The organism is Mucilaginibacter xinganensis, from assembly GCF_002257585.1.
Taxonomy (GTDB): Bacteria; Bacteroidota; Bacteroidia; order Sphingobacteriales; family Sphingobacteriaceae; genus Mucilaginibacter; species Mucilaginibacter xinganensis.
This window is the reverse complement of sequence record NZ_CP022743.1, coordinates 1,095,759-1,211,101: the sequence shown is the minus strand read 5'-3', so window position 1 is coordinate 1,211,101 and position 115,343 is coordinate 1,095,759. Positions and strand designations below refer to the sequence as shown.

General features: G+C 43.0%; 93 protein-coding genes (2 of these 93 cut by a window edge). 39 read left to right on the top strand and 54 right to left on the bottom strand.

Annotated features, from left to right (window positions below):
- Both MuYL_RS05270 and MuYL_RS05265 read right to left on the bottom strand, forming a co-directional pair.
- Positions 1 to 706 carry the 5' portion of a Kelch repeat-containing protein gene (locus MuYL_RS05270; RefSeq protein ID WP_094569533.1) on the bottom strand. The gene continues 422 nt to the left of window position 1, outside the view, so the window shows 706 of its 1,128 coding nt (coding positions 1-706); the start codon lies at positions 704 to 706; the stop codon falls past the left edge of the window.
- A gap of 40 nt (positions 707 to 746) precedes the next feature.
- Positions 747 to 3,338 (bottom strand): glycoside hydrolase family 3 N-terminal domain-containing protein, encoded by a 2,592-nt coding sequence (locus tag MuYL_RS05265; protein ID WP_157740623.1) that lies wholly within the window; start codon positions 3,336 to 3,338, stop codon positions 747 to 749.
- Between the two features lie 1,026 nt (positions 3,339 to 4,364).
- Here MuYL_RS05265 and MuYL_RS05260 point away from each other — a divergent pair.
- The 3 genes from MuYL_RS05260 to MuYL_RS05250 all read left to right on the top strand — a co-directional run bounded on the left by MuYL_RS05260 (position 4,365) and on the right by MuYL_RS05250 (position 6,479).
- Positions 4,365 to 4,679 carry a hypothetical protein gene (locus MuYL_RS05260; RefSeq protein WP_094569532.1) on the top strand — a complete coding sequence of 105 codons (315 nt, stop codon included), beginning with the start codon at positions 4,365 to 4,367 and terminating at the stop codon, positions 4,677 to 4,679.
- Positions 4,680 to 5,051: a hypothetical protein gene (locus MuYL_RS05255; RefSeq protein WP_094569531.1), complete on the top strand. Its 372-nt coding sequence runs from the start codon at positions 4,680 to 4,682 to the stop codon at positions 5,049 to 5,051. It abuts the gene before it with no gap.
- A gap of 153 nt (positions 5,052 to 5,204) precedes the next feature.
- Entirely contained in the window at positions 5,205 to 6,479 is a 1,275-nt protein-coding gene (locus MuYL_RS05250; RefSeq protein WP_094569530.1) for an Hsp70 family protein, read from the top strand.
- A gap of 88 nt (positions 6,480 to 6,567) precedes the next feature.
- On the opposite strand, the gene MuYL_RS05245 is transcribed toward MuYL_RS05250, so the two are convergent.
- Both MuYL_RS05245 and MuYL_RS05240 read right to left on the bottom strand, forming a co-directional pair.
- Positions 6,568 to 7,209 (bottom strand): (4Fe-4S)-binding protein, encoded by a 642-nt coding sequence (locus MuYL_RS05245; protein WP_094569529.1) that lies wholly within the window; start codon positions 7,207 to 7,209, stop codon positions 6,568 to 6,570.
- A 44-nt stretch (positions 7,210 to 7,253) separates the two neighbouring features.
- On the bottom strand, positions 7,254 to 7,571 hold the full coding sequence (locus MuYL_RS05240) for a GNAT family N-acetyltransferase (RefSeq protein WP_211710242.1): 318 nt from the start codon (positions 7,569 to 7,571) through the stop codon (positions 7,254 to 7,256).
- 119 nt (positions 7,572 to 7,690) lie between these two features.
- Here MuYL_RS05240 and MuYL_RS05235 point away from each other — a divergent pair, with 119 nt between their 5' ends.
- Positions 7,691 to 9,091, top strand: a complete 1,401-nt coding sequence (locus MuYL_RS05235; protein WP_094569528.1) for an ATP-binding protein — start codon at positions 7,691 to 7,693, stop codon at positions 9,089 to 9,091.
- A 257-nt stretch (positions 9,092 to 9,348) separates the two neighbouring features.
- On the opposite strand, the gene MuYL_RS05230 is transcribed toward MuYL_RS05235, so the two are convergent.
- Positions 9,349 to 9,918: a YceI family protein gene (locus MuYL_RS05230; protein WP_094572858.1), complete on the bottom strand. Its 570-nt coding sequence runs from the start codon at positions 9,916 to 9,918 to the stop codon at positions 9,349 to 9,351.
- 76 nt (positions 9,919 to 9,994) lie between these two features.
- Positions 9,995 to 12,859, bottom strand: a complete 2,865-nt coding sequence (locus MuYL_RS05225) for an outer membrane beta-barrel protein (protein WP_094569527.1) — start codon at positions 12,857 to 12,859, stop codon at positions 9,995 to 9,997.
- 282 nt (positions 12,860 to 13,141) lie between these two features.
- Between MuYL_RS05225 and MuYL_RS05220 the strand changes: the two genes are divergently transcribed.
- The 5 genes from MuYL_RS05220 to MuYL_RS05200 all read left to right on the top strand — a co-directional run bounded on the left by MuYL_RS05220 (position 13,142) and on the right by MuYL_RS05200 (position 21,199).
- Positions 13,142 to 14,215 (top strand): sensor histidine kinase, encoded by a 1,074-nt coding sequence (locus MuYL_RS05220; protein ID WP_094569526.1) that lies wholly within the window; start codon positions 13,142 to 13,144, stop codon positions 14,213 to 14,215.
- Positions 14,212 to 14,973 (top strand): LytR/AlgR family response regulator transcription factor, encoded by a 762-nt coding sequence (locus MuYL_RS05215; protein ID WP_094569525.1) that lies wholly within the window; start codon positions 14,212 to 14,214, stop codon positions 14,971 to 14,973. Before MuYL_RS05220 ends, MuYL_RS05215 begins: the two co-directional genes overlap by 4 nt.
- A gap of 322 nt (positions 14,974 to 15,295) precedes the next feature.
- Positions 15,296 to 16,507 carry an efflux RND transporter periplasmic adaptor subunit gene (locus MuYL_RS05210; RefSeq protein ID WP_170309725.1) on the top strand — a complete coding sequence of 404 codons (1,212 nt, stop codon included), beginning with the start codon at positions 15,296 to 15,298 and terminating at the stop codon, positions 16,505 to 16,507.
- A gap of 111 nt (positions 16,508 to 16,618) precedes the next feature.
- On the top strand, positions 16,619 to 19,780 hold the full coding sequence (locus tag MuYL_RS05205) for an efflux RND transporter permease subunit (RefSeq protein ID WP_094569524.1): 3,162 nt from the start codon (positions 16,619 to 16,621) through the stop codon (positions 19,778 to 19,780).
- A 12-nt stretch (positions 19,781 to 19,792) separates the two neighbouring features.
- Complete coding sequence (locus MuYL_RS05200) at positions 19,793 to 21,199, top strand: efflux transporter outer membrane subunit (protein WP_094569523.1); 1,407 nt, start codon at positions 19,793 to 19,795, stop codon at positions 21,197 to 21,199.
- A gap of 142 nt (positions 21,200 to 21,341) precedes the next feature.
- Here MuYL_RS05200 and MuYL_RS05195 read toward each other — a convergent pair whose 3' ends face one another.
- On the bottom strand, positions 21,342 to 21,701 hold the full coding sequence (locus tag MuYL_RS05195; RefSeq protein ID WP_094569522.1) for a hypothetical protein: 360 nt from the start codon (positions 21,699 to 21,701) through the stop codon (positions 21,342 to 21,344).
- A gap of 387 nt (positions 21,702 to 22,088) precedes the next feature.
- Between MuYL_RS05195 and MuYL_RS05190 the strand changes: the two genes are divergently transcribed.
- Positions 22,089 to 23,333 carry an alkaline phosphatase family protein gene (locus MuYL_RS05190; RefSeq protein WP_094569521.1) on the top strand — a complete coding sequence of 415 codons (1,245 nt, stop codon included), beginning with the start codon at positions 22,089 to 22,091 and terminating at the stop codon, positions 23,331 to 23,333.
- A 78-nt stretch (positions 23,334 to 23,411) separates the two neighbouring features.
- Here the strand turns inward: MuYL_RS05190 and MuYL_RS05185 are convergent, their stop codons facing one another.
- Complete coding sequence (locus MuYL_RS05185) at positions 23,412 to 24,305, bottom strand: MBL fold metallo-hydrolase (RefSeq protein WP_094569520.1); 894 nt, start codon at positions 24,303 to 24,305, stop codon at positions 23,412 to 23,414.
- 106 nt (positions 24,306 to 24,411) lie between these two features.
- A complete protein-coding gene (locus MuYL_RS05180) occupies positions 24,412 to 25,278 on the bottom strand; it encodes an alpha/beta hydrolase (protein ID WP_094569519.1) in 867 nt (288 codons plus the stop codon).
- Between the two features lie 166 nt (positions 25,279 to 25,444).
- Between MuYL_RS05180 and MuYL_RS05175 the strand changes: the two genes are divergently transcribed.
- Positions 25,445 to 27,118, top strand: coding sequence for an ArnT family glycosyltransferase (locus tag MuYL_RS05175; RefSeq protein ID WP_094569518.1), 1,674 nt, complete (start codon positions 25,445 to 25,447; stop codon positions 27,116 to 27,118).
- A 472-nt stretch (positions 27,119 to 27,590) separates the two neighbouring features.
- On the opposite strand, the gene MuYL_RS05170 is transcribed toward MuYL_RS05175, so the two are convergent.
- Complete coding sequence (locus tag MuYL_RS05170; protein WP_094569517.1) at positions 27,591 to 29,999, bottom strand: ABC transporter permease; 2,409 nt, start codon at positions 29,997 to 29,999, stop codon at positions 27,591 to 27,593.
- 736 nt (positions 30,000 to 30,735) lie between these two features.
- Between MuYL_RS05170 and MuYL_RS05165 the strand changes: the two genes are divergently transcribed.
- Positions 30,736 to 31,176, top strand: coding sequence for a DUF1572 family protein (locus tag MuYL_RS05165; RefSeq protein ID WP_094569516.1), 441 nt, complete (start codon positions 30,736 to 30,738; stop codon positions 31,174 to 31,176).
- A 61-nt stretch (positions 31,177 to 31,237) separates the two neighbouring features.
- On the opposite strand, the gene MuYL_RS05160 is transcribed toward MuYL_RS05165, so the two are convergent.
- The 6 genes from MuYL_RS05160 to MuYL_RS05135 all read right to left on the bottom strand — a co-directional run bounded on the left by MuYL_RS05160 (position 31,238) and on the right by MuYL_RS05135 (position 36,569).
- Positions 31,238 to 31,453: a hypothetical protein gene (locus MuYL_RS05160; protein ID WP_157740621.1), complete on the bottom strand. Its 216-nt coding sequence runs from the start codon at positions 31,451 to 31,453 to the stop codon at positions 31,238 to 31,240.
- Between the two features lie 156 nt (positions 31,454 to 31,609).
- Positions 31,610 to 32,008 (bottom strand): hypothetical protein, encoded by a 399-nt coding sequence (locus MuYL_RS05155; RefSeq protein WP_094569514.1) that lies wholly within the window; start codon positions 32,006 to 32,008, stop codon positions 31,610 to 31,612.
- A gap of 11 nt (positions 32,009 to 32,019) precedes the next feature.
- On the bottom strand, positions 32,020 to 32,589 hold the full coding sequence (locus MuYL_RS05150; RefSeq protein ID WP_245845784.1) for an RNA polymerase sigma factor: 570 nt from the start codon (positions 32,587 to 32,589) through the stop codon (positions 32,020 to 32,022).
- Positions 32,590 to 32,782: 193 nt separating this feature from the next.
- Positions 32,783 to 33,223 carry a hypothetical protein gene (locus MuYL_RS05145; protein WP_157740619.1) on the bottom strand — a complete coding sequence of 147 codons (441 nt, stop codon included), beginning with the start codon at positions 33,221 to 33,223 and terminating at the stop codon, positions 32,783 to 32,785.
- Positions 33,224 to 33,705: 482 nt separating this feature from the next.
- Positions 33,706 to 34,197 carry a hypothetical protein gene (locus MuYL_RS05140; RefSeq protein WP_094569511.1) on the bottom strand — a complete coding sequence of 164 codons (492 nt, stop codon included), beginning with the start codon at positions 34,195 to 34,197 and terminating at the stop codon, positions 33,706 to 33,708.
- Between the two features lie 134 nt (positions 34,198 to 34,331).
- Positions 34,332 to 36,569 carry a penicillin acylase family protein gene (locus tag MuYL_RS05135; protein ID WP_094569510.1) on the bottom strand — a complete coding sequence of 746 codons (2,238 nt, stop codon included), beginning with the start codon at positions 36,567 to 36,569 and terminating at the stop codon, positions 34,332 to 34,334.
- A gap of 430 nt (positions 36,570 to 36,999) precedes the next feature.
- Between MuYL_RS05135 and MuYL_RS05130 the strand changes: the two genes are divergently transcribed.
- Entirely contained in the window at positions 37,000 to 37,521 is a 522-nt protein-coding gene (locus tag MuYL_RS05130; RefSeq protein WP_094569509.1) for a hypothetical protein, read from the top strand.
- A gap of 30 nt (positions 37,522 to 37,551) precedes the next feature.
- Here MuYL_RS05130 and MuYL_RS05125 read toward each other — a convergent pair whose 3' ends face one another.
- The gene (locus MuYL_RS05125) at positions 37,552 to 38,664 is read right to left on the bottom strand and encodes a DUF3810 domain-containing protein (RefSeq protein ID WP_094569508.1); all 1,113 of its coding nucleotides are present in this window, start codon (positions 38,662 to 38,664) and stop codon (positions 37,552 to 37,554) included.
- 95 nt (positions 38,665 to 38,759) lie between these two features.
- Positions 38,760 to 39,278 (bottom strand): DUF2911 domain-containing protein, encoded by a 519-nt coding sequence (locus tag MuYL_RS05120; RefSeq protein WP_094569507.1) that lies wholly within the window; start codon positions 39,276 to 39,278, stop codon positions 38,760 to 38,762.
- A gap of 384 nt (positions 39,279 to 39,662) precedes the next feature.
- Here MuYL_RS05120 and MuYL_RS05115 point away from each other — a divergent pair, with 384 nt between their 5' ends.
- Positions 39,663 to 41,339, top strand: a complete 1,677-nt coding sequence (locus MuYL_RS05115; RefSeq protein WP_094569506.1) for an ArnT family glycosyltransferase — start codon at positions 39,663 to 39,665, stop codon at positions 41,337 to 41,339.
- A gap of 2 nt (positions 41,340 to 41,341) precedes the next feature.
- Here MuYL_RS05115 and MuYL_RS05110 read toward each other — a convergent pair whose 3' ends face one another.
- Positions 41,342 to 43,801: a carboxypeptidase regulatory-like domain-containing protein gene (locus MuYL_RS05110; RefSeq protein ID WP_094569505.1), complete on the bottom strand. Its 2,460-nt coding sequence runs from the start codon at positions 43,799 to 43,801 to the stop codon at positions 41,342 to 41,344.
- Between the two features lie 76 nt (positions 43,802 to 43,877).
- Between MuYL_RS05110 and MuYL_RS05105 the strand changes: the two genes are divergently transcribed.
- Positions 43,878 to 44,099 carry a hypothetical protein gene (locus MuYL_RS05105; protein WP_094569504.1) on the top strand — a complete coding sequence of 74 codons (222 nt, stop codon included), beginning with the start codon at positions 43,878 to 43,880 and terminating at the stop codon, positions 44,097 to 44,099.
- 58 nt (positions 44,100 to 44,157) lie between these two features.
- On the opposite strand, the gene MuYL_RS05100 is transcribed toward MuYL_RS05105, so the two are convergent.
- From MuYL_RS05100 to MuYL_RS05030, 16 genes are all read right to left on the bottom strand, one after another.
- Positions 44,158 to 45,462 carry an HlyD family efflux transporter periplasmic adaptor subunit gene (locus tag MuYL_RS05100; RefSeq protein WP_094569503.1) on the bottom strand — a complete coding sequence of 435 codons (1,305 nt, stop codon included), beginning with the start codon at positions 45,460 to 45,462 and terminating at the stop codon, positions 44,158 to 44,160.
- Positions 45,463 to 45,543: 81 nt separating this feature from the next.
- The gene (locus MuYL_RS05095) at positions 45,544 to 47,721 is read right to left on the bottom strand and encodes a peptidase domain-containing ABC transporter (RefSeq protein ID WP_094569502.1); all 2,178 of its coding nucleotides are present in this window, start codon (positions 47,719 to 47,721) and stop codon (positions 45,544 to 45,546) included.
- Between the two features lie 207 nt (positions 47,722 to 47,928).
- Positions 47,929 to 48,297 carry a hypothetical protein gene (locus MuYL_RS05090; RefSeq protein ID WP_094569501.1) on the bottom strand — a complete coding sequence of 123 codons (369 nt, stop codon included), beginning with the start codon at positions 48,295 to 48,297 and terminating at the stop codon, positions 47,929 to 47,931.
- Between the two features lie 77 nt (positions 48,298 to 48,374).
- Positions 48,375 to 50,849 (bottom strand): TonB-dependent receptor, encoded by a 2,475-nt coding sequence (locus tag MuYL_RS05085; protein WP_157740617.1) that lies wholly within the window; start codon positions 50,847 to 50,849, stop codon positions 48,375 to 48,377.
- A gap of 92 nt (positions 50,850 to 50,941) precedes the next feature.
- A complete protein-coding gene (locus MuYL_RS05080; RefSeq protein ID WP_094569499.1) occupies positions 50,942 to 52,174 on the bottom strand; it encodes a TlpA disulfide reductase family protein in 1,233 nt (410 codons plus the stop codon).
- A gap of 71 nt (positions 52,175 to 52,245) precedes the next feature.
- The gene (locus MuYL_RS23110) at positions 52,246 to 52,401 is read right to left on the bottom strand and encodes a bacteriocin-like protein (RefSeq protein ID WP_157740615.1); all 156 of its coding nucleotides are present in this window, start codon (positions 52,399 to 52,401) and stop codon (positions 52,246 to 52,248) included.
- Between the two features lie 158 nt (positions 52,402 to 52,559).
- Entirely contained in the window at positions 52,560 to 52,769 is a 210-nt protein-coding gene (locus MuYL_RS05075) for a bacteriocin-like protein (RefSeq protein WP_157740613.1), read from the bottom strand.
- 121 nt (positions 52,770 to 52,890) lie between these two features.
- Positions 52,891 to 54,192 carry a TlpA family protein disulfide reductase gene (locus MuYL_RS05070; protein ID WP_157740611.1) on the bottom strand — a complete coding sequence of 434 codons (1,302 nt, stop codon included), beginning with the start codon at positions 54,190 to 54,192 and terminating at the stop codon, positions 52,891 to 52,893.
- 70 nt (positions 54,193 to 54,262) lie between these two features.
- A complete protein-coding gene (locus tag MuYL_RS05065) occupies positions 54,263 to 55,852 on the bottom strand; it encodes a vitamin K epoxide reductase family protein (RefSeq protein WP_094569496.1) in 1,590 nt (529 codons plus the stop codon).
- A 210-nt stretch (positions 55,853 to 56,062) separates the two neighbouring features.
- A complete protein-coding gene (locus MuYL_RS05060; protein ID WP_094569495.1) occupies positions 56,063 to 56,725 on the bottom strand; it encodes an ATP-binding cassette domain-containing protein in 663 nt (220 codons plus the stop codon).
- An 85-nt stretch (positions 56,726 to 56,810) separates the two neighbouring features.
- Positions 56,811 to 57,113: a hypothetical protein gene (locus MuYL_RS05055; protein ID WP_094569494.1), complete on the bottom strand. Its 303-nt coding sequence runs from the start codon at positions 57,111 to 57,113 to the stop codon at positions 56,811 to 56,813.
- 47 nt (positions 57,114 to 57,160) lie between these two features.
- Entirely contained in the window at positions 57,161 to 58,357 is a 1,197-nt protein-coding gene (locus tag MuYL_RS05050; protein WP_245845781.1) for an MFS transporter, read from the bottom strand.
- Positions 58,358 to 58,475: 118 nt separating this feature from the next.
- Entirely contained in the window at positions 58,476 to 59,510 is a 1,035-nt protein-coding gene (locus MuYL_RS05045; RefSeq protein WP_094569493.1) for a YncE family protein, read from the bottom strand.
- A gap of 64 nt (positions 59,511 to 59,574) precedes the next feature.
- Complete coding sequence (locus tag MuYL_RS05040; RefSeq protein ID WP_094569492.1) at positions 59,575 to 62,043, bottom strand: outer membrane beta-barrel family protein; 2,469 nt, start codon at positions 62,041 to 62,043, stop codon at positions 59,575 to 59,577.
- Positions 62,044 to 62,159: 116 nt separating this feature from the next.
- Positions 62,160 to 62,708: a C40 family peptidase gene (locus tag MuYL_RS05035; protein ID WP_157740609.1), complete on the bottom strand. Its 549-nt coding sequence runs from the start codon at positions 62,706 to 62,708 to the stop codon at positions 62,160 to 62,162.
- A 153-nt stretch (positions 62,709 to 62,861) separates the two neighbouring features.
- Positions 62,862 to 63,275, bottom strand: coding sequence for an EamA family transporter (locus MuYL_RS05030; protein ID WP_094569490.1), 414 nt, complete (start codon positions 63,273 to 63,275; stop codon positions 62,862 to 62,864).
- A gap of 138 nt (positions 63,276 to 63,413) precedes the next feature.
- Between MuYL_RS05030 and MuYL_RS05025 the strand changes: the two genes are divergently transcribed.
- From MuYL_RS05025 to MuYL_RS04995, 7 genes are all read left to right on the top strand, one after another.
- A complete protein-coding gene (locus tag MuYL_RS05025) occupies positions 63,414 to 64,091 on the top strand; it encodes a response regulator transcription factor (protein ID WP_094569489.1) in 678 nt (225 codons plus the stop codon).
- Positions 64,088 to 65,380 (top strand): sensor histidine kinase, encoded by a 1,293-nt coding sequence (locus tag MuYL_RS05020; RefSeq protein WP_094569488.1) that lies wholly within the window; start codon positions 64,088 to 64,090, stop codon positions 65,378 to 65,380. Before MuYL_RS05025 ends, MuYL_RS05020 begins: the two co-directional genes overlap by 4 nt.
- A 93-nt stretch (positions 65,381 to 65,473) precedes the next feature.
- Positions 65,474 to 66,709, top strand: coding sequence for a TolC family protein (locus MuYL_RS05015; protein WP_094569487.1), 1,236 nt, complete (start codon positions 65,474 to 65,476; stop codon positions 66,707 to 66,709).
- A gap of 1 nt (position 66,710) precedes the next feature.
- The gene (locus tag MuYL_RS05010; RefSeq protein ID WP_094569486.1) at positions 66,711 to 67,658 is read left to right on the top strand and encodes an efflux RND transporter periplasmic adaptor subunit; all 948 of its coding nucleotides are present in this window, start codon (positions 66,711 to 66,713) and stop codon (positions 67,656 to 67,658) included.
- On the top strand, positions 67,655 to 70,747 hold the full coding sequence (locus tag MuYL_RS05005) for an efflux RND transporter permease subunit (protein ID WP_170309724.1): 3,093 nt from the start codon (positions 67,655 to 67,657) through the stop codon (positions 70,745 to 70,747). The genes MuYL_RS05010 and MuYL_RS05005 overlap by 4 nt, the downstream gene beginning before the upstream one ends.
- A gap of 66 nt (positions 70,748 to 70,813) precedes the next feature.
- Complete coding sequence (locus MuYL_RS05000; protein WP_094569485.1) at positions 70,814 to 71,806, top strand: YncE family protein; 993 nt, start codon at positions 70,814 to 70,816, stop codon at positions 71,804 to 71,806.
- Positions 71,807 to 71,959: 153 nt separating this feature from the next.
- Complete coding sequence (locus tag MuYL_RS04995) at positions 71,960 to 72,985, top strand: fatty acid desaturase (RefSeq protein ID WP_094569484.1); 1,026 nt, start codon at positions 71,960 to 71,962, stop codon at positions 72,983 to 72,985.
- Between the two features lie 106 nt (positions 72,986 to 73,091).
- On the opposite strand, the gene budA is transcribed toward MuYL_RS04995, so the two are convergent.
- A complete protein-coding gene (gene budA, locus MuYL_RS04990) occupies positions 73,092 to 73,889 on the bottom strand; it encodes an acetolactate decarboxylase (RefSeq protein WP_094569483.1) in 798 nt (265 codons plus the stop codon).
- 91 nt (positions 73,890 to 73,980) lie between these two features.
- On the opposite strand from budA, the gene MuYL_RS04985 reads away from it, so the two are divergent.
- The 5 genes from MuYL_RS04985 to MuYL_RS04965 all read left to right on the top strand — a co-directional run bounded on the left by MuYL_RS04985 (position 73,981) and on the right by MuYL_RS04965 (position 78,668).
- Positions 73,981 to 74,685: a DsbA family oxidoreductase gene (locus MuYL_RS04985; RefSeq protein WP_094569482.1), complete on the top strand. Its 705-nt coding sequence runs from the start codon at positions 73,981 to 73,983 to the stop codon at positions 74,683 to 74,685.
- A gap of 99 nt (positions 74,686 to 74,784) precedes the next feature.
- Complete coding sequence (locus MuYL_RS04980; RefSeq protein ID WP_094569481.1) at positions 74,785 to 76,356, top strand: glycoside hydrolase; 1,572 nt, start codon at positions 74,785 to 74,787, stop codon at positions 76,354 to 76,356.
- A 174-nt stretch (positions 76,357 to 76,530) separates the two neighbouring features.
- Entirely contained in the window at positions 76,531 to 77,145 is a 615-nt protein-coding gene (locus MuYL_RS04975) for a hypothetical protein (protein ID WP_094569480.1), read from the top strand.
- Between the two features lie 39 nt (positions 77,146 to 77,184).
- Positions 77,185 to 77,367 carry a hypothetical protein gene (locus tag MuYL_RS04970; RefSeq protein ID WP_094569479.1) on the top strand — a complete coding sequence of 61 codons (183 nt, stop codon included), beginning with the start codon at positions 77,185 to 77,187 and terminating at the stop codon, positions 77,365 to 77,367.
- A 125-nt stretch (positions 77,368 to 77,492) separates the two neighbouring features.
- Positions 77,493 to 78,668: an MFS transporter gene (locus MuYL_RS04965; RefSeq protein ID WP_094569478.1), complete on the top strand. Its 1,176-nt coding sequence runs from the start codon at positions 77,493 to 77,495 to the stop codon at positions 78,666 to 78,668.
- A gap of 41 nt (positions 78,669 to 78,709) precedes the next feature.
- Here MuYL_RS04965 and MuYL_RS04960 read toward each other — a convergent pair whose 3' ends face one another.
- Together MuYL_RS04960 and MuYL_RS04955 are read right to left on the bottom strand one after the other, a co-directional pair.
- Positions 78,710 to 78,979 (bottom strand): hypothetical protein, encoded by a 270-nt coding sequence (locus MuYL_RS04960; RefSeq protein ID WP_094569477.1) that lies wholly within the window; start codon positions 78,977 to 78,979, stop codon positions 78,710 to 78,712.
- Positions 78,980 to 79,289: 310 nt separating this feature from the next.
- Complete coding sequence (locus MuYL_RS04955; protein ID WP_245845779.1) at positions 79,290 to 80,486, bottom strand: cation:proton antiporter; 1,197 nt, start codon at positions 80,484 to 80,486, stop codon at positions 79,290 to 79,292.
- Positions 80,487 to 80,668: 182 nt separating this feature from the next.
- Between MuYL_RS04955 and MuYL_RS04950 the strand changes: the two genes are divergently transcribed.
- Positions 80,669 to 82,210 (top strand): acyl-CoA carboxylase subunit beta, encoded by a 1,542-nt coding sequence (locus MuYL_RS04950; RefSeq protein ID WP_094569475.1) that lies wholly within the window; start codon positions 80,669 to 80,671, stop codon positions 82,208 to 82,210.
- Positions 82,211 to 82,243: 33 nt separating this feature from the next.
- Positions 82,244 to 82,714 (top strand): GNAT family N-acetyltransferase, encoded by a 471-nt coding sequence (locus MuYL_RS04945; RefSeq protein WP_094569474.1) that lies wholly within the window; start codon positions 82,244 to 82,246, stop codon positions 82,712 to 82,714.
- Here MuYL_RS04945 and MuYL_RS04940 read toward each other — a convergent pair.
- Positions 82,680 to 83,585, bottom strand: a complete 906-nt coding sequence (locus MuYL_RS04940) for a DUF6340 family protein (RefSeq protein ID WP_094569473.1) — start codon at positions 83,583 to 83,585, stop codon at positions 82,680 to 82,682. The two genes, MuYL_RS04945 and MuYL_RS04940, sit on opposite strands and share 35 nt — an antisense overlap.
- Positions 83,586 to 83,861: 276 nt before the next feature.
- Here MuYL_RS04940 and ku point away from each other — a divergent pair, with 276 nt between their 5' ends.
- Positions 83,862 to 84,632, top strand: a complete 771-nt coding sequence (ku, locus tag MuYL_RS04935; protein WP_094569472.1) for a non-homologous end joining protein Ku — start codon at positions 83,862 to 83,864, stop codon at positions 84,630 to 84,632.
- Between the two features lie 63 nt (positions 84,633 to 84,695).
- Here the strand turns inward: ku and MuYL_RS23105 are convergent, their stop codons facing one another.
- On the bottom strand, positions 84,696 to 84,851 hold the full coding sequence (locus tag MuYL_RS23105; RefSeq protein WP_157740607.1) for a lmo0937 family membrane protein: 156 nt from the start codon (positions 84,849 to 84,851) through the stop codon (positions 84,696 to 84,698).
- Between the two features lie 154 nt (positions 84,852 to 85,005).
- Positions 85,006 to 86,811 carry a M61 family metallopeptidase gene (locus MuYL_RS04930; RefSeq protein WP_094569471.1) on the bottom strand — a complete coding sequence of 602 codons (1,806 nt, stop codon included), beginning with the start codon at positions 86,809 to 86,811 and terminating at the stop codon, positions 85,006 to 85,008.
- 175 nt (positions 86,812 to 86,986) lie between these two features.
- Between MuYL_RS04930 and MuYL_RS04925 the strand changes: the two genes are divergently transcribed.
- From MuYL_RS04925 to MuYL_RS04910, 4 genes are read left to right on the top strand one after another with little or no spacing between them, the layout of a single operon-like run.
- A complete protein-coding gene (locus MuYL_RS04925) occupies positions 86,987 to 87,451 on the top strand; it encodes a MarR family winged helix-turn-helix transcriptional regulator (protein ID WP_094569470.1) in 465 nt (154 codons plus the stop codon).
- 14 nt (positions 87,452 to 87,465) lie between these two features.
- Entirely contained in the window at positions 87,466 to 88,542 is a 1,077-nt protein-coding gene (locus tag MuYL_RS04920) for an efflux RND transporter periplasmic adaptor subunit (RefSeq protein WP_094569469.1), read from the top strand.
- 9 nt (positions 88,543 to 88,551) lie between these two features.
- Positions 88,552 to 91,695 carry an efflux RND transporter permease subunit gene (locus tag MuYL_RS04915; protein WP_094569468.1) on the top strand — a complete coding sequence of 1,048 codons (3,144 nt, stop codon included), beginning with the start codon at positions 88,552 to 88,554 and terminating at the stop codon, positions 91,693 to 91,695.
- Positions 91,696 to 91,701: 6 nt separating this feature from the next.
- Positions 91,702 to 93,021: a TolC family protein gene (locus MuYL_RS04910; protein WP_094569467.1), complete on the top strand. Its 1,320-nt coding sequence runs from the start codon at positions 91,702 to 91,704 to the stop codon at positions 93,019 to 93,021.
- Between the two features lie 40 nt (positions 93,022 to 93,061).
- On the opposite strand, the gene MuYL_RS04905 is transcribed toward MuYL_RS04910, so the two are convergent.
- Positions 93,062 to 94,153: a GAF domain-containing protein gene (locus MuYL_RS04905; protein ID WP_094569466.1), complete on the bottom strand. Its 1,092-nt coding sequence runs from the start codon at positions 94,151 to 94,153 to the stop codon at positions 93,062 to 93,064.
- A 255-nt stretch (positions 94,154 to 94,408) separates the two neighbouring features.
- Here MuYL_RS04905 and MuYL_RS04900 point away from each other — a divergent pair, with 255 nt between their 5' ends.
- The gene (locus MuYL_RS04900; protein ID WP_094569465.1) at positions 94,409 to 94,789 is read left to right on the top strand and encodes a response regulator; all 381 of its coding nucleotides are present in this window, start codon (positions 94,409 to 94,411) and stop codon (positions 94,787 to 94,789) included.
- The gene (locus MuYL_RS04895) at positions 94,786 to 95,637 is read left to right on the top strand and encodes a BadF/BadG/BcrA/BcrD ATPase family protein (RefSeq protein ID WP_094569464.1); all 852 of its coding nucleotides are present in this window, start codon (positions 94,786 to 94,788) and stop codon (positions 95,635 to 95,637) included. The genes MuYL_RS04900 and MuYL_RS04895 overlap by 4 nt, the downstream gene beginning before the upstream one ends.
- Positions 95,638 to 95,691: 54 nt before the next feature.
- Here the strand turns inward: MuYL_RS04895 and lnt are convergent, their stop codons facing one another.
- Positions 95,692 to 97,299 (bottom strand): apolipoprotein N-acyltransferase, encoded by a 1,608-nt coding sequence (lnt, locus tag MuYL_RS04890; RefSeq protein WP_094569463.1) that lies wholly within the window; start codon positions 97,297 to 97,299, stop codon positions 95,692 to 95,694.
- A 48-nt stretch (positions 97,300 to 97,347) separates the two neighbouring features.
- Positions 97,348 to 98,067 carry a 16S rRNA (cytidine(1402)-2'-O)-methyltransferase gene (gene rsmI, locus MuYL_RS04885; protein WP_170309723.1) on the bottom strand — a complete coding sequence of 240 codons (720 nt, stop codon included), beginning with the start codon at positions 98,065 to 98,067 and terminating at the stop codon, positions 97,348 to 97,350.
- A gap of 139 nt (positions 98,068 to 98,206) precedes the next feature.
- On the opposite strand from rsmI, the gene serS reads away from it, so the two are divergent.
- Positions 98,207 to 99,478: a serine--tRNA ligase gene (gene serS / locus MuYL_RS04880; RefSeq protein WP_094569461.1), complete on the top strand. Its 1,272-nt coding sequence runs from the start codon at positions 98,207 to 98,209 to the stop codon at positions 99,476 to 99,478.
- Positions 99,479 to 99,611: 133 nt separating this feature from the next.
- Here the strand turns inward: serS and MuYL_RS04875 are convergent, their stop codons facing one another.
- From MuYL_RS04875 to MuYL_RS04855, 4 genes are all read right to left on the bottom strand, one after another.
- Positions 99,612 to 100,025: a hypothetical protein gene (locus tag MuYL_RS04875; RefSeq protein WP_094569460.1), complete on the bottom strand. Its 414-nt coding sequence runs from the start codon at positions 100,023 to 100,025 to the stop codon at positions 99,612 to 99,614.
- 355 nt (positions 100,026 to 100,380) lie between these two features.
- Entirely contained in the window at positions 100,381 to 101,073 is a 693-nt protein-coding gene (locus MuYL_RS04865) for an SIMPL domain-containing protein (RefSeq protein WP_094569458.1), read from the bottom strand.
- Between the two features lie 109 nt (positions 101,074 to 101,182).
- Positions 101,183 to 101,515 (bottom strand): hypothetical protein, encoded by a 333-nt coding sequence (locus MuYL_RS04860; protein WP_094569457.1) that lies wholly within the window; start codon positions 101,513 to 101,515, stop codon positions 101,183 to 101,185.
- A 163-nt stretch (positions 101,516 to 101,678) separates the two neighbouring features.
- Positions 101,679 to 102,386 (bottom strand): exonuclease/endonuclease/phosphatase family protein, encoded by a 708-nt coding sequence (locus MuYL_RS04855; protein WP_094569456.1) that lies wholly within the window; start codon positions 102,384 to 102,386, stop codon positions 101,679 to 101,681.
- 80 nt (positions 102,387 to 102,466) lie between these two features.
- On the opposite strand from MuYL_RS04855, the gene MuYL_RS04850 reads away from it, so the two are divergent.
- Complete coding sequence (locus tag MuYL_RS04850; protein WP_094569455.1) at positions 102,467 to 104,110, top strand: M28 family metallopeptidase; 1,644 nt, start codon at positions 102,467 to 102,469, stop codon at positions 104,108 to 104,110.
- 143 nt (positions 104,111 to 104,253) lie between these two features.
- Here MuYL_RS04850 and MuYL_RS04845 read toward each other — a convergent pair whose 3' ends face one another.
- The 6 genes from MuYL_RS04845 to MuYL_RS04820 all read right to left on the bottom strand — a co-directional run bounded on the left by MuYL_RS04845 (position 104,254) and on the right by MuYL_RS04820 (position 113,091).
- Positions 104,254 to 104,640, bottom strand: coding sequence for a TM2 domain-containing protein (locus MuYL_RS04845; protein ID WP_094569454.1), 387 nt, complete (start codon positions 104,638 to 104,640; stop codon positions 104,254 to 104,256).
- Positions 104,641 to 104,791: 151 nt separating this feature from the next.
- Complete coding sequence (locus MuYL_RS04840; RefSeq protein ID WP_094569453.1) at positions 104,792 to 107,095, bottom strand: glycoside hydrolase family 31 protein; 2,304 nt, start codon at positions 107,093 to 107,095, stop codon at positions 104,792 to 104,794.
- Between the two features lie 111 nt (positions 107,096 to 107,206).
- A complete protein-coding gene (locus tag MuYL_RS04835; RefSeq protein ID WP_094569452.1) occupies positions 107,207 to 108,109 on the bottom strand; it encodes a nucleotidyltransferase family protein in 903 nt (300 codons plus the stop codon).
- Positions 108,110 to 108,212: 103 nt separating this feature from the next.
- Complete coding sequence (locus MuYL_RS04830) at positions 108,213 to 109,337, bottom strand: M42 family metallopeptidase (protein ID WP_094569451.1); 1,125 nt, start codon at positions 109,335 to 109,337, stop codon at positions 108,213 to 108,215.
- Positions 109,338 to 109,648: 311 nt separating this feature from the next.
- The gene (locus tag MuYL_RS04825; protein WP_094569450.1) at positions 109,649 to 111,733 is read right to left on the bottom strand and encodes a M16 family metallopeptidase; all 2,085 of its coding nucleotides are present in this window, start codon (positions 111,731 to 111,733) and stop codon (positions 109,649 to 109,651) included.
- Between the two features lie 23 nt (positions 111,734 to 111,756).
- A complete protein-coding gene (locus MuYL_RS04820; protein WP_094569449.1) occupies positions 111,757 to 113,091 on the bottom strand; it encodes a M16 family metallopeptidase in 1,335 nt (444 codons plus the stop codon).
- Between the two features lie 288 nt (positions 113,092 to 113,379).
- Between MuYL_RS04820 and MuYL_RS04815 the strand changes: the two genes are divergently transcribed.
- Positions 113,380 to 115,343, top strand: the 5' portion of a protein-coding gene (locus MuYL_RS04815) for an aconitate hydratase (protein WP_094569448.1). Its footprint extends 304 nt past the window's final position; only the first 1,964 of its 2,268 coding nucleotides appear in the window; its start codon is at positions 113,380 to 113,382; the stop codon falls past the right edge of the window.

Sequence of the window (115,343 nt, the reverse complement as noted above, 5' to 3'; positions counted from 1 at the left end):
GCGTAGTCCATTTCCCCGTTTTAAAGTCATAACAATCCACATCCAGCACCACCTTGTCAAAAAACGACATAAAATTATCTGCATCGTGTAAACTGGTGTTACGGCCACCAAGGGCGTATAACTTATCGCCAACAACCACAGCCATGCTATGATCGCGAATGTGCGGTGCATCGGGCAACTTTGTCCATTTATCAGTTGCCGGGTCATATTCATCAAACATACTATTTGTGCCGCTGCGGTGCCCACGGGTTATACCGCAAACGATATATATCTTGCCGTTATAAACAGCCTCCCCGGCAGCACCGCGCCTCCTGTTTTCAGGCACTTCGGCAAGCTTTTGCCAGCTATCTTTTTTTATATCATAGCTATAAACATTGGGTAGCGGAACCTGGTCAGGATACCCGCCTTCATAAAAAGCATCCAGCACATAAATTTTATCGTGCAGCGCCGTTGCCTGTAAATGGTGCATGGTGAACGGGGCTACCGCCTTCTTGGTCCAGGTAGCTGTTTTGGAGTCGTATGACTCAACTGCCTGTGCCGGGCCATCGCCGCCAATTAAATACAGCTTACCGTCCGCAGCAACCAGGCTGCATTCGCTGCGGGCCGCAACTTTACTTCCGGTTTCTAACAGTTGCCATTTCCCCTGCGCATTACCCGCAACTACCGCTGCAGCAACTAAAAAAAGCGTTGCAAATGTCTTTTTCATTGTTGGTTATTTTTGTGCCCAATTTGTTATCAATTAAAATTTACTCCCCTGCCTTAAACTCAGCCATGCTGCTGTTATCAACGCCATAAACCTTAGCTATTGCTTTTATTGTTGAACCTTTAGCTGCTTTAAATGGTTTTGAATATTCGTTTTCCTTAACAAATGCAGGAGTGGTTCCATTAGTGGTATAATAAACTTTGGCCCCGGCTGTAGTGCTGGCAATGGCAACGGTGCCACCTTTTATGCTGATGACTGGTTTGGCAACGCGGTTTACATACCTGGCAGTTCGGCTATCATTAATAACTCCCTTCCAGTTCATCCCGAAACCAAAATCGTAAGTATGGCCATCGGCATCGGTATAGCAGAGCATATCGTGCGGAATATCTTCAGCCTGCAGTTCAACGGTTTGCATATTGGCCGGCATCTGGAATGGCAAAAGCCCCGATGGCTCTGCCGCCCCCGATAATATATCCAGTATGGCCTGGTTCTGTACGCCAAAGCTGGCAACAATGCCATTAGCATCTCTTTCAAATTCAGCAGGCACCAATGGCTTTGAAACAGCTATAGTAACGATCACAGGTTTACCTTTCATAGCCATCCGGGTATCCTCGATTATTTTAAGGTCCATCGCATTGGCGGCCATAAAGCTTTTATTTTTGTATGATCGGTTTGTGATTCCCGGTTCAGTGGGGTCGCCGGCAGCTATACTGTGTTCACGTGCTTCGGTAGCGGTATACTTACCATACTGCAAACTTATTGGAAAATAGCCGTTGCCTCCTTTTTTTGTATCTTCAAAATCATACCCGGCGCCACCGTTGGGGCTGTTAACAAATACAATGGCATAATCTGCCTTTGCCGGGTCATCCGTTACATTAAAATACTTCTTTAACAACTCCGGTTTTACAGCGTCTTCCCATTTCTCGGGTGTTACATCTCCAAAAATACTTTTGTTGGGTGCAACATATTTTTTGGGGATATAGACTGTTTTACCTTTTTGTATAGGCAACACATTACCTTGATTCTTCAACATAACCACTGATTTTAGTTGGGCGTTATACCCGGCTGTCATAAACTCCGGTTTCCCAACGGTTTCCTTTGAATTTTCAACATCCAGGTAGGGGTTTTCAAATAGGCCAACCCTGAAAATATTCCGAAGCAAGCGCACGGCCGACTGTACAAACCTTACGTGCATAAATGGCTCCCCATGCTCCTTTATGCCCATATTGTAGGCCTCTATTACCGGGCCAGCGTCGTTATTGCCCCCAAACTGATCAACACCGGCCATCAAAATTTTATAATGCCGCTCAGCAACGGTTTTATTTTCCATCCCCCATGATTTACCTGCCAGGAAAACGTCAGGTGTTTTAGCCTCGTCGGCGGTTACCAGCCAATCAGTACACACAACCCCGTCATATCCATATTTTTCACGCAGTAAATCAGTTATCAGGTATTTACTGTAGCTATTACCGTCGTTCTCTTTGTTTTTTACGTCACGCCCATATGATATGGTATAATACGGCATCACAGCTGCAGCCATTTTGGTTTTGCCCTTCAGCTTTAACGCGCCATCAATAAATGATACCAGGTGCTCGTCAAAGTTGTTGCCGGGATAAACCGCGTATTTGCCGTAAGCATAATGTGCGTCCCTGCCGCCTTCTTCAGGGCCTCCGCCCGGCCAGTGTTTCATCATTGCGTTAACGCTGTTGAAACCCCATCCGTCTTTAATTTCGTTACTGCCGGTTGATGTTTGAAAACCGTCAACATAGGCGCGCGCCATGTCGGCCGCCAACTGTGGGTCTTCGCCAAACGTGCCGTTTATCCGCACCCAACGCGGCTCGGAACCGAGGTCAATTTGCGGCGACAGCGCGGTTGAGATCCCCAGCGCCCTGTATTCTTTTGCAGCTATCGACCCAAATTGTTCTGTAACCGCCGGATCAAATGTTGCCGCAAGGCCAAGCTGATCGGGCCATTGCGAAATCTTACCGCCTGCACCGGCAGTATATTCAACCCCGGAAAAAGCGCTGTGCCGTGGATCAGAACTGTTATTTGCAGGGATTCCCAGTCCGGTTCCTTCAACTAACGCCTGCACGTTATTGTTCCATTTTGCCGCTACTTCAGGGCTTTGTACGGTAGTTACCAATACATGCCTCAGGTTATCCTTTATTAAAAACTCCTTTTGCTGGTCGGTAACCCAAGCGGGGTCAATACCCCCGTCTTTAAAAAGCTTCCCGTTATAGGTACCGCGCCCAAAGGGGCCGGCTAGCGCAGGAATAGCCTGGTGGACACTATACAGCATTAAACCGGCTATTTGCCCTACAGACATTTGCGCTGCCAGATCTTTCGCTCTGTCATCCACAGGCAAACGCCAGTCTTCATATTTATCAAGCTTACCGTTTTTATTCAGATCCTTAAATGACAACCCGTCAACCGTTAAAATTTTAATACCCGACGACGTGGAGTACCCAAGCGTTGGCCCGTTGGCATTCTTTACCAGCACAATACCCGAGCTATCTGCAGCTGGCTGCTTTTTCAATAGAGTGACAGCTGAACCGGCGGTCATAGCGCCTAACACAATCAAACAAGATGCGCCTAAAAGGCAAAGCGCCACGGGTAAATTAAGATTCTTCTTCATACTTAAGTATAACAATTGGTTTTAAATAAACCGGGCATTTAACCGGTTTGTAAATGAGGGCTTTACAATTGTGTTGATTTGACACAACTAAAAGTAAATATAAAATAATTTGGCTAACTAAATAATAGATGGGAGAACATTAAATATAGATAAACACCGGATTTTGGAAGACGAAAAGCGCTTCACGCAAATGCTATAATTTCCGGGCCGCTAAAGATAACGACACAAAGCAACCTATTTGGCCAATTTGTCAGTACCATGACATGACAAACTTTAACGTTTTTAATAAAAAAACAGCGCTTGTCATGTTATCTGACAAATTGTCAAAAAAATATTATAAATACTTAGCGGTCAATTTTTCAGCAATAGTTAAGTTAATTATTATAAAATAATGGCAAAAAACGAAAGTCAAAAAATCAGCAGGCAGCTGCCAATAATGAGTTCAATTAATTTTTTACCCGGAAGTTAATATCGGTGGCTATGAAGCCTATTTTTTGCACTTATTTTCAATAAACGCCAAAAATCGCGGCTAATATTTCACGTAACTACTTTTTTTTCAAAAAAAAGGATCAAATTATCGGCTAAAATTGAAAATGCACCCAATTTTTAACTGATTTTATTTTTTTTATAATTTTCATTTTTCGCATTTTGAACACTAAAAAAAAATAAAAAAAGATGGCATGTTTTGTGTCGCATTCGTGGTGCAGAAAGATTTCTGACTTTTCTAAAACCCTCATCATCAACTGGAAAGGAACTATAGAAAAAGAATTATTTCTGATAACTATTAATCATTTTATAATAAATATTTAAAATCCAAAGTCATGCTAGTTGTATTAGAAGTTGTTGCCCTGTTAGCTGTTATCATTGTACCATTGTTCCCTGCTAAAAAAGCTCTGAAATAATAGGGTATAACAACCGCTTAAGAAATTGAAGGACTGCCACTGGCTGTCCTTTTTTATTTTATACAATCCTGTACTATTTTTACAAGACAACGCTAATTTCATATATTTGGCTAAGCGTAATTGAATGAGCCAGGTTAGAGAAATAAAGTGCCCCCATTGCGGCGAATGGACGCTGTGGGCCGGCGGGATTGACGACAGGTGCCTGTATTGCGACGGATTTCTTGAAACAAGAAGATTTTCGCGAGAGGTAGAGAAAAAAGTGAGAGCGGAAGTGATTAAAGAGAATGATTACTTTTTTATCAATCCAAATGATTCTGCCCTAAAAAAAAATGCAAAAAAAATTCTGAATAGCCTGCGCTGGTGGACGTTTTACCTGCAAATAGCCTTTTTTGTCTTTGTTACTTTAATCCTGGTAATCATAAGCTTTTTACCTGCTTAAATGAAAACACTGCTCAATAAGTGGTTTATTGCCGGCTGCTTTGTTTGGTTAGTGGTATTCAGTATGCGAAAACTGCACCACCCGCTCCCTTATCTTAACGGCTATCTGGATGATGCTGTTGCGCTGCCAGTAATTGCCAACCTGGGGCTTTGGTTTCAACGATCAGTTATTATCAAAAGTGAATATTACGTATTGTCTGTGTGGCAAGTGGCTTTTATCACCGGCTATGTTATCATCGTTTTTGAAGGGATGCTGCCATTTTTGTCTAAAACCTATACTGCCGACTGGGTTGACGCACTGCTTTATATCTTAGGCGGGGCGTTTTTCTATTGGGTAATAAATAAGCCTATAGTTGAGGTGAGAGACCTGTAAGAACACAGGCAAATAGTAACGTGTTTTATCGTCTAAACCTTTATTGCTGATGCCTTTTTACCGTAAATAAAATTTATACATCAATTTCCTTAGTCAGGTATTTTTTAATACTTTCGCCGCCCTTCAAATTTTTACTGTTTTATCCCCGCTGGTATGAAGAAGTTTTTATATGGAATTGATTTTGGAACAACCAACTCGGCACTTGCTATTTACGACGAAGAAAAAAAAGAAATACACAGCACCATTATTATTCCTTCGCTCATTTATTTCTACCACCAGTTTGATGTGGGAAGTGACCGGAACTATGTTGTAGGCGAAGAAGCGATTACGGCCTACATTAATGATGACATGAAAGGCCGTTTCATAAAGTCAGTTAAACAAATATTAGCAAGGAGCAGTTTCACAGAAACCCGCATCCACAACAAAAGATATAATGCTTCGGACCTTGTAGCTATCATTTTAAAGGAGCTAAAAGATCGGGCAGATCAATTGATTGGGCACGATTGCCAAAAAGCCGTAATTGGCAGACCGGTTTTTTTTGACGATGACGATGTGCAAAAAGATACTTTAGCACAGTCGCGGCTCAATAAAGCAGCGGCAATTGCCGGCTTTACCGACGTCCGGTTTCAATTTGAACCCATTGGTGCGGCCTTCGCCTATGAAAAAAATCTTGCAAAAAAAGAGCATGTGCTGGTTGCCGACCTTGGCGGCGGCACTACTGATTTTACCTATTTAATACTTGACCCTAAAAAGGTGGGCAGTAAAGACCGAAAGAACGACATGATGGCCAATGGAGGGATCTATGTGGGCGGAGATAGTTTCGATTCAGCTTTTATGTGGGAGAAAGGTACACCGTACTTTGGTAAAAACACGCAATATGAAGCTACACCCGGCAAAATTTTAACGGTACCTAAATCACTTTTTGCTAACATTTGTTCGTGGGAACAAATGAATTTCTTTAATGGCCTGCGTATCCAGAAAGACATTGAGGACTATTATTATTTTTCAGGTAACAATCCTCAGTTTAAAAACCTGATCACACTTATTGAAAATAATTTGGGTTATTCCGTATTTCAATCTATCGAAAAAACAAAAATAACGCTTACAAGCGCGGATACCGCTACGTTTGACTACGACAAGATGGGGATTCATATCGAAGAGGAAATAACTTTGCCTGATTATGAACAGATCATCGCAAAAGATGTGGACCGGATTGCAAACTACCTGGACGGGTTTATGTTAAAAAACGGCATTAACGCCCAAAAAATTGATAGTCTTTTTTTAACCGGGGGTACCTCAATGGTGGTGAGTATTCAAAAGTTATTTAAAAACCGGTTTCCCCACGTTAACTTAAACTCTGGCGATAACTTTAAAAGTGTGGCCAAAGGCTTAGCTTATAGTGGCTACCTTTTTGAAGACGATTATTAAATCACGATATCAAAAGAACCGTTCTTTCAATTGGATTAGTGTTGCTGAGATGCGTCCGGCAAGCGCTTATCATAATTTATTCCGTTTCTTATTGCTTCTTCTCCGCCATACTTAACGCACCTGTGGGGCACCTGCCCACCTGGTCGCTAATTTCTTTACTGGTGGCACCTTCCATATTTACCCAGGGCTTCGCAGCCGGGTTAAATACCTGCGGCAACTGCGTGGCACAACGCGCGGCATGTTTGCAAAGTTCGGGGCGCCACTGTACGGTAACCTCGCCATTAGTATAAGTATGTTTATCTTCAACGGTGGTTTCGGTATAAGCAAAAGCGCGCACCTGGATCTCGCCCTCCAGTATTTTTGATACCGGGCAAACTTTGGCAATTTGCACCAGCCGATCGCGCTGCTCATCCGTTACAGGCGATAAAAAATTCAAATCCCGGTCAATAACCGTGATCTTTTTCTCGCCTTCCAGCTTAAAATACATATTCAGGGCAATGGCAATCTGCGGAATATCCCACCCTTTACGGTCAATATACATCCGCAGCGTTGTAATGGTGCAGGCACCCAGTGAAGATAAAAGCAAAGTATATGGATCGGGGCCCGCATCTTTCCCGCCGGCAAATTCGGGTTCGTCGGTTATAAACTTACCGTGGTGCCATTCAATTGTGCACTTATATTTTTCAGCGCCTATGCTGGCTACTACAGGTTGTTGTAAAATATATTCCATTTGTTAGGTAATAAATTCTTTAATGAACATTAACGACAGTCTTATTAAAAAAGCACATCCGCATACTCCGGCGTCATTTCAAAAATCTTTTTTGCGAAAGGACAGTAAGGTAATATCTTCATCTCATGCTCCCTTGCATATGTTACGCCTGCTTTTACCAACTGGCGGCCCAGCCCTTTTCCCTCGTAGGCTTCGTCAACAACCGTATGGTCTATTATAAACCTGTTTTCGCCAGAAAAAACGTAATGCATAAAAGCAACCTCCTTACCTGCATCCTCTATAAAAAATGCACCGCGTTTGCCGTCGTTCTTATTTTGTACTTCCATATCAATAACCAGGGACTCATTTTGCTTCTGTGTCATAAAATTACAATATTAAGGCAACAAATTTAAGGCGGAGGGTGCAGATTAGTTTTTTTATGAAGAATGAATTACATTCGGGTCTTCAGAATGACTTCTGATCTTTTAACCCTACTGCTGATATGGAACCTGTTACCGTTGCCACCCTAAAAAACTTCGACGCGTTAAAGAGCGTGCCCGACGAACAGCTGCAATGGCTGATAGACGCCTGTGAAGACCGCATCCTGCCCGAAGATTCAGTATTTATAAAACCCGACCTGCCGATAACCGGCCCGCATTTTATAATTGAGGGTGAGTTGATCGCATTTATTTCATTAAATGGCAGCAAGCGGGAGCTCGGCACCTTTGGTCCGGGCAATATAACTGGATATTTACCTTTTTCGAGGGGGAAATCGTCAACCGTTTATATGAAAGCCAAAGGCGACCTGCGAATTCTCACCTACCCTACCGAAAGAATAAGGGAAATGATACGGGACCAGTTTGAACTTACCCAGGCGTTGGTGCATGTAATGAGCAATCGCGTAAGAGAGTTTACTGCTTTTCAGCAGCAAAATGAAAAAATGATGGCGCTTGGAAAACTCTCTGCCGGACTAACCCACGAACTTAATAACCCGGCATCCGCCATTGTGCGCGATTCTGTTTCCCTGCGCGAACACCTGCGCCTTGAGCCTAAAAGCTTTAAAAAAATGATCGCTATCCAAATGGATAGTAACCATGTTGATATAGTTAATGACGAACTGTTCCGAATATTGGGCGAAACCGAAAGGCCGAGGTTATCGCTGAAAGAAAAGACAAAACGTGAAGAAGAACTGGCCGACTGGCTGGATAATGAGGGGATTGAAGATGCCTACGACATGGCCGAAAACCTTGTTGATTTTAACTTTAAAGTTGCCGATCTTGATAATTTTAAAAAACACATTCCGGATGCTTTCATGTCGGCAATTTTTGGCTGGATCAATACGTTGCTGGTGACAGAAAAAATGGTGGAAGATATCCAGGAATCATCGCGCCGCATAGCCGAGCTGGTGAAATCCGTAAAAACATTTACGCACATGGACCGCGGGGCCGATAAGCAGTACGCTGACATCCATATCGGCATCCGCAACACGCTTACTATGTTGGGCTATCGCAAGAAAAAGGGAAACATAACCGTGGTGGAAGATTACGACTTTACCCTTCCCCCGGTAAAAGCACTGATAGGTGAATTGAACCAGGTTTGGACCAACCTGATTGATAATGCCTTTGATGCGATGGAAAGCAACGGAAAGGGCACCCTAACCATAAAAACCGAAAAAGACAAAGAATTTGTACAGGTGTCAATAATTGACGACGGGCCGGGCATTCCTGAGGATATCAGGTCGCGGGTATTTGACCCGTTTTTTACCACTAAGGAGATGGGTAAAGGTACCGGCATGGGGCTTGAGGTAGTACAACGTATTGTTAAACAGCATAAAGGTTCCATTAAAATAAAATCAGAGTCAGGGCATACAGCGTTCGTGGTATGTTTTCCCATAAACGGCTAGCTTAATTTCAAATAAAAAAGCGTCCCGTATCTGATCCCGGGACGCTTTGCTACCAATAAAAATCAATAACAATCAACTAAATCCAGGCAGGGTATCTCAGGCCCTTACCTTTTCTCATGATCATTTAAGATCTATAAGTTCTTCTTTCTCTACAGGTTTATTTGTTTTTAATTTTCAGTATTAATTGACATAGCAAACGCAACTATGTTACCTATTAAAGCGCCAAAATCATATTTTAAATGCTTTTAATAGTTGTGTTACTCCTGGCCAAATTCACCGTTAGCCCTTAACTCAATTTTAGTGCTAACCATTGCAGCCGGCGCGGTACCTACGCCAAAGTCTGTCCGGTCAATTGTTCCTGAAACTTTAAAGCCGGCAACCGGTTTTTGCGTTCTCATGTTTTTTCCCATCCCTTTTAAGGTTAAGTCTAACACAATTGATTTGGTAACGCCATGCATGGTTAAATTGCCTGTTAGCTTAAAGGTTTTATCGTCAACTTTACTTATTGAAGTGCTTTTAAAGGTGATCTTCGGATATTTTGCAACATCAAAGTAATGCTCGCCTTTAAGGTCTCCGTCGCGCATATCGTTATCCGTGCTTATAGAAGCCGCATCAATGCTCAGGTCAAAAACAGCATCGCTAAAATCCGCTTTCGAGGCAGTAATACTTGCATCAAAACTTTTAAAATTGCCGTCAACGTCTGATATCATCATGTGCGTTACCGTAAACCCTACTTTCGCGTGGGCCTTGTCAACGTTCCATTTGGTTTGTGCAAACAGCGTACTGCTTGTTAATAATACAGCTAATAGTAAATTAATCTTTTTCATTTCTTTTTGATTTAATGGTTTATAATATTCCAGTTGGTTACAGTAAACAAATATATTCATTATCAGGCCATTAAACCTAATCAGCTGATGGGCCACCCGGTCCGCCAGGGCCGCCGCCACCCGGAGGCGGGCCGCCAAAGCCTCCTCTGCCAGGGCCACCCGGTCCCATGTTAGGGGCCTTGCCTGACATTTTGGTAAACCTGTATGTGAAAGTTAAAAGGTAATACCTGCCCAGCTTGTTGCTGTTGGTTTGGGTAACAAAGTTTCCGTTCTGTGTGCTGGTGTAGCCCGTATTTTCATTAAACACATCGTAAACACCTGCACGTACCGTGGCCATATTACCTTTCAGGAACCGGCGTTCAATGTAAGTGTTAAATATATTAGGGTTAGTAGCGCCTTTGTAACCATAATAAAATGTCTTTTGGTAATCATAGCTGTAGGTCCAGTCTTTCCAAACATAGTTTTTACCGGTTACACCCAATACCCATGCCCTGAAGTTGTTATTAATATCTGTTTGGGTGATGGAGTTTTTTGATGAATTAATAGTGTACTGCGTACTAACCTGCGCATCAATTACATCCGCTATATCAACCCTGAAACGGATGGAAGGTGATAGCGCCAGCGTTTTGGCTACGTTTTTTTCGGTTGCAAACTCAAAAGTATTCGGATCAACATTGGTGATGTAGGAGATATTGTTGGAGTACGTTACATTACCTATTAAAAACAGGTTATACTTTCTTTTCTCCCATGGTTTATTGAAAACAAAAAAGCCCTGTGCCTGTGAATAACCATCAGCATTCTTGTATTGTGTTTCAATGGTACCGGCCAGTTTAGGGTTAGTTGTGTAGTTGGTTGGGTATGTTATGGTATTTGATACAATTTTATCACTGGTTTTGGTGAACGAGAAATTGCTGAAAAATACGTTGCCCGATTCGAAATTGAAATTATTATACCTGAAATCTATCTTGTTGTTGTATTCCGGTTTAAGCTCAGGATTACCGGTGATAGGATACGACGCATTAGAGAAATCAGTTACGGGTTGTAACTCTGAATAGGTAGGCTGGCTGCTATACCCGGTATAATTAGCGCTGAATGATTGTGAACGCGAGAAATTATAAATAAAGTGTGCGTTTGGCGATACATTAAATGCCGTTGAATTGGTTGGCAGCCCGGTAGTTTGCGAATACCCCTTTAAAACTGAAGGTTGCGCAGTTACACCCAGTACATAATTATACTTCTTTTCAACAAAGCGATAGTTTAAACCAAATCGGTTGGTTATAAAAGTAAAGTTGTAGGTATTGCTCAGCAGCGGGTAGTTATTGATTGTGGTACCATCATTTGCCAGCGTATCCGTTTGTTTATCGGCAGCGGTGTAGCTGCGGCGGTAGTTATAATTAACCTCAAAGTACGATTTACGGCTTAGCGGTTCAATATATGACAGCCAAGTCCCAATAGTATCGGTATGGCTGGCGGTATTTATAAACTGATCAAGCGGTGCATTGGCAGCCCCCTCAATGTATGTATAAACCGGGTTTTGATATTGATTGCTTGATGACCTGCCGACACCTACGTTTAAGCTAAAATTACGGCCATGGCTGTTAAACCGGTGGTTATACAAAGCATTGACGCCATAGTTTGGCGCCGATGAGTTGCTTAACGATTTAAAGTTATAGTTTGATACCGTAGCCGTTTGATTTTCTAAAAGGTTTGAACCGTTTTGCGTTGTATTTACACCTGAATAAGAGTACGAAGGGCTCACTTTTAAATAGTTAACCGTATCGGGCTTATACTCCATATTGAAGTTAAGCCGGTGGTTCTTTTTCTCGTCCTGCTGCGTACTGCTCTGCGAATTGGTACTTGGGTTGATAAGCGAGATGTTGTTCTGTATAGTTGAACTAATGGTGTTTACTGAATTATCGGAAAAGCTATAACTCCCGTAAACGGTTATCTTTTTGCCCCAGCTGTCGCGATAGTTAAAACCTAATGAACGGGCCGTAGTGATACCCGCAGCATTGTTATTGCTTCCCGGAGGGCCGCCACCGCCGCCCTGCCTGCCGCCAGGGCCGCCAAAGTTAAATAAGCTGGTGTTGGTATTATTAAGATTACCCAATATTGCAATTTGCTGGCCATCGCTAAAATTAAAGAGGTTGGCCTGGGCAATGTAGCGGGTTCCGTTTGTAATGCTGCCTTTTTCAGGTATCGCGTCGCGGCCTGCGCCGGCACTTGCCTGGCCAAAATAACCGTGGTTACGGCTTGGTTTTATATTAATATTTAAAACTGTTTCGGGATCGCCGGTTTTTATACCGGTAAGGTTGGCCTGGTCGCCGTAGTCATTTACCATCTGTACGTTTTGTACCGCATCGGCAGGCAGGTTTTGCGTGGCTGTTTTTAAATCGCCGCCAAAAAAGTCTTTCCCATTTACCCTTACCTTGGTAACGCTCTTGCCGCGAAAGGTCATATTACCATCCTTGTCCACATCGGCGCCGGGAATCTTTTTTATCAGATCCTCAACCGGGGCTCCGTCTCTAACCTTATAAGCTGCTGCATTAAATTCAACCGTATCTTCTTTTATTTTAACCGGAACCACATCGGTAATGGTAACGCCCGTTAACATAGTGGTTGATGGTTTTAAAATAATGGGCTTTAAAAACACGGTATTGTTGGTATTATCAAGGGTTATGCGGCGACGGATGGGGTCATACCCTATTGATTGTACAACAAGACTAAACTGGGTTGCTTTTATTCCATTAAAAATAAAGGCGCCTTTTGAGTCAGTAATTGTTGTCATGCTGTCTTTGTCTGTAATCAGCTTAATGCTCGACCCGGGAAGGGTTGCTTTTGTGGAGTCGATGATCGTCCCCCGTACGTCCCGGCCTGTTTGGGCAAAGCCGGTTATACTTGTTAAAAGCAGCGCAGCAATAAAAAAGTATCTTAATTTCATATTTTGCTTTTATTTAGATACTGCAAATAAATATCAAAGCAATGCAACCAAAAAATAGAATAGACAGGCACTGTGCTAAAGTAGACAAAACCCAATTTTTAGCCTATAAAAGCCTATTAATTGAGGCATCTGCTTAAATGCGCTTTTTATAGATATTTTTTGCCTGCCCGTCGGTAAATTTGGACTACTCATAGATTTTAGCAACGTTTATGCAGATTTGCTTTGTAATATTGTTGTTATAAAGCAGCACCTTAACCGGCTGATTATAAAACTTTTGAAGAAATGATTATACAAAAATCAAAAAGTAAACTAATAACCGTAATCATCCATATTTTAATTTGGGGGGTATTCGGGTTGATGTATTTTTTTCAGCCTTTGTCGTGGAGTATTACGGTACCATACCAATTGTGGATAAAGCAAAGCATTATTTTAGGTGTAATGGTAATGGCCTTTTATCTAAACTCGTTTGTGCTGGTACCGCGATTTTTACTAAAAAACCGCAGCAGCATTTATTTCCTGGTTGTGGTGGGTATTGTTGCCGCTATTGTACTATTGAATATTTATGCAGATGACTGGCTTAATATCCGCCAGCTAATGGATGCGGCATTCCATAAAAAAGGCCCGCCGAGACATCGCGGCGGCCGCGATCACAGCTGGGACTTTGCCATTATTGCCACCAGCGCATTGGTTTTGGGAATAAGCACCAGCATCACTACTATTCAGAAATGGCAAAAGGACAGGCAGGTACACCAGGAATTAGAGCAGGACAGGATAAGTTCCGAACTATCATTCCTTAAAGCGCAGATCAACCCGCACTTCTTTTTTAATACCCTGAATAATATTTATGCGTTAACCCACGTAAATGCTGATATATCGCGCAAGGCTATCCATCAACTATCGCGAATGATGCGTTATGTGTTGTATGACACCCAGAACAGCACCACCCTGCTGAGCCAGGAAATTGCCTTTATAAAAGATTATATCAGCCTGATGGAACTGCGCCTGACGGATGTGGTTAAGATTGAATTTTCGGCACCTGCGGCACTTAAAGATACGGCCATTGCCCCCATGATATTTTTACCATTTATTGAAAATGCCTTTAAACATGGCGTTAGCGCTACCCAGCCCAGCCATATCAGTATTACGGTAAGCCAAAACGATTCGTCGGTTGAATTAACCGTAGTAAATACTGTAATTAAGGAACAAAATAATAACTTAGAGGAAGGCAGCGGCATTGGCCTTAACAATACCAGGAGACGCCTGGACCTGCTATATCCCGGTAAACATACCCTGGTTATAAACGAAAGTAAAGCTGAAAATATTTATTTTGTACACTTAACGCTCGATCTGTCATGATTATTAACTGCATAGCTGTTGACGACGAACCACTGGCACTTGGCCTGGTATGTTCATTTATTGAGCAAACACCATTTTTAAACCTGGTTGGCCGTTATTCCAGCGCAGTAGAAGCGTTAAGAGCTATCCATGCGCAAAAAGTGGATGTGCTGTTCTTAGATATCCAGATGCCCGACCTAAATGGAATTGAACTGGCCAGGGTACTTGATAACAGCAAAACCAACAAACCCCGCATAATTTTCACCACGGCATATAACCAGTTTGCACTTGAAGGTTACCGCGTGGATGCACTAGACTACCTGCTTAAGCCATTTAATTATGAAGAATTTTTGCATGCCGCCCACAAGGCTTTAGCCTATGCACAACTGGTTGAAAAATCAAACGCCGCCCCGGTTGCAACAGTTGCTGCCAGTGCCGCGCCCGAGGAACGGATAGAAGATGAGTACCTGTTTTTAAAAGTGGAGTACCAGCTGGTGCGCCTTGCACTTAATGACATTCTATATATTGAAGGATTAAAAGACTATGTAAAAGTATGGCTCCAAAGCGCAGAAAAACCTATCTTATCACTCACCAGCCTTAAATCGCTGGAAGAAAAACTACCTGCCAAACGCTTTATGCGCGTACACCGCTCATTCATCGTTTCGCTGGATAAGATCAATTCCATTACCCGTAATGCACTCCAGATCGGCAAGATCAACATTACCGTTGGCGATCAGTATAAGGAAGCATTCGGCCAGTTCCTGAGCAAATGGGTTTAAAGGACTATATATCCCTGCTTGTTTGATTTCTCCTGAATCAATTGATTACAAAAAATACAAAAAATCTGTAACAAATCGCCTTTTCGCGCGTCATTAAGGTTCGGGTTGTTTAACAAACAAGGCAAACTGTTTAAAATAAACCCATTTAAATTGAAATATTTTTTTCTCCCCCCTAATAACAACAATGTTTACAGCTTATTATGGCTCAACGGATTGACAACAGTGTTAAAATAAAGTTAAGAAAGCTGTCAACCGGTAACTAATACAATAATGCTATTATATTTGCGGCCTTAAGGCCCCCCCTTATTTTTCTGTCTCAAAAATGAATACTATTAAAAGTTTACACAATTCTTCAAAAAGCCCTTCTTTTAATCAATTGCTAAAAACAGCTTTATTGGCTTTGCCCGCCTTGCTGATGTTATTTTCATGTGGCAATAAGGATAAACAGATTGGCGACCAGGGCGCGGCACAAATAGCAAGCTACAAGGTGCTCACGCTAAAACACCGGCAGGCCACTATTCATTCTGATTACCCGGCCAGCATACAGGGACTTCAAGATATTGAGATCCGCCCTAAGGTTGACGGCTTTGTGGAAGCCATTTATGTTGATGAAGGCTCAATCGTAAAAAAAGGTCAGCTGCTGTTTAAAATAAAGGCCCCGCAATATGAGCAGGATGTGCGCACTGCCGAAGCCGGTATTAAAACTGCCCAGGCCGACGTGAATACTGCCAATCTGCAAGTTAATAAAGTTAAGCCGCTGGTTGAAAAAGACATCATCAGCCACTATGAACTTGAATCGGCGCAATATGCTTTGCAAACCAAACAGGCGGCGCTGGCCCAGGCAAAAGCTGCACTGGTTAATGCCAAAGTAAACCTTGGATATACATCCATTACCAGCCCCGTTAATGGCGTTATAGGCTCATTACCCTACAAATTGGGCAGCCTGGTAAGCAGCACTACTACCGATCCGCTCACAACTGTTTACAACACTTCAACCGTATATGCTTATTTCGCTATGAACGAAAAAAAACTGCTTGATTTCAGCAGGGACAGCACTGGTGGCAAATCCATCAAGTCTAAATTAAGTGCATTGCCGGAGGTTTCGCTTATCCTGTCTGACGGTACAACTTATGGACATGCGGGAAAAGTAGAAACAGTTAACGGACTTATAAATACAAATACCGGTTCTGCAAATTTCAGGGCAGCATTTGATAACCCAAGGGGATTGCTTCGCAGCGGCGGTAGCGCTACTATCAGAATACCCAACGTGGTTAAATCAGCACTTTTGGTTCCTCAAAGCATCACCTATGAGTTACAGGACAAACGCTTTGTTTACGTAGTTGACGCACAAAACAAGATCAAGAACGTAGCGATAACAATCATGGAAAATACCCCCGGTCAGTTTTACATAGTTACAGGCGGTATTAAAAGCGGCGACAGGGTTATTGCCGAAAGCGCAAATAACTTAAAGGATGGCACAGAAATTAAGCCTGTAGAAGTTAATGACGATATTGTTTACAAGGATTTAAAATAAGCCTTGTGATAAACGAGCGATATGTACTGGTAGTGGCTGCTGTTAACTAAGACCCCGAAATAAAAATACATCCATAAGACGTGAAGTATTGCGTCTCTACATAAAAATAATATGTTAAAAAAATTCATAGAACGCCCTGTACTCTCAACGGTTATTTCGGTATTGCTGGTTATACTGGGGGTGATAGGATTAATAAACCTACCGATTTCGCAATACCCGGATATAGCGCCGCCAACAGTAGTGGTATCTGCAAATTATAGCGGCGCCAATGCCGATGTGGTACTTAAAAGCGTAATTGTGCCGCTTGAAGAACAGATCAACGGTGTGGAGAACATGACCTACATGACCTCAAGTGCGGGCAACGATGGGTCAGCACAAATAACCATATTCTTTAAAGTAGGTACCAACCCCGACCTTGCAGCTGTAAACGTTCAAAACCGGGTATCGCGGGCTGTAAGCCTTTTGCCGCAGGTGGTTACACAGGCAGGGGTTACAGTTGCCAAAAGCCAGAACAGCAACCTGCTCATCTTCTCGTTATACAGCGAGAACAAAGATTATGACGATACTTTTTTGCAGAATTATTGCCAGATTAACCTGGTGCCTGCAATACAGCGGGTTAACGGCGTAGGTAACACGCAAATTTTTACACAGAAAGATTATTCTATGCGCATTTGGCTGAAGCCTGATGTGATGGCCAGCTACAGCCTGGTACCGGATGATATTACCAATGCGTTAAACGAGCAGAATATTGAGGCAGCCCCGGGTAAATTTGGTGAAAACAGCAATGAATCTTTTCAATATGTAATTAAATATACCGGCCGCCTTAAAACCGCCGAAGAATTTGGAAACATCATTATCAAATCACAGGGCAAAGGTCAACTGCTGCACTTAAAGGATGTTGCCCGAATTGAGCTGGGTGCACTGGATTATTCTGCTGATCTAAAGACAAACGGACTACCTTCAATAGGTGTTGGTATTACCCAGGCATCAGGCTCAAATGCCCGCGATGTGATCAACAATACAAAAAAGATCCTTGAAACAGCAGCAGAGTCGTTCCCTAAAGGTATCAAGCTTACTTACCTGGTTGACGCCAATGAGTACCTTAACGCCTCTATCGAGAAAGTGATCAGCACACTTATTGAGGCGTTTATCCTGGTATTTATCGTTGTGTTTGTTTTCCTGCAGGATTTCCGGTCCACACTAATCCCGGCCATTGCCGTTCCGGTTGCTATTGTAGGTACGTTCTTCTTCTTAAACCTGTTCGGCTTTACCATTAACCTGCTTACCTTATTTGCCATGGTTTTGGCTATCGGCATTGTGGTGGATGATGCCATTGTGGTGGTGGAGGCCGTGCATGCCAAGCTGGACAAAGGCTATAAATCGGCCCGCAAAGCATCGGTTGACGCGATGAAGGAGATTTCGGGCGCTATCATCTCTATTACGCTGGTAATGTCGGCAGTATTTTTACCGGTAACTTTTATCTCCGGTTCAACGGGTGTATTTTACAAACAATTTGGCATTACGCTGGCTGTGGCCATTTTACTTTCGGCAGTAAACGCGTTAACACTGAGCCCGGCCTTGTGCGCAATTTTCCTGAAGCCGCATAACGAGCAACATCAAAAAAAGCGGTTCTTTAACTGGTTCTATACCCGGTTTGATAAAGCTTTTGACACGGTAACAAAAAAATATGAACGCTCGGTACGTTGGCTGGCAGCAAAAAAATGGATAGTGGTAGCCGCCATTGTAATATTTGCCGTATCGCTTACCTTTCTTATAAAAACAACGCCTTCCAGCTTTGTACCCAGCGAGGACCAGGGGACCATTTTTGTAAGTGTAAGCCTTCCGCCGGCATCCGGTATGCAGCGTACCAGCGCCATAACCAAACATATTGACAGTGTTGCGCACACATTTCCATCGGTAATCAACACCTTACAGATCATCGGCTTTAGCTTTACTGCCGGAAGCGGAAGCGCCTACAGTATGGATATCATCAAGCTAAAACCATGGGGCCAACGCAAAAATGATAACATTCAAAACGTGATCAAACAGCTTTATGCTAAAATTGGCGGCATTCATGGGGCCAGCATCTTTATCTTCTCACCGCCAACCATCCAGGGTTTCGGATCGGGTAACGGCTTTTCGTTCGAGTTGCAGGATAAAGGCGGCCACTCCTCTGCCGAAATATACAAGGTTAGCACCGACTTTTTGGATGCACTGAACAAACGCAAGGAAATTCAAAATGCCAATACGCCGTTTAACCCCAACTTCCCGCAATACCAGGTTGATGTTAACGTGGCAAAGTGTAAAGACGCGGGTATTGAAGTAACCTCCATTATCAATACTTTACAAGGTTACTATGGCGGTTTGTATGCTTCAAACTTTAACCAGTTTGGTAAACAGTACCGGGTAATGGTGCAGGCAGACTATTCCTACCGCAACAACCCCGAAGGCCTTAACAAAATATTTGTGCGCAACAGCGCCGGCACTATGGCGCCTATAACGGAGTTTATAACGCTGACCAAGGTATTCGGCCCCGAATCTATTTCCCGCTTTAATTTGTTTACCGCCATAGCCATACAGGGACAACCCGGTGCAGGTTACAGTTCGGGCGATGCCATTGCGGCCATTAAAGCGGTAGCAGTGGAGAAACTGCCTGCCGGTTATGGTTATGAATTTTCGGGCCTTACAAGGGAGGAGATTTCAAGCGGTACCCAATCGGTTTACATCTTCCTGCTTTGCCTGGTGTTTGTTTACTTTTTATTAAGTGCACAATATGAAAGTTATATTTTACCGTTTGCGGTATTGCTTTCGCTGCCGATAGGTTTAACAGGTACCTACCTGTTTGCACGGATAGCAGGGATCGACAGTAATATTTACGTGCAGATCTCCCTCATTATGCTCATTGGCTTGTTGTCAAAAAATGCCATCCTGATAGTAGAGTTTGCGCTTGAACGCAGGCGAGGTGGCATGCCAATTTTGCAAGCCGCAATTGAGGGTGCCGAAGCGCGTTTAAGGCCGATATTGATGACGTCGTTTGCATTCATCTTCGGCATCATGCCTTTAATGTTCTCAACCGGCGCCGGCGCCATCGGTAACCGTTCAATTGGTACAGGTGCTGTAGGCGGTATGTTTATAGGCACTTTACTTGGTGTGTTTGCCATCCCTGTATTGTTTATGATTTTCCAGCAGCTGCAGGAAAAGTTAAGCGGACCGCGCCATTTGCGGAATTTGGAAGATGAAGAGGACGATGATGCTGTAATACCGGCTAAATAATTTGAATTACAAATGAAAAGGACCTATTTAAAATATACTTTTTTAACGTTCGCTTTGTTAAGCACAGCGCTTTCCTGTAAGATAACCAAAACTTACCGGCAGCCTGATTTAAACACAACGGACCTTTATCGCAACCAGCAAACAACTGATACCACAAGTATTGCAGCCCTGCCATGGGAAAAAATGTTTGCCGATACAGTTTTAAAATCCCTGATTCACGAAGGGCTTTACAATAACCTGAACTTAAAGATAGCGGTACAAAAAATTTACGAAGCACAGGCCGCATTGGGCCAAAGCAAAGCAGCGCTATTGCCCAGCCTTAGTGCCAACGCCAATGCTACCCGCTCAAAGCAATCCGCAGCCAGCTTAAATTACCCGGCGGGCATCGCCATTAACACGCTTACCACATCGTACCAATTGGGCCTGAGTTCCTCATGGGAGGCTGACATCTGGGGGAAACTGACCAGCGCAAAACGAGCGGCATTTAACACCCTGCTGCAAACTGATGCTGCTAAAAGAGCGGTACAAACGCAGCTGATCGCTGATATTGCCAACAATTACTACACCCTGCTGGCCCTTGATAAGCAACTTGAAATAACCAGCCTTACCCTGAAGAACAGGATAAAGGATGTTGAGACCATGAAATCGCTTAAAGAAGGTGCGGTAGTTAACGGTGCCGCTGTAGTACAAAGCGAGGCAAACCGCTATGCTGCCGAAGTAGCCATCCCCGATATTAAAAGAAGCATCCGCGAAACAGAGAATGCTATTGATATTTTAGTTGGCCGCCCGCCGGGCCCGTTAAACAGGCTGAAACTGGATGCACAAAAGCAAACCGACAGCCTGCAAACCGGCATCCCGTCGCAATTATTAAAAAACAGGCCCGATGTACAGCAGGCGGAATACGCTTTCAGGAGCGCCTTTGAAAATACCAATGCAGCGCACACGTATTTTTATCCTTCGTTAACCATTACTGCCAGCGGAGGCTGGTCAAACCTGCAGCTGAAAGACTTTTTTGTTGGTTCGATATTTTATAACCTGGCAGCGGGTTTAACCCAGCCCATTTTTAACCAGGGCATTAATAAGGCACGTTTAAAAACAGCGCAGGCACAGCAAATGGAAGCCCTTTACAATTTTCAGCAAAGTTTATTGGTTGCTGGCCAGGAGGTTTCAAACGCGCTGTATGCCTACCAAACCGCTGCTGAAAAAGGCGATGCCCGCAGCAAACAAATTGCAGCTTTAACAAAGGCTGTTGATTATACCCAGGAACTATTGCGCTACAGCTCTGCCACAAATTATACTGATGTATTAACCTCTGAACAAAACCTGCTGTCGGCCCAATTAGATGGTGTTAATGACAGGTTACAGCAGTTACAGGCTGTGGTAAATTTGTACAGGGCGCTGGGAGGCGGCTGGAAATAGTTTACTGCGGATTACACGCCCGGTATTGTAAGGAAGGTTGATGTATTCAAACCGTTTTACCGACTCCATCGATATCAACATAAAAACAAAAGCATCGCCCCGAAAAGAAGCGATGCTTTATAATTATAAGGGGTTTAATCAATTATTGCTGTAAAATGAAGGTTTTGGTTTTGCCTTCGTTATAAACATGGATATTCTTTTTAACGGTTTGCTTGTTTGCAGTAACTTCCATAGTATAGTCACCGTTTTCAAGGGTGTTCAATATGTAGCCTTTTGAGCTGTTGCCTGCCAATACATCTTTACGCAAAACGTTTTTGTCCTGGTCGTATATCATTACAATTGATTTTGCATCGGCAGCGCTTACAGTTATCCCTTTGTTTGCTGACAGTGAAGTAATGGTAACCGGAGGTACATCGGCCTTTAAAGTTTTAGCGGGGGTTGCTGCGAATAAACCTGCTGATGCCAGTAAAAATAGTGCTGTTAATTTGATTGAATTTTTCATGATCTTAATTTTTTAATGTTATGTGAATGTTTTTGTTATCGTTTTACAATTCAAAGAAACAACAACTTTAAACGCCAAAAAAATAGAGTAGATCAGCAACTTTTACAAATAGACCAACGTGCTAATTGGCTCTATAAAACACCATAAAGCCTTAATAATGTGTGAAATATACTCTTAATCGACTAATTAACAGCCTTCGTCGGTGTATTCAGGCTGCCTGTAGAACATTGCCTGCATAATTTATAAAAACCGTTCTTCCGACACCCCTTTTTACCGCAGGCCGCCAGCGCTGGCAAAACTTTCACTTTATCTCTTAATTAAATAACATCCTGTTAATATTTACATTTGTTTCAGCTCTTAATTTAGCCGCATTAAACTTTGTATAGTATGAATAAAGTAAAATGGTTCTTAATGCCATTATTAGTGATCAGCATTAGCGGGTTTTCGCAGAGCAGGGTAAAAAAAGCCTTGTTTATAATAGCCGACGGCATCCCTGCGGATGTGATTGAAAAATTAAACACCCCAAATTTGAAAGCCATAGCAGCACAAGGGCAATATCTTCGTGCTTACGTGGGTGGCGAAAAAGGCGGTTACTCGCAAACGCCCACGATATCAGCCAACGGCTATAACAGTTTGCTGACCAGCACCTGGGTTAACAAGCACAACGTTTGGGGTAACGATATAAAAGCACCGAACTATAATTACTGGACCATATTCCGCATGGTAAAAAATGCTGATCCGGCTAAAAAGACCGCCCTGTTTTCCAGCTGGACCGATAACCGCACCAAACTGGTTGGCGAGGGGCCTGTAACAGGAAGCTATAAAATTGATTATGCCTATGATGGTTATGAACTGGACACGGTGAAATTTCCGCATGACAAAGCCGATAATTACATGCACCTGATAGATGAGCAGGTGGTTAACGCTGCTGCTGCCTGTGTAAAAGCCAATGGGCCTGATCTGAGCTGGGTTTACCTGGAATATACCGATGACATGGGCCACAGGTATGGCGACAGTCCGCAATACTACGATGCCGTTGAGAAAATGGATAACCAGGTGGGCCGCATTTGGAAGGCCATTCAATACCGCCAAAAACACTTTAACGAGGACTGGGTAATATTTATAACCACCGATCATGGCCGCAGCGAGCTAAACGGGAAAGACCACGGCGGGCAATCTGCCAGGCAGCGCAATACCTGGATGGTGACCAGCTATCATCCGCTTAACAACTACGCGCAGTACTACACCCCGGGCGTTATTGACATTACGCCTTCCATCGCAAAATTTATGAACATTAAAGTTCCGGCTGAGCAATTGCGCGAGGCAGATGGTATCTCGCTTATCGGCACAGTTTCGGTAGCCGTTCCGCAGGCAACTTACGTACAGGGCAATATAGATGTATCATGGAAGGCCCTGGATCAAAAAGGGAATGCGAAGATTTGGGTAGCTGCCACCAATAATTACAAAGACGGTAAGCCTGATGACTATAAGTTGATGGCGGAGGTGCCTGTAAGTGCCGGGCACGCTTTAGTTTCTGTTAAAGATTTGCCTTCAGGCTTTTATAAGGTTTGTATTGAAGCACCCGGAAATACCGTAAACCGGTGGGTTATTGTTGAAGGTAAAACCAAATAATCTTTGCCTGACACCACTATTGTTATTGCTGTAAGGGTAAAGAAATCATCAAACCCTTACAGCAATACTATTAGTTAATTAGCCCTGCAATTCTTCATACGCCGCCTGGATACCGCGCTGAATGCCATCGCCCTGCCATTCGGTTACGCCGGGGATAGAAGTAGCCTGCAAGATCTCGTCCTTTGTTTTACCGGCTTTAATAGCGCCTGCAACATAGGCTTCCAGTTTTTCCAGGAAATCCTGCATCAGTTTCACATCTTCCATAGTACCTGTTACTTTTTGCGGGTCAAACGCATGGCCGAATACAAACAGGGTATTCTTATCAAACTTTTTTGTTGCCTGCTCCAAAGCCATTGGCCAGTGCTTTACAGATGCCCCTGCGCTGTTGTCAACAAACGGGTAGCGGCGGTTAAACACCAGGTCGCCGGTATGTACAATATTGGCGTGCTCAAAATGGATCATGGCATCGCCGTTGGTATGGCCGGTGCCAAAGTAATGTGCCGTAATTTGCTCATCCCCTACCGTAACTTTCCAGGTATCGGTAAAGGTGGTATCGGGGTACAGCTGCTGATCTTCCTTATTGTTTTTTATAGCCACCGCTTTTTGATTAGCCAGTGAATTGGCATGTGCCGCTACATTTTTCACGATGCCCTTAAATGAGATATTACCACCGGTATGGTCGCCGTGGTGATGGGTATTTATCAGCCACTCAAAGGGCAGGTCAGACTGTTTTTTAAGTTCGGCTATCAGGTGCTTTGCGGGATCAGGAAATTCCGCATCCACCACTACAATACCTTCTTTGTTCATTAGCCAGGCAATGGTACCGCCCTGTTCGGCAAACATACCTACGTTATTGCGCAGCGGTTTAAACTGGTAAGCGGGGTCGGCCAGCATGGTTGCAAAGCTTCTTCCGGATAATGCAAGCGAGCCTGCTGTTAATGCGGTGTTTCTTAAAAATTGACGGCGTTCCATGGGTATTAGAGATTAGAGGTTAGTTAATCAGGAATTAGTTAAAATTAGAGATAAATAAGTATAAATAACAACGGCGTTTGTAGCATTACCGTTGCCTTAACGTTAATTAATACTGATGAAAGGCCTGCGATACAAACTCCAGCACGTTTGGTAAGGATGCGCGCCAGTACGTCCAGGTGTGTGCGCCATCACGGATGCGAAACTCATGCGGGATCTCTTTTTTGCGCATAGCGATGTGCACCAGGCAGTTCCCCTCGTACAAAAAGTCGTCGTCGCCATCGTCAATATACCAGCGAACGGCTTTTTTCTGGCTGTCGGGCATATTGTTTATCAACGCAATGGCGCTATGCCGGTTGTAATAATTCACAATCAGCGAATCGGCAATACCGGGATTGTTTTTAGTGATGGAGGTTCTTGCATCGTCCAAAGTAAGCGGCCCCACTGATGCGCTGAGCGGGCAGGCCGAAGAAAACATTTCGGGGTGATGCAGGGCATACATAAAGCTGCCGCCGCCGCCCATTGATAAACCGGCGATAGCCCGGAAACGTTTATCACTTTTTACACGGTATTTCTTTTCAACAAAGGGCACCAGTTCCTTAAAAAAGAAATCCTCGTAGTTCCAGTCGCCTTTAATATCGTTAAAATAGCCGCGGCGGCCGGTATTGGCATCGGGCATAACAATTATCATCGGGGTGGCGGTACCATCGGCAATGGCTTTATCGGTAATATTCAGCACTTCGCCAAACTGTACCCAGCCGGTTTGATCGTCGCCACTGCCGTGCAGCAGGTAAAGGATGGGGTAACTGCGATCAGAGGTTTCATAGCCCGGTGGCAGGTAAACAGCATATTTACGGTCGCTTTTTAATATTTTACTGGATACCAAAAGGTTATCATACACCTTGCCTGTTTGCGCCTGTAACAGGAACGGGCAAAGCAGCAATACCAGCATGAGCAGGTTGTGGGATCTTGTCATAACAGTTTAATTGGTTTGTGTGATCAATATCGGGGATATATTGCGTAACCCTATAAATTTACTGTAAAAATATGGATAGGCGGATAACAATAATTGAAGTTTGACTCGGCGGGCCTAACCACGTCGCATTTATCCAAAATCTAACTACCTTTACCCGGCTTTAACAATGACAGACGAAAACCCGACATCTGCCCAAAATAAACTGCTTTACCTTTTTACCGGGTTGGCTATTTTAATAAATTTCAGTGGTTTGCTCATCCCCATTCAAAGCCCTGATGCCGCTATTTATGCGCTTATTTCAAAAACAATGGTGCAGCGCAATGATTTTGTGCAGCTTATTTACCACGGCGCCGACTGGCTGGATAAGCCCCATTTTCCGTTTTGGATAACCGCGCTTTCGTTTAAGGTATTCGGTTTTACCACATGGGCCTACAAGCTGCCGGGGATCCTGTTTTTAATGATGGGGGCTTATTATACCTACCTGTTTGCCAAAGCACTGTACACCCGGCAAATAGCTTTATGGAGCGTATTGATATTGCTTACTGCCCAGCATATTGTACTGTCAAACAATGATGTACGCGCCGAGCCTTACCTAACCGGGCTTATCATAGCTGCGGTTTATCATTTTTACAGGGCCCATACCAGCAACAGTTTTTGGCAATTGCTGGCGGGCTGTGCCTTTACTGCCTGTGCTATAATGACCAAAGGAATGTTTGCGCTGGTGCCCATAGGCGGTGCCATTGTAGGGCAACTGACCATCACCCGGCAATGGAAAGCGTTATTTAATGTAAGATGGCTGGTTGCCGTTATATTGATCCTGGTGCTTATACTGCCTGAACTTTGGTGCCTTTACCGGCAATTTGACCTGCACCCCGAGAAGGTTATTTTCGGCAAAACCGGGGTATCGGGCATCCGGTTTTTCTTTTGGGACAGCCAGTTTGGCCGTTTCTTTAACACCGGGCCAATAAAGGGCCATGGCGATCCTTTCTTTTTTTTGCATACTGCACTGTGGGCATTTTTGCCATGGTCGTTCATTATGTTTGCCGCCGTTTTCCAGCTGATAAAAAAAGGCATCAAATACCCGCAGGGCATCGAGTGGTACTGTATCAGCGGGGCATTGCTTACCTTCCTGTTGTTTTCGGCATCGGCATTCCAGCTGCCGCATTATTTAAATATTGTGTTCCCGTTTTTTGCTATTATTACCGCGCAGTACCTTAATTACGCCGCAGGTAAAAATACCCTTAAAGCCATTACCATAACCCAAACCATAGTGATTGCGTTGATGCTGCTGCTGATTGCTGCCCTCCACTATTTTTTCAGGCCCGTGGTATTCAGCGTATTCACTGCTTTAACGCTACTCCTGCTGCTGGCTCTGCTTTTATTTCAAACCAGGCTTATCAGCATTGGCGGGTATCAAAAAATAGCTGTTCGTACGTTACTGGTGTCGTTTGTGGTTAACCTGTATTTGAACCTGTCGTTTTATCCCTCATTAATGCGTTACCAAACCAGCAGCAAGGCCGCCGTATGGATCAATAAGCATAACCCGCAAAGCCTGCCTGTTGCTGCCGAAATTGATGATGCTGCTGCACCGTTTGAGTTTTACAGCGACAAGCCCGTAGCAGCCTTTAACGCCGCCAATATAAAACCGGGTGTACCGGGAAAGCCTTTTTTGCTGTATACCACAGCGGCCCAGCTGCAAAGTTTAAACACCAAAGGCTTACATACCAAAACGGTTGCAACTTTTGAGCGCTATTTTGTAACACGGCTTAAGCTTTCGTTTATCAATAAAAAAACACGGGCGCAGGAACTGGAGCAAATGGTGGTTGCCGAAGTAGAATAACAGCTTATTTTTTTCAAAGGTTTGCGGAACGTACATCGCTCGCAGAATTTTAATCACCGGGTCTTCCGCAAGCGGTAAAGAGGGCCCAAGAAATTCATTTTATCTTTTCCCCCACCTCTTTCCACGGCAGGTGAAGAGCGGTCGACCAGCGGAGCGTAGTCGGGTGAGTTAACCGTACAACTTGCAACCATCCCACCAATTATTTTGAACCCTTTGTATCATTCAAATCTTTACCCCCGTAATAGGAAATAACCAGGTGAAAATATAAGTGGTTACTTCTCATTGTTTTTTAGGGTAAAACACCATGCTTCGCCGTAATTATCAAGCTTTTTGCTTATTGTTCTTACTCGCTAAGAAAAATAATATCAAACTCCAACCGAGGTAAAGAGCCTGGTACTTTAGCCCTTGGAGGAACAAAAAGCTGCAGCGAAACATGTGTTTTCCTTTTTTTAAGATCCCATATCCCGGCTACCTATTCCGTTCTTAAACTTTTAACAGGGTTGCTGATGGCGGCTTTAATGGTTTGCAGCGTTATCAGCACCACCGTAAGCAGGCTGATTGTTGCTATGGCGATAATAAAAGGATAGCCGGTAATTGAAATGCGATACGCATAACCATTGAGCCAGCTGTGCATAATTAAGTAAGCCAGCGGGCATGATATTATCCCCGCAATAATAACTATCGCCAAAAAATCCTTTAAAAACAGGTTGATAATACCGACCACAGATGCTCCCAGCACTTTACGGATCCCGATCTCGCGGGTGCGCTTCTGAATGCTTAATGATACCAGCCCCAATACGCCCAGCAGCACAATAACTATGGCCAGCAACCCGGCTATGTACGATGCTTTTTTCAGCTGGATCTCGGTTTGGTAAATATGGGTTAGCGCCTCATCCAAAAAATGATATTCAAAAGGGGCATCAGGCATTAAGCTGCTCCATTTTTGCTGTAAGGCTGCTATGCTTTTTTGCGCGTCGCCGGGCTTTAGTTTAACAGAAAAGAAACGGTAATAGGCCGTAAAATTTACGTTTAAAAATGTAACTGGTTTAATACTTTCCTGCATTGAGCCAAAATGAAAATCTTTTGTAACCCCGCTAATAATAAACGGCGTAGTAATACCTGCAACATTTACCTGTTTACCAACAGCATCGCCTGCATCTTTATAGCCAAGCGCCTTTGAAGCAGTTTCATTGATAACAACTTTTGCCGAATCAATAGCGCTGTAAACCGGGCTAAAAAACGAGCCTGCCAGCATCGGGATGTTATAAGTTAAGGCGTATTGGTTATCGGCACTCAGGCCCTGGGTGGTTAAGGCTTGTTTAGGATCAGTGCCCTGCCTGTAAATTTGTGTGGGGCCGCCATTGCCGCCATCAGGAATCTCCCATGAAAGTGCCACGCTGCTAACCGAAGGCGTTTGCGCCAGCTGGTAACGGATAGCTTCCATTTTTTGTACCCCTTTCTTACTCCAGTCGCGGGGTACCTGGGCATACACAATATAATCTTTTTTAAAACCGAGGTCTTTACCAAAAAACAGATCTACCTGCTGCGAGATAATTATGGCGCCGATAAATACCAATGCAGCTGTACCGAACTGAAAGGCCACCAGTGCCTTGCGGAACAGCACACTGTCTTTAACAGTGGTTAACTTGCCTTTTAATGAATCTACCGATTTTAAGGCGGATAACACCAACGCCGGATAAATGCCCGCCAGCAACCCAACAAATACCGCAAATACAAACGGAAGTAAATAAAAATACCAGGGGAATGCAAACAGTCCGGTGATTGGTTTCCCTAAAACATCGCTTAAATATGGCCGGGCTAATAGGTACAATGCCATTGCAATAAAGGTGGCCATGAGCACCAAAAGGGTAGATTCTATTAAAAACTGCCAGATCAGCTGCTTCCTTAATCCGCCTAAAACCTTGCGGATGCCCATCTCCTTCATCCTGGATGACGACCGGCCGATACAGATGTTCACAAAGTTGATAACCGCCATCAGCAAAATAAAGAAGGCAATAAATGAAAGCGTATAGATCATTTTATTTACCGTACCGCCGTTAGCCTGCCGGTAATAACTTTTTAAGGGCACCAGATAAGGTGTAAGGTTATCACTGATTTGCTGCGGGGCGTTTTCTTTTATCAGGTGCCGCATAGGTGCTTCAAGCTGCGCCGGGGTAACACCCTTTTGCAGTTCAATATAGCCTACCAGGCTGGTATTGTTCCAGCCGGTAAGGTTACGGCCTAAAAACACCGATGCTTTTTCGGGCAGGAAGATGTTGCTATGGTTATTGTCGTTAACGCTGGTTACGGAATTGCGTGCAGGCTCGTCCAGCACTCCCGATATGGTAAAATCATGCTTCGAGCCCGAAAAGTTTTCAATGGTGAGCGTTTGCCCCACAACATCCGTACTGCCGAAATATTTTATAGCCAGCGAGGGGGTTATAACTGCCGAAAAAGGATCATTAAAAGCAGTTTCGGCGTTGCCGCGCTGTAGGGCAAAACCGTACATCTTTAACAGCGTGCTGTCGCCCACCTGGATACTTTCGCGAAAATGCTTATCGCCCTTTGATACATTGCTGGTAACCCCATCCCAATGGTAATAGTTGGCCACCAGTGTTGGGTAAACTTCTTTTAAGGTTTTGGGCAGCTGCGCTATGGTGCCCAGCTCAAAGCCCAGGTTTGGGTCTTTCCACCGGCTTTGCAAAATATACTGGTTATCGGCATTTTTAAGGGACTGGTTTACCCGCAGCTCGCCCCAAACATAAGCGCCGATAAGCAGGGTGAACGCTATGCCTACCGAAAGGCCAAAAATATTGATAACGGCAAATCCTTTGTTTTTCAAAAGACTGCGCCATGCCATAGTGAAGTAGTTTTGCAGCATATTTGTGATTTTTGGTAATGATGAATTAAAAATAGGGATATAACTGCTTTGCTTTTATAACATTAACATATTTTAACAGGGATGGCAACCGCCGGTAACATCGCACGCAGAATTTACTCACCCGGTCTTCGCTTCGCCCAACCAGCCCTCTCTTCCGCAAGCGGTAAAGAGGGCTCAAGAAATCGCTTGTATCCTTTCCCCAACCTCTTTCCGCCGCAGGCGAAGAGAGGTCGACCAGCGAAGCGTAGTCGGGTGAGTTAACTGTACGCTTGGCAACCGCAGAATTTTACTCACCCGGTCTTCGCTGCGCCCGACCTGCCCTCTCTTCCGCAAGCGGTAAAGAGGGCTCAAGAAATCGCTTGTATCCTTTCCCCAACCTCTTTCCGCCGCAGGCGAAGAGAGGTCGACCAGCGAAGCGTAGTCGGGTGAGTTAACTGTACGCTTGGCAACCGCAGAATTTTACTCACCCGGTCTTCGCTGCGCCCGACCTGCCCTCTCTTCCGCAAGCGGCAAAGAGGGCGTAAGAAAATCCCTTGATCTGTTCCCCTCACCTCTTTCCGCCGCAGGCGAAGAGAGGTCGACCAGCGAAGCGTAGTCGGGTGAGTTAACTGTACGCCTGGCAACCGCAGAATTTACTCACCCGGTCTTCGCTTCGCCCAACCTGTAGTAAATATTACATCCCGTTAACTTACCTGTTGTTATCTTGCAGCGTAAAACCAATTAAAAACCAACCCCCATGGAAAATTACATTGCCGAACTTTTTGAACGCGACCTTTTAAAACTGCGCGATGAGGTAAAAAACTTTAAAGACGAAGATAACCTGTGGCGCAAAGAAGATGGCATCAGCAATTCGGCGGGTACGCTGGTGCTGCATTTAACCGGCAGCCTTAATTTTTGTATCGGCACCACCATTGCCCATAACGGCTATGTACGCAACCGCGAGCTGGAGTTTTCGGCAACGGATATACCCCGCGAACAACTGATTGCAGGCATTGAACATTTAATTGAGGTGATAAAAACCACGTTAGGCAACATTACCCGCCAACAGCTGGATGAAACCTACCCGCTGGAAATTCAGGGACAAAAAAGCACCGGCTTTTACCTGGTTTATTTTCACGGCCACCTCAATTACCACTTAGGGCAGATCAATTATTTAAGGCGGATACTGGAAGGATAATAAGAAGGGGCGAGACCAGATCCAAGGTATTAGATATTAGGAATAAATTCTTTAACCTGAATCAATACTCCAGCTCCCGGCAATGGTAACCTGCCGTTTGCAGCAGCAATTCAATATACCGCGGCGATACGTTGCTGGCTTCTACACGCAAAATATTATCACAATCTTCCAGGTCAAAGTTCCAGCCGGTAATTGCCGGCACAGCAGTTAGCAGGGGTTTTACCTGGTTAATGTGCTCGGGTTTTTCAATGTTTGTTGTAAATACTAATATATCCATGGTGTTTTTCATTTGGTAAATAAGTAAATAGTCTGGATCAATAACTATTAAGAATGCTAAAACCGGACAAACCGCCGCAGTTTTATTTTAGGTGATAGTTTAAAAGCAGCAGCCCGGTGCCGGGTAGTCCCCGGCTCCGGCTTGCTGCGTGCAGCGTTATAATTCTTTTTCTGCGCTTTTAGGCTCGTCCCAATATTTATCATACGGGTTGCCGGCATGCCTGCCCCAACGGCCATGGCCGCAGTTTTGCCATTTCTCTTTAAATTTTTCGCGTTCTTCGGGTGTCATGGCTTTAAACTTTTCTTCCATGCGCCTGCGCATCCATGGTGCACCGCCCCCCCATTTGCCGGGGCCGCCGCCTTTGCCAAAGCCGAAAAGTATTTTGCATAAAACAAATATGCCCATGGCCTGCCAGAAAGTAATAGCTGCTACATGCAGAATGTCGGGCAGCAGGCAGTTCCATAAACTCATCACCACAAAGCTGATGAGCGACAGGAAGGCGGCCCCTGCCAGCGGAATAAAAATAAATCGCCCTTTATAAAAAAATGATTTCATGTTAATGTCTTTTAATATTGTGTAATTTCCTCGTACAATTGTTTTAACCTTTTGCGCAGGTGCACCACCGCATACCGCTTGCGCGATACCAGGGTTTGCACGTTTACGCCGGTGTTTTGGGCAATCTCGCTAAAGGGGATGTCGTCCAGCTCATGCCAGATAAACACCTGCCTTTGCTCGGTCGGCAGCTCATCAAGCGCTATAAAAAGCTGCTCCCAAAAAAGATTGCGTACATACTCCGTTTCGGGGGTGTTAGCTTCCGTCATCAGGATGGATTTAAAGTCAAACGCATTGTCTTCATCCTCTTCGGGCAGCATATCATCCAGCAAAGTTTCGGTATGCTTTTTATGCTTATCCAGTATTTTATTGCGTGCCACCTTGTAAAGCCAGGCCCCGGTTTGCTCAATGGGTTCTGAATTTATTACCGAGCTGAACTGGTACCAAACATCCTGCAGAATGTCTTCGGCATCGGCATCGTTCTTTACCCTGCGCCTGATAAAGCCCAGCAAGTTTTTACCATACGCGCCAATAGCTTGTATAATAGTCTTGTGGTTTTCTTCGGGCATTACGGCGGTGATCAATTTATTTACTGTTATTTAATAGAGCAGACGACTGTATTTCAGAAACATTTTAAAATTTGTGAAAAAAAGTGAAGACGTTAGCCCGTTTTAACAATTTGGAGTATTCAAAGATAAAATGTTTCAGCTTAACTTGCTTTTTTAGCATTTGTTGGTGTTGTCACCACCTCCGATCGGAACAATCAGGTAGCGGCGCTCATTTTATTTGTGGCGCCTTAACGCGACTAAATTTTATGCTTTTTACTTCCAGTTCATTAGTGATTGTTCCAAGTCCGTTGTCCAAACGATGAAATACAGTCTCTACAATCACATAGTGGTGATTGAACCGCCTGACAGTTTTTCGAGTATTTTCTTCTATTCTCAGCGGTATCGCCTTCTTAAAGTTGTGCGTGTTATACTCCTCCTCACTTAGCCACAAAGCATCGATTTCAAACCCAAGATTGAGGTAACCAATCACAGCCAACGGCTGACCGTCGTAGTATGCAGCATTGAGCTGTAGATCGGCAAAGCCAATTCTATATGGGGAGTTGTGTCCATTGGGAGGATGCTCCACCGTTGCTGAATCGGTTTGTGCATAAGAACAGTGCCAGGCGAGGATAGTGGAAATCATCACGATAGTTGAGCAAAATAGTTTCATTGCATCGGTTTAGCTATTGCCAAGATAAGAAAGTTTAGCAAATATGTGAACGAGCAACCTTTGTAACCATTCCTGTTTTTTTAGTTACCTACCGCCTTTGCTGGTGTTGTCAGGAGAGTATAAACATGTTAGACCACTGTTTTTTTTCTTTTAGCCAAAACAACGATAAAATACACAAATCCTCCTATTATTAACGGGCTCGAACAGCAAAACAAAATCGTGTTAGTAGGATTCCCAAAATCATAAACACCGCCCCAAGATATATATCCAAAAACGTAACCTAACGCAATGCAAAAAAGTGAAATGATTATCTTTACAAATTTAGTCATTGCTTTTTAGTCTTTGGTTTATCGGGCTTGTTGGCATGGATTACGTGTAGTTGGTTACGGCTGAGTCACATACACCAAAGGCCGCATCCAGCTTGTTGGTGACAACATCAACAAGGGCGTACAATGCAGTAAATTACCGGCGGTTTTCCCTGCCTACTCTATCCCCAAATATTCTTTCTGTTTGATCTCTACCAGGCCTGAAGTTTGATCGCGGCGCAGGTAAATGCTTACCCGGTAAAAGCTGTTATCCAACAGGTAAATGTTGTTGGCCTCATCAGCACCATGAAATTTCATCTCGAGGCCGAAGCGTTTAGCCTGCGCAATCATATTTAAAATATGCTGCGGATCGGTTGAGGTATAATTAACGGTATGCAGCACTGCACCATCAGATAGCTTGGTAAAGTTGCCCACCACAATTTTTTCGGTAGCAGGTTTGCCAGTTATGCTTTTAAAATATTCAATCTCGTGCCCGTTAACATCGGTACTGTAATCCTGCCGAAAAGAGTTTCCCTGTAACAAATTGTCGTACACTTCGCTATTGGTTAAGCTGGTAAAGTAAACCAGATCGCTAAACTTTGTACTTTGGCCGTACATGCTTAGGCTTGTCAAAAGCATCACCGGTAAAAAGAACAGGTATTTTTTCATAACAGCAGTAATTGTTTTTTCAATACTTTAATTTTAAAATGACGTTTTGCGCTTACCAAATATACCTGATTAGCGCCGGAATTAGAATAACAAGATTAAGCAGTAAAAATTTACTTCTAAAATCCTGCACCGCTTCACTGCCCCGGATGATAGGTTTTTTCGGCGTGTTTCAGCACATCAGCCTTATAAAACAAAACATCCTTAAACTTACCTTCAATATACATGCCAGCCTGATCAGTATAGTGTTTGGATGCCGGATTAAACGATTGACCGCCGGTGATAACGCTTTTTGCCTTAATACGGGCACCAAATTCCACAGCGGCAATAAAGCTGTTGCCCGAATAACCGTAGCGCTTTTTGGTATTCATGGTGCGGCTCTGGAACGATGGCAGCTGCCCAAACGCCGAAGATACGGCAGCAACCGGCATGCTTGGCGCATCGTCACTAAACGTTACACCGTCGGCAGGGCGCTGGTACCTGTTGATCTCACCCCATTTAATCGCCCAGGTGCCGTAACGCTTTTCCAGGCTTTTTACCGCTGCTGTAAAAATTTCCAGTTGTTGTTTGGCAGTAAGGGTTTGCATAAATGCATTTACCCTTTCCGTTTGATAGGTGCCTTCCTCGTCCGTTTTTACAGGTGGCAGGCGGCTGATGATGAACGTTCCCCATTCAACAGCCAGCGTGGTGGCAACGGAGTTTACCGCCGAATATTTATCCCAGGTACGCATAGCTTCAACCGGGCCGGCAAGTTGTTGTTTAACAGAATCGGACCCTGCATCATAAGCTTTAAGCAGCGGTGGCAGCAATACGTCAAAAGCAGCCAGGTAATGGTCATATCCTTTAGCTATCAGTTCATCCAAACTCAGTTTATTTATTCCGCTCAATAGCTTTATGGCGTTAACTGCCCTGAAGTTTTGCCCGTCGGGCGCCATGTATGCCGGATATTGTGCCTTATCAGGACTGTATTTGCCTGCTGATGCAAATGGCGTTGAGTTACAGTTCTGGATCCATCCGTTGGCCGGGTTATACACGTGCACACTTTCGTCAACCGGATGCAGCCCCTGCCATTCCGTTGCCGATGTACTTCCGTCAACAGGTAAGCGCCAGTCAAATGCAGGGTTTCGTTTCGGCATAAAATTGCCGTACCAAAAAGCAATATTGCCCTGGTCATCGGCATAAACGGTATTGTTGGTACCGTTGGAGAGCAAGGCCATCGCCTTTTTATATTCGGCAAAGGTGTTGGCCTTAGTGATCAGCCACGATTCGAGCAGCGCGTTGTATGACCGGTTATTGGCCTTTAGCGCAAGCCATTTGCCACCACGACTACCGAGCACCGGCCCGTGCTGCGTGTAATACCCTGTAATAACCTTATGTTCAGTAACGCTGCCGTTTTTAATGCCGAGGTCCAGCTTGCGGGTAATCACGGGCTTTAATTTCCCATCATACTCGTAATACCATTGCCCGTCTTTTTTAGTCATTTTTTCAGCGTACAGGTCGCCTACATCGGCACTGCTGCTGGTGTGCATCCAGCCGCAGTGCGGGTTAAATCCCTGGTAAACAAAAAACTGCCCCCAGGTAACTGCACCATAAACATTTAAGCCCTGCTGGCTTACCAGCTGCACCTCGCTTCGGAAGTAGAACGGCACATGCGGGTTAATGTAAAGCATGGCATGCCCCGATGCCGATTTAGCAGGGGCAATAGCAAACCCGTTAGATCCGGTTTCCCTGTCGCTAACGGCAGCAGGCCGGTAAACTGCACCCAGCTTTTCAGGGTCGCCGCCATAAAAAGCTTTTGTTTCCCCCAGGTTAATGCCACCGGTAACCGTGGCTGCCACGCTGCCGTCCGTAAACATCAGCGCATACCAGGGTTCAAAATGCTGAAAAACAGCAGGTTTAACCTCAGGGTGTTTGTATAAATAATAGTTCATACCGTCGGCAAAAGCATCCATTAATTTCCTGAACCATGGCGCCGCCGCTTTATAGTCTTTTATCGCATCGGCTGTATCTGCAATTAATTGCAGCTGTACATCCGTGTAAAGGCTTTTCTCCCCATCCACTTCGCTTTGCCTGCCCAGCTGGTACAAATAATTTTGTTCAATGCCTTTAAAGTTATCTTCGCATTGGGTGTACATCAGCCCAAAAACAACGTCAGCATCGGTTTTTCCATAAATATGCGGTACCCCCCAGTTATCGCGGATAATGGTAACGGCATTGGCCTGTTCATTAAAACGCCTTATTTGCGCAGGCGAATACTTTTGTGCAACCGCGAATACCGGCAGCAGCAGTATTGCAATAAACAATGGGCATTTAGCGAAATCAGCAAGTTTTACTGCATATTTTGTAATAAATATGTCTTTTTTGTACAAGATCATAAATTAGTGTTATTTTTACAGTTATTAATGTAATAATTCCTTACTGTTGTGCGTTGGCATATTGTAATTAGCTAATATAGCCCGAAATTTTATAAACAGGTATAGGATTTGTGTTGTTACACAATAGTTTGATTTTGTTTTATTGATTTTATAATCAGTTAAATATAAAGGGCTTGGATTTTCATAAACATGTTATCTGAGATTTAGTTGATCAACATTATTGAGAAAAATGTTGTGTGCGTTCCGGGGTGAGATACGGAACGCATTTTTTTTGCGGCAGATTTTAAAGATCTAATCACCCGCCTGGTTTCCCTGATGCCCGTAAACCAAACAACTGGCCTGTCTTTTATCTTCAACATGTCGCCTTTCAAAAAATAAAAGAAACATTTTTATGCAATATGCTATTACTGTATTATTAACCAACACAGTCATGAAATACGCATTTATAATAGGCACAAGTGCTTTTATTGTTCCGGGCAAAACTATCAGTTACGGTAGTGATGGAAACTGGAATCACTTTTTGAGGATCAACGCCATTTATCACGACACTTCGGCTCCGGCAGAAAATTCTTTCTTTGATGTAGATATTGATATAAAGGATATAGATGGCACCCCGGTTACCATAATTTCAAACAAAGCAGTAACCGGTGCGCCTTATACGATTAAAGTAGAACGGGATACCATCCGCGTATTAAGGATTGACGGCACCACTTTAATTGAGGTTCACCAGCTTGATGACGAATCGGCAATGAGCCTTGAACATAACATTACCGCCGAGCTGGATGTACAAGCCCCGGTTGTGGTGATCCGTGTGCGCGGTGAGTTCCTTGTTGACGGCATGCACATCAGGGCTGAAAACGAAAAGCTGCTGATTAACGATATTGGATACGCAACCGCAGCCTTGGTTGGCCACAACGACCTTAAATTTACACCGGCAGGAGTAGTACTTTAGCAGTTATAGTTTAAAAGCGGACGGCTTAACCTAATGTCCGGGTAACGGATCAGGGTAAGCTGCACGCTTTCCATACTTTGCCATTACCAACAGCACCATCCTGTTATAAGTGGCAAGGCCCTGCGGCTGGTTATTAACCTTTAAAAAACGATCGTAAAAAATACTGGTGATAACTTCTGCTTTGTTTTGGTAGGACACCCAGTAAGCGCGCTCCTTAACAAAATCCTGGTGAACTGCCTTTGACACCCGCGGCTTAAGCTGTTTATTGGCCAGGCTATCCCGGTAAAACAACGCGTGCATAAATTCATCAACGGCAAGGTGATAGGCTGAGTAGCGCAACAACCTGTCATGCGAACCTATCCCGGCCAGGAATCCTCCAAAATCAGCCTCATCCTCAAGCCCGTACCCCATCTGGTGCGACATTTCGTGGCAGGCAACTACCGGCCTGTTAAAAACCGGCATCTGGTAATTTACCTGCGCCTCACCGGTAAAAGGGTTAAAATACCCCGAAGTGCCGATATAATTGAGCAACGGCGTTAATATAGACGGCTTAACAGCCGGATGATAAGCCCAGAAACTGGCAGAATCGTTTGAGAGTTTACTAACGGCCATTACGGCTGTTTTAAAAATGGTACTGTTGTCCTGCGCCAGGTCGGCCGGTGTTAAGCGTGCACGCGTGGCATTGGCACTGTCAATAAGCATAGCGGTAACCGCTTTAAGGCTGGCCGTAGTATAGCTGGTGTCTCTGAGGTTTAATCTTTCACCAGCCAAGGGACGAAAGTAGTTCATTCCCCAAAACAAATAAAAGATCAAAATAGCCACCTGTACCTTAATAACCATGCCCGCCGCTAACAAGGCTCCGCTGAAAAACTCCTTTTTAAAAAGCAGTTTTAAGAACTTAACGAGCGTATAAATAAGATACAAAACAGTAGCGATATAAAATACATCGCCCATGCTAAACGGAAAAAGACTTAATACGGGATGCAGCAGCCAGCAAATAACCGGGTAAAAGCCGGTTGAAAAATATCGCTCCACAGCATGGGGGTGGTTCGCAAAAACCATCAGCAAATAAATAGCAACGGCAAGTGCAGCTATTGCAATACCCCTGGTTTTTAGTGCTTTTTTATCCACAGCGTTTAACATTGGCGGTAAATATAGCAATAGCAGGGTATTTGAAAATATAAAAGCCTCCCGCTAATGCGAAAGGCTTTTATTTTAAGGTGTTACTACGTCGGCTATTACTTAACAGATACCGGGACGCTTATTTTATCCCAATTCATACTAAAGCCGCTTTTTGTGATCACGTAAGTAAGTGACTCGGTCATTGCGTGTGCTTTTGGCGTTACCATAACACGTAATGCATCCTGGGCCTGGTCATATTTAAATGCACCCCACTGCTCTGCAGTTTTGTTAAAAATAACGGTCCATTTTCCCTTTTCAACCGGGATTACAAAAAATGAATATTTACCTGCCGGTAATGCTTTACCTCCAACGGTAATAGCTTTATCTGTAGTAAATGTGGTTGCTGAGTCAGCTCCTGCCCGGTAAACCTTACCATAAGGCTCTAAGCCGCCCCAAATTTTACGTCCTTTTACATAAGGGCTTCCATAACGGATGCTGATGTTGGCACCAGCTACTTTACCTTTTACACTAACGTGAGGGCTTGCAGGTTTTTTATCCTGCGCCATTACCATTGTTGACATAAAAAGGGCACACATTAAAACAGATAGTGTTTTTAATTGAAATAATGCTTTCATAATAAATATTTTATTGGTTATAATATCAGATAAAGATAGACTGAAATTTGGATTTAATCACTTTAAGCCGTTTAAATCTTCCGCCTTTACATTGCTGTGATAATTCAAACAAAACGGCTTTTGTTATTAAATAATTAACTGTTAAAAAAAATAAATATTACAGTGTACTTATAAAACAAAAATAATATTGCAACGTTCTAAATATCAGAATCATATTGCAGTTAGGAATTGACCGAAAGGTTAAACAATTGTTGTGATTTTTGGCCTCATGCCGCAAGGTGTGGGGTTTTTTTATTAAAAGCTGCTAACAATTGCCCGTTTGTAAGTTTATTTAATACCTTAACCTATATTTGCGCTTGCATTTGCACCTGTTTTAAATACTAAATGAAGGATACAAATAGAATATTTTACCTTTTGTTATTTGTATTAGCGCTGGCAGTTAACCTGGCAGGTATAAACGTTAAATTTTTTACCGACGATCCCGGCCTGTATGCTTCACTGGCTAAAAACCTGCTCTACAAAAAAGACTTTTTTGAGCTTTTTACCTATACCAATGTTGACTGGCTTGATAAACCGCATTTTCCTTTTTGGGCTGTATTATTAAGCTTTAAAATATTTGGCATCAGCACCTGGGCGTATCGTTTGCCTGCGTTGCTTTTCTTTTGCATCAGTCTTTTATACACTTTCCTGTTCACCCGCAAGTTCTATAACCGCGACATCGCTTTTGTTGCTGTACTGATAATTATGACGGCGCAACACGTGCTGCTGTCCAATACCGACCTGAGGGCCGAACCTTATTTAATGGGCTTAATCATCGGCGCCATCTATCATATTTCAAAACTGCAGGAACGTTATACTATTGCTGACCTTTTACTTGCGGCGCTGCTTACCGCGTGCGCCATTATGACAAAGGGACTGTTTGTGTTGGTTGCCATTGGCGGCGCACTGCTGGGCCAGCTCATTTTTCAAAAAAAACTGGCTGGTTTAGTTAAATTCAAATGGCTGGCACTGGCCGTACTTACGTTTATATTCACCCTGCCCGAGCTTTATGCTTTATACATCCAGTTTGACCTCCATCCTGAAAAAACAATTTTCGGTATGCAGCACGTTTCGGGCATTAAATGGTTTTTATGGGATAGCCAGTTTGGCCGTTTTTTAAACAGCGGCCCTATCAACCGTAAAGCCGTATCAGGCAGTGTGTTTTTTTACCTGCATACCTTGCTATGGGCTTTTGCACCATGGTGCCTGTTATTTTATTACGCCATATTTAAAAATATAAAGAAACTTTTTAGAGGCGATAAGTTAAACGAATACTATACTTTTAGCGGCGGACTGCTGCTGTTGGTGCTATTTTCACTTTCAGGCTTTCAGCTCCCTTTTTACACCAACGCCATTTTTCCGTTGTTTGCTATAATTACCGCCCCGGTTTGTGTTGAAAAACTCAGCGCATTTGGTACAAAGCTGCGACTAATAGGGTGGTGGATTTTTGTGGTGACACTTCCCGCCATTATATTGTTACTTCATTATTTTTTAAAGCCAGCCAACAGCTGGTTACTTTTGGTGGATATTGCCTTGTTTGGGGGGATGGTGTTACTGGCAGTAATAAATGTTAAAGAGCTACAAAAAAGAGTTTTTATTTTTAGCTGTTTGGCAGCCCTGTTTACCGGGTTTTATCTTAACACTGTTTTTTTTAAAGAGATTGCCGCTTACAGGGGAGAGATTGCTGCTGCTGAATACGTAAACCAAAAACCGTTTAACGGCTTCCCGGTCTATTCCTTAAAAACGGAGAACAACGGGTTCCAGTTTTATTGCAGGCGGCCGGTTAACTATTTACCAATAGCGCAGTTTGATAAATTCAATTCTACCAAAGCCGCTATATTTTATATAAACCAGCTATCAATGGATTACCTGGTGCAAACCCACGCAAGGTTTACAGTACTACACTCCTTTATAACTTATCCACAAGAAAACATCATGCCCAAATTCATCAATAAAACTACCAGGCACGAAGTTTTAGGCCATGTTTATTTAATTACAAAACCCGTTCCCGGCGGTTTTTAAAGCTATTCAACTTTATATTTATAAACCTGCCTGCCGATATTTCCTTTGCTGTCAATCCCTTCCACCACAACCCGGTAGGTGCCTGTACCATCAGCGTTAAAGAAATTAAACGTGGCGTTTCCATCCGTACCGGTAACCACATCCGGTTTCCAGAATATCGTGGTGCGTGCATCCGGCATTTTACCCGCAGGCTGCGCAACTTCATAATTTGGCGAATAAAACTCCTTTGCTTTATAAAAGCCCGTTGGCGTAAAAGAGAAAACACCCGGTGCCATTTCTTTGCTTGCTGCCGCACCGGGGGCAGCCCCCATCCTGGTGGTAATTACTATGGCCCCTGCACCGCCCTCTAAACCATAAATAGACGCATTAGTACCCTTCAAAATTTCAACCGTTTCAACTGCCCTTGGCTCAATGGCATTAATGCCACCGGTACCGGCACCTTTAACACCGTTAATCACTATCAGCATGGGCTCGGCACCACTGCCGGTGGCCGACGCTATTTGCGCAGTTTTTAAATATGGAACACCGTTAATAAAATCAACGCCTCGCGCAATACCGTTCAAGGCAGTTAAAAGCGTGGATGCGTCTGCAATATCATCACCGTGGATCACCTGGTCGGCATGGCCTGATCCGCCTAAATTAGAAGACCTGTAGTTGTCATTTCGCCTGGCACCCGTAACCTTATCGCCTTTAAGGTACACCTTTGACTCGTTACTGGCGGTCATGTCCCCGGATTTTAAGCTGCTCTGAAGGGAAGAAAGTATGTCTGCATTTGAATTATAACCGGCGTACATCCCATTTCCGGCATCTATACCGGCCGCCGATGCCGCTGCATCAAGTGTTATAACGGCAGCATTTTTTCCGGATGATGATTGTGTTTTTAAAACGAATCTTTCGCCGCTATTAAAAACCATATCGGCAAATTTAAAACTCCCCGTTGCGTCTGTAGCAGCAGTTTTAACTGCGCCACCGGCACCCGGCAATAAAGTAACGGTAACGTTAGGCATAGGCACACCCGCTTTGCTTTTCACTTTGCCGGTAATATCAATAGTGCGTTCTGGTTGATAAGCAGCCGCTGCTGCGGTAGAATTATCGCTCAGCAACTGTTTCCAGGCAAAGCGGCGATAACCCTGTGTAAGCATCAGCACATCCAGATTGGCCCGAGTCTCTTTTGTAATATTTGCAAAATAGTAGTTGGGCTTTTCAACGTACCCCTTTAAGTCGGTGGTTAACAAAAGGTTGCTTAATATCGTACTTTCCGCATTTTCATCAACCAGGATCTTACTCTCGTCTATAACCGATACCGAGAACGACCCGGTTGCCGGACTGCCCGTGTTATCTTTTGCATTAAAGTTCAGCTTAACATTTTCGCGTTTTGCAAATGAGGGTTTGCCGGTATTAAGCGACAGGTTTAACAGGTCCGGGTTTTGGATAAATGCCAGTCGCTCGTTCAGTGGCTCACCGGTTTGCGAAAACAGGGTCACCTGTAATATCCCTGTTCGCAGTGTACCCGTTGGCACGTCAAGGCCCAATACTGAGTTATCAAGCTTCGTATTTATTTTCTTTACCGAACCAGCCCAATAAATCAGCAAGTTAAGCTCTTTATTCATATTCTCTTTGTAATATGCCCGGTTAGCTTTAATTTCCATTGATATTTTCGCCGGGTCGTCGCTATTTACGGCTAACGTAATTCCCTTTGCTTCAACATCCGGCAAATTGACCGTGCTTTGCGAACCATCGCTATAAGTTATTTTGGCTTTGTATTTTTTACCCTCTTCGGGGGTTAAATTAAATACGCCCATCCCCAGGTGGGTGGCGGCAATTTTTGCAACTTCTTTATTTTCGTTATCTAAAATCACACCCTTCACATTTATACCCAATCCATCGGTACCTACCGCCTTAAAAGCGACTTTAGACTGGAGATCTGTAACCAGGTTCCCGGCCTCCGGAAAAAACTGGATCGCCGGCTGCGTGAACATTTTTGCAACGGCAGTAACCCTGTCCACATTATTAATTGAGCTTACAGAAATATGCTGGTCAAAGTAATAGGCATGGTCGCCGTTGCGCATCCAGTTGGTATAAGCCCTTATACGGTAGCTGCCTTTTTGTAAAGTATCCGGTAATACAAAATCGCCCCATCCCACGCCATTGGTGAGTTGGATATTTTCTGATTGCAATATAACATCTCCCTTGCCTAAAAGGTCGGCATGTAAAATCCCGCTGATGCGCGAAGGTTCGTGCAGTTCGCCCATGGTAACATAGGCCTTAAAGTAAACTACCTCGCCGGCCACGTAATAAGGGTAAGGCCTGTCCAAATGTAAATAGGCCTTTTCAATAATATGGCCGGTAATTGTGCTTTGTATTTTTGATACTGCGTTTTCCAGCACCGGGCTGCTGCCCTGGCAAAAGGCGGTTGCATGAAGAGCAACAAACAGGATAACGGTAAAAAATGATTTTTTCATCAGTTTGGTTTTTTATAGACAGTACTTGCGGTTCCGTTTTTGGTTGGTTGTGATTAAGATTTAAAACACGGCCCAATTGAATTTTTCGCTGATAATACCTATAAATAACTACCTGGTATTTGCTTTAAAAACAAAAGTTAACTTATTAAAAAGCAGCACATTAAAAACAAAGCGTATTGGCGATTTATATTGGGTGCTTAAAGATACTTATCTTTTTAAAAAGAAAGAATATTTTTTTGGAGCGGGAAAAAAAAGCGGAAAATACAGAACCAAAAATGGGCCCTGGACTACTATTTGATAATATCTGTTGAATATGATAGTCTTTTAATACCAAACGTTACTATAGCCGTTCGCCCTTACTTCGTCCCCATAATTTTAAAGAAGCTGCGGGTAAGGCGCTGCAAAATGGTAGCATCCTGGGTAATGATCTCGGCATCCGCCAGCATCCCCTGCTTCAGGCGGATCGGTTTTTTGAGGTCTGATGTATTCCTGATCTTAAAATCAACTTTTGAAACGTACACGCTGTCTTTATACGGCACGTCCGAGATATATTTTATTTTGCCCCTTATCATGCCATACTCTTCAAAAGGGTAGCTTTTTAGCTTTATCAGCACCTGCTGCCCCTCCCTAACTTTACCCATGTTATTTTGGGTGATGGTCATGGTGCCAAAAAAAGCTTCGTTGCCGGGGTTAATATAAAAAACGTCCTGCCCAGGCGTTAACACCTGGTTTTCCTGGATCACACCTGCATATTGCAGCCTGCCAGCTTGCGATGCGCTTAATACGTATTTAGCCTGCCAGTCTTCCGCACCGCTCACCAGGCTGTTAATTGCCTGCAAAAATTTTGATTTTTCTTCCTGTACCTGGTTTTCCAGTTCAAGTATATCCTTTTGCTTAGCCGCATAATTATTTTCGCCCGTTATAATAGCCGATTCCGTTTGCACTATTGACGATTGCTTGCCCAGGTATTTACTTTCGGCATCGGTAAACTCTCTTTTGGTTTCTACCCTTTGCTCAGCAAGTTTCTTGTGCATTTCGTATTCATCAACGGCAATTTTAAGGTCTTTTTGTTCCAGCAACTTTTGGGCTTTCAATTGCTCCTGCTGTTTGGTCAGCGATTGAAGGTCCTGTTGCAGGTAGCCTTTCTTTTTAACCAAAAAACCATTATTTACCGATGATTTATAGGCCAGGTATTCCTGGAAAAAAGTTTGATAGGCTGATTGCAGTTCGCCGAGCTGAATATTATCCTGCTGATTAAAAAGCACATTATCAATCGGTTTATTTTGCAATACCTGCTGCTGTAACTGTTTTAAATTATTTAACATTAAAAGCACTTTAGCATGGTTTGCTGTACTTTCAAGGTAGGCTAAGGGCTGGTTTGCTTTTACCTCTTCATTTTCTTTTACCAGCAGGGTAACCAGTTTACCCGCTATTTTTGAAACCACGGGTTTGGGTGAGTTCGGCGAATCTATTTTTAACTGCGCGTTTACAATGTCAGGGTATTTGATCAATGCGCCCAACACGCCTATTAAGAGCAGGATCCCAAAAAACATAGATGTACCCCAGCTCAGCAACCAACCCGGTACTGCGGTAATAATATCCTGCATATCGTCTGTGTGACGGGCTTGCTGTGTATTTTTTTCTGCGTAAATTGAAGGCATATTATGATAGATTACACTAATTATTTAAATGGTTTCCCAGGTTATTTCTGAACTGGTTTTGTTTAAAGTGGCCACCCGTTACTAAGTACCCAACTCCAGCTGATTTTTTACCAACTTGTAATAGTCGCCCTTTAGCGCCGTTAACTGCTGGTGCGTGCCTTGCTCCACAATATGGCCCTTGTCAAGCAAAATAATATTATCGGCATTGCTAACTGTACTTAAGCGGTGTGCTACTATCACTACTGTTCGCCCTTTAAAAAACCCGGCAAGGTTATCCATAATTACCCGCTCGTTGTTAGCATCAAGCGCATTGGTAGCCTCATCAAAAAATATATATTGCGGGTTTTTGTAAACGGCGCGCGCTATCAGCATCCGCTGGCGCTGGCCCTGGCTTATGCCATTGCCTTCTGCTCCAATTTTGGTATTGAGGCCTAAAGGCAGCCCGTCAATAAAATCCTGGATGTTAGCTACCTTTATGGCGTGGCGCAGTTTTTCCTTATCCGGGTAATCGTCGCCAACTGCTATGTTTCGTTCTATCGAGTCAGAAAAAATAAAGCCGTCCTGCATAACCACGCCGCACTGCCCGCGCCAGGTTTTAAAACCAATGTTGTGAATGGAATGGTCGCCTACCCTGATCTCCCCTTTTTGCGGCTCGTAAAAGCGCAGCAGCAGTTTCAATATGGTGGTTTTTCCGCTGCCGCTCATCCCAACAATAGCGGTGGTTTTACCCTGCGGAATTTGCAGGTCTATATTTTCCAGAACAGGCTCATTGCCTGCACCCGGATAGCGAAAGGTAAGTTTGTTAAGGCTAAGGCTTTTATTTTCCGGAAGCTCGTGGCTCCATTCTTTATTTACCGGCTCCTCGTCTTCCATCTGGTGAATTTCGTTTAGCCTTTCCAAACTGATCTTGGCATCCTGGAAACCCTGCATAAACCCTAACAATTGTTCAATAGGGCTGCTTAGCTGGCCAACAATATATTGCACCGCAACCATGGCACCCAGGGTTAAATTACCGTTTATTACCGCCTGTGCACTTAAAAAGGTGATCAGGATATTTTTACCCTCGTTAATAAAGGTTGCACCGCCCTGCTGGTACTGGCTTAGTGCAAGGCTTTTTACGTTAAACTTAAACAGGCGCGCCTGAATGTGCTCCCATTCCCAGCGCTTTTGCTGCTCGCAGTTATTCAGTTTTATTTCCTGCATGCCGCCAATAAGCTGCACTATGCTACTTTGGTTTTTGGCCGATACCTCAAAGCTTTTATAGTTTAGTACCCTGCGCTGTTTTAAAAAGATCACTATCCAGGCTATGTACAGGGCGCTGCTAACGGCAAATACAAAAAACACACCGATGTTATAGTAAGCCAGCACTACCGAAAACACCACCAGGTTAAACACGGAGAATACCGTACTCAGCGTTGAGCCTGTTAAAAATGTCTGGATGTTTCGCTGATCGTTCATGCGCTGCATAATATCGCCCGTCATTTTGGTATCGAAAAAGCTCATGGGCAGCTTCATCAGCTTAATCAAAAAGTCGGTAAGGATAGAGATATTGATGCGCGTACTGATGTGCAGCAAGATCCATGAGCGGATAAACTCCACACTTACCCGCCCTATTATCAGCGCTGTTTGTGCAATTAAAATAATATATACAAAGTTAAGGTTGCGCGTATTAATGCCTATATCCACTACCGACTGGGTTAAAAACGGCGTGATCAGCTGCAGCAAACTGCCTATGCCCAAGCCGAAAAGCAGCTGAACAACCAGCTTGCGGTAAGCTATCAGGTACCGGAACAAAAACGACCAGCTAACTTCCGTGCCTTTTTCATCATCCTGCTCATAAAATTGCGGCGTTGGCGATATCAGCAGGGCAATGCCTTCGCCTGTATCCAGGTCGCTCACCCAGCTGCGGGTAAAATCAGCTTCGCTGAGGGTAACCAACCCCGCGGCCGGATCAGAAAGGTAATACCTGTTATTCTTTATTTTATAAAGCACCACAAAATGATTTTGCCGCCAATGTAAAATGCAGGGCAATTCGGCTTCCTTTAACTGCTGCGGACTGAGTTTAACCCCCAATGAGCGAAAGCCAATTTTTTCGGAAGCGTCGCTGATGCCTAATAGGGATACCCCCTCCCTGTTGATCTCGCAAATGGTGCGCAAGGTTTGGATAGTAAAATTACGGCCATAATGCTTAGCCACCATGCGCAGGCAGGTGGGTCCGCAGTCCATTTGATCAGGTTGTTTGTAGTGGGGAAAAGGCATAGGTTATCGAATGCTTTAAATTATGTTCAATGGAAAATTACAAATATTTTTCTAATTCGCTCTTAAATTCTTCCTTTTGCGATGGGTATGGTAACTCCACATTCAAGATCTTCCCCGATTTTGAAATTAATAGGTAACGCGGAATTGCATTGATCATCAACCGTCCGAAAAATGCGTTTTGAAATCCTTTTGCTAAAGAACAGAAATCTAACAAAGCAATTCTGCAGCTTCCGTTTCGGCAGACCAGGTAATTTCAAAGTGGAGCACCTCGTGCCCTAAAAGATCGGTTAAATAATAAATTCCGCTTTTACCTATTTTATAGCGAATAATTACTATTTCCTGATCAGGCGTAATAGAAATAATCTTTCGTTCTCCCGGCGCTTTCACCCTGCTGTTTAAGTCAATTGCATCCTTCCCATTTTTAATAAGGTCCAGCACATAATCGCTTACACTATTTACAGCATGTTGTGTAGCGTCTTTTTCAATAATATACTTTATTAAAATATCAGCACTAAAAGCATTTGAAAAATTTACTATTATTAAGATTACCGTTATTAAGCACCTTGTTTTATACATGGAAATGAAATTTTAAATACTACAAAACTGGTTGAACGGAAACCCATTCGTATATTTTCTTTTATCTTTTTAATACGCTATTCAACCGTATACCGGTAAACCTGCCTGCCCAAATTACCATCTGCGTCAATTCCTTCAACAACTACCCGGTAAGTACCCTTACTGTCAGCATTGAAATAAGAGAATGAAGCTTTGCCATCTTTATCGGTTATAATATTGGGGTTCCAGTAAATGGTGCTGCGCAGATCGGGAATCTTTGTGTTGGTCTTCGGGTTATCATATTGTGGGGAATAAAACTCGCGGGCTTTATAAAAGCCTTTAGGCATGTAGGTAACTACGCCCGGGGCGTAGCGGTAATAATTATTTATTTTTTTAGCTTTTTTGGTGGTAATAATTAATCCACCGTTAGCCATCCGGTCTCCATATATAGCAGCATAATGAGGCCCAAGTACAACCTCAATACCCTCAATATCTTCTGTATGCAGGTAATCAAAAATATCATACTCACTCTTATCTAAAAAAACCCCATCAAGTACAACAGCCATAACTGCTTGGTGAGCCCGCGAATTAAGCGGCACCCCCGCTCTGAAAATCACGCCCGATAATACTCCCGACAGACAATCTACTATTTTTCCACAATTCATTTTCTCCAATTGTTTAGCGTTCAAAACCTGATCGGCATTCCCGCTGCCGTTAAGATTTTCTGAATGCGGAATGGCCGACTCTTTCTTAGCAGCTATATGCACCTCGTTCAACAACACAGGGTGCTGGTTCACACCATATTTCTTTTGCTCTTCATAAAATTGCATCTGGTTGACGGCGTAGGTATTCAGATCAATTTGCCCATTGTCCTTTTTCGAATTAAAGGGACTGACATACCTATTGCGATTGGACACGGGTAACGTATCCATTTCGACGATAACATTGTCCTGCCCTTTGGCTACTTTAGATTGTATCAAAAACTTGGTACTATCTGAAAATATCAAATGTTCAAACGCAAATCTACCGCTGCTATCAGCAACTGTATCGATCATAAAAAAGCCATTTGTCTTACTAATTAAACTTACCTTAGCTCCGTTTGCAGGTTTGCCATTTCTCTTTACTATACCTGATATTCTAAAATCTTTTTCCGGCTGATATTTCGGCTCTGACTGCTTTTTACTATCTATTTCTTTCCACTCAAAATGGCGGTAACCCTGGGTCAGTAGCAGGTTGTCAAGATCACTTTGAGTTTGCTCATTATTATTACTAAAATAATAGGCCGGGGCATCTATATAACCTTTCAGATTCGAGGTCAGTAATAAGCTGGTCAGTATATTGTTTTCATTTACCGTATCTACAGGCACCTTAGTTTCATCTACAACTGAAATTGAAAAACTGCCCATTGTAGGCTTGCTTGCTTTGCTCTGTGTATTTAGGGCAATATTTACCTTTTCTCTGATTTTGTATTTTCGTTTTTCAGTTGTAAGTCCCATCTTTAATTCGTCGTGGTTATTGATGAATACTAATCGTTCGTTTAACGGCTCTTTATCCGCTGAGTATAGCGTGAACTGCACGATGCCAGTTGGAAATATGTTTTTAGGGATAGCTACGGAAAAAAATTTTACTCCTGTTTGCTGTTTATCTGCTGCATAATATATGGTACCACCTGCCCGTGCAACAAGGCTTAGCTTATCAGTTGTACTATTTGCTGCTGCTGTTATCCTCATACGCAGCGTATCTGCATTATTGTTGTTGACATTTATGGTGTACCCTGTTTCTGTTGCTTTAGGTAAAACAACCACATCGTGCGTTCCGTCATCATACACAATGTTCGCGTTATAAGTCTTGCCGGCTTCCGGCACAAACGTAAACGAACCCATCCCGGCATGGGTAGCCGAAAAACTTGCCAGTTCGTTGCCGGTTTCATCGGTTATCGTTCCTTTTATATTTGGATAATTTCCATTAGCACCTATTGCCTTAAAGGCAATTTTAGAATAATTACCTGCTACCAGCGACCCGCCTTCAGGCATAAATTGCACATCGTGCTTAGGTTGCTCCTGCATTGTTGCTATCTTTCTTTGTGGTTTCCCGCCTTTGAAATTTGAGACGCTTGTCAAACTGCACACCGTAATAGCCTTCTCAAAAAAGCTATTCTCGCCCTCGTTACGCATCCAGTTGGTGTAAGCCCTAATAAGGTAACCGCCGCCTTTCAGCGTATCGGTAAGCACAAAATCTCCCCAGCACGTGCCTGCTGTTACCTGTAGTTTGATATTACGCAGAATTTGGTTTTTGGGACCAATCAGATCCACATGCAGAATGCCGCTCAATGCCGACAATTTGTGCTCCGCGCCTATCGTGACGTAAGCTTTAAAATATATCGTGTCGCCAACAGCGTAGTAAGGCTTATCAAATTGCAGATAAGCTTTCTCACAAGTATGGGTTTCATTGTAAATATCCAATTTGTTTTTTAAAGACTTTAATGGCGCCGTACCAGTTTGCGCCTGGGCCGATAAATGAACCGTGACGATGAAAACGACATACATTCGTAAAAAAGATGTGATTTTTTTCATTTTTTGAAACTATCGAATTTGCCCGGTACAACCCCAAAAAATACATTTAACGTGAGCCATATAAAGTTTAAAACAACCATCCCTGAACAAGTTTATTTTGGCAGGCAACGCATAAGCTCATCACTTACGGCAGCACCTGACGAAGCGTCGTGTACACCCGCGTAACGCCCTATAATTTTTCCTTCTTTATCAATCAATATCAGTTGCGGAATCTCTAAAACTCCATAGGTTTCCCTTGCAAAGTTTTTAGGAGTACTGAGGTCTCCTGCATAGGTATGGGGCCATATGGTTAGTTTCTCTTTTTCCATAACTTTTAGCCACCGGCTACGGTCGTAATCCAATGAAATAACAATTACTTCAAATCCTTTTTGCTGGTATTTTTTGTATAATTCTTTAATCTCCGGCGTATTTTCCCGGCAAGGGCCGCACCAACTGGCCCAAAAGTCTAACAGCACATATTTCTTCCTCTTAAAGCTGCTTAGTTTTACCAATTTACCGTGAGTACCCGTTAGCAAAAAATCCGGCGCCTGGCTGCCCACTCCGGCAATGCCACCCTTTTCAGCGGCGTGCCTGGCTTTTAAGTTGGATGTTATTTTTATTAAGGCCTGTTGCCCCTGCAAGCTGTTCCTGATCCTTTTGGTAGTCATGCTATAATACATCATAGCCGAATCGCCTTTAAGGCTTTCAGAAGCTATCCAGCTATTCAGGATATCTGCACTTACGTATGAATCCGGGTGATTTGCCAAAAAGTTATTCTGTATGCCATTGATCTCTTTTTTTAAAGGACCAACTTGCCTGATAATTTCATCCATCCTTAATTGCAGGGCTGCAGAGGTATCTTTTTTACTATTGTATAACCTGGCGAGTTTTGAATATTCGTTATCCAGCGGGACCAAAACGCGCAATGCCGGTGCCAATTGCCTTTGCAAAATTTCATTCTCCTGTTGCGTAACCGAGCCCGTTATCACTGCATGTGCATAATCATTTTCTTTAAGCACCATCGTCATTTTTGAGCATTCAAGAAAAAACACGACAAAATTTGGATCGTAAATATTATAATGCCCCGGCGATTGCAAATTACCTTCCATGGTTGCCGCGGTAGGTTCTGTTAAAGCTCCGGTGAACGAAAAATACCCATTGTTAAGCATCGCGGTATCCCTAACCTGTTTGCCGCCTTCGGAAATATAGGATAAAATAAGGCGCCCGGTATCCCTTCCAACTACCTTTCCCGTTAATACAAACCGGCTCTCCTTTTGCCGGGAAAAACAATTCGGATTATTACCCAATGCAATAATTATAAAACAAACCAGCGTTCGCAGCAGCATTTTTTTTTCATAAAAAGATTAAACAGCATCAGCCATGCGCCAATGCTGTAAAAATTCAAAATAGCATAAAGCTACATCACTGTTGAACAGCCTTTGCTGGCACCCAGGCAACTGCAACCTTTTGAACAGTCAGAGTCTGATTTACAATCACCTCCGCAACGGGGAAGTTCAACACCGCCCAAAACCTTTTTCATTTCAGCCCTGCTGAGTTTTTTCATTTTTTCCATGGTAATTATTTAGTTAGTATTTGTGATATTATGCTTCGTAATGCGCGGGGTAATTAAAAGTTGTACACCGCTTTATTAAATGACCGTAAGTTTTGACACTATCTGCGTAAATTGGCAGTTGGTTAATACCAACCGCCAATAATCATCGAAACATAAGCTTATAACAGGCAAGGGCAACGGTCTGCATCACCTGCATATGCATATGAAACCCAACCTCCATTATCAGGGCAATGAGGACATGGAGCGCAAGGGCTTAACACTTGTTGGTTGGTGCCATTTATGTTACAAATAACCCAAACCTGGTCCTGCCTGATGCCGCCGGTAACATTTTTCATTTCATTTCTGCTTAACTTTTGTTGCTTTTTCATATAAGGTATTTTTAGTTTTTTACCGGTAACACCCCGGCTGGTGGTATGCATTTTTAAAGTACATACGCCTTTACTTTTGTGCACAAAGTATCATTATACGCTTGCTCAAGCGCGTACTCCTTCATTTAGTGGTACCCGGTTTTAAATTATAAAAGGCAATAAGATCTTTCAGGCCTTCCTTTCCTATGCCCCTGTAAACTACTTTGCCATTGGGGTCAATTAAAATGCTCGTAGGGAATTCATTGACTTTGTATTTGTCGGCTATTCCATTTTTAACATTTCTGTCATCCAGCAACTGCACCCAGTTCATGTTATTATCAGTTATTAATTTTTGAACTTTAGCTATATCACCTGATTTATCGTATGCTACGCTTACAAATTGGATCTCCTGCTGATATTTGTAATGTAATTCCGTTACTTCCGGAATAAGTTTAATACAGGGCACACACCATGAGCCCCAAAAGTCTATTAATACATATTTGCCCTTTTGGGCCCGCAACGAAAACTGAGCTTTTGATTTAAGATCATCGCCGGCAAAAGCAGGGGCCGGCGTACCGGTTTCAGCGTGATAATCCGTAGTTTTACCAAGATCATTCATTACCAGTTTATTATCCTGTAATGATGCTATTGTGTACCTGTTACCTGCTATTTCAAGAGTATCCGAGCTTTTGTATTCATAATTATTATTGTTCCCTTTATTAAAAGGCATTTTCTGAATATTAATTATAAAATGTGATTTAGGGTGAAGCTCATCATAGTTAGAAATATTAAACTTAAACAATTGATTATTCAGTTTAATATCCCCGGTTTTTTTTACTAATAAAACATTAATCATCACGTCTAATTTTTTTTCAACGTCTGATTTGTAATGATCATCCGGGAAAATATTATCGAATGCATCTATTTGTAATGGAACAGTAGCTTTGAGAATACGCTGTCCGTCGAAATATTTAATGTCTGCATAAAATACAGGCTTTAACTCTTTTTTGCTGTTAAAAATATATTCCCGGTCATCCTTAAAATCGTGGTTATTATTTGCGTCAATAATTACATGTTTATTGCCGCTGCTATCTATCGCTGTAAACAAGTACACATAATTTTCAGGGATTTTTTGCTTAATGAGATAGCTTGTATCCAACTGATAACGCTCTACAAACTCCTTAAATAATTTTTTGCGCACAGGGTTATCCGGCAAGTTTTCATACCTGGCCTGTAAGCTATAATAAGCCATGCGCCGTAAGCTCCAATGAGGATATTTTATGTATGGAGCATGAGCGACCATTGAAGTATCATTATATTGATTGGAGACGTTTTGTACAAGCAAAGTATCCGAGGCTTTAAGATCAATTTCGATTTTCTGGGCATTTACCTTTGTAGTAATGCCAAGTATCAATAACAAAAACGCAGATATCTTAAAAATCATAAACTTGGTTTTTATTTTCATCTTACTGATAATTAACCGGCCTAACACTGGTTAAGAGTCCCTGCTACGCTTATTCAAGCATGTATTTTAAATCGGGGAGGCGGTACACATCAGGCAGGCGGTAACCATTCAACAACATAGTTGGCGTTGAGGTTACCTCTGCTATTTTACACCAGTCGTTTTGCTTATCAAGCTTATAAAAATTGGCTTCGTTTAACTGCACCGGGTAAACCTTTGCCCATTCTTTATAATCTTTTTGTTTTTGTTCGTACCAGTCGTGCAGCGCGTTTTTCACAATGGATTTATCAGGCAGTTCGTTCAGCGCCATCAGGTGGCGGCTTACCGGTGTTTTTATATCCTCGTCGGTATTATTTGCGGTAAACACTATGCGTGCCTGTACATTTCCATTTTGCTCAAGCAGTTCATCCAGCGCCTTGTGCATGGTTGCGCAGGGCGGGCAGTACGGATTGCTCACCATGGTAATTATACTGTTGGCTTCCACGTTCCCTAAAACTATGCTCCAGCTATCATCAGGCTGCGCATACCTGGGTTGCGCCGTCAGTGTGTTGGTAAACAGATCGGTATTGTATTTAAACTTACGCAGTTGTTGTTTCAATGGCTGCAGCTGCTGCAGCTTTAAAAGCATGGGCTTTAAAACCATCCATAATATTATGGGTGCCAGCATGCACATTAAAACTGTTGCCGCCCCCTTAGCATCAATAGCCGAAAAATCAAGGCTTTTGTAAAGGGTGGCAAGCGGGATAAATTCAAGCCATAACAAGGCCTGCACCGTGCAGCACAATACGCACCATTGCTTGGCCACGCGCGCCTGGTAGTAAATGGAATAAAAAGTGTAAGGTAAGCTTACCACGTTTAAAACCGCCAGGGCCGCCCAAATAGTTGCGGAGCCGCCGCCAAACAATATTAACAGCCAGGTGCCAGTAAAATAAAAAAAGCCTACCTCGCTCCAGGTAAGCCATTCAAATACTTTTGCAGCTTTTGACGACAGGATAGCCTTACAATCCGTTTTGCTGCCCCCCTGGCAAAGCTTTTGGATTAGTGGGTTATTGCTGTCAATAGATTGCACCAGCAGCAACACAGAAGTAATCACGCCCGCGGTTTTAAAAACGGACAGCAATGCCGCCTGCCAGCCCAGATTTGTAAAATAGCCATTCAGAAAAAGCGCCGCTGCCAGTATGAACAGGCTGCCCGCTAAAATTACCGGTATTTTTATAGCCGCCAATGTTGCTGCAACGCTTGCAGCACTTGTTTGCCCCTCCGCTGCTTCCGCTGTTAAAACAACCCCCTGGAAAATCTTCTTAAACTCCTCAATGCTGAGCTTGTGCCTGTTCCATTTTTCGCTTGAAACCGTTACACTATTTCCGTTGTTCTTTTCTACCAGCAAAAAATCGCCATTGTTGATATTGGTGTGAGCTATAAAAGGCGTTGGCACGGCTTCAAGGTTATCATTTGCAACCCGGTAGGCAGAATTTTCAATATTGAGCGCGCTCAGCACATCGCTAATGGCCAGCAGGCTTGGATAATCGGGATGTTTTTCTAATTCTTCAATTACGGTTTCAGGCGCTATGCTAATAGATAGTCCCTTTAATAATTTGTTAACAACAGCGTCGGGGTTTTGATACCTTGTGAATGAAAGCATAATGTTCAGGTTAATTTTTTTGTGTGTTGCGCAATAAAGTCAGGTTAATTTCTTCTTAAAGTTATCTTCTTTAAGATATTTAAGAAAGGCAGGAGGCTGGAAATATTGTATTATTTTTGTTACATTTATAAGAAACTCATAATAAGGCGGTTAAATATCAAGCCTATTATTTGCAGTTAAGTATTTACGATAATTAACACCTCTTCCCCTTCAATACCCCACACGTATATACCCTAATTCTTCCAAATCCTTAACAGTATTGGTTAGGTGCGTTCGGCCATCTTTTAACAGGTAAACGGTATCGCTAATGTCCAGCAGGTGCGTGTACATATGGTCGGTTATTAAAAAACCCTTATTTGCTTTTTCTTCCAGCAAAAACTGTTTGATATTTTCTATCTGGATAGGATTTAAATGGGTGAAGGGCTCATCCAGCATAGCGAACCGCGAGGGCGCTTTAACTACAATATACAATTCGAGTGTCCGCCATTGCCCGCCCGAAAGCTGGTTTACTTTCAAATCAAATCTTGAGTTAAATTCAGGAAAACGCTGCTCCAGGTCGGCAGCGGGTAATTCAAAGTCTTCCAGCACTTTTTTAACGCTCAGATTTTTGGGGATAAAGTTAAACTGGGGCAGGTACAGCAACAGGTCGGGCCGGTTTTTCACCTTGCGGGTCACTTTGCCATCAAACCGGATAGAATTGCTCGACGAATTAAGTGTACCTAGTATCACATTCATTAAGCAGGTTTTCCCCTGCCCGTTACGGCCCAGCAAACCCATTATCTTACCTGTTTCGCATTTCATGTAAACGTCGCTCAGGATACGCCTAACGCCAAAATCAAGCTGAATGCCATCTGCTTCAAGGGTGTGGATCATTGTTTTTTTTAATTTAATATCAACGCTTTATAAAACTCACACACTTCACTATCCCGTGTTCGTAATTATTGTCCTCACAATCGTATTACCGGTAAGCAATTATCACTACTACCAGCCACAACATAAAATCAAAAAGGGACGTGGCGATCAGTAATTTAATTTTGGAAACACCCAGGTTTTGGTAATAGTACATTTCGCGCTTTTTATAATAAACAGCGGTCGAAAATATCATCCCTATGCTTATTATCTTATACCAAAACAATATGCCCATTAATTTATGGGCCAGCACACCATAAAAACCTATAATGCCAATGCAGCTAAGGGTAACTAAAAAATTAGCTAAAAATATTCCGCTGTAAAACCTTGTGATAAGTTTAAGGGTTCGCATAAGTTCTGATAACGAAATAATTATCGATAACTTATGTTTTAGTTGAACTAATTTTCGGGAGATGAGACCGATGCAATTTCAGTCCCGCTGCCATCAGCCTTTATTTGTGATACCAGGATAACGATCATAGCACCAAACATAGCAATAATACCAAAAGACCACCTGATGCTTGAGGCATGAGCTATATAACCCACAAACGGCGGCACCAGCAAAAAGCCGATATAACCAATGGTAGAGATTGATGCTAAAGCAGCCGAACTGCTCATAGTAGTTGATTTGCCCGCCAAGCTAAAAATCATTGGCACCACGCATGATACTCCTAAACCTACCAATATAAAACCTGCCATGGCGGTAACGGTGTACGGTAATATTACAGCCAGCAGCAATCCGCAAAAAATAAAAATGCCGCTAAACCTTAAAACCGTTTTTATCCCCAGGCTGGTAACCATACGGTCCCCTAAAAATCTTCCGGTGGTCATGGCCACCATGTATACAACAAAAGCAGCGGTAGCCGTTGCCTTTTCGGCGTGAACGGCTTTCTGAAAGTAAATAGCACTCCAGTCGTACATTGCGTTTTCACAAGCCATACTGGCAAAGCAGATGAGCGAAAATTTGATCAGGTAGCTGTCAGGCAATGAAAATACCGGCTTACGGCTTTGCGCGACAGGCTTTTGATCGATGGTATCCCTGATAAAATACAACGTGACAATAAAAAGGGCGATGCTCACAAACAGGAAGTGCCAGGTTACCCCTATGTTAAAGTAAACCATTAAATATCCTACCGCAGCGCCTGCAAACCCTGCCAAACTCCAGATGCCATGGAAAGTTGCCATTATTGATTTGCTGTATAACTGCTGCACAGCTACGCCCTGTGTGTTTATTGACAGGGTTAAGAGGTTTCGCGCCGAACCAAAGAAAAACAATACGATTATCAACTGCAGCATGCTGTTGGTTATTCCTATTAAGGCAAGCAGTACACTTAAAAATACCGAGCCAAAGAGCATTACCCTCCTGCTGCTGTACTTGCTTAAAAGCAGGTTAGTTACCGGCATCGTTAACATTAGCCCAACCGGTAGGGCAAACAATACAGTGCCCAGTTGCGCCTCATTCAAATTCAGGGCGTGTTTTATGGTAGGGATGCGTGATGCCCAGCTTGAATAGCCAAACCCGGAAATAAAATAAAATATGGCGCAGCCAATACGGTATTTTGCAGCTGTTTTGATGTTGATAGCCAGTTCGTCCACTTAAATATTTAGCGGTGCTAAAGTACAAGTTTGGTTTGGATAGATAGCAACAAACCCTGTAATTACACTCGCAATTAAGCGCAATTACAGGGTTTAATTTATGATGGATGGTTACTGTTTACTTCCCCACTACTACAATATGAAAAGTACCCGCAATTGGCTCCGGCCGGGGGTGTGCATTTTCGGCAGTTGGTGCAACCGGCTTCGTTTGTGCTGTGGGTAAATATAGTTTGTGCGTAAGCAGGTCAATACCTATTGTCCTGGCTCCCTTTTCGCTTTTAATATTTTCAACAAACTCAAATTTACCAGCGCTTAACTCCCGTATAACAGAGATCGTACCTTCACCATTTGAGGCATAAGCTTGTTTCAGCTCAGGATCAAAGGCCACACCATCGCAGCCACCAATCGGGTATTTTCCAAAAATCTTACCATTGGCGGCATCCATTACTACCATAGTTTTACTGCCGCCGCAGCCTATAAAAAGGCGGTTTGTTGCCCGATCAATAGCTAAACCCGAAGGTTCTTCACCGCCATCAAGTTTCCAGCGGTTTAATATTTTAAAGGTTGCAGCATCAATTTCAACCTCTTCGTTGGTATCTTCAATGTTAACAAAAACTTTGCCTTTACCATCTGAAACCCCTGTTTCGGGCTTTCCCCCCAAAGGGATGGTTGCCACCACCATATCACTGGCTGCGTCAATAACTGTAGCATCCTTGCTGCGCCCGTTAAAAGCGTAAATCTTCCTCGAAAACTCGTCGTAAAAAATAGCATCGGGATTAGTCCCGGCGGCAATTTGCTTCAAAACCTGGTTGGTTTTTAAATCAAAAACGGTAACCGTATTCGCCCTGCCATTGCTGGTATATCCTTTATTTAAATCGGGAGCCAGCGCTATTCCGTGCACACCTTTGGTATCAGGGATCACGCCGACAGAATCGCCGGTTGCCACATCCAAAATATTAACCTGCATTCCATGGGATACATAAATTCGTTTACTGGCGCCATCAACGGTAATATAATCCCATCCTCCGGCACTTTTGATTGGGAAACTAGTTAAAACTTTAAACCCCGTTTTTTTCTGAGCCGTTAAATGCAGCGGCGCGTTACAAATAGTACCAAGCAGTACCACACAAAATAATTTCAAAATAGGTTTCATGGCTAATAATTTTTTTATAGTTACCGATAAATTCTGGAGATATTTTGTATAAAATTAACCCGACTTATCCGCCGTTCTCTCCCGGTACCGGTGCATTATTATCGTCCCTTTCCTTATCCTTCTTAAATTCAAGCTTGCCAAATTTGTAGCTTAAACTAATTCCGAACGAGCGAAACGGCACCTGCCTGGTGTTGCTTTGGTCAAAATTACCTCCAAAAGTTGTTGAACGCATGGTTACATACTGGCTGAAAGGATTGGCTGCCGTTAAGCCTATACTGGCTTTTTTGTTCAAAAATTGCTTACGTACCGCCAGGTTATAAAATGCAAACGCCGGGTTGGTACCCTGGATACCTTTTTGCGATGAACGATAATTGACAAAAAACTCTGCTGCCAGATCATCGGCAAACTGATAGCTGGCATTTAAATTAATGCGATAAGTGAAACCGCTTACCTGCGGACTGCCGGGGTTATTGGTGATCCTGTCGGCAAAGAACATGTTCGACCTAATACTCAATTTGCCGGTGATAGGCAACGAACCGTAAAGATTTATCCCGGTGGTAGCCTCGCGCCCAATATTGTAACGCTGGTTCAACGAAACGTTGTTATAGGTTGAATCCCCGATTTTTAGGGTTGGATAGAAAGTAGTGAACGATTGCAGGTCATCTGTATTGTACCTGTAAAACGCAGCTATGTAAATATTGGCACCTTTATTAAATGATTTATTGTACCCAAGTTCAAAGTTGTGCCCCAACTCCGGTTTTAAATTGGGGTTCCCGGTGCTGATGTTATGCGGATCGCTGATGTTGTAAAATGGATTAAGATCGCGGTATTCCGGGCGCTCAAGCCTGTAGGTGTAACTAAACTTAATGGTTTCAGTTTTATCCAGTTTATGCGACAGCACAAATGAGGGAGCAAAAATTCCATATGATGGAATTGTAGTATTAGGAAAATCAGTTGATGAACTGGTATGCTCGTACCTTAAACCAGCTTTACCATCAATAAAGTTATTAAATAATGAAAACGAGGTTGACAGGTAATAGGCAAATATATTACGCTTATAGTTAAAAGAATAGGTTTGGAAAGGGTTTGGAACATACACCCCGTTTAATAATGCCTGGGTAACAACCGAGTTGTTCAGGTTTTCAATAACCGCTTTTGCACCGGTTTCAATCGTAAAATTTTTGGTTACCGGTTGCGAATAATCAACAGCAATATCGGTTTCATTATCCCTGCCCGGGTTATTGCTGATAGAACCGGTTGCCGGTGTATTTGCGTTTAAATAATCCTGTTCAAGCGAATAATTATTGGTATTGCTGCCGTAGGTGGCGCTATACAGAACGTTTAGCTCCTGCCCCTCCTTATTAAAAGTTTTTTTATAGGCCAGGCTCCATTCCTTTGAGTTAAACCCAAAACGACTGTTTGAATGGCTCAGGCTCATGGTATCGGCTAAGGGATTATTTAATGGCGAAAAAATGGCTTGGTCAATATTGGTTGTGCCGTTGCTGTGGTTACCAAAATGGTTAAAAGACAGTGCCGCAGTAAGCTGATCTTTCGGGGTGATATCCCAGTTGATACTAAAGCCAGACTGATAGCCGGTGCGTTTAAAGTTGCTGCTCCCTTTTTGAAACAAATGTGTAACGGTGTCTCTCGCGGTATTATATGAAGTTCGGTCTGATGTGTTGATAGCCGTACTGTTCAGTTGTTCGTTCCCGCTAAAGAAAGCATTTACTCCAAAGTTGCCTTTGCGCGCATTAATATTAAACGCCCCGTTCTGGAGCCGGGTGCCGGCCGAAAGGTTTACGCTGCCATTTATACCCTGCACTTTACTGTCCTTCAAAACTATATTAACAATTCCGCCGGTACCGGCTGCGTCATACTTTGCACCCGGACTGGTTATTACCTCAATGTTTTTTATCTGGCTGGCCGGAATAGACTGCAGCGCATCTGAAAGGCTGGCGCCAAATATGCCCGATGGTTTGCCGTTTATCAAAAACCTGATATTAGCGTTGCCCATCAGTTCAACATTTCCGTCAATATCAACCGTTATCATGGGGACTTTTTTCAACACATCAAGCGCAACGCCCCCCTGGGCGGTAAGGTCATTTGCTGGGTTATACACCAGCTTGTCGATTTTATTTTCAACCGTTGGCGCATTGGCTGTTATAACTACCCCCTTAAGCTGGCTCTGCACCGATGATAACAGCAAGTTGCCTAATGATAGGCTGGTAGCGGCGTCACTTATCACCAGGTGTTCGAGGGTTAACCTTTTGTAACCCAAAAAATCTACTGTAATCGTATATTCGCCCGGCGCAATATTATCAATTTTAAAATTCCCTTTCGGGTCGGTACTGGCACCATTAAATGGCGACGCGCTACCCTGTTTGTAAATACCCACAGTAGCATAATCAACCGGTGCCTTTGTTGCTGCATCGGTTACCTTGCCTGTAATTTTACCTTTATTTGGTGTGCTATTTTGAGCAAAAACATTTAGTCCGCATATTATTGCTGCCAGTATAAGAACAATTCTTTTCATTAATATTCGGTTAACCCTGCAAAACTGCAAGTTAACATTGGATTAATACTGAATTTTTAAGGTGATGATTGTATTTATTACAATAATAAATAACAGAAGATAGCTTATTTTTTAAGTTACCTGCTTGCCAGCATGGTATCATTTTGTTTAAGCACGCGCACTACCTGCACAAAACGGCGCTTGTAGGTATCATCCATAGTAGTAATAGTAACACCATGCTCTTTACCCGAAGTGGAATGGATAAATTTAAAATCATCGCCATTGTTGCTATATACAATGCCAACGTGGCCTATCCGGTGCCTGTTGGTAGGGCTGGTGAATATAATGATATCGCCGGGGCGGGCGTCTTCATAACTTACCTTTTCACCAACGTTTATAAATTCGCCCGATGAGCGCGGAACATTCAAGTTGAAGTTTTTAAATACATAGCTTACAAATCCCGAGCAGTCAAACCCGCGGTCAGGGTCAGATGTGGCGGAGCGGTAGCGGGTTCCCAGTAAACTTTGAGCAAAATTTAAAAGCGTGTCGGCAGATACACTGTCAGTTGTAAAAGAAGTTTCGTAAAATGGTTTGTCGTATTCTTTATGCGCCGTTTTATAGTGGCTTAGTTTGTGCCGCCGGGTTGATTTCCTGGCATGCGCGGTGCATGGCAATACAGCTGCCATACATAAAAGAGTAATTAGGGTAATTAATTTTGTCCTCATTTTACAGCGGCAAGATATTAGATTTTATCTAACCCGCCTAATTTTTTGTCAGTAAAATGTAATCCAAAATTTTCAGCTAATCATAGATCGCTGGAAATCAATATATTAAAAAAATTAAAAAATCAAAACTAAACTACCGCCAATTATCAGCGCAGCACCCGCAGCTTGTTTTAACGAAAGTGGCTCCTTTAAAAACACTACGGCTAAAACTATAGCTATCGCTACGCTTAATTTATCAACCGGCGCAACCTGCGATACCTTGCCCAACTGCAACGCCTTGAAATAACAGATCCATGATAAACCGGTTGCGCAGCCGGAAAGGATAAGGAAGATCCAGTTTGTTTTGGTTAAGCCCCCGATGGTTTCGGTGCTGCCTTTAAAAATGGCTATTGCCCAGGCCAGTAACAATATTACCACCGTACGAATGGCGGTTGCCAGGTCGGTATCAACGCCTTTAATACCTATTTTTGCAAATATTGCAGTTAAGGCTGCAAAAAGTGCGGAGAGTAATGCATAGATCCACCACATATACCAGAATTTAAAAAAATTGAATAATCAGGATTAAAGCTAGCGGATAAACCTGTATTAAAACTGGTTTCAAAATAAAAATTCGGTAAAATCCAATAATCATCCAAAATCAGCGGGTATCTTTAACAAAAAAACGAATTGAAAATACTGATCATTGAAGATGAAGAAGGCCTGCGGGAGAGTATTGAAGAATATTTCACCGAAGCGGGCAATATTTGTGAAACTGCGGGCAGTTATCAAAACGCATTAAGCAAGATAAGCCTTTACCGTTATGATTGTATCCTGCTTGATATAACCCTGCCCGGGGGTAACGGCCTTGATATTTTAAAGAGTTTAAAAGACAACAATCATCCCGACGGCGTGCTTATCATATCAGCAAAAAACTCATTGGATGACCGCCTGGAAGGCCTGAATATAGGGGCTGATGATTACCTTGTTAAACCTTTTCACCTGTCAGAATTAAAGGCCAGGGTATCGGCCATTATCCGGCGCAAAAGTTATAATGGCAGTAACCTGCTTGTGTTTAACGAGATCACTATTGATTTGCTGGCTAAAGAGGTGAAGGTTGATAAAACTCCGGTAAAGTTTACCCGCAAAGAATTTGCCCTGCTGCTTTACTTTATTGCCAATAAAGGCAAAGTGGTTTCAAAAAACGCTATTGCCGAGCATTTATGGGGCGATGGTATTGATATGGCTAACAACTTCGATTTTATCTATTCGCACATAAAAAATATCCGCAAAAAATTAATGGAGGCCGGTTGCACCGACTATATACAGGCTGCTTACGGAATGGGATATAAGTTTACTGCCCAATGAAGCTGCTCTCAAAATACAACCGGGTAAACCTTATTACCACTATAATAGTGATGCTGATTACCGGCATTATTTATTACCAGGCCATCAGCTGGATCTTGACCGGGCAAAAAGACAAAAACCTGGTTGTTGAAGAAACAGAGATTTTTGATTACGTGAAACTTAACGGGCACTTACCCCAAACTTTTGAATCAAACGATCAGCAAATAACGTTTACGCCGGCAGCACCCGGATCGGTTAAAAGAGAGTTTATCAATACAGAATATTTTGAACGATGGAATAAAGAGAACGGGCATAAAAAACACAGAAACAGAGCTGCAGGCAGATATGAATCAGGCAGGGGATTAGTGAGTTCGGTTACTGCAGGCGGTAACTATTACAAAATATTGATCATTGAATCAAAAGTAGAAACTGAAGATCTTATCCGGCTGATATTTCTAATCACAATTGGGGTGATCCTTCTGTTATTGCTGGTTTTACTGATTACCAACCGCTTAATTTTGAACCGGCTTTGGCAGCCATTTTATGCCATTATGAGCGAACTGCGCTTGTTTAATGTTGCTGATACACAGGAAATAGCTAAAGTTGATACTTCTATTGATGAATTTAAAGAGTTGAACAATGCTGTGGTCGATATGGCCTCAAGGGCTAAACTGGATTATAAGGACCTGAAAGTATTTACAGAAAATGCGTCGCACGAACTCCTTACTCCTATTGCAGTTATCAACTCAAAGCTTGATACACTCATCCAAACAGAAAATTTCAGCGACAGGCAGAGCAAGCTACTCAATGACCTTTACAGCGCCGTATCCCGGTTAAACCGCCTAAATCAATCATTACTGCTGCTGGTTAAAATTGAAAATAAATTACTGCACAACCGCGAGCAAGTTAACTTGCGGGAAATGGTTGAAGAGATGCTGATGCAGTTTGAAGAGATCTTTAATGGTAAGGGGCTAAATTTAACGCATACACTTGACGACAAAGAGATTTATGCCAGCAGGTACCTGGTCGAAATACTGTTGAGCAACCTTATCAGTAATGCCATCAGGCATAATAATATCGGAGGGCAAGTGAGCATCACTTTAACCAATAAAAGCTTTATTATTAAAAACACCTGCGATGATGAGCCATTACAGGACAAAAAGATCTTTACCCGGTTTCATAAATCGTCAAACTCAGAGGGCAGTGGGCTGGGATTAACCATTTCCAGGCAGATCTGCGAGAATTTTGGGGCCTCGCTTGAGTATGTGTTCCAGCAACATTTTCATGTTTTTATTGTTACTTTTAATTGATGGCGTAAATGCTTTATCCGCCTATATTATCCTAAATTAATTCAGAATTACAGGATAGTTTAGCTAACTAAATACCCTTTTTTAACATCATTAATGAAGTTACTTTTTAGTCTTTTTTTATGTCTGTTTGCTTGTTCGGTTACCATGGGGCAAACCAACACGCTCAATCATTTTTTGGAAACCGCCAAAAGTAACAGTCCACTGTTAAAAGATCTGCGTAACCAGGTAGCATCTAATCAAATTGACAGCTTGCGTCTTCGCGCCGGTTTAAAGCCACAGATTAACTTAAACAGTGGAGGTCTGTATTCCCCGGTTATTGCCGGATATGGTTACGCAGGGGCTATAACCAACGAACATACCCTGAACGCGTTGGTTGGTGTAAACCAGGCTATCGTCGGTAAAAAAAATATAGATGCGCAACTACAGGCAATTACGCTACTGTCACAGTCTGTAGGCAATACTGCTAAAATATCCGAACAGGACTTGAAAAAGGCTATAACCGCGCAATACATTACCGCTTATGGCAGCCTGCAGCAATTAAAATTTAACCAGGAAGTTATTGACCTGCTTAATAAAGAGGAGGACCTGCTCAAAAAGCTCACCCGCAATAACGTGTACCGCCAAAGTGATTATCTTACTTTTTTGGTTACCCTGAAACAGCAACAGTTAACACTTGCGCAATCGCGACTGCAATATAAGACTGATTACACCACGCTGAACTACCTGGCGGGTATTGCTGATACCAGCCTGATAGAATTACAAGAGCCTGTTATTGAAAGGGCTATTTTACCTGACGCAGGCAACAGCATTTTTTTCAGGCAGTACAAGCTCGACAGTCTTAAACTGGTGAACAGCCGTCAGCTGGTTGATTTTAGCTACAAGCCCAAAGCTAATATTCTGGCCGACGGGGGTTACAACTCTGATTTTATGGGACAGGCTTACAAAAATTTTGGCGTTAGCGCCGGTTTTAGTTTTACCCTGCCGCTTTATGACGGCGGCCAGCGTAAAATGCAGTACCATAAATTATCACTAGAGGAAGAAACCCGGCAAAACTACAAGGCATTTTTTGATGTGCAGTACCGCCAGCAAATTGCGCAGCTTAAGCAACAGATTATTGAAAATGAAAACTTGCTGAAACAGATAGATGACCAGCTAAAGTATTCAGAAAGCCTGATAAAGGTTGATACCCAACTGCTGCAAACCGGCGATTTACGCGTTGCCGACCTGGTACTGGCCGTAAACAACTATCTTACCGTGAAAAATCTGCGGGCTACTACCAATATCACCCGGCTGCAACTCATCAATCAGTTAAATTACTGGAACCGATAACATGAAAACATTCACTTTCAAATATCCCCTGCTAAAACAAATAGGTTTCTTGCTGAGCCTTTCCGTATTGCTTTTTTCCTGCCATAGCAAAGATGCAGCCGATGAAGACGCCAAGGTGGTATCAAAAACACCTGTTACGGTAACCGCTGTATATGATAGTACTTTAACGGACTATATTGAATTGAATGCCACGTCAACCATCCTCCAAAAAAACTTTGTAAAATCAAATGCCAACGGGTACGTGGTACTGGCAAACACACAACTTGGCCAAAATGTAAGCAAAGGTCAATTGCTTTTTACAGTTAAAACCAAAGAAGCCCAGGCTATTGGCAACAGTATTAACGTATTGGATACCACCTTCAAATTTTCGGGCGTTAACAAAATTAAAGCTGCTGCCCCTGGCTACATATCGCAGCTGAGCCATCAAAAAGGTGATTATGTAGCCGATGGAGAGCCTTTGGCTGTAATAAGCGATCGCAGTAGTTTTGTGTTTTTGATGCAGTTGCCCTACGAGTTAAGGCAATTCGTAAAAATGGGGCAAAATGTTGACCTTACCTTGCCCGGAGGGACAAAAATTGGCGCTACCGTAAGCTCGTTTATGCCAACTGTTGATACAGTTGCGCAAACCCAGGGCGTGGTATTAAGGATAAATAGCAACCAGCAGATTCCGGAGAACCTGGTAGCCAGGGCCCGGATAATAAAATCAACCAAAACAAATACGGTATCGCTGCCAAAATCGGCCATACTGGCTAATGAAACGCAAACGGAATTTTGGATTATGAAGCTGCTGAACGATTCAACCGCTGTGAAGATTCCTGTTAAAGAAGGCATCAAATCGGGCGACAGGATTGAGATCGTTTCGCCGGCCTTTACAAAACAGGACCGGATAGTGGTTACCGGCAATTATGGTTTACCTGATACGGCCAAAGTTAAAATCATTAAGCCATGACCCCGATTAAAGATACATTTATATCGCAGCGGAAACCTATAAGCCTGGTTTTGGCCATTATTATTTTAGGCGGCTTATTTGCCTATACCAAGCTGCAGACCTCGCTGTTTCCTGAAATTACCTTTCCTAAAATAAAAGTAATTGCCGATGAGGGCCTGCAACCGGTAAACAAAATGATGGTTACGGTAACCAAGCCATTGGAGAATGCAATTAAGCAGGTACCCGATCTTAAAACCGTACGAAGCACCACCAGCCGTGGCAGCTGCGAGATTTCGGCTTACATGGCATGGGATGCTGATATAGATCTGAGCATGCAGAAGATTCAAACCAGCATTGACCAGATTAAAAACGATTTACCCGCAGATGTAAACATAACGGTTCAGAAAATGAACCCTTCTATATTGCCTGTGAGCGGTTACACGCTCGAAAGCAACAGCCGCTCACCGATTGAACTGCGCCAAATTGCCACCTACACCGTTAAACCTTTTTTATCGCAGGTTGACGGGGTTTCAGAGATCAGGGTAATTGGCGGCAAGGCAAAGGAATACTGGCTAACGCTTAACAAGCAAAAAATGAGTTCGCTGGGCTTAACGCCGGATATTATCAGCACTACGCTGAGTACCACAAACTTTGTTAAATCTGAGGGTTACCTGTCTGACTACAAACGAATGTACCTGACCGTAACCGATGCTACCATTAACGCAAAGGATCAACTGGAAAACCTGGTGATCAGCAATAACCGCAAACGGGTAGTAAGGCTAAAAGATTTTGCTGAGATAGCTATCCAGGAAGGAATTGAATATACCCGTGTTAATGCCAATGGGCGCAACGGCGTTTTAATAGCAGTTATTAAACAGCCAAATGCAAACCTGGTGTCATTATCTGCCGATATGGAAAGCAAGGTAGCCGAACTGCAAAAACTGCTGCCAAAAGATGTAGCGATAAAACCATACTACGTGCAGGCTGACTTTGTAAAGGATTCCATCAAAAGCGTAACTGATAGTTTATGGATCGGCTTGCTGCTGGCCATAATTGTAGCAGTAATATTTTTACGGTCGATAAAGGCAAGTGCGGTGATCCTGATCACTATCCCGGTAACGCTTTGCCTTAGCCTCGCTGTAATTTATGGTGTTGGATATACCCTTAATATCATGACATTGGGCGCTATTGCTGCTGCACTGGGCTTAATAATTGATGATGCCATTGTAGTAGTAGAACAGATCCACCGTACGCACGAGGAGCATCCACGAGAGCACCCGCTAAAACTTATAAAAACAGCCATTGATTATTTGTTCCCTGCTATGCTGGGCTCATCTATCAGCACCATTGTAATATTTATACCCTTTTTACTGATGACAGGCGTTGCCGGAGCCTATTTCCATGTGCTTACCAACACCATGATCATTACCCTGATCTGTTCTTTTTTTGTTACCTGGATAGGTCTGCCGGTTATCTACATACTCTTGAGCAAGCATAAACATAACGAAGCGGCACAACAGAAGCAGGAAGAAGTCCATCACGTAAAAAAACAAGCCTGGGTTAAATGGTTTATCTTAAGGCCTTATGTAAGCCTGCTGATAATTGCAGGGGCCGTAGCGGCGTTGGTATTTGTTCCGCCCCTTTTGGAGACCGGATTTTTGCCCGAGATGGATGAAGGGAGTATTGTATTTGATTATCGCTCACCACCGGGAACTTCGCTGGATGAAACAGACAGGATGCTGCGCGAAGTGGAAAAAATCATCACCAAACAACCTGAAGTGGCCGCCTATTCGCGCCGCACAGGTACCGAAATGGGCTTTTTTATCACCGAGCCTAACAAGGGCGACTACCTGATACAACTCAAAAAGAAAAGAGATAAAAGCACAGAAGAGGTTATAAGTGATCTGCGGCAAAAAGTTGCCGCTAACCAGCCGGCTTTACAAATTGACTTTGGACAGGTAATTGGCGATATGCTTGGCGACCTGATGACATCAGTACAGCCAATTGAAATAAAAGTATTTGGCGACGACCCGATAAAACTACAAAGCCTCTCCAAACAAATTGCAGGCGCAGTTGCTGATGTAAAAGGCACAGCCGATGTTAACGATGGTGTGATCATAGCAGGGCCATCGGTAAGCATAGATCCTTATTATGGCAAACTGGCGCAGTACAACATTACCCCTGCCAGCCTGCAGTTTCAGTTGCAAACCGCATTGGAAGGCAACATTATTGGGAACATGCTGGAGCGCGAACAGCTTTCGCCCATAAGGATGGTTTACCCCGGCAACCGGGGGCTGAATGTTACGGGCATCCAGGATCAAACCATATTTGTACCCAGCGGCAAACTGATCAATATCAGCGAGCTGGCATCGGTCAAGCTGAATCCAGGTGATGCCGAAATAAACCGGGAAAACCTGCAGTCCATGGGGGTTATCAGCGCCCGGCTGGAAGGAAGCGACCTGGGCAGCGTGGTCCCCGCAATTCAAAAGCAGGTAGCCGCAATAAGCCTGCCTGCCGGGTACCACGTGGAGTATGGCGGTGCCTATGCGGAGCAGCAACAATCGTTTAAAGAATTGCTGATCATCCTTATCACTTCAAGCTTACTGGTTTTTGCAGTCATCCTCTTCCTGTTTAAACAATTCAGGATAGCTATTTTAATACTGATAGTAGCTGTTTTAGGTATTGCAGGCAGTATGCTGGCATTATTTATTACAAAAACACCGCTTAATGTGGGCAGCTACACCGGATTGATCATGATAGTGGGTATTATAGGTGAAAATGCCATATTTACGTTTTTACAGTTTAAACAACGCGCGCTTGAAAATCTGGATAAAGGGGTTGAAAATGGCATTGACGAGGCTGTGGTCTATTCAATTTCCACCAGGTTAAGGCCTAAATTGATGACGGCCATAGGGGCAATTATTGCACTTATGCCGCTTGCTTTGGGCATTGGGGCAGGCGCACAGCTGCACCAGCCATTGGCTATTGCAGTAATAGGCGGTTTTGTAGTGGCCCTGCCTTTATTACTGATCGTATTGCCGAGTGCTATGCGGATTCTTTACAAGCATGGCCAGTTTCATGAAAACACAAAGGATTTAAACGGACAGTAATTCAATAATCTAAGTTTTCTACAGAATCGGGCATCATATTTATGTTTTAACTAAGTAACCCTAAAAATGAAGAAGACCTTTTATACGCTGCTGGTAAGCTGTTTGGCTTGCGTTTCGCTGCAAGCGCAAACCTATGTTTTAGATAAAACCATCTCACTTCCGGGCAGTGGTGGCTATGACTATCTTTCTATTGATAAGATCAACCATCGCTTGTATGTTTCGCATGGAACAACTGTAAACGTAATCGATCTGCAAACGGAAAAACCTGTTGGAGTTATTGAAGGAATGAAAGGCGTGCACGGCATTGCTATAGACAACAAGGCAAACCGGGGCTTTATTAGCGACGGCCAGGCGAACGCTGTTATTGCGTTTGATCTTAAAACGTTAAAAACAATTGCAACCATCCCGGTTAATGCAAAAGGACCTGACGCCATTATATATGATCCGTTTTCTGACCGGGTTTTCAGTTTCAATGGTGAGAGTAATAACTCATCGGTTGTTGATCCCAATACCCTGAAACAAGTAGGAACAGTAGAATTGGGCGGCGGCCCCGAATTTGCTGTGGCCGACGGTAAAGGATTAATTTACAACAATCTTGAAGATAAAAGCAGCCTGAATATTATTGACAGTAAAATGCTGAAGGTTATTAAAAACTATCCGTTAGCGCCTTGCGGAGGGCCTACGGGCCTGGCACTTGACCCGGCTAACCACCGCTTGTTTACCGTTTGCCGCGAAAACAAGGGAATGAGTGTGGTGGACGCTAACAGCGGCAAGGTTATTACCACACTGCCCATTGGTGCCGGTGTTGATGCCGTTGCTTACGACGCTGAAACTAAATTAATATTTTGCTCATGCGGCGATGGGACTACCACAATTATCAAACAAAAATCGGCTAACGAATATAGCGTGGTACAAACCCTTAAAACGCCTGTTCGTGCCCGTACATTAATATTGGATGAGAGAACCCACAAAATATATTTGAGTGTTGCTGAATTTGAACCAGGTACCCGCAAAGCACTGCCAAATACGTTCAAAGTTGTAATATATAAACAACCATAATTTTACTTTTAGGATAATAATTTGCCAAAAAGGAGCGTTCTAAATGCTCTAATTCCGATATTTTTTACACTTATCTGAATTAATTTTTACAATAAAATTATATTTAAGCATCATATTATTATCTTTACCCCTGATGCCCTCTAAAAATACCAAATGATTAAAAGAACCGATTTTGTTTATTCGCAAGAGTCTGAACCACACCGGATAAGGACTAAAAAAATTTTAAAAGAGTTCCCTCACCTCAGAAAGTTAATCGGAAAAAATCCCTCGACCATATTTGCCATTATTGGCCTTGTTGGTTTCCAGGTGGTTTTGGCATGGTTGCTGCGCGACCAATCCTGGTGGCTGGTATTTGGCGGAGCTTATTTATTAGGCGCGTTTGCTGACCACGCTTTGTTTGTAATGATTCATGAATGTACGCATAAGTTGTTGTTTAAAAACAGCAATGCAAATCGCTGGGCATCCATGTTTGCCAACTTACCGCAGATTTTGCCAAGTGCAATTTCGTTTGAAAAATATCACATTAAGCACCACTCTTTCCAGGGGGTGCATGAACTTGATGCCGATTTACCAAATCGTTGGGAAGCAAAGCTGATCAGTAATTCATTTTTCGGCAAGGCTTTATGGTTGCTGTTTTTCCCTATTTTCCAGATCTTTCGTTTATCAAGGCTACGCGAAATCCACCCGATTGATGGCTGGATAGTTACCAACTTTGTTTTACAGGCTATATTTACTACCGCAATATGGTACTTTATGGGATGGCATGCATTAGCTTTTTTATTGCTGAGCTTCTCCTTCTCTGTTGGCTTACACCCGCTTGGTGCCCGCTGGATTCAGGAACATTATTTAACACATACCATTGAGCAGGAAACTTATAGCTATTACGGACCATTGAACACAGTGGCCTTTAATGTGGGTTTCCATAATGAACACCATGATTTTCCTTCTATTCCATGGAACAAACTTCCTGAGATCAGGAAAACCGCTCCGGAATATTATGATACTTTATATTATCACACTTCGTGGACCAAGTTATTTTTCACTTTTTTGTTTGACAGGGAGATCTCTCTTTTCAACAGGATCCTGAGAAAAGACCGCGGTCGCGTTGCGCTTACCGATGTATCAAAACCTGATGCTGAAATGGCAATAAAGACGGAAGAACCGGCCGCTGTTTTATAGAACAATTAATAGAGAACGATTTTTTTTAAAAATGACCCGTCAATTAGCGGGTCATTTTTAATTTAAGCCGTTTTTAATTACCTGCCGTCTACATTGCCGCACGAGCCTATTGCTTCTTACCGTTCTCGACACTTTTTATCTCTTCCTTCCGATCTTTCCTGAAATCAAAATTATTAAAGTCTGGCGTTTGAGGCAGTTCCATGGTATAACTACTCAAAGTATCCACTTCAATGGTAATATCATTAGCTATGAGATCAATGATATGCCCGCCTGCCGCTTTGTCGTCCGACAAAAAATGAAAATGGTAACCGCTGATATGCGCGCCCTCCATAAACACCGGCAGTTTGTAGCCAACCAAATCACCTTTTATTGTGTTGAATTCAAAAAAATGCTGCCGGTCAAGCATAGCAGCTAACGGCAAATAGGGCTTCTGCACTACCGGCGGAAATGCCCTGGTTTTTATATATTTAAAATCACCGTTGATGTGGACGGCATAAATACCATTCTGATTGATTAACACGCTATCCAGGTATTTATAAAGTTCAGCCTTACTTAGTTGGCGGTTTGGTTTATACACTCTATTGGCTTTAAAAAAGCAAACAATTGCATAGGGCGTCTTTTCAGTATCGCTTAATCGGCTGGTTTTACCGGTATATTGTGTTTTATAAAGCTTACCGTTCAGCATTATTAATTCGCCGTCGAGCATGGCCGGAGCACCCAGCCCAAAATCGCCGTGCAGGTGCAGGCTTTTGTAGGGGTACCACGCATCATACAAGCCCCCTATAAAGGCAGAAGCATACCCCGCACTGAACAGGTTATGCGTGTTCTTTTGAGCAGTAGCACTCAAGTTTGTAATAAAGCTGAACAGGATGCTTAGCAGGAAATATTTAATTAGTGATCTCATTATTGGGATTGATGGCGGTGATAAAGTTTTACGTTGCACTTACTTTGATGTTAAGATAGTGAATTAACTTTGCTTTATTAAACGCAAAGCTATGAAAGTTGAAATATGGAGTGACGTAATGTGCCCATTTTGTTATATAGGTAAACGCAGGTTTGAAGATGCTTTACAGGATTTTGAGCATAAAGACGAGGTGGAAATAGAGTGGAAAAGTTTCCAGCTTAATCCGGACCTGGAAACTGATCCATCAATTAACATTAATCAATATCTCTCTGACAAAAAAGGCTGGACCTTAGATCATGCTGAACAAATGAATACGCGCGTAACCCAGATGGCAGCAGAAGCCGGTTTAACTTACCACCTGGATAAAGCTGTGGTAGCTAACAGCTTTAAAGCACACCGGTTTAGTCACCTGGCAAAAAAGCATGGACTAGGCATTGAAGCAGAAGAACAATTGTTTAAGGCCTATTTTACCGACAGCAAAAACATTGACAATAATGAAACACTGATTGCGTTAGGGGAACAAATAGGCCTTGATAAGGCAGAAGTAAAGCAGGTGTTGGAAAGTGAAGAATTTGCAGAAGACGTTAACCACGATATTGATAAGGCGCAATACCTGGGCATACAAGGCGTGCCATTTTTTGTGCTGAATAATAAATATGCGGTATCAGGCGCACAGGCAGTTCCTGTTTTTGAGCAAACTTTACAAAAAGCATTCGAGGACTGGCAATTGGAATCCGCCAAACCTAAACTTGAAGTTATTGATGGAGATGCCTGCGGCCCGGATGGTAATTGCTGATAATTAAAAACCCTTTAAAATTTTAAGCACCTCACCGGGTGCTTTTTTTATGAATATTAATGATGGATAAACTATTTTTATATTCTTAAACTACCCGCTATGTATCTTTCTGCCAGGTCTGCGTCCTCTTATCTTTTTTCTTTCATAATAGCCCTTTTTATTACAAAAGGAGTGAAGGCCCAAAGCCCGGTAACTATCACCATTGACCTAACTAAAAAAGCACAAACCATTCAAAATTTCGGTGCTTCAGGCTGCTGGTTTTCAGACCCGGTGGGCAAATACTGGGCCGACAGCACAAAAGAACGCATGGCCGAACTGCTGTTCAGCAGAGCAACAGATAAAAAAGGTAACCCCAAAGGTATTGGCTTATCGGCCTGGCGCTTTAACATTGGCGCCGGCACTGCAGAACAAGGTGATAGCAGCGGTATTAAAGACGTTAACCGGCGTGTAGAATGTTTCCTGAATGCAGACGGTACCTATAGCTGGAACAAGGAACAAGGATACGTTTGGTTTTTAAAAAAGGCAAAAGCCTACGGCGTTGAAAATTTAATCGCATTTGTGAATAGTCCGCCGGTTTACTATACCCAAAACGGACTCGGTTTTAAAACAACAAAAGACCATTATGCCAATCTTAAAGCTGATAAGTATAAAGCTTATGCCGACTTTACGGCAACCGTATTAGCGCATTTTAATAAAGAGGGTCTTAGCTTTAATTACATCAGCCCGGTAAACGAGCCGCAGTGGGACTGGTATAACAAATATGGCGAAGGCAGCCAGGAGGGCAGCCCTTATACCAATAAAGAGATTTTTGAAGTGGTTAAAACTTTGAATGTCGCCCTGGATAACCAAAAGCTATCCACCAAAATTCTGATCCCGGAAGCCGGAATGCTTACGTACTTATACAATACCCCAAAAGGCAGTGAAACCGGCAGCCAGGTACAAGCATTTTGGCAAGGCGGCAGCCCGTTATATTTAGGCGATACCAAACACATGAGCAGGTTTGTTGCAGGGCATGGTTATTTTACCGAAGCTGGCTTAAAAAACACGGTTGACGTAAGGCAACAAGTGGCAGATACCGCAAAAAAATATGGCGTAGAGTACTGGCAATCGGAGTACTCCATGCTGGCCGACGGATTTAAAGAAGGCAACAAAACAGACCGCAGCGCCATTGACTGCGCTATATTCCTGGCAAAACTTATTCATTACGACCTTACTGTGGGCAACGCCTCTGCGTGGCAGTTTTGGAATTCATACGAACCCGGAAAAGCGGATTTTAATACCAGGTATTACCTGCTGGCCCTTGACCCATCGGCCAATTTTAAATCAGGTAATTTCCGGATCACAAAAAACCTATGGGCCCTGGGCCATTATAGCCGGTTTATCCGCCCGGGCATGGTACGGCTGGCGCTTAACACCGAAACCGAAAGCGATTTGCTGACAAGCGCTTTTTACGGGGACAAAAAGCTGGTACTGGTTATGGTAAACAACAGCCAGGCTGCCAAACAGGTTAAGCTTGACCTGCCTGCAGGAATGTTCAGCAAACGGATTCAGGCCTATTTAACAACGGCAGCAAGCAGCGACAATATGAAGGCCTGCCCTTCAATAAACACCAGTGGAGCTATAACCATACAGCCGCGCGCTATTTACACCCTGGTTATCAATAAAAAATAACAGATTGTGCTATAAGTGCACCGTCAAAAAAATAAATCGTATTATCAGAAAAATACGCAACAATTTAAGGCGATATTTCGTATTGCGTGAGGGGAAATACCGAGGAGTAGTGAAATAAATATTATTGGGTATCCAGCTGCATTTATCCTATCTTTAAACTTTATCAATAAAAAAATGAAAACATTATACCTTAAACTTTTCACTTTAATATTCATAATCGCAAGTGCAACCAGCTGTAAACTAGATGCACCCGTTTATCCTTCCGGAAATATTGAAACCGGCACCGGGACCGGAACTGGAACTGGGACTGGCACTGGCACCGGGACCGGGACGGGAACAGGAACAGGAACCGGGACAGGAACAGGAACAGGAACAGGAACTAATGATGGAAACGGCTTACCTATTTCGGCAGCAAATTCTATAAAGATTCAAATTAACAATACAATTTATAACTATTCTCAAAATGCTTCTTTTGCCAGTTATTTACCAGGTTCGAACGAAGCACAAATGGCAGGGGCTGCCAACGGAATTACCTCTATACTAGGCACGGGGTCAAGCTTTACCGATTTTTTTACATTATCCTATCTTGATTCAAAAACAGGCACTTTTGATATTTTTGTGGTTTCAGCGGGCAATTATGTAAATGACGCGTCGGCTGCCGCTAAAGTAAAAGTTACTGTACTCACTGCACACAATATCCAGGGTACCTTTAGCGTGGATATGGTTGATGGTAATGATAATACTAAAGTTTACACACATTGCCTCGGATCATTCAACATAAACAAGTAAGCTAACATACTACCATAAAAAAGTAACATTAATTACTTTATGCATCTTTTTAAAACCTTTACCCTAACCGCGTTAATAAGCGCCGCAGTGTTCACGTTGATCATGAAATACATTTTTGGTGAAACCTGCTTTCGTCTTGTTTTAACGGGCCTGATGAGCGGCATTGGCGCAGGGTCAGCGTTGTTGATTTCAACCCAAAAAAAGCAGGCCAAAAATCAATAAATAAAAGCAGCAGCAATTAATCTTTACGCAAAGATTAGAATCAGCGTTTCTGTTTCAGCATAAATTAACTTACTTTTGTAACAGCTTACCTAAGTGTACTTTACACACTAAGATAATGCTAAATAATGACAGACACACTTACTATACAACCAACTGTAACTAAAAAGGCGCTCCGCATAGCGGTTGGCGTTCTGTTTTTTATGGCGGGGTTGTGTTTCTCCAGCTGGGCGTCGCGCATTGCCACCATCCAGCAAACTATGGGTTTAACAGATGCTGCACTGGGTGCTGTATTGTTTTCATTACCGGTTGGCCTAATGCTTTCCTTACCGTTTTCCGGCTGGATGATTACAAAAATAGGCAGCAAAAAATTGCTGCTGGCTGCCATTATTGTTTATGCCATTTGCCTTACCAGCCTTGGCCTGGCCCAAAATACTTTTCAACTCATCATTTGCCTGGTTTGCTTTGGCTTTTCGAGCAATGCAGTTAACATTTCTGTTAATACGCAGGCCGTTACCGCCGAAGGCCTTTATAAAAAGCCTATTATGGCGTCGTTCCATGGCTTATGGAGCCTGGCAGGATTTACCGGTGCAGGTATTGGCACTGTAATGATTGCTAACCAGGTTGATCCTTTTCACCATTTCATCATTGTTTTAGCGGTTCTTACTGTAGGTGTGGTCATCGTATCCCGCTACCTTTATGATGATGCGGGCGCTCCAAAAAAAGTCAACGAAGAATCGGTCTCCATCCGTCAAAAATTAAAGCTTATTGTGCCATTGTTAACATTGGGCACTATTGCCTTTTGCTCCATGATCTGCGAGGGCGCTATGTTCGACTGGAGCGTTGTTTACTTTAAAAAAGTGGTGGAGGCCCCTATTGCTTTACAGGGCGCCGGCTTTACCGCATTTATGGCTACCATGGCAGGTGGCAGGTTTATAGCCGACTGGTTCGCCGGTCGATATGGCTTAAAAAGGACGTTACAGGTAAGCGGCTCATTAACCGTAACGGGTTTACTTATTGCGGTAATATTCCCTTATTTTTATACTGCTATGGCAGGTTTCCTTTTTGTGGGTGCAGGTGTTTCATCAGTAGTACCAATGGTTTACAGCGCAGCCGGGCGGTCAAAAACCATGTCGGCCGGGGTGGCTTTAGCCGCAGTATCCACCATCGGGTTCACCGGCTTCCTGGTCGGCCCACCCATGATTGGTTTTATAGCAGGTCTTGCTACTTTACGCGCTTCGTTTATATTCATTGCAATTATGGGGATGAGCGTAGTAGTACTCTCTACCAGGGCAAAATTGTAATTTCACGAATTTTCTCTCAAACGCTGCCGACTTATCCCAACTCACTTTTCATCCAGATCGTGCTCGTTAGGGTTCAACAGGTATTCAAAATTCTCATAGCCGTTATGAAAAATAAATTTTAGGCGTTCTTTGGGTTCCCGGATATCCAATGACATGAGCGCGAGGGTTTCAGGCAGGTTATCCCTGATCAATTTCAGATCGGTAACATGCGGCATTTCTACATAAATATCTTCACCCTGTGCTTCAATTTTCCAATCAGGGATGTGAGCATTGGTTAATACTTCAATCCACTTTTGCTGGTATTGGTTCATATTATTTTGGTTTAATACGCCTTAGTATAACGAGAATTCGATAGAAGTATTAGTGAAACATGTTTATTATCAGGTACTTACACACTTCCAGTCCTCAATAAAAAGCAAATGAACTGATAATCAGCATGTTTCACTGTGTTCCGGGTGTTCCGCATGCAAAAATGGAACGCGCTGGCGACGTGAATACACAATTTGCCTCATCTAAAACTACGTCTGCACGCGGTGGTAGCGAGGTTTAGTTGTGACGCCTTCTTTTGCTTATGTCGAACTCACGTTATTATAAGCATCCAACTAAATATTGGTTTTAAATTTATGCGGTTTTTTGTGCCAGCTTACCAATGGTAAGCCCTTGTACAATAATAGAGAATACAACAATAATGTAGGTAATTAAAACAAACTCATCCCTATGCATCGCTTCGGGGATAGAAAGTGCCATAGCAACGGACAGGCCGCCCCTCAGGCCGCCCCAGGTAAGCATAATAACTGCATTTTTTTCAAACCTGATCCAGTTCTTTAAAAACAAAACAGGCAGCGCCACGCATGCCCAGCGCGCCAGCAATACCACAACAATCATTATCCCCCCTACTATCATAATGGTTGGGTTAATTTTTATCACCAGCATCTCAAGGCCGATCAGCAAAAAAAGAATGGCATTAAAAATCTCGTCTGTAAGGTCCCAAAATTTACCAAGATAATCGCGCGAGATCTCTGACAAACCTTCTTTTTTCCCTTTGGTACCCATGATTATGCCTGCAACAATAATTGCCAGGGGACCTGATAAATGAAAATGATCGGCTAACGAATAACCGCACATTACCACCGCAAGCGTTATTAAAACCTCAACCCGGTAATTATCTATTGATTTGATCAGTAAGTGCGCTGTGTAGCCCAAAACCGCTCCGAACAACAATCCGCCGCCCGCTTCTTTCAAAAAAAGCAGGGCGGTATTACCTACCGAAAACTTATCGGTACCATTTATAGCGACTTCAAGTATGGTTAAAAAAACAACAACACCCACACCATCATTAAACAGCGACTCGCCGGTTATTTTTATTTCCAGGGACTTTGGGATCCCGGCCTGCTTCAAAATACCCATAACTGCAATTGGGTCGGTGGGCGAAATCAGCGCACCAAATAACAGGCAGTAGATGTATGATATGTTTAGATGAAGGAAAAGAAAAAGGTAGTAAGCCATTATACTTACCAAAAAAGTGGAAATAAACGTGCCCGCAGTAGCCATTAACATAACAGGCCATTTTTCCTTTTTAAGCTCCCCTGCATCAACGTGCAGCGCGCCTGCAAAAAGCAGGAAACTCAGCATTATTTTCATCAGAACCTGCTCAAAATTAATGTTTGAAACCAGCAGCAACGCCCTTGATGATATTACGGGTATTAAATTTCCAAGTATGGCTAACAGGATGGAAGAGAAAAGCGCAATGACCATGATACCTATGGTTGGCGGCCATTTGATCAAACGATCATTTATATAGGCAAAAACCGCCGTCAAAAATATTAGAATAGAAATAATGTAATAAACAGTCATTAGCAACGAATTTACTGTTTATTGTTTAATGCTGCTGTTATTTCAATTGCTGCCGGGCTGTTATTTGTCCCTTTTTTTTGCCTTTCGTCTTTTACCTTTCAGCTTTCACCTAAAATTACCATCTTGCATTTTTATAAACCGATACTGTGGATAATAAGATTAAGCTATTAGGTAAAAAGCGTGAAGAGGCCCTGCTGGGCGGTGGAAAGGCACGTATTGAAAGTCAGCATAAAAAAGGCAAACTTACAGCACGTGAGCGCCTACATTTTTTAATGGATGAAGGCTCTTTCCAGGAAATAGGCATGTTGGTCTCCCATCGCTCTACCGATTTTGGGATGGAGAAGGAAAAGTACCCGGGCGACGGTGTAATAACCGGCTACGGAACGGTTAACGGCAGGCTGGTGTATGTTTTCTCGCAGGATTTTACCGTGTTTGGCGGTTCGCTTTCGGAGACTCATGCTGAAAAGATCTGCAAGATAATGGACCTCGCCATGAAAAATGGCGCGCCGGTTGTAGGACTAAACGACTCAGGCGGGGCGCGGATCCAGGAAGGCGTAGTGTCATTAGGCGGCTATGCCGATATCTTTTACCGCAATACCATGGCATCGGGTGTTGTGCCACAAATCTCGGCTATCCTTGGCCCTTGCGCGGGCGGTGCGGTATATTCACCGGCCATAACAGATTTCATACTGATGGTTGAAAATACCAGCTACATGTTTGTTACCGGCCCCAACGTGGTAAAAACAGTAACACACGAAGAAGTATCGTCCGAAGAACTGGGCGGGGCTAATACCCATGCCACCAAATCAGGCGTTACACATTTTGCCTGTGCCAACGAAATTGAGGCCATTGAAAATGTAAAAAAGCTTTTAAGCTACATGCCGCAGAACTGCGAGGACCGGGCTCCTGCCCTCCCTTACGAAATAAAGAACGAACTCAGGGAAGAACTTAACACCATAATGCCTGAAAATGCTTCGCAGCCCTATGATATAAGAGAAGTTATTGGCCACGTTATTGACGAGAGGTCATTTTTAGAGGTACACAAGGATTTTGCAGAAAATATTGTGGTGGGCTTTGCCCGCCTTGCCGGCCGCAGCATTGGTATTGTAGCTAACCAGCCGGCATTTTTGGCTGGTGTACTTGATATCAACTCATCAACCAAAGGCGCCAGGTTTGTGCGTTTTTGCGATAGTTTTAATATCCCACTGCTGGTTTTTGAAGATGTACCGGGATTTTTACCCGGTACCGACCAGGAGTGGAATGCAATTATCACCAATGGAGCCAAGCTGCTTTATGCTTTTTGCGAAGCGACGGTGCCACGCATTACTGTGATAACCCGTAAAGCTTATGGTGGTGCTTATGATGTAATGAATTCCAAACATATTGGCGCTGATATGAACTATGCCTGGCCTACGGCAGAGATTGCTGTTATGGGGGCCAAGGGCGCGGCAGAGATCATCTTCAAAAGAGAGATCAACGCGGCTGAAGATAAAGACGCCAAATGGAAAGAAATGGAGCTGCAATATTCGGAAATATTTACCAACCCATACCGCGCTGCCGAGCGCGGCTTTATTGATGAAGTAATTGAACCGGCCGAAACACGGGTAAAACTGATCCATGCCTTTAAAATGCTGGAAAATAAAGTAGTGAATAACCCGAGGAAAAAGCACGGGAATATTCCGTTGTAAGTTTGCTTGAATGCTACTTTAGTTGAACATCAAATGCCAATAGCTAACTCCGAAATTGAACGCCCGAAACCCGTAATCGAGCAGATTCGCCCTGAGCATACCTGGCAGCTACGCCGGGATGTTTTGTATCCCGGTATGACGAAGCATGAAATGGAAATGGAGGAAGATGCAGACGGTATGCATTTTGGCGCCTTTACAGATAATAAGCTGGCGGGGGTGATTTCACTTTTTCAGCATGGTGATGAGTACCAGTTTCGCAAGCTGGCTGTTAACACGGCGATGCAAAATAACGGGATAGGGAGTATTTTATTAAAGTACGTTATAAAGCATGTTGAAGATGATGGTGGCAAACGCATCTGGTGCAATGCACGCACAAATGCTATTGGATTTTATTTAAAGCTTGGATTTACCAAAACCGGCGAGCCATTTACCAAAAACGGGATAAGCTACGTGATCATGCAAAAATGGCTTACTCCTCTTTCAGATCAGCAAGAATCAGTGTAGCAAATTCATTTTTATATTTATCTGATGATTGCTGTGCCAGGTCGAGTGCGGAATCAATGTCTCCTTCCGATTCATATACTACGGCCAGGTTATAGGCGGCCTTGCTTGCTATCTGCGGGTTTTTATCCTGCAAAAAAGGCTGAAGTAAGCTATCGGCCTTTTTCAGGTTACCTGACTGGATTTCTTTTATAGCGGGCAGAAAAATAGCATCGTTGTAAAGTGGCCTGTTATGGGTAATGGTATAGGGAAAATAATCCTGCAGGGCATTTTCCGTGGCATGCTCCGCCGACGTTTTAATAGATTGTTTGTTTCCCTTTATAGTTGGATGAATCAACAACGTTGGTATAAGGCCCATATAAGGCTGCTCCGACTGCGGATCTACAGACTTGCCATCAAGCTTGCGGTAATAAATACCGTTATTCTCATACAAAACAAAATTTACGGTAGTATTGGTGTTATAATAACTGGTATTGTTTGATATTTCTGACAAACCTATATCAGCAGAAAACCCTTTCAGGGCCATTACATAATTTGCTTTATTTTTTGCTGCGATCAGTTTAACCGAATCGGTATTTACAGGTAGATTGAGGGAGTCAACCAGGTTAATCACCTTAACATGCGGCAGCGAGCCCAGTTCCAATCCGGCATAATTAATAGCTGCAGCCGCTCCTGATTTAATTACATCCAGCTTCTTTTTGTTATTGACCTTTGCCTGCGTTACATCAAACTGATTAATGAGCACGATGATGGTTGAATCAGGCCTGAAATTCAGTTTTGCGGTATAATCCACAGGCACTGCAACATATAATGGCGCGGAACATGAACTAAGGAAAAGTAACACGATAATGCAGGCAGATTGAATTAGTTTCATAATGCAGATGAGGAAGCCAAAATTACCCTTTTTAGATGAAACAGAGATGAAAAAAAATCAGCCTGTTACTAGCAGGCTGATCTAACTAACTAAACTGATCTTATTCTAAAAAATTTACTCGCCGCAAAGAAACAGTTGTTATGTAAAGCTGGTGTTAAGGCATTGATAAATATTAGTTGTGTAATTAACACTGCATTGTTACTGTTTTAATTGCACTAATCGGTCAAAACCCTTTAATACTTTATTGGTTATATTTATTAATCAAATCTATTGGCTATGAGATCTATATGGAAGGGCTCGCTCGGTTTTGGACTGGTAAGCATCCCGGTAAAATTATATTCGGCCGTTGAAGCCAGTAAACTTGATCTGGATATGCTGGACAGCCGCGATCATTCACGAATCCGCTACCAGCGGGTAAACGAGCATACGCATAAAGAAGTTCCGTATGATAAAATTGTAAAAGGCTATAAAATAAATGACGATTACATTATAGTGGAGGACGAAGACTTTGAAGCAGCCGCGCCCGAAAAAAGCAAGGTTATTGAAATTGAAAGCTTTGTAAATATCGGCGACGTAAATCCTATGTTTTATGAAACCTCCTATTACACCGAACCCGACACAAAAAACAACAAGGCCTATGCACTGCTCGTGCAGGCGCTCATCAAATCAAAAAAAGCTGGGCTAGCCCGTTTTGTACTGCGCAGTACGGAATCGCTTTGTATAGTTTACCCGGTTAACAATGTATTGGTGGTAACCCGGATCCGTTTTGGGCAGGAAATCCGCAGCACCGAAGATCTTAAAATTGCCGGGGATGTAAACATCAGCAAAAAAGAGCTGGATGTTGGCCTCGCCCTGATTAACCAATATGCAGAAAAGTTTGATGTATCAAAATTCAAAGATGAATATAATGAGGAGCTATTGAAGATCATCCGCGCAAAAGCTAAAGGCAAACACGCAACGGTTAAAAAACTAAAACCAAAAAAAGCAACAGGCGATGATTTATATGAGCAGCTGATGCAAAGTTTGAGTGCTAAGAAAGGCGCATGATAACATAAAAAAGGTCCGGCTAAAACAACCGGACCTTTATAATTATTGTACCTGACTAAGACGTCAAATTGCCGTTGGCCTGCGGATAATTCCAAGCAAAAATGCTATAACAGCAATAACTAATAATACGTGTATTAAACCGCCTACAGCAGTAAAAAAGAAACCAATTGCCCAGCCTATAACAAGTATAACGGCAATGATGTATAATAATGAATTCATGGTCGTGTGGTTTTAGTTAATAATTTTCATAGATATAATATAAAATACCAAAACCCACAAAAATGTTTTATGGAGATGAAATAAAATTCATTTAGGGTTCAAAAGACATAATATGAACCGAAATGATCATCCCACGCAATTCAACATTTACAACCTACTCAACCAACCCCAGCCACTTTTTCCTTACTGCCATTTGCTCAGCAGTAACATCAGGCAACGACCCCACCTTGTATTTAAACCTGTTGTTTCTAAGCAATGTAACATTCAGGGTTAACGGCAAGCCATCGCGTACAACTGCTACTGAAATTTTATCCCCAACTTTCTTACCGTTCAAAATCGTAGTTATATCGGTTACAGGCGTCCCGTCAACAGCGGTCAGCTCGTCATTAACATTTATACCATCTACCCAGGCGGCGCTTCCGCGTACTACACCGGTAACAATTCTTTTCCCGTTAATCTCGCTGGTGATAACCCCCAGACTTGGGTCATTGGTCGTGGCGGCTTCGTCAACAGCATTATAGCCCGCATAAGCCAGGTATTTATTATAGTTAAGCGGTGTTAAGCCGTAGATGTAGTTTTTATAAAAGGCGTCGAGGTTTTTACCGGCAAATTTTTCAAGTCCCTGTTTAAACTCTTTGTCGGTATAGCCACGTTTTTTCTCTTTGTAATAAGTATTGTACATATACTTCATTACATCATCAAGCGAGTTTCTCCCCTTAGTGTCGTTAATTATCTCCAGGTCAAGCAGCATCCCAACCGCGGCCCCTTTATCATAGTAAGAGATCCCCGTGTTGGCAGAGTTTTCATTAGGGCGATATGACTTTATCCAGGCATCAAAGCTGGCCTCTGCAAGCGGCTGCACTTTAGCCCCCGGCTGATTTTCAATGGTATTAATTTCGCCGGTAATAGCTCCCAAATAGGTTTCAGGGTCAATAAGCTGCGCGTGCCGCAAAATAATATTTTGATAATAAGCAGTAAATCCTTCGGCTATCCAAAGGTCGGTAGTGTAATTTTCATTATCGTAATCAAACGGACCAAGCACAATCGGGCGTAAACGTTTCACATTCCACAAGTGAAAATGCTCGTGGGCAACCAACCCTAAAAAGTTACGATACCCGCTGGCATTGCTATAATTATCACGTGACGCCCCTAAAACAGTGGAACTTAAATGCTCCAGGCCACCGCCGCCGCGCTGGTGATTATGTACTATGAAAACATAGTGTTTATTGGGATTTTCGCCAAAAACAGCTGTTTCCTGTTCGGCTATTTTGGCCATATCTACCTTCAGCTTCTCTTTATCATAATTACCGCCGCCCACCATGCACACTTCATATTTAACGCCGGCTGCTGTAAAGCCAAAAACATCCTGGTTCCCCACTTCAATCGGCGAATCAAAAAGGATATCAAAATTTGGCGAGAAGCGGGTAAACTGATTGCCGTTAACAGCCTCCAGACTGGTTGAAACGGTTGTCCACCCTTTGTAAGGAATAATTTTTATAGTGGATGGGTTATTTAGCATTTTATCAGGATAGATAAAAATGCCGGTGGTTGATAGAAATCCGTGTGATGCGTCAACAAAGCTGGTGCGAACAGAGATCTCAAAGCAATACACGCGATATTTTACGGTTATTGCTGATAAACCTGCTGTGTTTATATGCCAGGTATTTTTGTTTATCTTAGGCGATGGAATGGCTTTACTATTGGCTTCGGCGCTAAATGATTCTATGTTTTTTGCAAACTCCCTCACCAGGTACGATCCCGGTGTCCAAACCGGCATTTTAAGATCAATACTATTTTGCTTTAGTCCCGAAATCTTCATTTCTATATCAGCATAATGTGCCTGGGCTTCGGGAAAAGTAACCTCGTACGAAATTTTTACAGCTGCGGCTGCATCAGTAAACGTGGAATTCATAAAAAACAATGTTAGAAAAATAAATGCAGTAAGCTTAATAGTTTTCATTAAGAAGTGGGTTTTAAAGGGCCTGATTTATAAATGTTGTTACGCCTTTAGTTACTATGTGTTTTTGAAAGGCGCAATTTATAATTTTTTAAAACATGTTACAGATTTGTTACTTGTAAAATGGTTGATACACACAACTATTAAGGGTTGTAACTAATTACTTTTGCAACTGAATATGGATGTAAAATTGATTGAACCTATATCCCGTAAGTTGAATCACCTGGGGAGGGCTTATTTAAACCTGGTAGCTAAGAAAGTGGAGAACCTGGGCATAAGCAGGTATTACTATGCTTTAACTTACATCTGCTACCATGATGGCAAGTTAACCCAAAAGGCGCTGGCAAATGAACTGGGTAAAGACAAATCAATAATTGTAAATATTATTGATACCCTAAGCAGCGAAGGATTTGTTTACCGAGAGGTAAATCCGGCCGACAGGCGCGAACATTTATTGAAAGTAACCGAAAAAGCAAAAAAAGCGGTACCTAAAATAATTGAAGCCTTTGAAGAACTTAATAACAGTATATCAGCACACGTCAGCGACGAAGAAATGAAAATATTTAACAGCGTATTATTAAAAATGGGCGATAATATTAAACCATTAACAGTATCTGAAACTAATAACGAAACAAAACCCTAACAGATTTTCATAACATGAGAACAAGGTATATTATATACATAGCGCTGGCGCTGCTTATTGGCTTTTTAATTTACAATAAGTTTTTCAGTACAAAAGGCAAAGAGGCCATGGCCCAAAATGCAAGTAAAAGTACCAAGCGGCAAAATGGCCCGGTAGCTGTCAATGTAATGATTGTGAAAGATACCGCGGTTGACAACACCATTGACGTAACCGGAACTATTGATGCTAATGAGAAGGTAAACCTGATCAGCGAAACGGCAGGCAACATTACCGGTATATTTTTTAATGAAGGCAGTTATGTAAAAAAGGGACAGCTTTTGGTTAAGGTTTATAACCAGGATATTGTAGCCTCGCTAAAACAGAATGATTACCAGGTTGCGCTGGCAAAACAAAATGAATACCGTAATGGCATTCTATTGCAAAAAGAAGCCATCAGCCAGCAGGAGTACGACACCTCATTAACATCATTAAACACGTTAAAGGCTCAAAGCGATGTTTTAAAGGCACAAATAGCCAAAACAGAAATAAGGGCACCATTTTCGGGCACCATCGGTTTAAGAAACATCAGTCCCGGCGGTTACCTGTCCCCGTCAACATCCATTGCCACGTTGGTGAATATCGACCCGGCAAAAGTTACTTTTTCGGTACCTGAAAGGTACCAGCAGCTAATAAAACCCGGCACTAAAGTCAACTTTACGATTGAAAGCGCCAGGAATAAATTTTCTGCCGAGGTATATGCCATTGAACCGGCAATTGACCTGAGCTCACGTACCATAACAGTTCGTGCCAGGTCAGCCAACCCTGGCAATCTGTTAAAAGCCGGGGCATTTGCAAAAATAAACTTAACGCTCGATCAGATCCCCAAAACTATTATGGTTCCTACTCAATGTGTAATTCCAGACTTGAAGGACAGCAAAGTATTTGTGTACCATAACGGTACTGCTTTATCCAAAACCGTAAAAACAGATTTGCGCACTGACACCAAGATTGAGATAATAAGTGGCTTAAAAGCCGGCGACAGCCTTATTGTCTCCGGGCTCATCCAAATTCGCAACAAGGTTCCTTTAAAAATTTTAAAAGTTATTAAGTAAACCATTTCTATGAGTTTATCGTCAGTAAGTATAAAGAGGCCGGTATTGGCAACGGTAATGTCTGTTGTTATCGTGGTATTCGGTGTTATAGGTTACAAGTTTCTGGGTGTGCGGGATTTCCCTTCCGTGGATCCGCCCATCATCACTGTTACTACCAGCTATTCCGGCGCTAACGCCGATGTAATTGAGTCGCAGATAACTGAGCCCCTTGAAAAAAACATAAATGGTGTTCCCGGAATCCGAAACATCTCATCAACCAGCTCAGTAGGTTCAAGCCAGATCACAGTGGAGTTTGACCTTGATGCTGACCTTGAAACGGCTGCTAATGATGTTCGTGACAAGGTTGGCCAGGCGCAAAGACAGCTGCCGCAGGACATTGATGCCCCGCCGGTAGTAACAAAAGCCGATGCCAGCGCTGATAATATTATTACGCTTACCGTAAGCAGCAATACCAGAAACATTACACAGGTTGATGATTACGCAGAAAACGTATTACAGGAGGGCCTGCAAACCATTCCGGGGGTAAGTGCCATTAACATCCAGGGGCAACGTCAATATGCCATGCGTCTTTGGATAGATCCTAACAAACTTGCCTCTTACGGCTTAACAGCTTCCGATATCAGCAACGCACTTAATATTGAGAACGTAGAGTTGCCTGCCGGTAAAATTGAGGGCAACAATACCGAGGTGGTGATAAGAGCTGTAGGAAAACTATCGACCGAGAAAGATTTTAACAACCTAATTATCCGCGCCGACAGCAATCGCGTTGTACATTTGAGCGATGTGGGCTATGCTGTATTGGGCTCTGCCAATGAAGAGACCTCGTTAAAGGAAGCCGGGATCCCCATGATAGGACTGGCTATTGTGCCGCAGCCAGGTGCCAATTATGTGCAAATTGCAAAAGATTTTTATGTAAGGCTTAAACAGATTCAAAAAGACCTGCCGCCTGATATTACTCTTAAAGTTGCGTTGGACAATACCAAATTTATTAATCAATCCATCAGCGAAGTACAGGAAACACTCCTTATTTCCTTCGTGCTGGTAGTTATTATTATTTACCTCTTCTTCCGCGACTGGCTTATAGCCTTCCGCCCGCTCATTGATATTCCGGTTTCATTGATAGGTGCTTTCTTTATTATGTACGTGTTTGGGTTCTCCATAAACATCCTGACACTGCTGGGAATAGTACTGGCGACCGGGCTTGTAGTTGATGACGGCATAGTTGTAACGGAAAATATTTATAAAAAGGTAGAATCGGGCATGCCCATCCGAAAGGCAGCATTTGAAGGATCGGCCGAGATCTTTTTCGCGGTTATCTCCACATCAGTTACGCTGGCCGCAGTATTTTTACCCATCATATTTTTACAGGGATTTACCGGGCGCTTATTCCGCGAGTTTGCCGTAGTGGTTGCTGGAGCGGTCCTGATCTCTGCATTTGTTTCGCTTTCATTAACACCGATGCTTAATGTGAAGTTGATCCGCAAAAACTCAAAAAAATCAAAATTCTACGAAAGAACTGAGCCTTTCTTTGAGAACATGACCAGCAGCTATAAAGATACGCTGGTGAAGTTTATGAAAGTTAAATGGGTTTCGTTTGCCATCCTGGCAGCCTCATTGGTGATCACCTTTGTGTTGGTCAAGGTTACCCCTACTGAACTTGCCCCGTTAGATGACCGCAGTTTGCTAAGGTATTCGGTTACCGGATCAGAAGGCGCCAGTTATGAATTTATGACGAGATATATGGACAAAGTAGCAGACCTTGTTGCCGACTCCATTCCTGAGCAAAACGTAAATCTTGAAGTGATCTCACCCGGCAGCGGCGGCGGCGGCTCAGCCAACTCGGGCTTTGGCCGAATAGGGCTGGTGGCGCCCGACGAGCGTACACGTACGCAACAGCAAATTGCAGATTACTTAAGTAAAAAATTAAGTAAATTCCCTGATGCACGTGCGCTGGTGATCCAGGAGCAAACCATCAGCGGTGGTGGTAGCGGGTCAAAAACATCGTTGCCCGTCCAGTTCGTGATCCAGAACCAGGATTTTGAGAAGATCCGAAAGGTACTGCCGGAATTTTTTGCAGCGGTATCCAAAAGCCCGGTTTTCCAGGGAACAGACGTCAACTTAAAGTTCACCAAACCCGAATTACGGGTAACAACAGACCGTGACAGGGCAAGAGACCTTGGTGTTTCGGTGTCAGACATTGCCACCGCGTTACAGCTTTACTATAGTAATGGCCGTTTAGCGTACTTCCTTATCAATGGTAAACAATACCAGGTTATTGCGCAGGTTAACCGTGCCAACCGCGATCAACCGCTAGACCTTAAGACCGTGTACGTACGCAATGCAAAGGGCACACTCATCCAGTTGGATAATGTTGTAAAAACCAGCGAAGATGCAACCCCTCCAGCTATTTATCACTTTAACAGGTACAAGTCTGCCACCATATCCTGCGGGTTAGCCCCTGGACGCACCGTAGGTGACGGGATTGTAGAAATGAACAGAATAGCGAAGGAAATGCTTGACGATTCTTTTAGCACCGCCTTAAGCGGACCATCCCGTGATGCTGCCGAAAGCGGATCAAACATTCTTTTTGCATTTGCATTTGCGCTGTTGTTGATTTACCTGGTACTTGCTGCCCAGTTTGAAAGCTTTGTTGATCCCTTTGTGGTTATGCTTACTGTGCCGCTGGCCATCGCCGGTGCATTCCTCTCGCTATGGCTGTTTAACCAAACGCTCAATATCTTCAGCGAAATTGGGATGATCACCCTTGTGGGGCTGGTAACCAAAAACGGGATTTTAATTGTGGAGTTTGCTAACCAGCAAATGGAACACGGCCTGGCTAAATACGAGGCGGTGGTTGAAGCTGCAACCGCACGTTTACGCCCCATATTAATGACCAGCTTAGCCGTTGTACTTGGTTCGGTACCAATTGCTTTTGCACTGGGTGCTGGCGCTAAAAGCCGCGTATCACTGGGAATTGTTATTATGGGGGGGGTATTGTTCTCGCTGGTGTTAACGCTGTACATTATCCCGATGATGTATTTAATATTTGCTTCAAAAACACGTAAGGACCCGGATGCAGAAGATCCCGATGACGTGAAAAAGGTAAAGAAGACAAGAACTCAAAAACTGATAGATAAATTAGATAAGGAATAAGCGATTATGACTATTAAAAAATTAAGCTGCCTTGTTTTTTGCATCATAGCATTTACTGCGGGTGTTAAGGCGCAGGCCGATACAGTGCTTACCTTAAAAGATGCTGTTGAAATAGCGTTGAAAAACAATTATCATATTTTGCTCTCAAAAAACAACTCGGTTATATCTCAAAATAATGTAACCATTGGGAATGCGGGCTTTTTGCCCCAGGTAACCGGCGATTTTACGACAACTCGGAGTATTCAGAACACAAAACAGACCCGCAGTGACGGCTCGGTAAATAATATCAGCGGTGCCCACAATGCATCAACATCCTATGGCCCGAACCTTAATTGGACCATCTTTAACGGTTTCGCCATGTTTGCCAATTATGACGAATTGAAACAGCTGAATCAATTGGGCGAACTGCAAACCCGTGACACCATACAAAACACCCTTGCCAATGTAATAGGCACCTACTATAACCTGATTAACCTTAATGAAGGTTTAAAGGCGTTAAAGGGTGCGATTGCTATTTCAAGAACCCAATTGAGGTATGCCAATGACAAATTCCAGGTTGGCCGGGCATCTAAACTGGATGTGCTGAATGCCCAGGTAAATTTGAATACCGATACCGCAAACTATTTGAACCAGGTGCAGCAATTTAAATCGGCCAAGATCCAGCTTAACCAGTTATTGGTGCGAAACCTGCAAACCGATTTTGCCGTTGGCGACACCATTATTGTTGACGATAAACTGGTGTTAGGTGAAATTCTATCAAAAGCGGAAAATCAAAATCCGGCTATTCTATCTGCACAAATCAATAAGCGCCTTTCCGAAATCAACCTAAAGCTGGTTAGGGCAGCCCGTTATCCGCAGGTTGCTTTAACATCAGGATATACAATAAGCAATAGTCAAACACCTGCCGGTTTTACTTTGGCACAAAACACCAGGGGTTTTAACTATGGCCTCACCGCTTCAATAAACATTTTCAACGGCTTTAACCAGAACAGGCTGGAGCGCAATGCCCGTATCGGGATTGACAATGCTAACATCAATTACAAGCAGCGGGTGCTTGATGTGCAGGCGCAGATCAGTAATTTATATGTAAGCTATTTATCAGGCCTCGATTTGATGAAACTGGGTGAGTCAAATGTAGAAGTGGCGAGGCGCAACCTGGAAATTTCACTGGAGAAATATAAATTGGGAAACATTACCCCCCTTGAAATAAGGGAGGCACAGCGAAATTATCTTGATGCGCAATCCAAGTTCTTTACCGCGCAATACCAGTCAAAAAGCGCTGAAATAATGTTGAAAGAAATTACCGCAAGTATAAATATTCAGTAAAAAGATCCGGTTTAAATTCAATTAAATCAAACCAGTTAAACTAAGCTGGGTTAACGAATTCTACGATCATACGTATCTTATCGTCTAACTCCTGCACGGCTACTTCCAGTAATTGCCACTCCTCTATATCATCGGTCCGGCCATCCATCTTCAGGAGCTTCATCAAGCCCATTATAGATGCCACCGGACGCCGCAATTCATGAGATTGAATAAAGGCTATTTCATTAAGTTGTGCGTTTTGGCTGATTACGGTCTGTTGGTGCTCAACCTTTTTTGTGATATCAGAAGAATTGAAAGATACACCAATAATTTTCCCGTCAGCATCAAATGCAGGCTCAAACTTCACCATCTGCCAGCAGTCTTTACCATCTTGTTTAAGGTTCCTTTCGTCGTAAACAGCAGTACCTTTTAATGCCCTGCGATAATCTCTGTAAAACAAGCTCAAATTTTCGGCGTCCAGATAATCTATCATAGACTTACCTTTAGCAGGATGCGATCGGCAGGCCTTTCTAACTTGGCTCTCCCATGCCTTATTAAAAGCCATGATCTCAAAATTTTCGCCCAAGAGTAAATGGCAATCTATGGAACTTTCAAAAAAAGACCGCAGTTCAATTGCTAATCGTTTGGCTTCAACAAATTGTTCTTTAAGTATTGTTAAGCTGGCATCAAACTCCATTAGCTGTATTACCTGCCTGGCAAGCGCCTGCAACATATGTTGTTGATTTTCACTAAGCTGCCCCGGCACCTGGTTAATGACACATAAACTACCCAATTTGTGACCATCTTGCGTAATTAACGGAGCACCGGCATAAAACCTGATAAAGGGTGCTTCATTTACAAGGGGGTTATGCTCAAACCTTCTGTCCAGCAGCGCATCAGGAACTACCATAACACAATCCTGCCCGATTACATGGTTGCAAAAGGCATCCTTTCTTTGTGTTGATTCATAATTAAAAGTCTGGCTGAACCTGATGTATTGGGTAGCCTCATCAATAAGCGTAATTAATGCAGTAGGGGTGCCGCAGATCTTAGCAGCCAACATTACAATTTCCTGCAATTCCCGTTCTTTTACGAAATCCAGTTTTAAAAACCGGTTCACCGCTTGCAGTCTTTCGAGTTCCTTTTGAGGCATCCGGTTATAAATCAATACGCATAATCATTGCACAAACAACTTCTGTAACTAATACGAAAAAAATATTGCAAAGGTTGATAAATACAGTGTAAAATTTAATTATGTTAATATATGAAGATAAGATATAAGCAATTAATTATGAAAGTATTCTATTTATAAAAACCAAAATCTTCTTACTGTTAATTAAGCATTTGATTCTAATATTTTTTTACAACTATATTTTTTAATTGGTTTAAAAAGCTATTTTTGAACTCAATGGCTATTTGCTTTAAAACCTGTTTGCTTATTGACGATAATTACATTGATAATTTCGTTACGCGTAAAATTATAGAGGGCAGTAACTTTGCTGAAAATATTATCGTTGTCCGCTCGGCAACAGAAGCTATTGACTCTTTGAGGGATGGCCTGGTAAAACCTGATGTTATTTTCCTTGATGTCAGAATGCCACAAATGAGCGGCTTTGAATTTTTGGAAGAATATGATAAGATAAACATCAGCAAAGATGATATAAAAATATTCATGCTATCATCTTCCCTTGATCCCATGGATATGAGAAAATCAAGTGATAATAAATATATTACGCAGTTTATTCACAAACCACTCACCCAAAAAGCACTCGAAGAACTTTGTCCATGATTTTGGTGGCTGATAGCGGGTCGACTAAGACGGATTGGTTACTTCACGTTAAAGACGGCGAAGTAAAGCAATTTAGAACGGCCGGACTTAATCCTTACTTTTTATCTGAAAAAGAGATCGTAAAGATATTACAGGAGCAAGGTGCAGATATGATAGCCTTTGCTGCGGATATCGAAGAGATCTACTTTTTTGGCGCAGGCTGTTCGAGCCCCGACCGGCATGAGATTGTGACTAATGCAATAAGCCAGCTGTTCCCAAAATCGTACATCAGTGTTGACAGCGACCTGTTAGGTTGTGCCTATGCCACTTGCGGGCGCGAAAAAGGCCTTTGCTGTGTATTGGGTACGGGTTCAAACATTTCGTTTTTTGACGGCGAGGACATTCATGCCGGCAAGCACGGTCTGGGCTTTGTTTTAGGCGACGAGGGTGCCGGTACATGGTTTGGTAAAGCATTAGTAACTGATTTTTTATATGGCAAAATGCCCGCTGAAATCAGTCAAAAGTTTGATGAAGCCTATCATATTACCAAAGAGAAAGTAATAAAATTTGTATACCAAACGCCCAGCGCCAATTCATATCTGGCCTCATTTACAAAGTTCATTAGCGAAATAAGGGAAACTGATTATGCCCAAAATTTACTGCATAAGGGCTTGCTTGAGTTTATTGAGACCAACGTAAAATCATATCCGCAGTACCATCGCTATAAGTGCCACTTTGTGGGCTCCATTGCTTATGTGTTTACCAACGAGCTTACTGAAGTTTGCACTGCAAATGGCATTCAGATTGGAAAAATCATCAAACAACCCATCCATGACCTGATGGGATTTATTCTGAGCCGCGAAAATTAAAATTTATACGGCTTTGGACTAACGGCACCCTACTGCCTGATAGCTGCAGAAGCTTTATTTCCTGAACTTCCTTACTACAATAAACACAATTCCCAACACTGCTAAAATACTACCTGCCTGCGCGAGGTAATCACCATATAATACGTAAAAGGTAAGATCTGAATTCAGGTTAATATCTTGTTTTAAAGCTGTTTTAACCCACCATTTACTTTGCTGCACAATATCGCCCCGCTGGTTAATGAATGCAGAGATCCCGGTATTGGCTGAACGGCATACCCATCTGCGGGTTTCCACAGCGCGGAGCTTCGCATAATCCACATGCTGATCCTTGCCACTTGTGTTTTCCCACCAACCGTCATTGGTAATAATAGCAATGAACTGCGCACCCTTATGTACTGACTCTGCTATCCACCCTCCCCAGATAGATTCGTAGCAAATAACCGGGTCAACCCCGATACCGCTTTGTGAATAAAAAACACTTGGGTCAGTCTGGCCGCCATAGCTGCCTGTTGCCCCGCCCAGGTGAGCAAACACGGGTTTAAGGAACGATAATGCGCCTGCAAATGGCAAGGATTCGGCACCGGGAACTAACTTTGATTTGTGATAAAATTGCACTTCCGCCGAGTTCTCAATATTTAAGGCTGCGTTGAAATTATCATAATAGAGCCTTCCCTGCGGATCATACGTTTCGGTTTGGGTAGTGTGCTTATTATAAAGTTTAAAAGTTTCGGCGCCCGTAATAAGGTTGCCATTTTTATATTTACTTAAAAAGCGCTGCGCCTGCAAAAAGTGAGCATTGGTGCGTACACTTTCTTCATTGATCTGTTCGGGAATAGCCGTTTCGGGCCACAAGAAAAACTCTGTATTAGGCTGGCCGATAGAGTCAGAAAGATGCGTTAAAATGCTCAGTTGCTGAAAGGCAGGGATAGAACTTTCTTTGGCGTAAGGATCAATATTGGGTTGCACCACTACTACATTTGACGGGTTGGGCTGCTCGTGATAGCTATGGTACTTATATAACGAAAAGCTTAACGGACCTATCAGCACAATTACAAATGCTGAGATCAGCCTTAATCTTAATTTTCTATCCGCTGCTTCGCGCAACCCAACGTAGATCAAAAACGATAAAACATTAACCACCCAAATCCAGATCGTCCCGCCGTAAACACCGGTGTACTCATACCATTGTATCCATTGATGCGCTACCGCAAAGCCATTCCCGAGCGTCATCCATGGAAAAGCAAGGTCCCAGCTTTGGTGCAGGTACTCATAACCAATCCAGAAACAAACCAAACCTGCCAAACTCCAGCCCCGGTTTGTTACCAGCCGTAACCGGTAATATAACCAGCACGCCGCGGCCATTAACAATGGGCCTAAAGAGTAAGGAATAAATGAAATTGGCAGTGCTACAAACTCGCCAACCATTTTCAGGGCATTATAAACCCAGTAAATGGACAGTGTGTTCCAAACAAAGAAGCCCAGGAAAGCTGTGCCGAAGATCTTTTTCCCCTTTCTAGTATAATTTGACCGGATGATATTTTCTATAGCAACCAGCATTGGAACAAAACCGATAAATAAAAAGAAGGTGGTGTAGGGCATTGGCGGCCATGCTATCCAAAGCATTAAACCTGAGAGAATGGCGAGCAGGATGTTTTTTTTCATTTATATACTGTAAAAATCAAGTCGTAATTGCGGAGAAAGACGCATTCTTTATTCGTTTTTCAAGTCTTTTTCTTTTGATGAGGATTTGGTTGCGGCACCAGCCACGCAAATCACAAACTCTCCTTTAACCGGGTGTGTTTCAAAATAGGTTTTCACCTCTTCAACTGTACCGCGAACGGTTTCTTCAAACATTTTTGTTAGCTCGCGCGATACGGAGATCTGTCTGTCAGCACCAAAATAAGTAGCCAATTCGTCCAGGGTCTTCACAAAACGATGCGGCGATTCATATAATATAATGGTGCGTTCCTCTGTTGCCAGGGTCTTGTACCTGGTCTGTCGCCCTTTTTTTAATGGTAGAAATCCTTCAAAGCAGAAACGATCTGTAGGAAAGCCCGAATTTACCAGGGCCGGCACAAAAGCTGTAGCACCGGGCAGGCACTCCACTTCGATATCGTTTTTCAGCGCCTCGCGCACCAGGAAAAAACCCGGATCGGAAATGGCGGGCGTACCTGCATCAGAGATCAGGGCAATATTTTTGCCTTCTTTTAAAAACCTGATAATCTCGTTTGACGACTGGTGCTCGTTATGCTGGTGATGCGAAAAAACCTTTTGGTTGATCTCAAAATGCTTTAACAACGGCGCCGAGGTACGGGTATCCTCCGCCAACACCAGGTCAACCTCTTTTAAAATACGGATAGCTCTGAAGGTTATATCCTCAAGATTACCTATCGGGGTGGGGACTAAATATAGTTTTCCTTGTTGGCTCATAGTTCTTTGGTCCATAGTAGATGGACGACAGACCATAGTCGCTAATACATTTGATGTCGTTCTACTTAAACTCAAATTACTATGGACTATCGACTATGGACTATCGACTTATTTATATCTTTGCCTAAAAAATAAAATAATGCTGCAAGTTAGTTATATCCGCGATAACAGGGAACAGGTTTTAGAACGTTTGGCTGTAAAAAATTTCAAACAGCCTGAATTAGTCAATGAAGTTATTGAACTGGACGATCAGCGCCGTTCAACTCAAACCAGTTTGGATAATACCTCGGCCGAAGCCAACGCTGCAGCAAAACAAATCGGCGAGCTGATGCGTGCCGGTAAAAAAGATGAAGCCGAAGGCCTTAAGGCAAAAACGGGCACATGGAAAGAGGATATAAAAAAATTAGGCGATCAGCTGGCTGTTGTTGAGGATGAGTTGTACCAGAAACTTGTGTTACTGCCCAACCTTCCGCACAATTCAGTACCTAAAGGATTAACACCCGAAGAAAACGAAGTAGTTCTTGAAAATGGTGCTAAGCCTCAATTGCCTGACAACGCGCTACCGCATTGGGAGCTTGCTGCCAAATACAACCTGATTGATTTTGAGCTGGGGGTTAAAATTACCGGTGCGGGTTTTCCGGTATATAAAAATAAAGGCGCTAAACTACAGCGTGCACTTATCAATTATTTTATTGACGAGGCTGAGAAAGCGGGCTACAGCGAGGTTAGTGTTCCGTTAATGGTTAATGAAGCATCCGGTTTTGGCACAGGGCAGCTCCCTGATAAAGAAGGACAGATGTATTTTGTAGGCGAAGACAAGTTATATCTTATCCCTACTGCCGAGGTACCCATTACCAACATGTACCGCGATGTTATTTTAAAAGGCGAAGACCTCCCGATGAAAAATTGTGGTCACACGCCATGTTTTCGCAGGGAGGCCGGCTCTTATGGCGCCCATGTGCGTGGCTTAAACCGTTTGCACCAGTTTGATAAGATTGAAATTGTACAGGTGGTACATCCTGATAAATCATACGAAACACTTGAACAAATGAGCCTTCATGTGCAGGGACTTTTACAGAATTTAGGCCTCCCCTATCGTGTCCTTCGTTTATGTGGTGGTGATATGGGTTTTGCTTCTGCGCTAACATACGATATGGAAACATGGAGCGCGGCTCAGCAGCGCTGGCTGGAGGTTTCATCTGTATCAAATTTTGAAAGCTTTCAAAGCAACCGCTTAAAATTACGCTTCCGTAATGCCGAGGGCAAAACCCAGCTGGCACACACCCTTAACGGCAGCGCACTTGCTTTACCCCGAATTGTGGCAACGCTGCTTGAAAATAACCAAACAGAAAAAGGCATCAAAATCCCTGAAGTTTTGGTTCCTTATACAAAGTTTGAGTGGATTGATTAGACTTAGGCAATCATTAAATCAAACAAATATGCCGCAGGCACCTACCATTTTAAGGTTTGCGTTTGCGGTATTTTTTTTAATAAATATTGTAGATCCTATACATTGTGCCCGGACGCCCGGCAGCAAGGGTAGCTTACTGCGTAACATTGATCACCCATTTCACAATGGAAGCATCAATTACGGAATTAAACGTATTTAATAATGATTTGCTTTTGGTACTGGCTGTAAGCTCGTCGCGATAAATAAGGTGGTCAACACCAAGCACTTTCAGAAAGCTATCGGTATTTTCATTTACTGAATTTTTGAAACAACAAATTTTTACCTTATTATAAAATTTATTAACCTGTATACGACGCAGCGTCCGTTCAAGGTCCTTTCCCATAAACTCATAGTCAAAAACGATTACATCTGGGGTTATATCATAAATAGCCGGGAACACACCTATTTTTGAAGAAACATGCTTTACATTGGTAAAATCAGCTAATAGCTGATTTGGAAAGATTTCAGGGGCAACCAATAGTACCTTCTTAAAGCGCGTACGGATCATGCTCAGTTAAATATTAGGGAGCCTAAATATAATTTGTAAAATTCACATTGTCAAGTGATTATTAATGAGTTAAAACTAAAAAAACGGCTCATTTATTTAGAGATCATAAATTCTTTAACGTCAAAGTATCCGAAATTTAATAAACATTTCCCAAGGGTTAATTTTTTAAAGACCAGTGTTTTGTTTTGGGGAATTAAAACCCCAAAGAAATTAAAATGTAACATTTACATTACAAATACTGAAAGCACAATATTTAGAAAAATAATTACAAAAACAGGGCTGTTTTTATAATTATCGTAACAAGGCAGGCAGTAAACCAGGAGAATATTAATATTATCCTCCTGGTGTTTTATAATTATTTTACAATTTCAAAAACGGCGTTGATCTGAAAACTTAGTTTAATTGTTTTAAAAGTAATATCAGATTCAGCAGGACCGCCATTCGCATCTGCAGCCATTGACTTAAACATCATTGGGCGGGGTGCAGTGTAATTGCCATTATCAACTTCGGTAATGCTGATAGCATCGCCAACCTTATCACTAATTGCAGCCAGTAAGTAAGTTGCTTTTTCCTTTGCTGCCAACAGCGCCTTTATTTTAAGTTCGCTCTTAAGGGCTTCTATTTTTGAATAATCATAACTGTCAATATTGGTAGACTGGATTCCCTTTGGATCAATTTTATTAAGGATCTGGTTATATTTATTCAGATCGTGAAACTTAATGTTGTATTGTTTACTGGCTAAAAAGTCAGGTGTCTTTTTCTTGTTGTAAGTATTGTTCCAGCCGGATACATTATTAACGGTAAAATCTTCCTTTGCTATTCCTGCCTCTTTCACAGCACTTTCCAGTTGGTTCTCCAGCTGATCAATAGTGATCTTTTTCTTTCCATCCAGGTATTCCTGCAAAGAAATAGAAACATTAATAATATCAGGCGTCACCTCTTTTTCAGCGGTTCCACTAACTTCAATTCTGCGTCTCAAGTCAACGCTTTGCGCAAATACCCGCCCTGTAATTACAACAAGGGCTATTAAAATGGCTAATTTTTTCATGGTTGTTATTTTATAAATAGACTGTGCAGGCAAAGGTAAGTTTAATTGATAAAGACGGAAAGTCTAAAAGTTGGGGAAGTCAGTAAAGTCAGGAAGCGTGATCTTTAAATCACACTACAAACGCACCGTTTTTTATTACGGCAATTTGCGAAGTAAAAATGCGACCCATGACAGCCTTCAGCCAGTTTGTAAAACTTTGCCGTGGGACTGTTTTTACTATATCTTGTTCGGGCTCGTTCCGGGGCGTGTTATTGTCGTCAATGCGCTGGATGAAGTTATTTTCTATCAAAACAATTTCGCGGATAGCAGGATCGCGGTTTACAATTTCATCCAGTTCGGTTAGCTCGTTAAATGTAGCTTTGCCGCTTCTCTGCCTTTTTATTAAAATTTCGTAACGGTCCTGCGTAAACGTACGCCTTTCCAATGGTTTGCGATGTCCCATCTAACTTACTATTAATCAGATAAAAAGGATCAAACTACGTGCCGATGTTACAATCAATTGATTAACAGTTATTTAAAATAATAAAGTCAAGGACTTGTACCGTTTTGATACAGCACTGTGTACGGTTCCGGTCGGCTTACCGCTGTCAAATTTTTACAACAGGCTATTTAAACTCAACAATAACCGGACAGTGATCGCTGTGCATCGCCCAATCATCATAACTGCCCACCGCTACCGATACCAGGTCCTTTATAAAATCGGCTGAAGCAAAGCAGTAATCCAAATGGTACGGCTTGTCTTTATGCCGGTATAATGAAAAAGTGGCGTGAGCCTCTTCTCCCTGCGAAAACCCAAAATAATGGTGGTAAGTACTTTCTATCCCTTTTGCTAAAAGCTTTTCAACCACGGTAGAATGATTGCCCTGCCTGCGTGGCTTATCCCAAATTGTGTTGCTGTTAAAATCGCCGGCTAATATAACCGGGTTATTATTTAACAGTTGCTCATAACAATGCAGCGCCTTCCAAACCTGGCCAATGTACTGGTTAGCTTTATCAGCAGGGTTATTTGCCCAAACCCCAAAAAGCGTAAATTCCTTAGCTCCACTCACTGTTATTGGCAGGATGGTGCGAAGGTCTGCATCGTGTTCATCCATCAGCGTTAGCTTGTAATCGCCAAATGAGATTATAGCCAGCCCTTTATTCGTATTATTGCCATGCCATATAATATCAGCCGGCATAATTTCTCCGGATCTGAACTTCAGCTTTTCGGGATTTTCACATTCCGGAATGACAAGTATATCAGGCTCGTAGCACATTAACAGGTGTGCCTTATTCCTGAAAGCCATATTTGCATTCCACGTAATTATTTTCATAAACTTAAATGTAACATGTACGCAGCCACAAAACAAACAATTGCCTTTTTCATTACATTTGATTTAAACAACCCCCTGATATGAATATAAATTACAAACTCATTTTATGCATTATTTCTGTTGCTTTTTTAGCTGGATGCAAACAGAATAAAGAAGCCACAAGTGTTATTAACGCCGACGAAATAAAAAACCATATTGCCGTGCTGGCGAATGACTCACTCACCGGCCGCAGGCCTTTTACTGATGGCGAAGCAAAAGCAATAGCCTACATATCGTCACAATTTAAAAAAGAAGGACTTGAACCAGGTAACAAAGGCAGTTATTTTCAGGATGTACCGATGGTCGAGGTGACCAGTACCCCGGTTGCACAAATGGCAATAACCGGAACAAAAGGAAAAACCAGCCTGAATTACCCCATCGACTTTGTGGCTTCTACCCGCCAGGAAGTGCCTGAAGTTCAGTTAACAAACTCGCCTTTGGTGTTTGCGGGCTACGGCATAGTGGCCCCGGAATACCACTGGAATGATTATGCCGGACTTGATGTTAAAGGAAAAACTGTAGTGGTGCTGGTTAATGATCCGGGATTTAAATCGGGCAGCAGTACACTATTTAAAGGTGATACCATGACCTATTATGGCCGCTGGACCTATAAATACGAAGAGGCCGCACGCCAGGGAGCAGCAGGTATCCTTATAGTGCACCAAACAGAGCCGGCAAGCTATGGCTGGAGCGTAGTAGCCAACAGTTTTACCGGCGCCAAGTTGTACCTGCAGCAAGCGGATAAACACCTATCGCGATGCAAGGTTGAGGGTTGGATTACCGAAGATGCTGCCACAAAATTATTTACCGCCGCAGGCATCACCGGCGACTTCAGGGCGCTTGCACGCAAAAAAGATTTTAAGGCCATTCCGTTAAATCAAACTATCAATTTATCCGTTAAAACCAGGCTTAAATATTCAACATCTCATAATGTTATCGCTGTACTGAAAGGCAGTACAACCCCTGGCGAATGCGTAATTTACACCGCGCATTGGGACCACCTGGGCATTGGAAAACCAGATGCAAAAGGCGACAGCATTTATAACGGCGCAGTTGATAACGCCAGCGGCGTGGCGGCTGTATTGAATGTAGCTAAAGCGTTTGCGCATCTTAAAGACAAACCCAAACGCACCATCGTATTTTTAGCAGTAACCGGCGAAGAGCAGGGTTTGCTTGGGTCCGAATATTATGCAACACACCCCATTTATCCGCTGAATAAAACCGTTGCAGACCTGAATATGGATGCATTGGGGAGTTATGGCGAAACAAATGATTTTTCCATAACCGGTAAAGGCCAAAATGACCTGGAAGATTATGTAGCAGCATTTGCTAAGGCCGACGGCAAAAAGCTGACAGGCGATAAAAAACCCGGCGCCGGCGGGTACTACCGGTCTGACCATTTCAACTTTGCCAAGGTTGGTGTACCCGCATTGGATATGAATAATGGTGCAGAAAGCACTGCACATGGTGAGGCTTACGGCAAGCAAAAACAAAAGGAATATAACGATCAGCATTACCACCAGCCATCTGATAGTTATTCAGCTGATATGGATGCCAGCGGCATGGCGCAGGTAGCCAACCTGCTGTTTAAAGTGGGCGATAAACTAGCTAACGAAAGCACATTCCCCGGCTGGAAAAACGGATCTGAATTTAAAGTTGTGAGAGAAAAATCAATGGGAAAGTGATGATAAATTAGTTATCGGATAAAACCGCGGATACATCAAAGCAAAAGCTCCATCCGTTTTACACGCATGGAGCTTTTGCTTTACATATATGATAGAGTAAGGGAGTTTTTCAGTTTTTATGCATTACGCTCCCCCGTTGAGTCCTAGTTATTCATTTTTGCTATCTGGTAGCAATCATACGCCAGGTGCCTGTTATAATCATTCGCGATGCTTTTGTAGCTAAAAGCGTCTATCAGGGTGCCTATCCCAAGAAAACCGCCGGATAGTAAAAAAAGCACGCCTAATAAAATTTGATTGGTCATAAATCTTTGCACACCAGCCAGGCCTAAAAAACCGAATAAAGTGGCTACCAGTATGTCGGTTGGATTTTTTCGGCGACTGCTATAAACGGCCATAAAAGTGGTCATTTGATTTTGGCTGAGGCCTGCAGATGCATGATGAAGAAAGCTATATTCATCCATAGTCATGCCTGGAAATGCTGCGTATGAGGTTTGATAGGTGTCCATTTCTTTATCAGATTTAGTGTTCATTTCTTTATCTGATGTAAAACTATATCCTCAACCCAAAATTGGCAATCCAAAATAGGTTAGCAGGTAAAAGTAGTCGGTAAAAGAAGGTTTTAGAGCGGTGAAAATTCTTACCTCAATACTTAAAATCCAAAAAACAGCCCATCCTTACATTTTAAAACGCTATTTCTATTATCTGGGTATCATTATTAAAAACTAATACACTGCCCGCTGGGACTTTTATTGTGCCATTTATTTTAAATCCGTGTTCACCAATAGAGAACCCATGTAGCACCAGTTTTATCCTATCATATTTTGAAGTAAATGATCCTTCAGTCTCAGCGAAACTAATTAGTCGCTTGCCGGGATCATAGGTAATTCGTCGCTTAAAATAACCACCTTTTTCATAATCGTAACTTACGCCATCATCTTCGTAATAAACAAAACTATTGGCTGCTGTTCCATGCCAAACGTTAACTTCCAAAATCCCGTCTCCCTTTTCATTGGTGCTTTGAACTAAACTTTGCATAGGAATAATTGCGCTTGCTTTAACAAAAACAGGCAAATCAGTTAATGGCGCATCAGCTATTACCGCCCTGCCGCCTGCAAACTTTTCGCCGGTACTGAACCTGAACCAGGTGCCTGCGGGTAAATAAACTTCCTCGGTAAATTTTGTGCTTTCAACGGGTGCAACCATCAGGGCATCTCCAAACAGAAATTGGTTTTGATATTTTACATCAAATACATTGTTATCGGTAGTGTAATTTATGGCAAGCGTGCGGCTTGTTGGTAAACCTGTTTGGTGCGATTGATAAAATGACGAATAAATATAAGGCAGCAAACGGTACCGCAATTCAATATCCTTTTTTATGACGGCTTCATTTTCCTTACCCCAGCACCAAGGTTCGCGCATTTTCGTCCCCTGCATGGCATGGTTACGGAACATAGGCGTATATACACCAAGTGAATTCCATCGCACCATCAGCGCCGGCGTTGGGTCGCCGGTAAAGCCACCAATATCCACACCTGTTAATGACATCCCTGTAATGCCTAAACTGTTTACCAGGCGCTGACCCAGCAACATGTGCGCATCATAAGCAGAATTATCGCCCGTCCATATTGCCGAGTAACGCTGCGTGCCTGAATATGCCGCACGGGTAAGTACAAAAGGGCGTTTGTTACCCAGTAGTTTTCGGGTGCCCTCATAAGTTGCCTTTGCCATTTGCATTCCGTAGGCATTGCGTATTTGGGGCATGTATTTATCGCCAAACTTTACCAGCCATGGCATATTTTGTCCCCATGCCGCCGGTTCGTTCATGTCATTCCAAAAACCCTCTACCCCGGGTTCGGTTAAAGCACTAAATGCCGCACCCCACCATTCGCGTACATCTTCCCTAAAAAAATCAGGAAAGTGGCAACTGCCGGGCCATACATCTGCCGTGTAGTTTTCGCCATTAGGGTACGTGGCAAAATAATTATTGGCCAGGCCTTCATCATATTGCTGATATCCCGGTTCCACTTTAATGCCGGGATCAACTATGGTAACTAGGCGGAAGTTCATCGCTTTCAGCTTAGCTATAAAACTTTCTGGCTCGGCAAAGGTCTCTTTGTTCCAGGTAAAAATTTTAAAGCCCTCCATGTAATCAATGTCGCAATACAACACATCTGCCGGGATCTTTTCTTTGCGGAAATTTTCCGCAATATTCAACACTTCGGCAGCGCTCATGTAACTCCACCGGCACTGCTGGTACCCCAGGCTCCATAAAGGCGGCATTTCCATCCGGCCGGTAAGCCAGGTATAATCTTCTATAATTTCCCCGACGCTCTGTGCTCCAAAAAAATAATAATTCATGTCGCCGCCATCGGCGCCAAACCAACTCATTTGTTCGTTAGTGGTGGCGCCGAAATCGAAATAACTTTTATAGGTATTATCAAAAAACAACCCATAAGTTAGCCCGCTGTGCAGGCCAATAAAAAAGGGAAAAGTTTTGTAAAGCGGATCTGTCCTGGTATCGTGTAAGGGAGCATCCGTATTCCAGTTTACGTAATGACTGCCACGGCGATCAAGATTCCCGGTCTTTTCGCCAAGGCCGATAAACCTTTCATCCGGAAATAATTTTCGGTAGTTAATTACCCTGTCGCCCTGCCAGTTGATGCCGAAGCGCGGATCGTCCCCGCTTAATACCTTCCCACCGGCTGTATAAAAATTAAAGCGCAACGGTGATTTATTGATCAGGAGCTTTACTTCGGACGTAATAACAGCAATCTCACCGGCCGATTCAGTGTAATTTATTGTTTCCGAAGGGGTTTGAATTACCGCGAAGGACGGATCGTGTTCGTTAAACGAACGGCTTACATTAATCCTGATAACAGCTGGACTGTAAACCCAGATGCGGGCAATGGCTTGGTCTGTTTTGATGATGAGAACATTGCCTTGCTTATCGACGCTTTTGGCATTCCCTAATATTTCAGTTTGCATATTGTTTCCTCTAATCACTATTTAGCGAACGGATAAAACAGGATAACGTTTTCGTAATAACAAAAAATCCCGCCGTTAAGCAGGATTTCAATATCAAAAATGCATATAAACTTATGGCCAAAGGTTTGCAGGATAGGTTCCATTTTCCACCAGTTCTGAAATACATTTTTGTACAATAGGTTTATCCTCTTTATAAGTAACACCAAACCATTTTGATGCCGTTGGGATCACTTTAAATGAAGCCTGCCCGGTTTTTATCAATTTATCGGCAACAATAGGAATAAAAAATTCAGATTTCGGGTTGCCGGCATTCTCCTCAACAAATGTCTTAAACATCGGTTCGCTTTGTTTAAATACAGCCGGGGTAAATCCCCAAAAGTTCATTGATACACGGGTATCGCTGCTCAGTGCATGTTCGCCGCTTGCATCCCGGTAAGCAACGCTGCCATCTTCTTTAAAGTAAACCTCCGTGCGCTCGTTAATCTCAACCATGTTGCCGTTTTCATCTACCTTACAAACACCGCGAGATACCGTTCCGTAGTCAGATAAGGTCCTGTCAACCTGGTAACCAATCAGCGAGTAGGTATCATCGGTTACTTCGGTGGTTAAAAACCTGGCCATTTTCTCAAATGAGTCATATCCGTAAAAGTCATCCGCATTAATAACGCAAAAAGGCTCGTTTATCTGGTTCCTGGCCGCCAACACCGCATGTGCCGTTCCCCATGGTTTAGCGCGTTCTATTTCTTTGTTAATCCCAAATTGTTTCAGATCGAAGCTTTGAAAAACATAATCTGTTTCAATGCGTCCTTTTAGCTTGGGTTCAAAAATTGCTTTAAAAGGTTCAGCAAATTCTTCACGGATGATGAAGCTGATTTTTCCGAAGCCTGCTTTTATGGCGTCATATATAGAATAGTCAATAATAGTTTCGCCGTTAGGGCCAAAACCATCAATTTGTTTCATGCTGCCATAACGGCTGGCCATTCCTGCAGCGAGGATCAGTAATGTAGGTTTCATATATTTTCCAGAAGTGTCACATTAACTGTAAATATGACATTTTTATTTTAATTATTATTGTTTAATAATACTTATACGGTTAAAATGTTTTAATGGCCGTGCCTTATTTAATATATCTGAAATCCTGCCCGTCTTTAATATTTAACAGGGTTTCGTAGATCAAACGGATCACATTGTCAACATCTTCTTTATGGATCATCTCCACCGTGGTATGCATATAACGCAGCGGCAACGAGATCAATACAGACGGCACACCGTCATTTGAATACGCAAAAGCATCTGTATCAGTGCCTGTTGAACGCGATGAGGCCTGGCGCTGAAAAGGAATCTTCGCTTTCTCGGCCGTTTCTATCAGCAGTTTATTCAGGTTGTTTTGTATAGCAGGTGCATAGGAAACTACTGGACCACGACCGCAGGCAAGGTCGCCCTGGGTTATCTTGTTAATCATTGGCGTTTGCGTATCGTGCGTAACATCAGTAACAATGGCTACGTTTGGCTTAATGTGATGCGCTATCATTTCGGCACCGCGCAGCCCTATTTCTTCCTGCACTGCATTTACAATATACAAGCCGAAAGGTAATTTAACCTTATTCTCTTTTAGTAAACGGGCAACTTCGGCAATCATAAATCCACCGGCGCGGTTATCCAGTGCCCGGCCAACGTAATAACGGTCGTTCAGCACCATAAACTCGTCTTCATAGGTAATAACGCAACCTACATGAATGCCTAGCTTTTCAACTTCCTCTTTTGAAGTGCAGCCGCAATCTAAAAATATATTTTTCAGCGTTGGGGCCTCTTCCTTTTCGCCCGCACTGCGGGTATGAATAGCCGGCCATCCAAAAACAGCTTTTACTATTCCTTTATCCGTGTGAATGTCAACTCTTTTTGATGGCGCTATCTGGTGGTCAGAACCGCCGTTACGGATAACATATATTAAACCATCGCTGGTAATGTAATTAACAAACCACGAGATCTCATCGGCATGGGCCTCAATAACAACCTTGTAGGCTGCGTCTTTATTGATAATCCCAACCGCTGTTCCGTAATTATCCACATAATAATCATCAATGTAAGGTTTCAAATAATCAAGCCATATTTCCTGGCCCTTCCACTCAAAACCGGTTGGTGAAGGGTTGTTGATATACTTTTCAAAAAATGATAACGACTTATCATTTACAACAGCAATATGCTTAGGGGTATCAGGAGTTTCAGATGTTTTCTTAGCCATATTTTTAAATTTCTATACTTAGAAGCAGAGGCAAATATAAAGATATTGTCGAAAGGCGGAAATACAATTTAGCTAAGCCTCTCAGCACTAAGGGGCTGAACTTCAGCTAAAATATCCGGCAAAAGGGGCAGGTAAAAGGGATGGTTCCTTTCCCCTGCTACGTAACAAAGTTTCAATTAAAGCATTATTGAGGCGTCATCTACCTCAATAAAAATCGCAATAAATGGCTGCAATGTTGCTTACAACTCGTCATTATTGCACAAAAAAAGAGCCTGCCAACGGCAAGCTCTTTAAAAGAATTTAAAAAACGGTTATTTAAAATCGTCAGGAGTTACCCCGGTATTTATTTTTACATCCGTTACTGTCATTTCAAAGGTTTGATCCTGCCCACCGGCAGACTGTGTTATGGTTTGCTTGTACGGCTGCAATATATTACCCGTTTTGCGGTAGTCGCCAAACTCAAGGGTTACATTTATACTTACATTATTGGTTACCGTGGTGCTTTCATTTTTTACCAGCAGCTTGCTTTTAACGTCATAATACTCTGTTGATGTTTTGCCTGTTGGGTCGGTAACACTCACCTGGTAAGCATCGGCTCCGTTTACTTTTTGAATACCCTTTACCGCCAGCTTAAATGCAGAGTTGGTTAAGTAGTCAAGCTGTTCGGTTAATGAAGTGAACACTTTCTTTTGCGCTACTTCTTCAGCAGTCATATCCTTTTTATTTGGGCCTTGCTGCTGGTAACCTTTTTCGCCGTCAAATGCCTCTTTCATTACGGTGTTGCCACCCATTGTAATGGCCATAGCCTCTTTGTTAGGCGCCATTTTTTTCTGCACAACGCTAAGCTTCATGCCCTGCATGCTCATATCCAAAGTGGTAACGGTTGAGGTTACCTTCTTCAGTTCAGTAGCGCCGCCAACGGCATCAATGTATCCTTTAATAATATCAGTTGCCTTTACAGCGGGTACCGTAGCAGCCGAAGCGCCTTCAGTTACCGGGCTGGCGTAGTTATCATAAAGCTTAACAGGATATCCGCTTTTCTTAAGCCCCTCAAGCATCTGGGCAGCACCGCCCACTACCACCACGCGGGTATTATCATAGTTAAAATACTTTTGGGCCACGCGTTGTATATCATCAGCGGTTACTGCATTTACCTTTTGCAGGTAAGTTTTATAAAAATCAGCAGGTAAATCATTGATCAGGATGTTGCTTGCAAATGTTGCCGTACGCGCAGGATCTTCCAAACCAAGCGCAAAGGAGCCATTATATAAAGCCTTTGCAGTGTTGAGTTCTTCGTCAGTTACTTTTGTTGTCCGAATCCTTTTTACCTCGTTAAGCATTTCAGTAACCGCACTGTCCACCTTTGCATTCCGTACAGAAGCCGAGGCATCAAATGTTTCCTGGAACCTGCCGGTACCCAATGATGAGTATGAACCGTAAGTAAAACCATGCTTTTCGCGCAGGTTCATAAATAAACGGCTTTCTGCGCCACCCCCTAAAATGTAGCTGGCCAATATTGCAGGGAAATAATCAGGATTGTTTTTTTTGAGGTCAACCAGGTTAATCACATTGATCTCTGATTGTACTGCACTTGGCACATCAACCACATCAATTTCGGTTTTGGTTGGGTTAGCTACTTCTGCAAGCTTAGGTAAAGTAAGTGTGGCGCCTTTCCAGCTGCCCAGTACCTGGGTAGCTAAAGCTTTAGCATCAGCAGGTTTAATATCACCAATTATGGTTAAATATCCGCGTGATGGGGTAACATACTTAGCATAAGCATCTTTAATATCCTGTAAAGTTAACGCCTGAACGCCTTCTTCAGTTTCAAATTCGCCGTTGGGATGCGTTTTACCATAAGTTAGGGCATTATTTACCCTGGCTGCAATGGCAGCAGCGCTTTTTGCTGAAGACTTTAAATTGGTTATTTCCTGGGTTTTCAGTTTATCGAATGATTCCTGTGTAAAAGCAGGCTCTTTAAGCGCGGTACCCATCAGGGTAAAGGCCTCTTTGAAATAACGGGTAAGTGCTGATGCATAACCACCGGCCGAGTTCAGGCTCACATTTGCGCCCATTTTTTCAACCGATTCATCAAACACCGCTTTGGGCATGGTTTTAGTACCCTCGTTCAGCATAGAGCCCATTAGGTTTACCACACCGGCTTTGCTTCCTTCGGTAACAGGGCCAACGTCAATTAAATAATTGGCTGTTACCTTTGGCAGCGTATGGTTTTCAACCACCAAAACTGTAATGCCGTTGGGTAAAATAAACTTAACCGGGTCTTTTATAGTTAAAACGGGGGCAGGCCCGGGTTTAGGCTGTTTGGTGCGGTCAATTGTTTGCGCCTGTGCATATTGCATAAATAATGCGCCGGCAGCTATAATTATATATTTCTTCATGATGTTTTCGTGCTATAAATTAATTATTGAGCTTTTCCTTTTCCGGGCAAATAATACAATACCAGGCGCTGGTTTGGGTTAAGGTACTTTCTTGCTGCTTCCCTTATTTCTTCCCTGGTTATAGAGCGGATCTCTGTCAACTCCTCGTTAACGTGGCCGGTATCTTTGTGGTAAAAAGTATAACCGTTGGCCAGGTTTTCGGCCAGCCCAACCATACGGGTATTTGCGCTCACAAAATTGTTTTCAAACTGGTTTTGCAACTTCTGATACTCTTCAGGGCTTATCAGGTCGGTTTGCAGCTTTTTAATTTCCTCATCCATATCAGGCAACAGGCTCGCAGGTGCAGCGCCGCCGTTTGGAAGGGCTCCTACTATATACATGCCGTAGTCTTCAAGGGCATAGTTAAATGCAACTACCTGCAGCGCGTTCTTCTTCTCATCAACCATTTTTTTGTACATCCTTGAACTGGCACCGCCCGAAAGCACAGACGAGATCATTTGCATTACCTTTGAATCATGACTGTCGCGGCCGGGCACCCGGTATGCTTCAATCATAAAAGGGATTTGGATATTGGCATCGTAAGCGGTATCTGTAACCTGTTTGGTTATTGGGGCCTCCTCAACTTTTTTGTAAACAATATCGGCACCACGCGGTACATCGGCAAAATAGGCTTTAACCAGTTCTTTTGTTTTTTCGATATTAATATCGCCGGCAATGGTTAATACTGCATTGTTAGGAACATAGTATTTTTTAAAGAAACCTTTAAACTCATCCAGTTTGGCTGCGTCCAGATCCTTCATTGAGCCAATTACCCCATTATGATAAGGGTGGGTTGGAAACAAGCCTTCGCTGATATAGGTAATTAAATTACCATAAGGACGATTATCAAGGCTCTGGCGCTTTTCTTCTTTCACCACTTCATTCTGTGTTTTTACGCCAATTTCATTTATCACCGGGTGCATCATGCGTTCGCTTTCCAGCCACATACCGGTTTCCAGCTGATTTGACGGGAACACTTCGTAATAAAAGGTCCTGTCCTGGGTGGTGTTGGCGTTGTTTTGGCCGCCATTGGCTGATACCACCTTCATAAACTCGCCGCGCTTTATGTTTTCGCTGCCTTCAAACAACAGGTGCTCAAAAAAGTGGGCGAAGCCTGTACGGCCCACCGACTCATTTTTCGATCCTACATGATACATTACAGTAACGGCCACAACAGGTGCCTTACTGTCGTTGTGCAGAACTACGTGCAAGCCATTTGGCAAATCGTATTCTGTAAATTCTACTTTTTGCGCTTTGGCCTGTACGCCCAAAAGGCAGACCGCTGCGAGTGCGCAAAAAACGTTTTTCTTTATTTGCATATTGTGAATTTGATTTATTGATAAAAGTATTAAATTGTTTTTACATCGCACCTATACAAACTATCTTGTTAGTTAATTTTTTTGAACTTTATAATTAAACAATTCAATTAATGTTTAGCGTGTATAATTATTTGCCCATTCGCTTTTAATTAATTTAGAACCTGTCCAAATAACAATTGTACATTCGCCTGACTTCCTTTTACCTGCATTTTTTGTAAATTCGCCGGATTGACAAGCCGTTAACCGGTTAATGTCTATTCTTTTACTTTCACCTAAAGATCAAATAAAATGGCTTTTGATTTAGATATGATCAAAAAGGTTTACGACCGCTATAGCACCCGCGTGGCTGCTGCCCGTAAAGCGACCGGTAAACACCTTACTTTAACCGAAAAAATATTATACGCCCACCTTAGCGAAGGTGATGCCCATAAAGCATTTGGCCGTGGTGTTGACTATGTTGACTTTGCACCAGACCGCGTTGCCATGCAGGATGCTACTGCGCAAATGGCTTTACTGCAGTTTATGCAGGCTGGCCGTCCGCAGGTTGCCGTGCCTTCAACTGTACATTGCGATCACCTGATCCAGGCTAAAATTGGCGCTGATGAGGATTTGAGCACCGCTAAAGATGTTAATAAAGAAGTTTATGATTTCCTGGCTTCGGTATCTGATAAATACGGACTGGGCTTCTGGAAACCGGGTGCAGGTATTATTCACCAGGTTGTTTTAGAGAACTACGCATTTCCAGGTGGAATGATGATAGGTACAGATTCGCACACCCCTAATGCAGGTGGCTTGGGTATGATAGCTATTGGTGTTGGCGGTGCCGATGCCTGTGATGTAATGGCAGGCTTGCCATGGGAGCTAAAATTCCCTAAACTGATAGGTGTTAAATTAACCGGTAAACTATCAGGCTGGACCTCAGCAAAAGATGTTATTTTAAAAGTAGCCGGAATCCTGACCGTAAAAGGCGGAACGGGTGCTATTGTTGAATATTTTGGCGAGGGTGCGCGTTCACTTTCTGCAACAGGTAAAGGCACCATCTGTAACATGGGTGCCGAAATTGGTGCAACCACCTCTATCTTCGGGTATGATGAAAAGTCTGCAACTTACCTTAGCGGCACCAAACGTGCCGATATTGCTGAACTTGCAAACGCTGTTGCCGAACACTTGACCGGCGACCCTGAAGTTTACGCCAATCCGGAGCAATATTTTGACCAGGTTATTGAAATTGATCTGAACGAGCTTGAACCGCATGTAAATGGTCCGTTTACGCCTGATTTGGCATGGCCGATCTCTAAATTTGCTGCGGCGGTTAAAGAAAACGGCTGGCCTGCTAAGCTGGAAGTTGGCTTAATTGGCTCATGTACAAATTCATCATACGAGGATATTACCCGTTCGGCTTCTATCGCTAAACAGGCTATTGATAAACATTTAAAAACAAACGCCGAATTTACCATTACCCCGGGATCTGAACTGGTACGTTATACCGTTGAACGGGATGGTTATTTAGGTACGTTTGAAAGCATGGGCGGCGTTGTGCTGGCAAATGCCTGCGGCCCTTGTATTGGTCAATGGGCACGTCATACCAACGACCCTACCCGCAAAAACTCTATCATCACATCGTTTAACCGCAACTTTGCCAAACGCCAGGATGGTAACCCCAATACCCACGCTTTTGTGGCATCGCCGGAGATTGTTACCGCGTTTGCTATAGCTGGCGATCTTACTTTTAACCCGTTAACCGATACTTTAACTAATGCCAAAGGCGAGCAGGTTAAGTTTGACGAGCCGGAAGGCCTCGAGATGCCGTCAAAAGGTTATGCAGTTGAAGATGCCGGCTACCAGGCACCTGCCGAAGATGGCAGCAGCGTTGAGGTTAAGGTTGACCCAAGATCATCGCGCCTGCAATTGCTTGATCCGTTTACTGCATGGGAAGGTACTGACATTACCGGCTTAAAACTGTTAATTAAAGCAAAAGGTAAGTGTACTACCGATCATATCTCTATGGCCGGCCCTTGGTTAAAGTTCCGTGGTCACCTGGATAATATTTCAAATAACATGCTGATTGGCGCCATCAACTATTTTAACAATACTGCCGACAGTGTTAAAAATGAGCTGACAGGCGAATACGGACCGGTACCTGCCACCCAACGCGACTATAAAGCGCATGGCATAGGTTCAATTGTTGTAGGCGATGAAAACTATGGCGAAGGCTCATCACGCGAGCATGCTGCTATGGAGCCCCGTCACCT

Coding starts and splice junctions, on each gene's coding strand:
- MuYL_RS05075 (WP_157740613.1), bottom strand. CDS start 52,769: ATGAAAAAGCAACAAAAGTTAAGCAGAAATGAAATGAAAAATGTTACC.
- MuYL_RS05015 (WP_094569487.1), top strand. CDS start 65,474: ATGAAGTTACTTTTTAGTCTTTTTTTATGTCTGTTTGCTTGTTCGGTT.
- MuYL_RS05120 (WP_094569507.1), bottom strand. CDS start 39,278: ATGAAAGCATTATTTCAATTAAAAACACTATCTGTTTTAATGTGTGCC.
- MuYL_RS05085 (WP_157740617.1), bottom strand. CDS start 50,849: ATGAAAAAAATCACATCTTTTTTACGAATGTATGTCGTTTTCATCGTC.
- MuYL_RS05000 (WP_094569485.1), top strand. CDS start 70,814: ATGAAGAAGACCTTTTATACGCTGCTGGTAAGCTGTTTGGCTTGCGTT.
- MuYL_RS05145 (WP_157740619.1), bottom strand. CDS start 33,223: ATGAAACTATTTTGCTCAACTATCGTGATGATTTCCACTATCCTCGCC.
- MuYL_RS05165 (WP_094569516.1), top strand. CDS start 30,736: ATGGAAAATTACATTGCCGAACTTTTTGAACGCGACCTTTTAAAACTG.
- MuYL_RS05090 (WP_094569501.1), bottom strand. CDS start 48,297: ATGTATAAAACAAGGTGCTTAATAACGGTAATCTTAATAATAGTAAAT.
- MuYL_RS04975 (WP_094569480.1), top strand. CDS start 76,531: ATGAAAACATTATACCTTAAACTTTTCACTTTAATATTCATAATCGCA.
- MuYL_RS05130 (WP_094569509.1), top strand. CDS start 37,000: ATGAAATACGCATTTATAATAGGCACAAGTGCTTTTATTGTTCCGGGC.
- MuYL_RS05230 (WP_094572858.1), bottom strand. CDS start 9,918: ATGAAAAAGATTAATTTACTATTAGCTGTATTATTAACAAGCAGTACG.
- MuYL_RS04985 (WP_094569482.1), top strand. CDS start 73,981: ATGAAAGTTGAAATATGGAGTGACGTAATGTGCCCATTTTGTTATATA.
- MuYL_RS23110 (WP_157740615.1), bottom strand. CDS start 52,401: ATGGAAAAAATGAAAAAACTCAGCAGGGCTGAAATGAAAAAGGTTTTG.
- MuYL_RS05235 (WP_094569528.1), top strand. CDS start 7,691: ATGGAACCTGTTACCGTTGCCACCCTAAAAAACTTCGACGCGTTAAAG.
- MuYL_RS05065 (WP_094569496.1), bottom strand. CDS start 55,852: ATGCTTTCATTCACAAGGTATCAAAACCCCGACGCTGTTGTTAACAAA.
- MuYL_RS05055 (WP_094569494.1), bottom strand. CDS start 57,113: ATGCGAACCCTTAAACTTATCACAAGGTTTTACAGCGGAATATTTTTA.
- MuYL_RS05225 (WP_094569527.1), bottom strand. CDS start 12,859: ATGAAATTAAGATACTTTTTTATTGCTGCGCTGCTTTTAACAAGTATA.
- MuYL_RS05160 (WP_157740621.1), bottom strand. CDS start 31,453: ATGGATATATTAGTATTTACAACAAACATTGAAAAACCCGAGCACATT.
- MuYL_RS04960 (WP_094569477.1), bottom strand. CDS start 78,979: ATGAACCAATACCAGCAAAAGTGGATTGAAGTATTAACCAATGCTCAC.
- MuYL_RS05260 (WP_094569532.1), top strand. CDS start 4,365: ATGAGCCAGGTTAGAGAAATAAAGTGCCCCCATTGCGGCGAATGGACG.
- MuYL_RS05030 (WP_094569490.1), bottom strand. CDS start 63,275: ATGTGGTGGATCTATGCATTACTCTCCGCACTTTTTGCAGCCTTAACT.
- MuYL_RS05265 (WP_157740623.1), bottom strand. CDS start 3,338: ATGAAGAAGAATCTTAATTTACCCGTGGCGCTTTGCCTTTTAGGCGCA.
- MuYL_RS05010 (WP_094569486.1), top strand. CDS start 66,711: ATGAAAACATTCACTTTCAAATATCCCCTGCTAAAACAAATAGGTTTC.
- MuYL_RS05180 (WP_094569519.1), bottom strand. CDS start 25,278: ATGACAAGATCCCACAACCTGCTCATGCTGGTATTGCTGCTTTGCCCG.
- MuYL_RS23105 (WP_157740607.1), bottom strand. CDS start 84,851: ATGAATTCATTATTATACATCATTGCCGTTATACTTGTTATAGGCTGG.
- MuYL_RS05140 (WP_094569511.1), bottom strand. CDS start 34,197: ATGAAAAAATACCTGTTCTTTTTACCGGTGATGCTTTTGACAAGCCTA.
- MuYL_RS05215 (WP_094569525.1), top strand. CDS start 14,212: ATGATTATTAACTGCATAGCTGTTGACGACGAACCACTGGCACTTGGC.
- MuYL_RS05060 (WP_094569495.1), bottom strand. CDS start 56,725: ATGATCCACACCCTTGAAGCAGATGGCATTCAGCTTGATTTTGGCGTT.
- MuYL_RS05040 (WP_094569492.1), bottom strand. CDS start 62,043: ATGAAAAGAATTGTTCTTATACTGGCAGCAATAATATGCGGACTAAAT.
- MuYL_RS05255 (WP_094569531.1), top strand. CDS start 4,680: ATGAAAACACTGCTCAATAAGTGGTTTATTGCCGGCTGCTTTGTTTGG.
- MuYL_RS05155 (WP_094569514.1), bottom strand. CDS start 32,008: ATGAAATCATTTTTTTATAAAGGGCGATTTATTTTTATTCCGCTGGCA.
- MuYL_RS04850 (WP_094569455.1), top strand. CDS start 102,467: ATGAATATAAATTACAAACTCATTTTATGCATTATTTCTGTTGCTTTT.
- MuYL_RS04845 (WP_094569454.1), bottom strand. CDS start 104,640: ATGAACACTAAATCTGATAAAGAAATGGACACCTATCAAACCTCATAC.
- MuYL_RS04930 (WP_094569471.1), bottom strand. CDS start 86,811: ATGAAAACTATTAAGCTTACTGCATTTATTTTTCTAACATTGTTTTTT.
- MuYL_RS04865 (WP_094569458.1), bottom strand. CDS start 101,073: ATGAAAAAATTAGCCATTTTAATAGCCCTTGTTGTAATTACAGGGCGG.
- budA (WP_094569483.1), bottom strand. CDS start 73,889: ATGAGATCACTAATTAAATATTTCCTGCTAAGCATCCTGTTCAGCTTT.
- MuYL_RS05220 (WP_094569526.1), top strand. CDS start 13,142: ATGATTATACAAAAATCAAAAAGTAAACTAATAACCGTAATCATCCAT.
- MuYL_RS04825 (WP_094569450.1), bottom strand. CDS start 111,733: ATGAAGAAATATATAATTATAGCTGCCGGCGCATTATTTATGCAATAT.
- MuYL_RS05115 (WP_094569506.1), top strand. CDS start 39,663: ATGAAGGATACAAATAGAATATTTTACCTTTTGTTATTTGTATTAGCG.
- MuYL_RS04875 (WP_094569460.1), bottom strand. CDS start 100,025: ATGATCCGTACGCGCTTTAAGAAGGTACTATTGGTTGCCCCTGAAATC.
- MuYL_RS04925 (WP_094569470.1), top strand. CDS start 86,987: ATGGATGTAAAATTGATTGAACCTATATCCCGTAAGTTGAATCACCTG.
- MuYL_RS04910 (WP_094569467.1), top strand. CDS start 91,702: ATGACTATTAAAAAATTAAGCTGCCTTGTTTTTTGCATCATAGCATTT.
- MuYL_RS04855 (WP_094569456.1), bottom strand. CDS start 102,386: ATGAAAATAATTACGTGGAATGCAAATATGGCTTTCAGGAATAAGGCA.
- MuYL_RS05005 (WP_170309724.1), top strand. CDS start 67,655: ATGACCCCGATTAAAGATACATTTATATCGCAGCGGAAACCTATAAGC.
- MuYL_RS04970 (WP_094569479.1), top strand. CDS start 77,185: ATGCATCTTTTTAAAACCTTTACCCTAACCGCGTTAATAAGCGCCGCA.
- MuYL_RS04995 (WP_094569484.1), top strand. CDS start 71,960: ATGATTAAAAGAACCGATTTTGTTTATTCGCAAGAGTCTGAACCACAC.
- MuYL_RS04915 (WP_094569468.1), top strand. CDS start 88,552: ATGAGTTTATCGTCAGTAAGTATAAAGAGGCCGGTATTGGCAACGGTA.
- MuYL_RS05190 (WP_094569521.1), top strand. CDS start 22,089: ATGAATAAAGTAAAATGGTTCTTAATGCCATTATTAGTGATCAGCATT.
- MuYL_RS05080 (WP_094569499.1), bottom strand. CDS start 52,174: ATGCTGCTGCGAACGCTGGTTTGTTTTATAATTATTGCATTGGGTAAT.
- MuYL_RS05095 (WP_094569502.1), bottom strand. CDS start 47,721: ATGCCTTTTCCCCACTACAAACAACCTGATCAAATGGACTGCGGACCC.
- MuYL_RS04980 (WP_094569481.1), top strand. CDS start 74,785: ATGTATCTTTCTGCCAGGTCTGCGTCCTCTTATCTTTTTTCTTTCATA.
- rsmI (WP_170309723.1), bottom strand. CDS start 98,067: ATGAGCCAACAAGGAAAACTATATTTAGTCCCCACCCCGATAGGTAAT.
- MuYL_RS05020 (WP_094569488.1), top strand. CDS start 64,088: ATGAAGCTGCTCTCAAAATACAACCGGGTAAACCTTATTACCACTATA.
- MuYL_RS04920 (WP_094569469.1), top strand. CDS start 87,466: ATGAGAACAAGGTATATTATATACATAGCGCTGGCGCTGCTTATTGGC.
- MuYL_RS05205 (WP_094569524.1), top strand. CDS start 16,619: ATGTTAAAAAAATTCATAGAACGCCCTGTACTCTCAACGGTTATTTCG.
- MuYL_RS04900 (WP_094569465.1), top strand. CDS start 94,409: ATGGCTATTTGCTTTAAAACCTGTTTGCTTATTGACGATAATTACATT.
- MuYL_RS05240 (WP_211710242.1), bottom strand. CDS start 7,571: ATGACACAGAAGCAAAATGAGTCCCTGGTTATTGATATGGAAGTACAA.
- MuYL_RS05100 (WP_094569503.1), bottom strand. CDS start 45,462: ATGCCTTCAATTTACGCAGAAAAAAATACACAGCAAGCCCGTCACACA.
- lnt (WP_094569463.1), bottom strand. CDS start 97,299: ATGAAAAAAAACATCCTGCTCGCCATTCTCTCAGGTTTAATGCTTTGG.
- MuYL_RS04835 (WP_094569452.1), bottom strand. CDS start 108,109: ATGAAACCTACATTACTGATCCTCGCTGCAGGAATGGCCAGCCGTTAT.
- MuYL_RS04940 (WP_094569473.1), bottom strand. CDS start 83,585: ATGAAACTAATTCAATCTGCCTGCATTATCGTGTTACTTTTCCTTAGT.
- MuYL_RS04820 (WP_094569449.1), bottom strand. CDS start 113,091: ATGCAAATAAAGAAAAACGTTTTTTGCGCACTCGCAGCGGTCTGCCTT.
- MuYL_RS05250 (WP_094569530.1), top strand. CDS start 5,205: ATGAAGAAGTTTTTATATGGAATTGATTTTGGAACAACCAACTCGGCA.
- MuYL_RS04840 (WP_094569453.1), bottom strand. CDS start 107,095: ATGCAAACTGAAATATTAGGGAATGCCAAAAGCGTCGATAAGCAAGGC.
- MuYL_RS05110 (WP_094569505.1), bottom strand. CDS start 43,801: ATGAAAAAATCATTTTTTACCGTTATCCTGTTTGTTGCTCTTCATGCA.
- MuYL_RS05045 (WP_094569493.1), bottom strand. CDS start 59,510: ATGAAACCTATTTTGAAATTATTTTGTGTGGTACTGCTTGGTACTATT.
- MuYL_RS05135 (WP_094569510.1), bottom strand. CDS start 36,569: ATGATCTTGTACAAAAAAGACATATTTATTACAAAATATGCAGTAAAA.
- MuYL_RS05125 (WP_094569508.1), bottom strand. CDS start 38,664: ATGTTAAACGCTGTGGATAAAAAAGCACTAAAAACCAGGGGTATTGCA.
- MuYL_RS04830 (WP_094569451.1), bottom strand. CDS start 109,337: ATGGCTAAGAAAACATCTGAAACTCCTGATACCCCTAAGCATATTGCT.
- MuYL_RS04945 (WP_094569474.1), top strand. CDS start 82,244: ATGCCAATAGCTAACTCCGAAATTGAACGCCCGAAACCCGTAATCGAG.
- MuYL_RS05185 (WP_094569520.1), bottom strand. CDS start 24,305: ATGGAACGCCGTCAATTTTTAAGAAACACCGCATTAACAGCAGGCTCG.
- MuYL_RS05210 (WP_170309725.1), top strand. CDS start 15,296: ATGAATACTATTAAAAGTTTACACAATTCTTCAAAAAGCCCTTCTTTT.
- MuYL_RS04905 (WP_094569466.1), bottom strand. CDS start 94,153: ATGCCTCAAAAGGAACTCGAAAGACTGCAAGCGGTGAACCGGTTTTTA.
- serS (WP_094569461.1), top strand. CDS start 98,207: ATGCTGCAAGTTAGTTATATCCGCGATAACAGGGAACAGGTTTTAGAA.
- MuYL_RS04860 (WP_094569457.1), bottom strand. CDS start 101,515: ATGGGACATCGCAAACCATTGGAAAGGCGTACGTTTACGCAGGACCGT.
- MuYL_RS05170 (WP_094569517.1), bottom strand. CDS start 29,999: ATGCTGCAAAACTACTTCACTATGGCATGGCGCAGTCTTTTGAAAAAC.
- ku (WP_094569472.1), top strand. CDS start 83,862: ATGAGATCTATATGGAAGGGCTCGCTCGGTTTTGGACTGGTAAGCATC.
- MuYL_RS05200 (WP_094569523.1), top strand. CDS start 19,793: ATGAAAAGGACCTATTTAAAATATACTTTTTTAACGTTCGCTTTGTTA.
- MuYL_RS05245 (WP_094569529.1), bottom strand. CDS start 7,209: ATGGAATATATTTTACAACAACCTGTAGTAGCCAGCATAGGCGCTGAA.
- MuYL_RS05070 (WP_157740611.1), bottom strand. CDS start 54,192: ATGATTTTTAAGATATCTGCGTTTTTGTTATTGATACTTGGCATTACT.
- MuYL_RS05175 (WP_094569518.1), top strand. CDS start 25,445: ATGACAGACGAAAACCCGACATCTGCCCAAAATAAACTGCTTTACCTT.
- MuYL_RS04965 (WP_094569478.1), top strand. CDS start 77,493: ATGACAGACACACTTACTATACAACCAACTGTAACTAAAAAGGCGCTC.
- MuYL_RS04895 (WP_094569464.1), top strand. CDS start 94,786: ATGATTTTGGTGGCTGATAGCGGGTCGACTAAGACGGATTGGTTACTT.
- MuYL_RS05195 (WP_094569522.1), bottom strand. CDS start 21,701: ATGAAAAATTCAATCAAATTAACAGCACTATTTTTACTGGCATCAGCA.
- MuYL_RS05035 (WP_157740609.1), bottom strand. CDS start 62,708: ATGGCAGCTGTATTGCCATGCACCGCGCATGCCAGGAAATCAACCCGG.